The sequence below is a fragment of the Lentzea aerocolonigenes genome (assembly GCF_000974445.1).
GTDB classification, from domain to species: domain Bacteria; phylum Actinomycetota; class Actinomycetes; order Mycobacteriales; family Pseudonocardiaceae; genus Lentzea; species Lentzea aerocolonigenes.
The window spans coordinates 1-113,192 of record NZ_BBOJ01000008.1; the positions used below are offsets into that span (position 1 = coordinate 1).

Consider the following 113,192-nt stretch of genomic DNA (forward strand, 5'->3'; position numbering starts at 1 on the left):
CGAGGCTCCGGACACGAAGTGGGTCACCGACGTGACCGAGTTCCGGATCGGGGACCGCAAGGTCTACCTGTCACCCGTGATCGACCTGTTCGACCGGTCCGTCATCGCCTACTCCTGCGGACCCTCGCCGACGCTGGAGCTGACGAACTCCTCGCTGCGCGAGGCGATCGCCACCCTGCCCGCCGGGGCCGCGCCGCTGGTGCACTCCGACCAGGGCTTCCAGTACCAGCACGCCTCCTGGCGTGCCCTGCTGGCCGACGCGTGCCTGACCCAGTCGATGTCACGGCGCGCCAACTGTCTCGACAACTCGATCGCCGAGAACTTCTTCGGCCATCTGAAGGAAGAACTGTTCCACCACACCAGGTTCGACACCGTCGAGGAGTTCACCGTGGCTCTGCACGAGTACATCGACTGGTACAACACCACCCGTATCTCGACCACGCTCAAGGGCCTGAGCCCGGTCGAGTACCGAGCCCAGGCCCTCGCGGCCTAACCTTTACTTAGCCAGTCCAACTTCCGGGGACCAGTTCATCGGAGCGCCCCTCTTCCGGCACGAGCTCAGTTGATCGTGTAGCTGTCGCCGTAGACCTTCCACTTCAGCGGCGTCTTCAGGTCGAAGTTGCCGGCCTTGAGCCACACGCGCTGCGCGGTCTCGATGCGGGAGACGTCCTCGTGGGCCGCCTCCTGCTTCATGGCCCACACGCGGGCGTCCATGAAGGCGTTGAGCCACGTCTTCTCGTCGCCGCCCTGCGACGGCGGCTTCGCCTTGCCGAGCGCGCGCTTGCGGATGTTGCTGAAGCTGGTCTTGTCGCCACCGTCGCCGTGCACGACGATCGCGTCGTAGTAAGCGAACTGGCCGAGTGCCCGCACGCCGTCGGCCTTGCCCTGCTTCACGGCCGGGTTGAAGTACACGCGGTCGCGTTCGGACTCCTGCGCCGCCTTGAAGACGGAGTCCTTGGCCGCGGTCTTCCAGTCCTTGGTGTAGTTGGGGTCGAGGCCCGAGTGCGATGCCGTCCCGTTCACCTTGCGCAGTGCGGGAAGGTACTTCTCCAGGACGTTGCCGGGTTTCTTGGTCTTGTACAGCTCGACCAGGTCGAGCATGTCACCGGTACCGCTGCAGAAACCGATGATCCCCGCGGTGTAGCCGCGGCCGTCCTTGATGTCCTCGATGTAGCCGAACTGCGCTTTCCAGTCCAAAGAGGAGTTCTCCGCGCTGGACACGATCTGCATCGCGATGTCCTTGAGGCGCGGTTCGTCGAGGTTGGCCGCAGAGGCGGTCGTTGCGGTGGTGGTGATGAGCGCGGCGCACGTCAGCAGTGCGGCCGCGAGGCGACCAGAGATCTTCACGAGTTTTCCTCCGGGCAGGGATTGGGGTCCCGGGCGGCGTGAGAGCAACGGTAAGGGGTCCATACCTTTATTGGCAAGAGTCTTTACTAATTCGCGAAACGGACATTTGGCTCAGGGGATCTCGAAGTAGTCGCCGTAGACGTGCCACCGCAGCGGCCGTTCGAGGTTGAGCTTGCCCTCGTCGAGGAACCGGCGCTGCGCGGTGTCCACCCGGCTGGTCTCCTCGTGGGCGGGCTCCTGCTTCATCGTCCAGACCCGCGCGTCGAGGAACGCGTGCAGCCACTGGACCTCGTCGCCGCCCTGGGCGGGCGGACGGGCCCCGGAGTTCAAAGCCCGCTGGCGGATGCTGGAGAAGTCCAGGTCGCCCCAGCCGTCACCGTGCATGACGATCGCGTCGTAGTAGATGAACTGGCCGAGGGCCTGCACGCCGTCCTGCTTCGCGCGGTTCACAGCGGGGGTGAAGTACACGCGGTCGCGTTCGTGCTCCTGCGCGCCCTGGAAGGTGCCGTCGTTCGCTGCCGTGCGCCAGTCGTTCTGGAAGTTCGGGTCCAGGCCGTCGTGCGACGGGGTGCCGTTCACGCGTTCCAGTGCGGGCAGGTACTTCTCCAGCACGTTGCCGGGTTTCCAGTCGCGGTAGAGGCGAACGAGGTCGAGCATGTCGCCCGTGCCGCTGCAGAAGCCGATGATGCCGGCGGTGTAGCCCCGGCCGTCGTCGATGTCCTCGATGTAGCCGAACTGGGCGCGCCAGTCCAAAGAGGAGTTCTCCGCACTGGACACCAGCTGCATCGCGATGTCCTTGAGCGCGGGGTCGTTCAGGTCCGCTGCCTGCGCGGTGCCGGGAGTGATCAGGACCGCCGCGCAGAGAACCGTTGCCGCGAGCCGTGAAAACGTCTTCATGACGCTCCGTTCCACAGGGGAATCGGCGGCGACGCGGGGCACCGTAGCGTGAGAGCGTTCGCACGGGCAAGGGCCGGACACGGCAAAGGCTCCCGGCCGGAGCCGGGAGCCTTTGTGGTGCAAGCGGAACTACAGGAACTGACCGCCGCGGGTCACCGCGCCGTAGGCGTCCACGATGCCGTGACCGTAGAAGCCGTTGAACTTCGCGTCACCCTCACAGGTGGCGTCGAACTCCGGCGTGCGACCGACGTTGACGTACGAGACCGTGCGCGGGTTCGGGCACGCGCGCTGGATCGCCGTCTTGTAGAGCACCTTCTCGACCTTGTCCGGGTCCATGGTCAGACCGGGACGGCCCTTGTCCTTCTTGCCGTACTGGCTGACGATCAGCGCGGCGACACCGGCAGCGTGCGGGGAGGCCATCGAGGTGCCCTGCAGGAACTGGTAGTAGCCGACCTTGTCGCCCTGCACGGCCTTCTTGACGCCGGCGGCGAGGCCCTTCTCGGTGATGTTGCCGGCCTCGTCGACGTTGCCCTCGGCGACGGCGACGTTGCGCGGGTAGGTGGACAGGATCATGTTCTCGTTGGTGCGGTACCACGGCGTGCCGAGGCCGTCGCGGAAGTAGCCGCCGGGAGCCGAGATCGCCGTCTGCTCGACACCGTAGTTCGAGTAGTCGGACTTCGCGGTCGACGGGCCGAGCGCCGAGACCGAGATGACGTGGTTGCCCTCGGTCGGCAGGTTGAGGCAGGTGGCGTTGTCGACCGGACGCGGCCGGTTGTGACCCGGCGGGTAGTTCGGGCTCTGCACGTCCTGGCGCGGCTTGCCCAGGTCCTCGTGGTTGTTGCCCGCGGCACCGATCAGCGTGACGCCCTTGCGGTGCGCGTAGTTCAGCGCGCGCTGCACGGACGCGATGATCGTGCGCTGCTCCAGCTGCTCCTCCGGCGTGGCCGTGGAGTCGTTGATGCAGTTCATGTACCACGGGTCGACGTAGAACGACATGTTGATGACGTCCAGGCCGATGTCGGCGCCGTAGGTCAGGGCGTCGACGACGGGCTGCAGGAAGAACGAGCCCGCGTCCTGCCCACCGCGGATGTTCACCAGCGACACGTTCGGCGCGACACCGGAGATGCCGAAACCGTTGGCAGCGGCGCCGATGGTGCCGGCGACGTGCGTGCCGTGGCCGCCGTCGTCCCAGTTGGCCGGGTCGACGCAACCGCGGAACTCACACGGGCCGTCGAACTCTCCACCGTCGGCGTCGTTGGGCATGTCGACGGTGAAGTTGCGCGACAGCTCGTTGTTGAAGTTCGGCGCGATGTCCGGGTGGGAACCGTCCACACCGGTGTCGAGAATGCCGACGTACACGCGCTTGTCACCGGCCTGCTTGGCCCGCGCGATGTTCGAGCGGACGAGGTTCAGGCCCCACAGGTCGCCGTCCAGCGGGTCCATGCCGGCCGTCGACTTCGACGCGGCAGGAGCCTTGGCCGGCTGCGACGTCGTGTTCTCCTTCTCGACGTTGTCCCGCTTGGTCTTCTCGGCCTTCGCCGCGGGCGCGTGCCCGATCGGCTTCGACCGCGCGGCCCCGACGACCGCGTCCGAGGCGGACACCTTCTCCACGAACCCGTTCGCGGGAGCCTTCACGGTCAGCAGACCGATGGCCTTGTTGTCCCGCACGACCTCGCCACCCGCCGCGTGCACGGCGTCGATCGCGAAGTCGCGGTTGCCCGGGTCCTCCAGGAGGACGGTGTACTCCGTGTCCTGCTGGCCCGCGGTAGAGGCCGGCGCTGCCCCCGCCGCCGAAGTGCCCGCGGCGATCAGCGACACCGTTGCCGCCACCGCCATCACGGTTCTGCGCGTTCTCACCTAGCTGTCTCCTCACACCCGGTCAGGGCTGGATCCAACAACACGGGGCGGCCCCCGATTGCCGCCCAAGTCCGACACACTCGCACGAAAATTCGCCGGACATCAGCGCCTTTCGTACGGAATCGAACTGTAGCCGATCGGAAGCGGAGCGTGATGTTATGAGAACAAATCTTGACTTAACAACATTCAAGCGCTGAACTCCGCGTTTATGCGAAGACGGGTAATGGCATCGTCGGCATGCCTGCTCTTTCTCCTCTCTGCCTGCGGTGACGCTGGTCAGAGCACGCCGACGCTGCCTGGGCGTGGACCCAAACCAATCGTCGGGGTAATCCTTCCCGACCGGACGACATCCACGCGCTGGGAAGAACAAGATCGGCCGTTGCTCTCACAGGCGTTCAACTACGCGGACATCGAACCGTTCATGGAGAACGCCGAAGGCGACGAGGCGAAGTTCGCCCAGATCGCCGACGAGATGATCCGCCGCAAGGTGAAGGTCCTGATGATCACGCCGTTGTCGGCGGCGGGCGGCCTCGCGGTGCAGAAGAAGGCGAAGGCAGCGGGCATCCCGGTCATCGACTACGACCGCGTGACGCTCGGCGGCCAGGCGGAGTACCACGTCGGCTTCGACAGCGTGAACGTCGGCCAGCTCCAGGCGGACGGCCTGCTCGCGTGCCTCGGCGACAAGGCCGGTGCGCAGATCATCGAGATCGAGGGCGCGCCGACCGACCACAACGCCACGCTGTTCACCCAGGGTCAGAAGTCGCGGCTGTCCACGAAGTACGACAGCGGCGCCCTGAAGCTCGTGAAGTCGCAGCCGGTCGCGGACTGGAACAACGATCTCGGCGGTCAGCTGTTCGAGCAGATCCTGAACGAGAACGGCGGCAAGGTCGACGGCGTGGTCGCGGCCAACGACGGCCTGGCCGGCGCGGTCATCGCCGTGCTCAAGAAGAAGAACCTGGCGGGCAAGGTCCCGGTCACCGGTCAGGACGCCACGGTGGACGGCCTGCGCGCCGTGCTGCGCGGCGACCAGTGCATCACCGTCTACAAGCCGGTGCGCGACGAGGCCGAGGCCGCGGCCAGGCTGGCCATCGCGATCGCCCGCGGCGACCTGGAGGGTGCCGACGACCTCGCCACCGGCAACCTGCGGGATCCCGTCGCCCGGCGTGACATCAAGTCGGTGCTGCTCGGTGCGACGTTGATCAAGAAGGACACCGTGCGGACGCTCGTGACCGAGGGCATCGTCAAGCCCGCGGAACTGTGCGCGGGAGACGTCGCCCAGGCGTGCGCCCAGCAGGACATCCTCGGAGGGTGAAGCCCCGTCACGACCTGCCGCGTCAGGCCACGAGCCTCAGTCCGGCAGGTCGTGACGTCCCGAGATGAACTCCTGCACGGCGATCTTCGCCTTGATGATCGGCTGGCGGATCCGGGCCTCCCGGCGGTACGCCCGCGTGAGCTTGCGCGAGCCCTCCGGGTAACGCCAGCGCGCCCACGGTGAGCCCGGCCTGGCCAGCCGCACGGCGCCCACCGCGGGCACCACCGGCACCAGCAGGCCGAGCAGGCCCGTCCAGATCTTGCCCTTGAGCAGCGCCACGATGGCGAAGCACAGGTTCACGCCGATGGTGATCACCCTGGCCGTGAACGTGTCGGTCGGCGTCGTGTCCGGGTTCAGCTGGAGCACCTCGTCGTAGCCCAGCGGCCGGGCGCCGAGCAGGAACGTCCCCGTCAGGCCGACGGCGAGGAAGACGGCGTCCACGGACAGGCGCCCCGCCTTCGTCCAGTAGACGTCCCTCAGGTGCAGGATCAGCGCGAACTCGTCCAGCACCAGCGCCGCGCCCACCCCGAGCCCGGCCGCGGCGGCGCACCTCGCGCCGTAGAGGTCGTCCGGGATGACGAGGCCCGTGACGCTGGACAGGAGCAACAGCACGGTGCCGAACACGACGTGATGCACGTGCGTGTCGCCGTGCACGATGTTGCGCGGCCACCAGCGCACCTTCGCCCTGATCATGCGCACGCTGATGCGGATGAACACGAACGTGGTCACCAAGCCGATGAAGAAGAAGAGCAGTCGTTCGCTGCCGGTCAAGCACGGCCCCCTGGGTCAACGACCCTCCAGGTTACCGTCCCAGATCGTCGTCGACCCGTCCACGCACCTTCCCGATCTGGATCACGGTCTCGTTGGCGGTGCCGGAGAAGGTGTTGGTGATGATGTCGCCGCCCCGCTTGCGACGCCGCGACCCGGCCTTGGTCAGCAGCTTCTCGACGAGCGGCGCCAGGCCGTGGGCGACTCGCGGTGCGACGGAAACCTTGATCGACAACGTCGTCTGCTCGGGCACGGGTACCTCCGCATGCTCGTTTGGAACCTCACGGTATCAGTGGAGATCGATGGCTCGACTGCGAGCGGGGAGGCGTGGTTGACTGTCCAAGGTCGTACGTTTCGTGTTCGTGGATCACCCCCGCTCGCGGAACGAGGTTGCGAGCGCGTGGTTTCTCCAGGTTCCGGAGAAGGCGCCGCCGTGACTTGACCCGGTGGTCGCGAGCGCGATCCGGCACCTGTTAGAGGAGAAGTAGCAAGATGGCAGTACAGGGCACCGTCAAGTGGTTCAACGCGGAGAAGGGCTTCGGCTTCATCTCCCCCGACAACGGTGGCGCCGACGTGTTCGTCCACTACTCTGAGATCCAGATGAACGGCTACAAGGCTCTCGAGGAGAACCAGCGGGTCGAGTTCGAGATCGGTCAGGGCCAGAAGGGCCCGCAGGCCCAGGGCGTTCGCGCCGTCTGAGTCTGACTGGTCAGCACATCTGATCTGTCACAAAGCCGCTTGTCCAGTATCGGACAGGCGGCTTTGTCGCGTCTTGTGCCTTCTTGATCGCTGTTAGTAGTTTCGCCGACATGGGGAAACTGTTAGTAGCGGCGCTGTTGCTCTTCGTGGCCGGATGTTCCGGCGGTGAGAACGCGGTGCCAGGCGGCAGCAAGATCGACGCGTTGCTGGCCAAGGCTCCCGTGTACTCGGGCCAGGTCACGCCAGGCTCGGCAGTCGACCGCATCAAGAAGCGCGGCAAGCTGCTCATCGGCGGCTCCCAGGACGCGCCGTTGCTCTCGCAGCTCGACCCGATCAGCGGCGAGCTCACCGGTTTCGACGCCTACCTCGGCAAGCTCCTCGCCCACTACATCGTCGGCGGCCCGCGGACCGAGCTGCTCAGCGCCACCTCGGAGACGCGCGAGCCGTTGCTGGCCAACGGCACCGTCGACGTGATCATCCAGACGTACACGATCACTCCGCAACGGGCCGAGCGCGTCGCGTTCGCCGGCCCGTACTACCAGTCGGGGCAGTCCATCGCCGTCCGCAAGGGCACCTCCGGCATCACCAGACCCGCTGACCTGGCGGGGAAGACCGTGATCGTCGGCGCGAACACCCCCGGGGTGAAGGCGGTGCGCGACGCCGCTCCCACCGCCCAGATCGTCGAGTTCGGCTCCGACCCCGAGTGCCTGACCGCGTTGAAACAGGGCCGCGGCGAGGCGTACGTGCAGGACCAGGCGATCCTGGTGGCGGACGCGGCGAAGGACGGCGAGCTCCAGCTGGTCGGTGAGCCGTTCACCGAGGACCCGTACGGCATCGGCATCAAGCACGGCGACGCGGAGTTCACGAAGTTCGTCGACGACTGGCTGCGGGAGATCGGCAAGTCAGGGCTGTGGCAGGAGGTCTGGAAGCAGACGATCGGCACCGTGGTCACCGGTGACGTGCCGTCGCCACCCGCGATCGCCTCATGAGCCTGGTCCTCGAAGGCTTCCTGAACACCGTCGCGCTGACCCTGCTGTCGTTCGCTGGAGCACTTGTCGTCGGTCTTGCCGTTGCGGTGCTTCGGATCGTGCCGGTGCCGCTGCTGCGTGGCGTTGGTGCGACCTACGTGGAGGTGTGGCGCAACGTCCCGTTGCTCGCGTGGCTCGTGCTGTTCGTGTTCGGGCTGCCGGAGGTCGGGGTGAAGATGCCGTTGTTCTGGACGGCTTTCACGGCGATCGCGCTGTACGAGGCCGCTTTCGTGGCGGAGGCGCTGCGGTCCGGGGTGAGTTCGGTGGCTCTGGGGCAAGGGGAGGCCGCACGGGCGTTGGGGCTCACGTTCCGTCAGTCGTTGCGGCACGTGATCCTTCCTCAGGCTGGCCGGCGCGTTGTGCAGCCGTTGGCGAACATCGCGATCGCGTTGACGATGGCGACGGCACTGGCCGGTGTCGTCGGCGTGGTGGACATGACCCGTGCGGCACAACGGATCAACCTGGAGCTCGCACGGCCGTTGCTCGTCTTCACCGGCGTTGGGCTCTGTTATCTGGTGATGGCCGCGGGCATCGGGTTCGGCGCGCGGGCGCTGGAACGGCGGTTGGCCTGATGTTCGACGCTCCCGGTCCGCGCTTCCGCCGCAGGGTCTTCTGGGTCTCGGTGGTGTCCGTTTTCGTGCTCGTGGGGCTGCTCGCGCTGGGGTTGCGGCAGTTCGCGGCGAACGGGCAGCTGGACCCGGTTCGGTGGAGGCCGTACCTGACCTGGCCCGTGTGGCGGTATCTGCTCTCCGGCCTGTGGTCGACGGTGCTGGCGGCCTGCGCGACGGGGGTGCTGGCGATGGCGGGCGGCTTGCTGCTCGCGTTGCGGCCCAACCGGTTCACACGGGCGTACGCCGAGGTCATGCGCACGGTTCCGGTGCTGCTGCTCGTGTACGTGATGCTGTTCGTGCTGCCGTCGTTCGGTGTGAACCTGCCGCTGTTCTGGAAGCTCGTGGTGCCGCTGGCGTTGTCGCACGCGGCCTCCTGCGCGGTGATCTTCCGGGCGGGCATCGGGTCCGTCGATCCGGGGCAGCGCGAGGCCGGGTTGTCGTTGGGCATGCCGGACGGTGTGGTGACACGGTCCGTGGTGCTGCCACAGGCCGTTCGGCACATGACGCCGTTGCTGGTGACTCAGGCCGTCAGTCTGTTGAAGGACACATCGCTGGGGTATGTCGTCTCCTACACGGAGTTGTTGTTCAACGGCCGTGTGCTCGCGAACTACAACGGTCTGCTGATCCAGACCTTCATCGTCATCGCGTTCGTCTACCTCGTGGTCAACCTGGCGCTGTCCAGGCTGGCGCACCGGCTGGAGGCTGCTCGTGCCCGCACTGCTCGCTGAGGTCACCAGGTCCGGTTTCGTGGAGAGCCTGCACCACGGCAGCGTCGTCGGGCTGCTGCCGTCCGGTGAGGTGGGTGTCGCGGTCGGCGCGGTGGAGGACCCGGTGCTGCCGCGGTCGTGCATGAAACCGTTCCAGGCGTTGGCCTGCCTGTCCGCGGGCGCACCGCTCGAAGGGCCAACGCTCGCGATCGCGGCCGGCTCGCACACGGGGGAGGACCGGCACGTCGAGCTCGTGGTGCAGCTGCTCGGCGGGTTGCCCGTCGAGTCGCTGCGCTGCCCGGAGTCGTGGCCCGAGGACGAACAGACGCGGCACCGGCTGACCGAACCGTCACGGGTGCGGATGAACTGTTCCGGCAAGCACGCGGCGATGCTGGCGGCGTGCGTGCAGGCGCGGTGGCCGACGCAGACCTATCTGGAGCCGACGCATCCGTTGCAGCAGCTGGTGTCGCGCACGATGGAGGAACTGTCCGGGGAGACCGTTGCGCACACGGCGGTCGACGGATGTGGTGCGCCCGTGTACGCGTTGTCGTTGCACGGCTTGGCGCGCGCGATGCGAGGGTTGGTCCGCACGCCGGTTGCTGACGCCATGCGCAGGTTTCCGGAGTACGTCGGAGGAACCGGGCATGTGAACACGGTCGTCATGCAGCTGCTGCCGGGCGTGGTGGCCAAGGGCGGCGCGGAGGGCGTTCTCGTGCTGGCGACGGCGGCAGGGCACGCGGTGGCGGTGAAGGTGCTGGACGGGAATCCGCGCGCCACCACGGCGATCGGGCTCACGGCGCTGGCCGCGCTGGGGTACGACGTGTCGCCCGCGAAGGAACACCTGTCCGTGCCGGTGCTCGGTGGCGGGCAGGTCGTCGGGCAGGTGCGGACCGCCTTCTAGAACATCTCGGGGAGGTCCAGCATTCCGAGCTGGTTCATGACGGTCGCGGTGTCGCCGTACACCCGTTCGCAGATCAGCACGTCCTTGTCGAACAGGAACAAACCGACCATCCTGACCTTGAACGACCGGCCGGTCACCTCCTCGCCGACGAGGCTGCCGAGGTGCGTGCCCTGCAGCTCGAACTCGACGATCACGGCGTCGTCGGCGTGGTGGATCTCGACGACCTTGCTGTGCTGGTCCGGAAACGCCGCGCGGGTGCGCTGCCAGTACGCGCGGACCTCGTCCACGCCGTCGAGGACCTGGCCGGACGCCACGATCTCGTACCGGGGGTGGGGGAAGGTGTTCAGGGAGGTGTCGAAGTCGTGGTCGTTCCGCGACTCCACGTGCTCCAGGACGATCGCCTCGCGCAGCGCTCTGAGCGCCTTGGACTCGGTCATGCCGGCCGACCCTCCTACGTACGCCGTACGTCGCAGGGAAGTTACTCCACGCCGTATGGTCGCCGCCAGTGGCCACCTCACGTGAACCGTTGACCCGCGACCGCATCGTCGATGCGGCCGTGCGGTTGATCGAACGCGAGGGAGTGGAGGCCGTCTCGATGCGGCGCCTGGCCGCTGAGCTGGGCGCGGGCACGATGTCGCTGTACAACCACGTGCCGAACAAGGCGCTGCTGGTGGACCTCGCGGCCGAGCGGATCATGGCGGACGCGCAGCCGTACCACGTCGACAGCGACGACTGGCGTGACCACATCCGGGCGCACGCGCGGGCGGTGCGGGCGTTGGCGCGGCGGCATCCCCGTGCGTTCGTGATGCTGGCGACGCGGCGGCTGAGCACCGAGGCCGGGTTCCGCACGATCGAGGGCGCGCTGAGGAACTTCGACAGGGCGGGCTTCCGCGGCCCGGTCGCGGTCGGGATGATGCGGGCGATGGTGTCGTACCTGCTCGGTACGTTGATGCGGGAGGTCGCCACCTCGCCGGAGCTCGGCGGGATCGCGCTGTCGCCGTACGAAGGCGTTGACGCGTCGGGGTTTCCGTTGTCCGCGGAGGTGCTGGACGAGCTGGGCACCTTCAACCACGACCAGGAGTTCGAGTTCGGGCTCGAACTCCTGATCGCGGGGTTGGAGCGCTACCAGTCCTAGGGGCGCATCTCGTACTGGCCGGAGAGCTGCGCGACCTGCTGCCAGACGGCGTCGAAGCGGGCCTGGTCGACGTGCGGCTTGCGGATCTGCGCCACGGCCCACTGTTGCTGGGCCTCGGTGCTGCTGGCCTTGCCGTGCAGCGCGGTCGCGTAGCCGGCGAAGTCGCGGACCAGGACGTCGAAGATCTGGTCGAGCACGTTCGCGTCGGTCTTGGTGATCTTGGCCTGCTCCAGCACCAGCTGGCCGTAGACGACCAGGGTGAAGAGGTGGCCGAGGTTGAGCAGGAAGTCGAGGTCCTGCTGCTGCTTCTCGTCCGGCGCGGCGGTGGTGAGCAGGGTCTTGATCGCCTTGGCCTGCTCGTGGAACAGCCGCACGTTGGGCAGGTGGGCGTGCTCGGTGTAGATCGGCTCCCAGTCGTGGAACTGGATCTTGCCGAGGCCGCGCGCGGCGCCCTGGTGCCAGAAGAAGTCGTCGTCCTTCGGTTCGTGGACCGACGGGACCTCGTCGTAGGTCTTCGGGTTGAAGAGGTAGTTCGGCATGAACTTGAGCACCAGGGCCAGGTTCACGTGGACGGTGCCCTCGAGCTTGGGCAGCGCTCGGATGTCGGCCGTGGCGCGGGTGAAGTAGGTGTCCTTCTCGAACCCCTTGGCGGCGATGACGTCCCAGAGCAGGTCGATGACGTTCTCGCCCTCGCTCGTGACCTTCATCTTGGTGATGGGGTTGAAGAGGAGGTAGCGGCGGTCGTTCTCGCCCGCGGTCCGGAAGTAGTCCACCGCCCTGTCCGCGAAGAGCTTCATCGCGGTGAGGCGCGCGTACGCGTCGACGAAGTTCTGGCGCACGTGCGGGAAGTTCGTGACCGGGTTGCCGTAGAGGATCCGGTTGTGGGCGTGGGTGATCGCCTCGTAGAAGGAGTGCTCGCTGATGCCGATGCTGGCGGTGCAGAGGTTGAACTTGCCGACGTTGACGGTGTTCAGCGCGGCGGAGAAGGCGTCGGGGCCGCGGTGGAGGATGTCCTTCTCGGTCAGCGGGTAGTCCTCGAGGCGGAACTCGCTGACGAACATCTGGCTGTCGACGACGTTCTTGACCAGCTTGAAGTTCTCGTGCTGGCTGTCGACGGCGAAGAAGAGGTACTCGTCGTCGATCTTGCCGAAGACGCTGACCATGCCGGCGACGTTGCCGTTGCCGATGTAGTACTTGCTGCCGTTGGCCCGGTAGCCGTCGGCGGTCTTCGTGACGATCATGTCCGTGCTGTAGACGTCGGCGCCGTGCTCCTTCTCGGAGAGGCCGAACGCGAAGACGGCGCCGCTGTCGAGGAGCGCGGCGGCCTTCTGCTTGGCCTCTTCGTTGCCGCTCATCCAGATGGGGCCGAGGCCGAGCACCGTGACCTGCCAGGCGTACCAGTACTGGAGGCCGTAGAAGCCGAGCACCTCGCTGAACGCGGCGTTGCGGGCGGCGTCCCAGCGCTTGGTGGGGTCGACGCTGCTCGGCGTGCAGAAGGTGGCGAAGAGCTTCTCCTGCTTCACGAAGTCGAGGAACTCGGTGTACCAGACCTTGTCCTGGGCGTCGGCGATGAGCTGACGCTTGCCGCGGGCCTCGAACCAGTCGATCGTCGCCCTGAGCAGGCGGCGGGTCTCGTCGTCGAGGTGGGCGGGGTCGTAGTGGTTCGGGTCGAGCAGCACTGGCGCCTCCTTCGTCTCCGATCGGACGCTACCAGTGAGTAACTTGTGGGTCTACGTGGGGTTTCCCGCACGCTCAGAAATTGTCAGACCCCCGGCGTAACGTGCTCCGCATCACATTCTCTCCTCAGGAGGCTGCGTTGCGATGACGGTGGTCGTGGCGATCGGTACGCGCAAGGGGCTGTGGCTCGCCCGCAGCGAGGATCGGGTCACGTGGGAGGTCGACGGGCCGCACCACGCGATGCAGGAGGTGTACGCGGTCGCGTTCGACACGCGCTCCGGCCTCCGCCTGCTGGCCGGGGTGTCCTCACCGCACTTCGGGCCGGGCGTGTCCATTTCGGACGACCTGGGCGCGTCCTGGGAGGAGTCGTCGTCGCCCCCGATCACGTTCCCGGTCGAGGACGCCGCGCTGGAACGCGTGTGGCAGCTCCAACCGGCCCCGGCCTCCCAGCCGGGCGTCGTGTACGCGGGCACCCAGCCGTCGGCCCTGTTCAAGTCGACGGATGGCGGCCGCTCGTTCGAGTTCGTCGAGGGCCTCTGGAACCACCCGCACCGCCCGGAGTGGGAGGCGGGTTTCGGCGGCCAGGCCGTCCACACGATCGTGCCGGACCCGGCCGACCCGGACCGGGTGCTCGTGGCGATGTCGACCGGCGGCGTCTACCGCACCGCGGACGGCGGCAAGTCCTGGGAAGCCCGCAACAAGGGCATCAAGGCGTACTTCTTGCCGGACCCGTGGCCGGAGTTCGGCCAGTGCGTGCACAAGGTCGCCCAGCACCCGGCCCTCGCGTCCCGCTTCTACGCCCAGAACCACCACGGCGTCTACCGCAGCGACGACGGCGGCGACTCCTGGCAGTCCATAGCCGACGGCCTGCCCACCGACTTCGGCTTCGCGATGGTCGTCCACCCGCACGACCCGGACACGATCTTCACATTCCCGATCGAGGCCGACGCCCGCCGCTTCCCACCGGAGGGCAAGTGCCGCGTCTACCGCTCCCGCGACGCGGGCGCCACCTGGCACCCCCTGGGTACAGGCCTGCCGGACAACTTCTGGACCGCCGTGATGCGCGACGCGATGTGCACCGACAACGCCCCCGTCCCCGGCGTCTACTTCGGCTCCCGCTCGGGCGAGGTCTACGCGAGCCCAGACGAGGGCGAGACCTGGCACCAGGTAGCCGCCCACCTGCCAGACGTGATGTCGGTCCGAGCAGCGGTGATCCCGGCATGACCCGCCCCGCCCCAGCGAGGACGGTGCCGACATGAAGGTGACGGTCCTGATCCCCGGCGTCCTCCGAACAGCAACGGACGGCGCCTCCCAGGTAGACGTGGACGTGCCAGAACCAGCCACCCTGGGCGCCGCCCTGGACGTGCTGGCCAACACCTACCCGAGCCTGGACCGCCGCCTGCGAGACGAACGCTCCACCCTCCGCCGCTACGTGAACTTCTACGTCAACGGCGAGGAGTGCCGCCGCCTCTCCGGCCCAGCCACCCCACTACCAGCCGACGCCGAAATCCAAATCCTCCCCTCAGTAGCGGGCGGCTAACCCCACCCCACCGCCCCAACCACCAGCGGCGCCGCCCCTCAACCACCACCCGGCGGCGGATGGCGCCGCACCTCGCCCCACCAGTCAATTACCGCCGAGCGGGGGCTGGGCGTCGCACCCCGCTCCCGCCACCAACAGCTCCAGGCGACAGGTGGTCACCGACAAGCCGCCAGCGGGACGACCCACCACCGACCACCCACAACATCACCCGCTGGCACCACTACCACCGGCGCCCGCTCCAGCAGCTGGCATCCGTCCTACCAACTGGCATCCGTCCTACCAACTGGCATCCGTCCTACCAACTGGCATCCGTCCTACCAACTGGCATCCGTCCTACCAACTGGCATCCGTCCTACCAACTGGCATCCGTCCTACCAACTGGCAGCCGCCCTACCAACTGGCAGCCGCCCAGCAGCTGGCATCCGCTCCGCCAACCGGCATCCGTCCCGGCGACCGGCAGCCGCTCACCACCGACCGCCCACCACCGCCGCTGGCAGCCGCCGACAGCCCCACTGCCACAGCCCGCGACCGGCGGGCCCACCACTGCCTGCCCACGCCCGCCCGCGCCCGCCAGCCACCAACGCGGCCCACCAACACCGCCCACCAGCCCCGAAGAGCTAACCCGCCAGGAACGCGGCGATCACACCGCGGAAAAACGCGGGATCGTCCATCCACGGGTAGTGCCCAGCCCCAGGCTGCACCACCACGCCGCACCGCCGGAACAATCGCGCCGCCGACTCGGCCGCCGCAGGTGAGGGCAGCGCGTCCACTCCGCCAGCCAACAGCAACACCGGCACGTCCAACCCCGCCAACTCCTCCGGCGTCACGACCGGCGCACCCGCCGCGTAGTAGGCGGTGGCGGCGTTGGGCACGCGCATGGCGTCGGACGCGCGGGCGTGCTCCCGGGCCGTGTCGTCCCAACGCCCGTAGAAGAAAGGAGTCACCGCTGCCCAGTCACTTCCCGCGGTGCTGCCGGCGAGCACGGCCTCGACCGCGTTCTTCACCTCCGGGTACCAGGGCTCATCGGACCGGGCCTCCGCGCTCGCCCGCAGTTGCGTCAGGTCCGCGCTGATGCCGAGGGTGCGCAGGCTCGGTGTCACGAGCACCAGCCGCCGCACGTGCGACGGGTATCGCAGCGCGTACCGGATCGCGATCGACGCGCCCGCCGAGTGCGCCAGCACGTCCACCGGGTCGAAACCCGCGGCCGAGCGGTAGGCCTCGACGTCGTCGACGTGCAGGTCGAAGCGCAGTTCCGCCGGGTCCGCTGGGCCGGACCTCCCCGTGCCGCGCAGGTGCAGCAGGTGCAGGCGGGCGGGTAGTCCGCCGAGGTCGCCCAGGTACGACGGGGCGAGCAGCGGGCCTCCCGGTACGACGAGCAGTGGTGCGCCGTCGCCGAGTTCGTCATGAGCGATACCCATGAAGAGGATCATCACATGGTGCCCGAGTCACCTTTGTTCAACTGAACCTCAGTACGAGGCGAAGTCGTCGAGCAGGCTCGACGCGACCTCCACGTCCGGGCTGAGCTGGCGGTCGGACATGTCCGGGTTGAGTTTCGACTCGGCGGCTTCGAAGGCCGCCCGCAGCGCCGGTGTGTCCGGGGTGATGCCGCGCAGTCGCAGGGCGCGGACAGCGGCGACCACCTCGCAGGCAAGCACCAGGCGGAACGCGCCCAGTGAACGCAGGGCCTGGGACGCGGACTGGAAGGCGAAGCTCGAGTTCTCCTCCTGGCCCCGCGAGACCACGGCGTTGCCGATGCTCGCCGGTTCGGCGAGGGTGCGGACCTCGGCCAGCGCTGAGTTGGCGCTGTACTCGAGGATCATCACGCCCGAGCTGCCGGGCACGCCCTCGGCGAGGAACGGGCGCAGGCCGGTGAAGTTCGGCTCGACCAGCGTCGCCAGGCGGGCGGTCGACAGGTGGCCGGTGTGCAGCATCGACAGCCTCAACCGGTCGAGCGCCTGGCCGAGGTACGCGCTGTGGAACGCGCCGTGGTGGTAGGCGGCGTCGTCTTCTGGGCCGAAGTGGTCGGCGACGATCAACGGGTTCTCCGCCGCGGCGTTGAACTCGACGTCGAGCACGCGGCCCAGGTCGGTGGCGGCGTCGACGGCCGGGCCGTGGATCTGCGGGAAGCAGCGGTAGCCGAACGGGTCCTGGATGCGGGCCGGTGGCCGGGAGGGCTCGCCGAGCAGGCGGCGCATCTCGGCGGCGACGGCGACCTGGCCGGGGTGCGGACGGCCCAGGTGCACGCGTTCGTCGTAGGCCTCGACGGCGCCGTCGACCGCGAGGAACGACAGCGCGGCGACGACGTGGGTGGCCTTGAGCAGCTGGTGCGCGTCCTGCCAGGCGAGGCCCGCGATGCCGATGGTGAGGGCGTTGCTGCTGATCAACGCCAGTGCGTCACCCGAGTCGAGCTCGATCGGGTCCGGGGTCTGAGTGGAGCCGAGCCAGTAGCGCTCGCCGAGCAGGGTCAGGCCGGTTTCGGCCAGCGCGGTGAGGTCACCCGTGCCGATGGCGCCGTACTCGTGCACGCCGGGGTAGCAGCTGCTGTTCAGGGCGGCGAGCAGGGCGTCGGCCACGGCTCTGCGCACGCCCGCGCCACCTGCGAGGAGCTGGTTGAGGCGCACGACCATCATCGCGCGCACCTGTTCCTCGGGGAGCATGCCGCCGAGGCCACCCGCGTGGCTGCGCAGCAGGCGCAGGCCGTGCTCGGCCCAGCCCGCCGTGCTGACGATTTGGTCGCGGTTCGCGCCGACACCGGTCGTGCGCCCGTAGACCTGGCGGCGCACCACCAAACGCTGGCTCGCGTGCCACGACGCGTCGAGCCGTGAGAGTCCGTCGTCGTGCAGCGCCACCGGCGCGTGGTACCTCGCGACGCGCACCACGTCGTCGGCGCCGAGGGACTGACCGTCCAGCACGACAGGGGAGTCTTCGACCATGGCACCAATGTGAGCACATAGGGTTCAAAGGTGCTCGTACTGCATGGCCTGTGCACGACCGACGGCGTCCTCGCGCTGTGGGCCGAGGATTCCGGGCTGCCCGCCCGGAGTGAGAGCACGCGCCGGGACGCCCCGCACCCGTTCGCGGCGACGGCCGAGTCGCTGGCCGTCGCGCTCGGGCAGGAAGGCCTCAAGACGACGACGCGGGCGTTGCTGCTGCCGTCGTTCCCGTCGGGGCCGATGGCGTCGCCGGAGCTGGTTCGCGATCCGTTGACGGCTGGGCGCGCACAGCGGGGCAAGGTGCAGCTGCGGCAGTGGGGTGTTCCCACGGTTCGCCTCACCGGCACGCCGGAGCGCAGTGCCGAGGTGCGGCTGAGCGACTCCGCGCGGTTCGTGTTCGACGTGCTCAAGTTCGCGGCCGACCTCGTGGATCGCGGACGCGTGCTGCCGTCGGTCGCACCGGACCAGGCCGTCGCCCGGTGGGTTCCGGTGCTGTCGGGGACGGACTCGGCGCGGTTCGCGGCACTGCAGACCGCGATGCCGCCCGCCTGCCGGTGCGAGGAGATCGTCAGCGACCCCGCCGAACTGGTGCGCGCGGCGCTCACGACGGCGGTCGACGAGCAGGTGCGCGACCGGTTGAACGGCATGGGTCTCGCGCCGAAGCGACGTGGCCGCGCGACGACGGCGGAAATGTGGCTCGCCGCGCTCACCGGTGAGCCCGCGTTCGACGCGGACCCGGTGGAGCTCTACGACCTGCGCGAGCAGCTCGACCGGTGGCGTACGAGCGCGGGCAACGAGAGTCCTGTGCGCACGTGCTTCCGGCTGCGTTCGCCGGAGCAGCGCGAAGAGGACGAGTGGGCCGTCGAGTTCCTCCTGCAGGCCGTCGACGAACCGAGCGTCCTGGTGCCCGCGCACCAGGTGTGGTTCGCGGACGACGGCGTGCTGCGCCGCTGGATCCCCGCACCGCAGGAGCACCTGCTGGCCGACCTCGGCCGGGCGAGCAGGCTGCACCCCGACCTCGACGAGGCCTTGCGCAGTGCGCACCCGGTCGAGATGGAGGTCGGTGCGGAAGGCGCCTACCGGTTCCTGACTGCGGCACCGGTGCTGGCGCAGGCGGGGTTCGGAGTGCTGTTGCCGTCGTGGTGGCAGCAGCAGACGAAGCTGGGCCTGAAGCTCACGACGAAGAGCCGCGGCACGGCCGGAACCGTGGCCAAGGAGAGCGAGATCGGCTTGAAGTCCATTGTGGACTACAAGTGGGAGCTCGCTCTCGGCGAGGACACGCTCACCGACGCCGAACTCGCCGAACTGGCCAGGGCGAAGGTGCCGCTGGTGAAGGTGCGCGGCCAGTGGGTCCAGGTCGACCAGAAGCGCCTCGCCGCGGGTCTCGCGTTCCTCAAGCGCGGCGGTGGGCAGATGACCGCGGCCGAGGTCATGCTCCACAGCGGACTCACCGAGGAGGACGAGAGCCTGCCGCTTCCGCTGACCTCGGTCGAGGCCGACGGCTGGCTCGGGGACCTGTTGTCCGGCAAGGCCGACGAACAGCTCGAACCCGTTGAACCGCCGGCGAACTTCGGCGCGCGGCTCCGCCCGTACCAGCAGCGCGGCCTGGCCTGGCTCGCGTTCCTCGACAGGATCGGCCTCGGCGCCTGCCTGGCCGACGACATGGGCCTCGGCAAAACCGTTCAGCTGCTCGCACTCGAAGCGCTGAACCGCGCCCACGGCAAGCGCCCGCCGACGTTGCTGATCTGCCCGATGTCGGTCGTGGGCAACTGGCAACGCGAGGCGGCGAAATTCACCCCTGAGCTCTCGGTGCACGTGCACCACGGCGCGGACCGCCTGGACGGCGACGCGTTGCGCGAGGCCGTGGAGAGCCACGACCTGGTGCTCACCACCTACGCGCTCGCCGCCCGCGACGCAGACGCGCTGGGCGACCTCACCTGGGACCGCGTGGTCCTCGACGAGGCCCAGAACATCAAGAACAGCGCGACCCGCCAGTCCCAGGCAGTGCGTGGACTCAAGGCGCGCCACCGCGTCGCCCTGACCGGTACGCCCGTGGAGAACCGCCTGGCCGAGCTGTGGTCGATCATGGACTTCGCCAACCCCGGCGTGCTCGGCACCATCAACACCTTCCGCGCCCGCTTCGCCGTACCGGTCGAACGCCACAACGACCAGGACGCCGCCGCCCGCCTCCGCAAGATCACGAACCCGTTCGTGCTGCGCCGCGTGAAGACCGACCCGCGCATCATCAGCGACCTGCCGGACAAGGTCGAGATGCGCCAGCTCTGCAACCTCACCACCGAGCAGGCCTCGCTCTACCAGGCCGTCGTGAACGACATGCTGGAGAAGATCGAGGAAGCCGAAGGCATCGGCCGCAAAGGTCTGGTGCTCGCCACCATGTCCAAGCTCAAGCAGGTCTGCAACCACCCCGCGCACTTCCTCGGCGACGGTTCCCGCGTGGCCGGCCGCTCCGGCAAGCTCGCGCGCCTCGAGGAAGTCCTGGAGGAGGTGCTCGCCGAGGGCGACAAAGCGTTGTGCTTCACGCAGTTCACCGAGTTCGGCAGCATGCTCGTGCCCTACCTGGCCGCGCGCTTCGACACCGAGGTGATGTTCCTGCACGGCGGCACGAACAAGGCGACGCGCGACCGCATGGTCGAACGCTTCCAGGACAGCAAGGGCCCCTCGCTGTTCCTGTTGTCCCTCAAGGCAGGCGGCACCGGCCTCAACCTCACCGCGGCCAACCACGTGATCCACCTGGACCGCTGGTGGAACCCCGCAGTCGAGGACCAGGCCACCGACCGCGCGTTCCGCATCGGCCAGCGCCGCAACGTGCAGGTGCGCAAGTTCGTCTGCATCGGCACGCTCGAGGAACGCATCGACACGATGATCGAGGAAAAGCGCGCACTGGCCCAACTCGTCGTCGGCGCGGGCGAGAACTGGCTCACCGAGCTGTCGACCGCCCAGCTGCGCGACCTGCTGACCTTGTCCGGGGAGGCCGTCGGTGAGTGAGCACTGGTCCGGCGAACGCCCCCGCTACGGCAAGACCATCAAGGTCGACAACGGCCTCAAGGCCAAGAGCAAACGCGGCGACATCGGCACGACGTGGTGGTCGCGCCGCTTCATCGAGGTGCTCGAGTCGTTCGGCATGGGCGGCCGCCTCAGCCGTGGCCGCAACTACGCGCGCCAGGGCCAGGTGCTGTCACTCTCCCTCTCCACCAGCATGGTGATCGCCCTGGTGCAGGGCTCACGACCCACGCCGTACAAGGCGCGCATCGCGATCAAGGCGTTCACCACCCCGGAATGGCAGCGCATCGAGCACGCCCTGGCGGGCAAAGCCCTGTACGCGGCCAAACTGCTGGCAGGCGAGATGCCCGCCGACATCGAAACCCTGTTCGCCTCGCTCGGCCTCCAACTCTTCCCCGCCACGCAGCGCGAGATGACGATGGACTGCACCTGCCCGGACTGGGAAGTGCCGTGCAAGCACCTCGCCGCCACCTGCTACCTGCTGGCGGAGTCGTTCGACAACGACCCGTTCGAGATCCTCGCCTGGCGCGGCCGCAGTCGCGAAGACCTCCTCGAACGCCTCCGCACGCTCCGCGGCACCACCCGGACGGTGACGGCCCGCGAAGAAGCGCCACCCCTGACGAAGTGCCTGGACACGTTCTGGCAGAAGCGGACGACGTCGAGCCTGACCCTCGGCGACCCCACGGCGGAGGTGCGCCCGGACGCGGTGCTCGACCAGCTCGACGCCGTGCCGATCACCGTGCGCAAGTCGAACCTCGTCGACCTGCTGCGCCCGGCCTACCAGGCGCTCAAGCCGACCGACTAGAACAGCTCACTGATCTCCTTCCACGTGAACGCGCCGGCCCAGTCCTCGTCCCGCAGCCACCCGACGAAGGCCGTGTGGACCTTCTCGGCCGACACCGTCATCGTCTGGAAGTGCTCGACGGGCGAGCCGGCACGGTGCTCGAGCTGGTAGAGACCGTCGGGGCGTTGCCACACCTGGATGTAGGTGTGGTCGTCGCCCACCTCGGACAGGACCACGACGCTGTCGCGGGCCATGCCGAGGACCGCCGACTCGACCTGGGCGTCGGTCGGGGTCGTGGTGCGGCGGATTCGGGTTCCCTCCAGCACGGCACGCCGGTGATCAGTCATGCCGCATCTTGGCACCGGAACGGTGTTTGGATGGCGGGTGGGGTGATCAGGTCGCCGTGGTGGCGTCGCCGGTTCAGGCGGAATGTGTTGGTGTGTATGGGAATGTGTCCTTTCGGTCGGTGAGTGGGGGCGCGGTGGTCCGGCCTTGTCGTGAAGGCTGGAGGGCGGCGCGGTTTCGGTTGTTGACCGGGTGGGGTGCGGGCAGCAGGGATACAGGCGATGGAGGCGCGGCGCCTGGGTTGTTGACGGCGTGGAACCACAGGCTTTTGGTGCGAAGTGCTCGGCGGCGTCATGGATGCTCGCGAGCAGGGCGCAGTCGGAGCCGGCGGCTGTCCGCGTATCGGTGTGCGGGCAGTGAGCCGGTTTGTTCTGCGGCCTGCCTGGTTTCGGCGCGCGATCCGTTGGTTGGCCTGCGGTCCGGCTGCAGTGGGAGGCGGAAGGCAGGACGGCTTGGGTTGCTGACCGCGTGGTGCCGCACAGCTTCTCGTGCGAACGGTTACCGGAGTGTCGAACGCTCCGGGGCGTGCGGCTGGAAGCAGTGGTTGTTCGCTGGACACCTGCGGATGGGTGGGCCGTGGACCCGTTGGGCGCTGCGGACCGGGCGCGGTGGCGCGGTGGGCAGGGCGGCTCGGGTTGTTGGCCGTGTGGTGTTGTGCGGCTTCTCGGGTGAAGGTTTGGTGGCGTGTTGCAGGTTCGTGTGCGTGGTGCGGTTGGGCGCGTTGGTTGCTTGGCGTACGCCTGCGGATGGGTGGGGCCGTGGACCCGTTGGGGCGCTGCGGGCCGGGAGTGATGCGCGGCGGGCAGGGCAGCTCGGGTTGGTGGCCGCGTGGTGTTGCGCCGCTTCTCGGGTGAACGCTTGGCGGCGTGTCGTAGGTACGTGTGCGTGGTGCGGTTGGGCGCGTTGGTTGCTTGGCGTACGCCTGCGGATGGGTGCGGCCGTGACCCGTTGGGGCGCTGCGGGCCGGGCGCGGTGGCGCGGTGGGCAGGGCGGCTCGGGTCGGGTCGGCGGGCGCGGCGCGGCGAAGCGCGTGATGGTTGGTGGGGCGGCCGGGTGGGTGGGCGGCCTGGGGCCGCCCGTGCCGGTGGGTCAGTGGGGGAGTTTGGGCCTGGAGCGGTTGGCCAGGAGGGTCACGCCGGCGCCGGCGAGGCCTACCTGGAGGGCCAGTTCGATCCAGTCGATGCCCGGTGTGTCGGCCACGCCGAGGACCGTGGCCGCCGCGGTGCCCAGGAGGGCGGCGACGATGCCGACGAGGATGGTCGCCAGCAGCGACACGTGTTGCCTGCCCGGGACCACCAGCCGGCCCAGACCGCCGATGACGGCTCCGAAGAGCAGCGCGGTGAACAAGCCGCTGATTTCCACTGTTACCCCCTGAGACTCTGGTGCTTGCTACTCCAGGGTCCGCCGGGCCGGGGTCTGGCGAATCAGGTCTTACCCTGAGTGGTCCCTGACTTTCCCCCTAGCAGCGCGGCGGCCGCCGGGGACAGCTCGCGGCCCGGGACGTCCGGATCGCAGCCCACCCTCGCCAGGCGGGCGCGGATGGCGGTGGCGGAGCGTTGCATCTCTTCGGCCAGGAACTTGATGAGTGCGGTCGGGTTGTTGTCGATCGGGGCGAGCCAGGCGGTGCGCAGTTCGGTGTCGAGGGGCTCGGTCCAGGGCTGGTTGGCGTTGGCGTGACGGCTCGGGCGGCTGCGCAGGCGCGTGTGGGCGCCCAGGACGCGGGACAGGAGCTTGCCGACCGTGGCGCCGCCTTCGACTGGCATGCGAAGGCGGCCGTCCGCGATCACCTCTCCCGAGTCGAGCGATCCCAGCAGGTCCAGCACCAGGGACTCGTCCGAGTCCGTCGTCGCGCTCAGCCGGTAGTTGACCTCGCCGAGCTTGATCTCGTTGTGGAAGGTGGATGTCATGGGGTCGACGTTAGGGAGGGGGTCTGACGGTTTTTCCGGGTTGGGGGCTTCAGAGGCGGTTGTGAACGAGGAGTTCACTCGAAGGGGTGGCCCAGAGGTTCGTCGCCAGCGTCGCGAACACCACGGTGCGGCCGTCCGCGCTGATCGTCGGCGCCACCGAGAAGTTGTTGCCCTGCCTGCCGAAGCGCTCGCTCAGACGGACAACGGCACCGGACACCACGTCCTTGAGGAACACGTCGTCCACGTTGTTGCTGTCGTGCCGCACCAGGTTCGAGGCCAGCGACGAGAACACGACGAACCGGCCGTCCGCGCTCACCGACGGCTGGTACGGCTGTGCGTTCGCCACCGTCCCGTCAGGACGCGTGTTCACCCGCGTGATCGCCTTGGTGCGCAGGTCCTTCATGAAGATGTCCGGTGTGTCCTCAGTGTCACCGGGCACCAGCGTGTCGCCCCACGCCACGAACAACACGCGCGAACCATCAGGCGTGATGGCGGGCATCAGCGTGTAGGAGGAGGTCTGCGCACCTGAAGCAGACACGTTGACCCGTTCCACCGCACCGGAAACGACGTCCTTCACGAACATGTCCACGCTGCCGTTCGTGTCACCCGGCACCAGGTTCGTCGCGGCGGAGGGGAAGACGACCAGTCGTCCGTCAGCGCTCATCGCGAGGCCGTGGTGCACCAGCTTGTCGCCCTGCGCACCGGAAGCCGACGTGCTGATGCGTGTGACCCTCCCCAAGGAGCGATCTGTCAGGAACACGTCCGCCACGCCGTTGGTGTCTCCCTCCACCAACGTCGACGCCTCCGACCGGAACGCCACATAGCGCCCGTCAGCGGACATAGCCGGACTGCCGTACGCCGGGCCGTTGCCACCACTCACGCGCTCGACGCGTCCGGTGCGCATGTCCGTCACGAACACGTCGTCGACACCGTTGGTGTCACCGGGGACGAGGTTCGACGCCGACGACACGAACGCCACGAACCGTCCGTCCGCACTCAACGCGGGCGGGTCGAACGACGGCCCGTTCCCGCCACGCGACGCGGACCGCACGACACCGGTCCGCAAGTCCGAAACGAAGACGTCGGACACCCCGTTGCGGTCTCCGTGGACGAGGTTCGACGCGAGAGAGGGAAAGGCGACATAGCGCCCGTCAGCGCTGGTCACCGGTGTCGTGGAGTCGCCGTTGCCGTGCGTCAGTGGTCTGAGCACCGAGAACGACGCGGAAGCCGACGACGACAGGCCCACCACGAGCACAGCGGCCACAACGAGAGATTTGCCGAACACGGACGTGCACCACCCTTGGTCGCGGGGCGGCGACACCAGCCTAGCCCGAAGTCACGGAACTTCGACCGGTTCCGAGGTCGGCCACGTTCGCCGCGGCACGGCCCGCGCCCCACCCCGCCGCCGACCGCACCGTCACACGCGAGGTGCGCGTACGCGTGAACATCTCGTTGAACAAGGTGTCCACGGCCTGCTTGCGATCGGCCAGCACCGGCAGCAACCGCTCGTCGGAGACGGGAGCGTCGTCCTCCAGCCGCTCGCCGATCCGCGACGCGTAGGCCACCAGGAACGCCTTCCGGAACGGCCGCGAGCGCGCCTCGCTGCCCTTGCCCGCACGCCCACCTGCGGCGACCATCGCCCGCGTCGCCTGCACCAGCAAAGACGTCGACAGCAGCTCGATGCTCTCCAGGTCCACCTCGTCGCCGACCAGCGCGACGAACCCGAACCCGTCGTAGGCGACCGCACGCGACCTGAACGCCCTGGCCACCACCTGCACGAGCTGGGACTTCTCCTTGAAGTAGCTCTTGTCGAGCCACATCCGCCGCGACGTCGCGAGCGCCGGCAGGTCCGCGTCCAGCATCGCCCTTTCGAGCGCGTGCCGGTTCATCAGCTCCTGCGCCTTCGCCGACAACGCCTCCGCTTCCTCGGGGAACGACGTCGACTCGGCCTTCGCCAACAGCCCGCGCACGCGGTTGAGCACCTTCGGGTCCACACCCGCGCGCACGGCCGACATCAAACCGTCGCCCGGCAACGGCAGGATGCGTGGCAACGAGGGAAACCGGACGAGGTACGCCAACAGCTCAGAGGCCGTTCGTGACGCGAACGCCTGCGTCTCGATGTGACGCTCGGCCCACGCCTCCAGCAACGGTCCTTCCCACCACACGGTGGCGCCGATCTCGTCGAGCTGGCGCTGCCACCGCGGGTGCACGGTCATCGCGGGATGAGGCGAACAGGACAAAGCGATCACGTCCACCACCAGGGAAGTGGCCGACTCGTCGAGCGAACGCGACACCATTTCGCGAACGTCGTAGGGCAGCCAGCCCCGCTGCCACAGCCCGTCGACCGCTTTCACCAGTTCCACGACAGGCAGTATGAGACGTCCGCCATGTGCCAAGGTCTCCGACCACCTGGTAGACACGGGATGTGATCGAGCTCCAGTTCCGCGGCCGGACGGTCGTCCGCGACCACGCACTGGTGATGGCGATCATCAACCGCACCCCGGACTCGTTCTACGACAAGGGCGCCACCTACGCCGAGGACGTCGCGATGGAGGCCGTCCACCGCGTCGTCGACGAGGGCGCGGACATCGTCGACATCGGCGGTGTGAAGGCGGGCCCCGGCGACCTCGTCGACTCCGACGAAGAAGTGCGTCGCGTCGTGCCGTTCATCGCGCGTGTGCGCGAGGCGTACCCGGATCTCATCATCAGCAGCGACACGTGGCGCGCGGACGTCGGCCGGCTCGCCTGCGAGGCCGGTGCCGACCTGCTCAACGACACGTGGGCGGGCGCGGACCCGCACCTGGCCGAGGTCGCCGCGGAGTACGGCGCCGGTTACGTCTGCTCGCACACGGGCGGTGTGAAACCCCGTACGCGGCCGCATAGGGTTAGTTACCCGGACCTCGTGGCGGACGTCATCGCGGAGACGACCGCGCACGCGGAGAGGGTGGTCGCACTCGGTGTGCCTCGCAAGAGCGTGCTGATCGACCCCACACACGACTTCGGCAAGAACACATGGCACAGCCTCGCGCTGGTGCGGCACACGGACGCGTTGGTCGCGACCGGGTGGCCGGTGCTGATGGCGTTGTCCAACAAGGACTTCGTCGGGGAGACCCTCGGCGTAGAACTGCACGAGCGCGTCGAGGGCACCCTCGTCGCGACGGCGATCGCGGCGTTGGCGGGCGCCGCGGTGTTCCGCGCGCACGAAGTGGCGCGCACCAGACGAGTACTCGAGTCCGTCGCTCGACTTGCGCTGGAGGTATGAGGTGGACGACGTCTTCGCCCGGTTTTCGGAGAACCGGTGGGACGACTTCCTCGACGAGCTCGACAAGATCCGCGTGAGCGTGATCGACCCCGCGGAACGGCAGCAGGTGAAGGCGACTGCGCGCCGCGACGCTCGTGAGGCGGCCTCTCAGCCGTTGCTCGTGCGGATGGCCCTGGCGGACCACTACCTGAACCTGCTCGCCATCGGTGTGTGGGCCGGCGACGAGAGCTGGCGCGCTGAGCTGCGTGACCTCGTCGTCTCTCTCGTGCCCGAGGACGACGAGTCGCGCGACGATGCGCTGCTGAGCTCGGTCATCGCCGTGGTGCTCGCACAGTTGCTGCAGGACGCACGGCTGCGTGGTGGCTCCGAGGCCGACGTCATCGCACGGTCGGCGTGGGAGAAGGCCCAGGAGTGGGCGGCCTACGCGGAGGACCGTCACGTCGAACGGCTCCTGCACGCCTCCACGGAGGCCGGCGCGCGCGTTGTGACGGCCTCGGAGGTCCAGGAGGTCGTCGAACTGGCCACGGCGGCCGCGGACGACCAGCACGCCGAGACCCTCGCGGCGCTCGAGGCGGAGGGCCTCACCGCGGAGGTCATGAACGGCGTGTGGGTCGTGGACGGGGACTTCCGGAATCCCGTGCGGGCCGCCGCGCGCGCAATCACGCTGACCGGCTACGGATGCGTTCTCGCGCGCAACGTGCGGCAATCCGCCGTGATGCTGTGGCACGAGAACACGCTCGCCATGGCGGACTCGAAGGTGCCGCGCTGGCGCGTCTACCCGATCCTCGCGCCCGTTACTCCGCAATCGAAGTTTTCGGGCGGTGAAGGCCTGCCGTTCACCCGCGAGACACACCCGTTGGCACCCGCTCCTGAAGTCGTCCGCCGGTTGGCGGACGCCGTTGGTGTCAACCTGTCCCATCTGCTGGCGGCATTGCGGTGAAAGGGTGATCTTTGACTTTCCGCAACCTCGACTCGTTATCTTGGTGTCATGCCCAGATTTGCCGAGTTCGATGTGGAAGGCCTGCGCAAATCCAGCGCCGTCGCTGACTTTCCCTGGTCAGAGACGTGGGTCACGTTGATCCGCGTCGACGCCAAGGGAGTTGTCCGGCAAGCCAAGTCGTTGACCGAGAAAGCTTCTTTGCTGACCGTCGCGTCAGAAAAGGACCTCGTCATCGCCTCCTGCCCGGAGATTTACGCCGTCGACGACCTGTCGGCGGCCCGTGCCGCCGTCAGGGCTTCGGTCGCACGCGAAATGATGCCAAGCCTCGGATGAATGACTCCCGCCACTCGGGCTCAGCGGCGAGCGCGAGTTCCGGGAAACGCCGAAGAAGCGTTCCGAACGCGATCTCGCCCTCGATGCGAGCCAGCCGCGCCCCGACGCAGTAGTGGATCCCGTGCCCGAACGCGACGTGTGGGTTTCGGCCCAGCTGCAACACGTCCGGATCCGCGAACCGGGACGGATCCCGGTTCGCCGCCCCCAGTGAGATCACGACCTGTGAAGACCGCGGAATCGTGACCCCTCCGATCACCACGTCGGAGGTCGCGACGCGTATCAGCCCCGTGGGGAACGGCCCGTCGAAGCGCAGGAGCTCCTCGACGGCGTCCGGGATCAGGATCGGGTCGTCCATCAGCCTCCGCTTCATGGCGGGATCGCGCAGCAGCACGAGCAGACCGTTGCCGATGAGCTGCACAGTGGTCTCGTGGCCCGCTGTGATGAGCAACACGAGGTTGGCCACGAGGTTCGGTTCGTCGCGGAGCTCGGTGATGACGTCGTCGCCGGGCTCTTTCGTGTCCAGGAGGTTCTGGACGTACACGGCGAACCGGCCGTAGGCGTCGACCGTCGTCTCCGGTGCGATCAGCTCGGACGAGAGAGTGCGGACCACGTTCCTGTCCTGTGCGGGCACACCCAGAAGTTCGCAGATGACGGCGATCGGCAGCGGGTAGGCGAACGTTCCGATGACGTCGACCTCTTCTTCGGTCTCCCACGTGTCCAGCAGCTCGTTGGTGATCTGTGCGATGCGCGGCCGCAGGGATTCCATGCGCCGTGTGGAGAACGCGCGCGCGATAGGTTTGCGCAGCCGTGTGTGCTCCGGCGGGTCGCTGTGGTTCAGCATCCCGCCCGGGATGACGGCACTGCTGAGGCAGGGGTGGCTGAGCGCCTGCACGACGTCGTCGTAGCGGGCGATCATCCACGACTTCTGGCCGTCCGGGGTCTCGACCAGTGCGGGTCCCTGCTCGCGCCACCTGTCGAAGTACGGGATCGGATCGCTGAAGAAGCTCATGGTCACAGCGTGGCGTTTGGGCTGTTCAGGGGCATGAGTAGGCGATCACCCATCTCCCGGTCGCGGATCACCTAGCCTGGCGGCATGGGGTGGCCGTTCGTGGGGAGGGACACCGAACTCGTCGCGGTCCGGCGTGCGGTGCGCGGTGCCGGGCTGATCGTGGCCGGATCGGCCGGCGTTGGCAAGACACGTCTGGTGGACGAGGTGGCGTGCGACGTCCGGCTGCGAGCCACTGCGGCGATGTCGGCGATTCCGCTCGGCGTGATGGCGCCCTTCTTGCCGTCGGTGGAGCCCTCGCCGTTGGCGATGCTGCATGCCGCGCAGGAGGTATTGCGTGGTCGCGTCGTAGTTGTTGATGACATGCATCTGCTGGATGACGCGTCCGCAGGTCTGTTGCACATGCTCGTTCAGCACCGCGAGGCCGTGGTGGTGGCGACGTTGCGGTCGGGCGAACGGATGCCGGATCCCGTCCTGGCGCTGTGGAAGGACGAGCTGCTGCCGCGCATCGAGCTGCCACCGCTCGGGCAGGCCGAGGTGACCGAGGTGCTGTCCACCGTGCTGGGCGGTGCCGTGGAGAGCATGTCGGCAAAACGGCTGTGGACGGCCTGCGCGGGCAACATGTTGCTGCTGCGGGAGATGCACTTCGCGGCGGAGTGGGTCGAGCGCAACGGCATCTGGTCGTTGGAAGGCCCGCTGCCCCTCTCACCACGCCTGGTGGAGCTGATCGAGGCACACCTCGCCGCGGTGCCGGACGAGGATCGCCGCGCCCTGGAGCTGCTCGCGTTCGGCGAGCCGCTCGACCTGGCCGCCTCCGAAGCGTTGGACGGTCTTGTCGCCGTGACGGACGACGGACTGCGGCTGGCGCATCCGTTGTACGGCGAGGTGTTGCGCGCGCAGTGTCCGCCTTTGCGCAAGCGGAACCATCAGCGGTATCTGGCTTCGGTGCTCGACGATCCACTTCGTGTTGCCGTGTTGCGTCTTGAGAGCGGAACGGCAGACGATCCGGTGCTGCTGCTGACTGCCGCACAGCTGGCCACTGCGAGAGGCGCGGTTGCTCTGGCAGAACGGCTCTCACGTGCCGCATGGGCGGTCGGTGGTGGTGCGGAGGCCGGACTGCTGCTGGCGCAGGTGCTGGTGTTCAGCGACCGGCCGGCGGAGGCCGAAGAGGTCTTCGCGATGGTCTCCACCGACCACGACGACCCCGTCGTACGTGCCGTTCGCGCCCTGAACCTGGCCTGGGGCCTCGGGCGCGTCGAAGAGGCCGCGGGCATGCTCGAGATGAACGCCGCGCGGGTGAACCTGCTGTTCGACGCGGGAAAGTACGCCGAAGCGCGCGCGACGCTGACCGGTGAGGAACCGGAAGAGGCCGCCATCCTCGCGATGATCGACGCGGTGGAGGGCCGGTACGTCGGGCCATTTCCCGAGGTGCCGAAGCGCGAGGACCACATGCTGGCCTGGGAGTCCACACGGTTCGCCGAGGTGTTCACGCTGTCGTTGCACGGCGATCTGGCTGGTGCGGAACGCATTGCCGTGCAAGCACATGAGGAGAAGTCCGAGTGGGACTCCATGCGGTCCACATGGGCGATCACGCGGGCTGGGTTCGCACGGGCGCGCGGTCAGCTGGGGGACGCGCGCAGGTTGCTGCGAGAAGCCCGAACCGTGCGGCCGTTCGCCCAGTTGTGCGCACTCGCGTCCATAGAAGCGATGTTGGGCAACGACGCGAGAGAGTTGCTCGCCGCCGCGGAGAAGCAAGCACCGCAAGGCATGCGGCCGTCCCGCTACGGGCTGTGGGACGCGCGGGTCTGGGCAGGTGGCGCCTCGCCGTTCGAAGCCGCCGCGGACTTCCGTGCGCACGGCGAGTTCGCCGCGGAGGCGTTGATGCTGTACGAGGCCGTGCGGCTGGGACATGCGGACGGTGCGGCCGCCCGGCTTCGCGAGCTCGCCGAAACGACCACCGGGTTGATGGTGCCGGTCTACGCCGCGCACGCGGACGCGTTGGTGCGCAACGATTCTGCAGCACTGGTCGCGGTGGCGGCACGGTTCGAGGAGGCAGGAATGATGCTGCACGCGGCGGAAGCTGCTGCGGCATCAGGGGATCGTGCGTTGTTCAGCCGTTTGGTCGCGTTCTGCCAAGGAGCGCGCACGCCTGCGTTGGCCCTCATGACGGCACCGGCGCTCACGAGGCGGGAGCGCGAGATCGCCGCTCTGACCGCGCGGGGACTGACGAACAGGGAGATCGCCGAGTCGCTGGTGATCTCCGTGCGCACCGTCGACAACCACCTCTCGAACGCCTACGCGAAGCTCGGCATCACGACCCGCGGCGAGCTCGCGTTAGTCCTATCGGATGACAGCGGATAACAGAAAGCACGGGTCCGAACGACAGCCCCGGCATGGGCAACGCGTACGCGGTCGTCGACGTCGAAACCACCGGGCTCTCACCTGGTCACCACCACCGGGTGATCGAGGTCGCCGTCGTCCACGTCGACGAGACCGGCCGCCGGGTCGACGAGTGGTGCACGCTCGTCAACCCGCGACGTGACCTCGGGGCCCAGCACGTCCACGGCATCACCGCGGCCGAGGCACGCCGCGCACCGGACTTCGCCGCCATCGCGCCCGAACTCGCCGCGAGGCTCTCCGGCCGGGTGCTCGTCGCGCACAACCTGTCGTTCGACCTGCGGTTCCTGCAGGCGGAGTTCGCCCGGCTGGGGCACGAGCTCCCCGCGTCGGGCGTGTGCACGATGGAACTCGCCGGCCGGTATCTCGGTGCTTCGTCGCGTTCGCTCGCCGCGTGCTGTTCGGCGGCCGGCGTGCCGATGGGTGTCGCGCACTCCGCGTTGCACGACGCGCGCGCGTCCGCGGGTCTGCTGATGCGATGCCTTGACCGCGTGGGCGACGTCGAGCCGGTACGGCTGGAACTGCCGCGAACCGGTGCATTCGCGGTGCAACGCAGTCGCGCTCATGGGTCCGAACAGCACTTCCTGGCGAAGCTCGTGCGACTGTTGCCCCGCGTGGAGACGCCGTGGGGCGACGAGTACCTCGACGTGCTGGACCGGGCGTTGGTCGACCGGCACCTCTCGGCGGACGAGCAGGAGGAGCTGCTCGACGTGGCCCAGGCGCTCGACCTCGGCCTGCCGCAGGTGATGGAGCTGCACCGCGGTTACCTCGCCGCGCTGGCCGAAGTGGCGTGGGAGGACGGCCGGCTGTCCGCCGACGAGGAAGCCGATCTCCGGTTGGTCGCGTCGTTGCTCGGGGTCGACGTGGCCGAGGTGTTGCGGCCGTCGGTCCGGCTCTCGCTGGGAGACCTCGTCGTCTTCACCGGAGAGATGCGTGAGCCGCGTGACGTGTGGGAGAGCCGCGCGTCGTCGGCGGGGCTCACGGTGAAGGGCGGCGTCACCAAACGCACGGCGCTGGTGATCGCGGCCGATCCGGACACGATGTCGGGCAAGGCCGACAAGGCGCGCGCGTACGGCATTCCTGTCGTGTCCGAGGATTCGTTCGCAGGGCTGCTCGGTGAACTCACGGGCGGTGCGCGGTGATCGGCCACTTCGTGTTGCATCACGTCGTAACGGACCATGAGGACGTTGTGGCGCTCTGGTACGTGAACGCCGACGGCGTGAACACCGGCGCGTGGATCGTGCCTGCGGAGGAGGCGTTCACCTACCGCACCACGGCACGCCGTCTGGTCGACCTGTGCGCGGATCGGTTGCTGATCGGCTGGGACCCGTCGCTCGACCTGGTGCGGAGGCTGGAGTCGGTCGCGGGCACGCCGCCGCGGCACTGGGTGGCGCTGTCGATCCCGGACGCGCTGGCCGAGATCGGCGAGATCCGTGCCGCCTGCGAGAAACGGGTCGAGGAACACCGCGCGGAGAACCAGGCGATCGTGCCGTTGGAGTGGCAGGTCGACATCCCGGATCCGTTGCCCGCCACGGAGGAGGAGATGCACCGGTACGCGAGGCTCCGTCCTCCCTCGTTCGCTCCGGGAGCCGCGGCCGGGGTGCTGCGCGCGTGCCACCTGGTGCGGTGGACGGTGCGGCGCTGGCAGGAGACGGCGGCGGCGGTGGAACGGCGCAGCTACCTGAAGGACGAGCTCGGAACGCCGGAAGTGCTTCCGCCGCACTGGTTGCGCGCGATGACGGAGGCGATGGCGGATCATCCGGGACTGCGCAGGCGACTGGTGGGAGGGCGCGCGTGAACGACGTGACGCGGGTGGCCAGGTTGATCCGCGAACGCAACCGGGTCGACGCCGCGCTGTCGGCGTGCATCCGGCGACCGGCGCTGGCGGGACACCTCGGTGACTGGATCGCCGCCCAGGTCTTCGGGATCGAGCTGGAGCAGTGCACGACGGCCAGGGGCGTCGACGGACGGTTCGCCGACGGGCGGACCGTGAACATCAGGTGGTACCTCAAGCGGGACAACCTGCTCGACCTGCGCGAGGACGGACCGGAGCTCTACCTGGTGCTGACCGGTCCGCGGGCGCCGGCGGAGAGTTCGGCCGGCACCACGCGGCCGATGGTCGTGAACGCTGTCTACCTGTTCGACGCTGCTGCTGTTGTGGCAGATCTACGCGCGCGTGGGCGCAAGATCGGCGTTGCGTCCAGCGTGCGAGGTGAGCTGTGGGAGGCCGCGGAGATCTATCCGCGGCGCAACCCGGAGTTCCCCGTGACTGAAGAGCAACGCGAAATGCTGGCCCTCTTCGCCGGCTAGCTAGTCCTCGTCTGCTCGGAGGCTGTGGCCGTCCCACGTGAAGCGGACCGTCGTCACGGCGTCGTCGCCGTCGGTGCCGGTCGTGAGCTGGTGGATCGCGATGCCGGTCAGCTCCCGGTAGTCGCACCACTCGTGGTCCGACGTGAGCACCAGGTCCAGGTCGAAGTTGACCAGCAGCTCCAGCAGCTGGCCGCGGTTGGTGGCGTCGACGCCGACGAACACCTCGTCCAGCAGGATCAGGCGCGGTGAGTTCGGTGTGGCGTGGTAGTGAGCGGCTGCCGCGGCGAACAGCGGCAGGTGCAGCACGATGGCCTTCTCACCACCGGACAACGCGCCGTGGACGCGTTTGGTCACCGGGACCCAGCCTTCGCCGCGATCCACCTTCACAACGAACTGGTGCCACGTCGTGTAGTCCAGGACCTGGGCGAGTTGTTGTTCCCAGCCCGTTGCGGTGTCGTGCGCGCGTGCCTCCTCTACGCGCTCGCGGAAGAACTGGTGCAGCAACGCGCGTTCTTCGGCGTCGAGGTCCGAGCGCAGCAGGAGATCACGGGCCTCGCGGGTGCCTGGTGGAAGTTGCGGATCCACCTGCCAGACGAGCTGCACGCGGATGCCTGAGGCGGTTTGGACGCGTTCCAGGTGCTGGTTCATGGTTTCGACGAGCTCGGAGGCGCCCTGGATCCGTTGGGCGATGTGCCTTCTGGTGTCGCCGGTGAGCGTCTGGTCGAAGAGATCGCGTTCGCCGTCGGTGATGTGTGTGCGCGTGCGTTCGCGTTCGGCCTGCAACGCTTGAAGCAGCGCGGTGGCGCCCATGCGCGCGCCGTCGACGCTTGCGCTCAGCACGGTGACGTCGTCGTCGGGGTCGAGTGACAGGTCGATGCGGCCGGCCAGCTGTTGCTGGGCCTGGTGCACCGCCATGCCGAGGCGGGACTCGGCGTCACGGATCAGCTGTGCGTCGACCGGCCCCTCCGGCACGTCACCCGCGTCGGTGGGCAGGTGGCCGCTGGTGAGGTGGCGATAGCGCGCTTCGGCCGCGTCACGGACGACGGTGGCTTCCGCCGCACGTGCGGTGTCTGTCTTGCGCTTCTCCTCCAACGTGCCGAGTGTGCGCGCCAGACCAGTTTGCTTGTACTGCAGCGTTTCGCGTTCCTCGGCCAGGGCGAGTGCCTTGGTTCGCAACGAGATCAGCTGCTGGTCCAGCGCGTGGAACTCGGAGCCCGCAGACCGTTCGACGGTCTCCAGCGTGATGGCGAGGTCGGCGGCTTCCTGCTGACGAGCGGCGGCGGTCTCCTCGGCCTCGTCGGCGAGCGAACCGCTCAGTGCGGCGCGGCTCAGGGCGTCGTGAGAGATCGCTTCTGCCGTGAACGCGTCATGGCGGTCATCCAGCCAACGGTGACCCGCGTTGTGGAACGCCGACACCGCCTCCGTGTCCGGCACATCGGTGTCGATGGCGCGGAGGGTCTCGGCCACGGCGGCCTCGGTCTCCGCCACCCGCCGGGTCGCGGCGGCCACGGCGTCCTTCCGCGCCGCACACCGCAACTGGGCCTTCGTGCGCTGGTCCTCGGCGATCTCGATCGGGTCCGTCGACGGTTGCCGGGAGAGCTCGCCCGCCAGGGTCGCGCGGCGCACGGCGATCAGGTTCAGCGCGGCGTCCACCCCGGACAGGTCGGTCGCCAGCTGCTCGATCAGGCCGGTGAGCTCGGCGATGCGGCCCGCTCGTGCGCGTTTGCGGGAGTCCGCGCCGATGTAGGCGGGGGCGGGCTTGGTCCAGCGGCCGTGGGCGATGGCGAGGCGCCACGTCCCGTCCGCGCCGATGGCGGCGGTGTGGCCGGTGGCCGTCTCGCCGAACGCGATGCCCTGGAGGATGCGATGACAGCGGTCGTCGTCGGTGACGAGCACTTCCAGCAGCGTGCGACCGGGAGCGGGCGAAGCGAGCAGTGGTTCCGCGAAACGGTCGTGATCGGAGAGGCCGAACGAGGTGCCCGGCGTGAACCAGGCGTCGAGCAGGCCCGACGCCTCCAAAGCGGCCTCGACTGCGGCGCACACGGCCGGTGGCGTGCCAGGCCGGAAGTCGACCAAACGCCACAAAGGGGCGCCCCCGGCAGAAGAACGGTATTCGCCGTTGCGCGTGTACGGCGCGGGCGGCGGCACGTCGACCTGATTGGCGAGCTTCTCGCGGATGGCGTTGTACTGCGCGAGTTGGCCGTTCAACGCCGTGCGCGTCTCGTGCAGTCGTGCCTCGATGCGGCTGAATTCCTCACGGGCGAGGGCGCCGGCTTCCGCTACCTCGTCGTGTTCGGAGACCCGCAGCTCGGAACAGCCGTGTGTCCACGTTTCGAAGTCCGCACCGAACTTCGCAAACGCTTGCTCGAACGCCTGCTGCGCCACGGCTTCCGCTTCCGTGGCCAGTTCGAGCTCTTCACGAGTCTCTTCCAGCCGTTGGCGTGCAGCATCCCGTGCGTCGACCGCTCTCTCGTGCGCGGCAACGGCACGCTGGACCGAACTGATCTCTGCGGTGCGTGCGTCCACGGCGGCCGTGAGCAGCTGACGGCCCGCACGTGCGTCGGCGTCCGCGTCGATCTCGTCGAACACCGACGGCATACCGGCTCGTTCGGCAGCCTCTCGGGCCTCCGCGGCCGAACGCCGCAATTCGTCGGCGCGACCAGCGGCGTCTGCCTTGGCCTGCTCGGCCTGTTCGTCCTCGGCAACGGCCCGAGCACGGAGCTTCGCCGCGTGCGCGGCCGCCTCCGACGCGCGGAGGTTCGCGGAAGAAAGCTGCTGTCGCAACAGGTCGAGCTGCTTGCCCTCCTGGTAGGCGGGCAGGTCGGAGATGCCGGCGATCTCGGCGTCGACCGCGCTCGCCTCGCGTCCCAGCGCCGTGAGCTGCTCGAACGCTTCGTCGGTCAGCGCGATCTGCCGCTGGTAACGGCGCTCGCTCATCCGTGCGGCCCGCGTCAGGTCTTCGAGCTGCTCAGAAGAAGACGACAACGCATGGGCAGCCGCACCGAGAACGCGCTGCGCATAGGTGCGTTGGACGTCCGCGAGCCGTTCGGCGGTGGCGATGTCCTCGTCGAGCCGCCGCAGCTCCTCCCGCTGGTGGTCGAGCCGTTCGAACCCTTCGGCGATCTCGGTGAGATCGGACTGGTCCAGCGGCGGAAGCGCCTTGGACAGCAACGAGGACAGCATGCCCGGGTCGAGCCGTTCGGACAGCTTCGGCGTGCGCAGCTGCAGCAACGCCGTGATGAGCGAGTCGTACCGTTGCTCGCTCACGCCGGGGAACAAAGTCGTCCGCACCGTGTGGCGGTAATCCGCCGGTGAGGCGTGCACGACGCCGTGTTCACCAATCGCCGCAACGAGATCGTCCTTGGTCAACGGCCGACCGGCTTCGTTCACCAGCGCCAGGTCGCCCACCCGCAACGACGTGGTGAAGTACGTCGCGGTGACGTTGGAGGTGTTCGTGGTCGCCTGCAGCCGGGCACCGCAGGTGAACCACTCCTCGCCGTGCTGGAACTCCAGCCAGAGGTAACCGACGCGCGTGCTGCCCTGGTTGCCCTCGCCCATGAGGTTCCAGTGCATGGTGCGGTCCGCGCTGCCGAACGTCGACAGCCGGTGCGGGCGCAGGTTCGCGTCGAAGAGGTACGGCAGCAGCAGCTCGAGCGCTTTCGACTTGCCCGTGCCGTTGGGACCTCTGAGCAGCAGTCTGCCCTGGTAGAACGAGAAGATCTCGTCGTAGTAGCGCCAGACGTTGATGATCCCGGCGCGACTCGGTTGCCAGCGGTCAGTCATGCAGCTCCTCCACCGCGTACCTGGCCGCCGCGGGCAGCCTGCGAACGGTGCCGTTCTCCGTGCGCGCGAGCCCGAACGCCTCCAGCAGCGCGAGCCCTTCCGCCGCGAGCCTGCCCGCACCACCGTCAGACTGGTAGGCGGTGGCCCAGTTGCGGAACTTCGTGAGCAGCTCGCGTGCTTCTTCGACGAGATCCTCGAACCGTGCGGGACCTTGTGCCAACCGGTCGAGCAACAACAACGCAGCGACCTTCGCGTTGCTGTCGTCGTCCGGAAATCTTGTGTCCGTGGCGATCGCGTCAGGATCCACCACGAGAAACCCCTCGGCGCGTTCCTCCAGTGTGCAGCCGGCGAGCCCGATGCCGGTCTGCACGACCTTCCGGCCGGTGGGAGACGTCAGGAACGCGAGCTGACTCGCGGTGAGCTCGTCCCGGTACACCACGGGATCGTCGATCAGCCGGCGCATGGTGGAGTGCCGTTGCCACAGGCTGCGGTGCGCGCTCTCGTACCGGGTCTCGCGAGTGAGGTCCTCGATGCTGTCCACTGTGGAGGGCGGTACCGGCGCGGCCAGCAGCCGGGTGATGAGCGACGGGTCGGCACGCAGGTGTTCGCCGCCTTCGATGACACCGTTCTCCTCGAGGAAGGTCAGCACGTCGGCCAGCGCCGTCCTGTCGCTGCGCCGGTCGAGGTCGAACGACGGGAGCCCGTCCGCGGCGGCGGCTTGCTTGATGCGCGTGGTCAGCACGTCAACGGTCATCGTCGGAGACGCCAGCAACTCGGCACACACGAGACACAACAACACGTACCGCCGCCTGTCGAACAGCGGTCGTGTGCAGTCCGGCCGTTGCGTCGTCTTGAAGAGACGCGCGTATCCAGCGCGTGGCTCCACATGCACACGCCAGCCACAGTAGTAGTCGAACCACTTCATGATCGGTTCGCGACGCCTTCTGATGAGATCGAAACCGTCGTAGTCGTACACAGCGGAGACCAACGGCCGTGCGAGCAACAACCGCACACCGCGCGCCACCTCCTCGCTCTCCAACCGTGCGAGCTGGTTTCCGGTTCGGCTCATCGGCTCTGCACGTCGATCACGTAGTCGGGCCCGCTCAACGTGCCCTTCTGGGTGGTGATGGTCGCCCAGCCGCGGGCGTTGCGGAGGTTGATCTGCATCCGCCCGTCGCTCGTGCCGGCCGTGCGCGTGCCGGTGCTGTCCGGGTCGCTGCCGAGAGCCCGTCCGACCAGGTCGATCAGCCGGTGGAACGTGTCGTGGTCGAGGTTGGTCAGCGTGGAGATCCGGATCGGCCCGTCGGTCTGGATCTGCCGCCACGCGTGTTCGAGCTCCGCACGTTCCTTCTCGGCCTGCACGCGGCGGTTGCGGCGCACCTCGTCGACGTTGCGGACCTTGCCGGTGCTGCCGATGTGGTCCTGCTTGCCGGTCGTGCGCAGCTGCGGCGACACGGCCACCGGTGGCGTGTTGTGCCAGGGCTCAGCGCTCGGGATCAGCTCCCCGTCGGCGTGCGCGATGTGAGCGTGCCGCGCGGGCCACAACCCGAACGCCGCGTTGAACAGCTCGTGCGCCTCGTCCTCGGACTCGGTCCTGGCGAACCACTTGGCCAGCGCCCTGAAGTCAGCGGCGGTGTTGGTCGGTCTCTTGCGCTGCTCACTGATCCGGTCGAGTACACGCAGCAGCTGCACAATCGCCCTCCGCGCAACGTCCTGCAGTTCGTCGACGTTGTGAAACCACGCCTTGAGGCCGTCCCACGCCCGTGCGCGCTCATCGAGCCAATGCTCGCCCTGGTAGAGATCAGCACCGTTGCGCGCGCGTTCATGCAACTTGACGACGTCGATGTCGCTGATCTTCGCGCGCACGTGCTGCTTGCGCGCGTCGAGGTCCGCAACGAAGTCCCGCAGGTAGGTGACCGTGGTGCGCTTGACGTCCTGAAACGTTGCCAGGTCGGTCTGCTCGTCCCTGAGCAGCCGCTGCAGGTCCGCGTTGAACCGCGTGGTGTTGGTCCTGAGGGCGCCGAAGTGCGCTTCGAGCTCCATCAGGGCGGTGAACGCCCGCCGGTCGTCCGTAGTCTCCGCGAGCTCGTCGAGCCGGTCCGAGATAGCGTCGAGCACCGAGGTCTGCAAAGACCCGCTGCTGGTCAGCGTACTCAGCGCGTGCTCAACCCCTGCGAAAGCCGCCTCGCCGAGCTTGGTGAGCCCGTACCGCTGCTGAGCCGAGTCGAGCAACCCCCACTGACGCAGAGCAGTGAGCGACGCGGTCAGCTCATCGTCCGTCACCTGCTCGGACCAACCAACGTGCCTCAATCGTTGCTGCACGTCGTCGGCGGTGAGAACGGTCTCCAGACGCCCGTTCGCCACCCCGAACACGCGCAGGACCGCTGTGTGCAGCTCCGCGTGGTCGGTCGTGGTGAAGCGGAACAGGTCCGCCGGCACCCGTGAAAACGTCGTCACCTGTGTCACCGTACTTCCTTCGGGTGACACGGCCGTCAGGGCGACAGGTCGTCCAGAAGATCGTCCAGCACCAGTTCCTCCTCGACGCGACGTCCTGCCTGGCTCATGGCCGGTGCCAGCGCCGGATCCCAGAGGGCTTCGACCGGCGTCCCGGTGAGCGGGCGCCCGACGTCACCCGCGGCGAGGTAGGACGCGGTGTCGAAGCGCCACGCGGTGAAGGGCACACGGCCGTGCAGCACGTTCGCGATGCGAAGGCCGCCCCAGTCGAAGTCGCCGTGGTAGTGCAACGTGCCGTGCGCGGAGACGATCAGACGGAGCAGATGCATCACGGCGGCGCCGGGCTGGCCGCTCGTGCAGACCAACGGCGGGCAGGAGGGCCCCAGGTGGTCCGCTGCCGCCGCCACGACGACGGGGTTCTCGCAGACGAACACGTCCAGCGGAGCCAGACGCGGGGGATCACGGACGAGCTGGCGCAGCGTGAGATGCACTGGTTGGCCGATCCACGCCTCCAGACCTCGGTGCCCGGTGAGGCCCAGGGTGAGGACCGTGGTGGACAGTTCGTCCCGCATCAGGCCGACCGATGCCCACACCTCGCGCCGCCATTCCGCGCCGCTGCCGTCCGGCAGGCCGGAGAGGACACGGGCAGCACGCAGCGCCAGTGTCGCCAATGGCCGGTCATCGTCCAGGGCGTGGGCGTCACCTGTCGTGCGTGCCGCGAACCTGCCGATGGGCTCGCCCTGCGACGGCAGGTGCCGCAACACGACGTGCAGCGTGGTCAGCAGCTCCGCGGCGAGCTGTGGGGCCGGTGCGAGGCGTTTGACGAGGCCGCCGGCTCGCAACGACAGCGCCCACTCGGTGAGGCGCGGATCTGTCAGTTGTGCGAACGCCTTGTCCCACATCGCCTCCAGGTCGACGGCGTCCGGAAGCGGGCCGGTCAGTTCGAGCACCGCCGACGCCAGACCGTCCGGGTGCGCACCGGATCGGCGCAGCAGGTCGTCGACCGCCGGCAACGACACGCTCAACGCCCGGCCTGGGCGTGGGGCACGACCGAGCAGGCGGTGCACGGCCTGGCGTTGAGCCTCCGTCGCGTTCGGCAGCGTCACGCTGATGTCGAGCGGCTCGTCCCGTTCGAGGCGTTTGCGCACCCGAGCGACGAGCCAGGCCAGGTCCTCGCCACCGAGCAGGCGGTGCAGTCGCGTCATCCGGCGGCCACTCTGATGCGGCGGTGGCCGGTCCACTCCCACGGGGTCACCAGCACGGCCGGGATGTCGTCCGTGCGGGACAGCTGGGCGATCGCGAGCCCCGGCACCTCGGGGTAGCAGCCCCACTCCCGTTCGCTCGTCATCACGACGTCCAGGTCGAACGCCGCGAGCAGACCCATGCACTTCGCTCGTGAGTCGTCGTCGACACCCGCGAACGCCTCGTCCAGCGTCACCAGCCGCGGCGCGTGCGGATTGCCCGCGGAGGCGTAGTGCGAGGACGCCGCGGCGAACAGCGGGACGCTCGCCGTCAGCACGCGTTCACCACCGGAAGCCGGGCCGATCGCGGTCCGCCACTGGCCGTTCTGGTGGCGCTGGATGACGAACCGGTGCCACTTGCGGTAGTCCAGCGCCTCCGTCAGGTGCTCCAGCCACGTGCCCGCCGCGTTGCGGGCCCGCACGTTCGCGATCTCGGCCTGCAGGAACTCGCCGACAGCCGACCGGTCCTCGTCCGACCAGGCGTCGGAGGTCTGGCGCAGCAGGCGTTCGCGGGCCGTGGCCAGTCCGGCCGGGCCGTCCTCGACCGGCAACCACCTCAGCCGCAGGCGCATGCCGGTGCTGGTCGGGCGGCCGTCCAGTTCGGCGTTCATCCGCGCCACCTGTTCGTCGGCGGCGGAGATCAGTTCCTGGAGGGTGCTGGCGACCTCGTTGACGAGGTGGTTCTCCAGGATCTCGCGCTCGCGTTCGTCGAGGATCCGGCTGCGGTCGGCCACCTCGACCCGCAACGCGTCGGTGAGCTCCGGTGTGCTCGTGGCGCGGCCCTGGAACAGGACGTCGACGACGATGCCGTCGTCGAGCAACCTCGCTGTCGCCGAGTTCCCGTGCCGCGACAACGTGTCCATCAACGTCTTCAGCTCGTCGTTGACCTTGCGCTGGACGCGTTCCCACGTCTGGTCGTCGTCGGCCTGCTCGGCGAGCTCACGGTCGATCGTCCTGGCCAGCCGCACGGTCGGGTCCGGCGCCCACGACGTTGCGGGATCGGGAGTCGTCAGCCCGGGCAGTGCCACCGCGAGCAGCCCGGTCGTGGCGAACCGTCGCAGTGCCTCCGCCGCCTCGGCACGGTTCGCCGTCGCCTCGTCCAACTGCGCGCCGAGAGTGTCGAGCTGTCCCTCCGCCTTGCCCCGGCTCGTGAGTGCCTCGGTACGACGGCCGTCCGCGGCTTTGCGGTCGTCGCCGCACTGCCGCATCGCCTCCGCCACCTCGGCGAGCTGACGTTGCAGCTCTGCCACCGCGGAACCGACGGTGGCGGCCAGTGTCTCGTGGTGCTCGGCGGCGGCTTCACTCGCCACTGCCGCTTCCGCGGACTGCTCCTGCCGTGAGATGTGGTCCTCGGTCGCGGAGACGAGTTCGCCGCGAGCGCGCTCGTCGTCACGGATCGCGTCGCTGTGGCGGCGCCGGGCCGGCCAGAGAGCGGCGACGGCGACGCGGTACCGGGCCAGGGCCTCCGACACCGCTTCCAGCTCACCGCGAGTGGCGGGCAAGCCCACCTCGGCGGCTTCCTCCGCCAGACGGCGTTCCGTCGCACCGAAAGCGGTGTGGGTTTCGGCTCGCTTCTCTTCCGCGACGCGCCAGCGTTCGGCGAGGCGGTGTTGTTCGCCGTCGATCGCGTGCACCGCCGCGTGGGCCTTGCGCAACGCGGTGTCGTCCGGGCAGGCCGCGATCTCGGCGGCGAGGATCGCCCGCCGTTCGCGCACCGTGCGTTGCTCGGCCGCGATCGTGGCCAGTTCCTCCTGCACGGCAAGGAGTTCTGCACGCAACTCGGCAAGCCGGGCCAGCCGGGCGGCCTCGCGGGCACTGCGGCCGATGAACTCCGCCGCGGGCTTGCGCCACGCGCCCTCGAGCACTCCGATGCGGAACCGGCCGGTGAGATCGACCCAGTTCCTCCCGCCGCCGACACCGATGGTGGCGAGGATGGCGGACACCTGGTCGTCCGCTCGCAGCACCGACGTCAGGTTCGCCGGTTCGGCCTCGGCGGCGCGCAGGAAGACGTCCTCGGTGTCAGGCGAGATCAGTTCACCGTCCGGGGTCACCCAGGCGTCGAGCAGCCCCGCGCCCTCCAACGCGGCTTCGAGTCCCGCTCGCTCGTCGGCGGAGAGCTCGTCGCTGAAGTCGATCAGCTGCCACAGCGGAGCGCCTGGCCTGCCGTCACGGCGTGCGCGGCGCGTGTGGGGGACGGGTGGCAGGCTGTCCTCTCCCGCCTCCAGCTTGGTGATCTCCTCGCTCAGACCGGTCCCGCGAAGCCGTGCCGCGGCCTCACGCGTCCTCGTGCCGGCTTCGGCGTCCGCCAGTGCCGCGCTCGCGGCGTGCCCGGCGGCGTCCACGGGTGTCTTCACGGGGTTCGGTCCGTCGAGCGTCTCGACCCACAGCTCCAGTTCGGCGGGCACTTCGGCACGCAGCTCGACCGTGCTCGCCAGATGCCGGTGAGCTGCGGCGACCAGCGCCCGGCCCTGTTCCTCGACGGCCTCGGCAGCCTCGGCGCGGCGCTGGGCCACGGCATCGGCTTCCGCCGCGAGCTCGTCCACCCGCTGTCTCGCCTGTTCGAGCTTCGCCTTCGCCTGCTCCACGGACGTGATGAGCCCGCCGACGTGCCGGACCGCCCGGTGCTGGCGCTCGGCCGCGCGATCCGCTTCGGTGCGGTCGGTCAGCACCGCTTCGTCCAGCAGTGCCGCCTGAGCGGCCTCGGTCGCCGCCGCACGACAGCCTTCCAGCGCTTCCGCTGCTTCCTGGAGGCTCGCGGCCGCGTCACTCGCGAGTCTGGTGCGATAGCCGACGGTTTCGGCGGCCTTGGTGGCTTCGCCCGCCAGCCGACCGGCCTCACGCCGGAGCCGTTGCGCTTCCAGGGCAACCCGTTCCAGCTCTCGCGCGCTGCGCATCTCGGGGCTGGCCCGCAGCGCTTCGTCTCGGGCCCGCAGACGCGCCGCGTGCTGTTCGAGCTGGTTGAGCTGCGCTTCGGCCGCGTCGAGTGCTCGCTGTGCCTGCGCGTGTGCTTCTTGCGCCGCCGTGAGCTCGCGGTTGACGCGTTCGTAGTTGGACTGCGCGTTGCGTGGCTGCCCCGCGCGCCTGCGTGACGCCACCCGTGCATAGCACTGGTAGTGGCCGAGAAAGGACTCCGCCGCGTCACGTGCCTCGGTCATGGCGGCGAGGGCGTCGCGGTCCTCCTCCAGGCTGCGGAAGGCCTCCGCGACGTCGGCGATGACGGCCTGGTCCAGGGGCGGAAGGGCCTCAGTCAGCGCGTTGGACAGCGCCTTCTCGTTGGGGCGCTTGGACAACTGCGGTGCGCGCAGGTTGATCAGCAGGTCGACGAGAGCGGCGTAACGCTGCTCACCGAGTCCGAACAGTGCCTCGTCCACCGCACGCCGGTAGTCACGGGCCTTGTCGTAGACCGTGCCGTGCTCACCGAGCGCGTCGGCGAGCCGATCCCGTGCGAGCGCGGTGGTCGTGGCGTCGACCAACGAGAGATCCTGCCCGATCCGTTGGTGGGTGACGAAGAACCAGTGCCTCGCGATGCCGCGGCCGGACACCGCCTTCAGCCCGCACCCGATCGTGCGGTACTCCGCCGTGCCGTCGTCGTCGAGCCGGCCGAACTCCAGCCAGGTGTAGCCGAGCCGCTCCGGGTGCGGGTGCGCGCCGCCGAGCAGGAGGTTCCACTCCATCCGCTTCTTCGGGTCGGCGTCCGGTTCCACGCGATGGGGTGACAGTTCGCCGTCCAGCAGGAACGGCAGCATGAGCGCGAGCACCTTGGACTTGCCGGTGCCGTTGTTGCCGCGCAGCAACAAGCGTCCGTCGCGGAACCGGAACTCTTCCTGGTCGTAGTAGAAGAGGTCGACCAGCCCGGCCCGCAGTGGTTGCCAGCGTTCGCGCGAGGGAAGGGGCAGCACGTCGGTCACCTCGTGGTGGTGATGGTCGGTTCGGCGAGGGCGTAGCGGGCGAGCGCCGGTCGGGCACGAACCCGGTCGTGGTCCCGGGTCACCAGGTGCAGCGCCACGAGGCGGGTGAGAGCCTGCTCGACCAACTCGTCCTCGGAACCTGGTTCGGTGGCGTTGCGGCGCCAGTACGACTTGTGTTCCCGTGCCAGCACACGCACCCGTTCGTGGAGGTCTTCGATGCGCACTTCCACTTGTGCGGCAAGGTGTTCGGCGACGAGCAGCGTGACGTGTCCCTCCGTCCCGCTCTCGGGCATGCGCACGTCGGTGAGATCGTCCGCGGGGTCGATCATCGCGATGCCCTCGGCGCGGACCTCGGCGACCAGGCCGGTGAGTTCGCTGACCTGCCTGGTGAGCGCGGCACGCTGACGTGTCAGGTAGGCCAGCTCGTCTTCGCTCAATTCGTCGTAGTAGAGCACCGGCTCGTCCAGCAGCTGCCGGGTCAGCCGGTGACGGATCGCGCGGTTGCGCAGCTCGTCGCTGTCCGGCACGACGTCCGCGGACAGCTCGGTGAAATCGAGTTCGTCCATTGTGGACGGTCCGCGCCGGGTCGCCAGCATCGTGGCCAGCACCCGCCGTTCCACGTCGTACAGCACGTCACCGGTGTCCCGCACGAACGCGTCTTCCTCACCCGCGACCTTGCTCAGCACACCGAGGTCGAGCAGCAGCCGGACCACGGCCACCAGGTCCGAGCGTTCCTCCCGGCCGGTGAGCGTGAAGTCGATCCCCAGCTCCGGATCGGCAGCCCCCATGACCACCTGCCCTGCGAGCCGGCCCAGCGTGATCTGCGCGTCCGCCCGTTCGAGCGACGCCAACGCCAGACAGGTCAACACGTACCGCCGGCGGGTGAACGGCAGTTTCGACCGCGTGTCCCGCGCGGGATGGCTGGGGTCGTCCGTGGTCGCGGCGATCTTCACCAGCCGCGCCACCTCGCTGTCGACGACCAGCCGCCAGCCGGTGTTGAGGTCGAACCACGCGCGCAGTTCCGTCTCGTGCTTGCGGACCAGTCGATACTCCTCCGCCTGCGCGCTCGCCCGCAGCAACGGCCGCCGCAGCAACGCCCGCGCCGCTCTTCGCCGGTCGTCGGCCTGTGACGCGGTGAGGGTGTCCGACAACCGGCTCACGCCGACCACTCCTCGGGTTCGGCCGCGGTCAGGTCGACGATCTCGATGACGTGGTCGGGCCCGCGGAACGTTCCGGCCGGCGTGTGGATCTCCGCGAAGCCTTCGTCGAGTGCGGTCAACCTGATCTCCAGCGTGCCGTCGGACGTGGCCGTGGAAACGTGTCTTTGACGCGGTCCGCGAGCGGCCAAGGCGTCCCCGAGCAAGCCCAGGAACAAGGAGAACTCGGCCGGCTCGAGCGTCCCGACCTCGCTGAGCCTCGTCGGCCGGTGCGTCACCAGCCGCTTGCGCGCCAGCTCGGTCTCCTCAGCCTGCCGCGCCGCCCGTTCCGCCAGGATCCTGCGCTGGTCGGACCGGTCGACGATCCGGTTGGGCTTGCCGCGCCGCTCGTAGCTGCCCGTCTTGCGCAGTTGCGGGCTGATCAGCAACGGCGGCGCGTCGTACCAGGGCGTACTCGGCGCGACGGGCTGCTCCTCCCGTTCGGCCAGCGTGTCGGCGTCGACCGTGAGATGACGCGCCGACGACAACCCGAAAGCCGTCCGCCACAACCGATGCATCGTGGCCTCGTCCGGCGCCTGCGCGAACCACCGCGCCAGCGTGCGGAAGTCCGCCGACCGGTCCGACCGCCCCGCGCGCCGTTCGTTGAGCGCCGACACCACCTGCAACAGCGCCGGAATCGCCGCCCGCGCCCGAGCCCGGAGCAGCTTCGCCTGACTGGGATGCTGCGGCTCGCTGACGAACCACTGCCGCAACCCGAGCCAGCGTTCCCGCCACAACGCCAGCCCTCGTTCGAACTCTTCTTCGCGCCCCTGCTCCTCGCCTGGCGCCGCGTCCTCGGCCTCCCGCGCCGCGGCCATCACCAGCAGTGGCTCGGCGTCGTCGATCTCCGTGACGAGACCGGCGATCTCCGCCCCCGTGGTCACCAGGTCCTTGATGAACCGTTCGAGGTAGTCGATCAGCTGGTCCTTGTAGGCCCGGAACGCGTCGACGTCCACGTCGTGCAGGTCGATCGACCGCTGCAACGACCCCATGAACGCCTGCGCGTTGTCCGCGAGATCCGTGAACCGGCCCACCAGCCCCCGCAACAGCAGGTGCACCTTGGCCGGATCGGGCTCCTCCTGCCTGGCCAGCTCCAGCAGAGCCCGCAGCTGCGTGACGATGTCCGTGAGCGCGACGGCCTGCAGCGCACCCCGCCGACCGAGCGCCTCGTCGTACGTCTGCAGCGCCTGCTCAGCCGCCTCACCCGCCGCCGTCAGCTGGTAGAGGAAGCGAGCCCGGTGGAAGTCCTCCACCGACGTGACGCGGCTGGTGTCCGGGTCGGCGCGCAGGTTGCCCCAGTCCTTCAGCCTGCCGAGCGCGTCCGTTAACGCCGCGAGGTCCGCGTCCAGCTCCAGGTCCTCGGGCCGAAGGTGCACGACGAACCGCCGCTTGGCACGCACGAACTCCCCCATCACGGCGCGATAGAGGTCGACGTTCGGTGCAGTCAGGTGCGCGAACGGCTGATAGTCCGGCATGCGGGTCAGTCTGCCAGGAGGGTCTGACAGTTTCGGAACCGAACGGCGGTCAGCCGCGCAGATACGTCGTGACCCGCTCGCTCGCCGGCGTGATGCTCGGATGTCGATGTTCGGCTGAGCAGGTCGACGTGACGACCTGCTCCGGTCATCGCTGGAACTCGGGAGCGAGCTTGTCTCTCGGCTGGGTGGCGGTGGCTGACCGGCGGTTGCGGTACAGGAGGTAGGTTCCGACTGCGGCCGCGCCCGGGATGCCTGGAAGGCGAAGCCTGTGCCCGAAGACAAACCGATCAAGGACATGACCATGGCCGAACTCCTGGCCAACCAGGTCGACCTGGAACCGGTCGAGCAGGCACAACGCGCCGAAGAGGACTGATCAGCTGGTGCGGCTGAGCAGTTCGGTGACGGCGTGCGTGAGCCGTCCGTGGTCGGCCGGGGCCAGCGTGGACCACTGGCGTCCGTCGCCCGAGGCGCGGCGGGTGAACTGCCAGCGGCCGTCCGGGGTGTCGTAGAACGACACGGCATACGACCCACGGCGACGAGGGCCGAGTCCGCTGTGCTGGCGCTCGCGGCAGGCTGCGCCGAACTGGCCCATGCGCACCACGTTACCCAGCACCGAGGCGACCAGACGGGCGTCGGGTCGCGGAATCCGGGCGTCGACGAGCAAGCTTTCCAAGCGGCTGGAGGACTCGCCCGCCCGTGCGGCGGCTTGGTCGAGCACTTCGGCCGGGAAGCTGACGGACCGGGCTCGCGGCGTCGCGTGCTCCGGCAACAGTGTCACGACAGACCGGGGCAGCGCGCTCTCGTCGATCTGCTGCAGAGTGAACTCGTCGGCGGTGAGCACCGCGAGCACCGCGTACCGGCCGGCTCCGGCGGCGAGCGCGCGTACCCGTGGCCCGTTGGGATCAAGCCGTAGCCGGGCGTCGACCTCCCGTTCGGGCCGGGCCAGCATGCGCAGCCAGCCGGCCAGCGCGCCGTCCAGTTCGCCGCGGTCGGTGTAGCCCCTGTCCTCCAACGACTCCCACGCCACGCGGTGCAGCGACCTGCGTTCGTCGAGCGAGTCGCCGTGGCTGTTGATGGCCAGGATGGTGGGGAACTCGCCGAGCTCGAGGCGCTCCCAGCACAGGTCGAACTCCAGCCGGGACAACCGGTATCTCACTGCTGGTCGTCTCCGATCACCGGCGGTGCCACCGTCGGGAAGGTGCCCTCGCCCCACACGTCGTCGAGTTCTTCCAGGTACGGCGCGGACTTGTGCTCCTTGTCCTCCTCGTCCTGGCCACGCTGTGGCGCACCCGCCATGCCCATACCTGGCGTTCCGGCCGCACCCCGCGAACCCGCCGCCGCACCCTGCCCGCTGCGGCCGGTCTGCGCCGCCTCGCCGAACGCACCGACCCCGGCCGCGAGGCCGCGGCCCAGCTGTCCGGGTTGCTGACTGGTCACTCCGCTGCCGGGCCGTGGGGTGCCCACGCCGGAGCTGCTGCCGCGCGAGCTGGTGCCCCCGACCGGAACCGAACCCTGCGGCGGTCGCATCGTCGGCGGAAGAGGGCCGCCGGTCGGCGGTTGCGGGTTCGGTGTTGGCTGCAAGCCGGGTGGTGGCACCGGTTGTGGCGTCGGGCGCGGCAGCGTGTCGGCGGGCGGCTGATAGTTCGAGGAGCCCGTCGTGTCGTTGTTGTTGCCTTGCAACACCGGCGGCGGCGTGACGGTCTGCTGTTGTTGCTGCTGTTGCTGGGGCGGCGTGAACTGCTCGCCGGTCGACGTGGAGTGTTGCTGCGAGCTCCACTGCTGGGAGTGTTGAGTCTGCGAGTTCGACGGCTGCTGGATCGGGGTCTCCGCAACCTGAGCGGTCACCTGCGGCGGTGGCACGAACATGCCGATGCTCGTCACCGAGGACGAGGCGCCGTCGCGGTAGGTCTTCATCACCCGCACGGCCTCGCGCTTGGCCTCGTTGGCCTTCTGCTCTTCGATGTCCTGGTCGGTCTGCCCGCCGACCAGATGCGTCATCCCTGCCGGAATGCCGAAGTAGTCGTCGTTCGCGGTCGAGGACACCTGCACTGGCGGCGGCATCCCGTTCTTCGCGCCGTGGTAGAAGGACTGCTGGGCCTGGACTGAGTGGTGGGTCTCGGCCCCCGCCGCGCGAGCGTCTTCGGCGAACTGGGCCAGCGGAGCCATCGCACCGGAGAACGCCTCCCCGGCGGCGCCCACCCAGTCCACGCCCGCGTCCCGGTAGGCCGCCTCGATCTCGGCCTTCGCGTTCCCCATCACCGCACGAAAGCCGTTCCACGCGTCGTCCACGGCCTGAGCGAAGGACGCGCCGTCGTTGGTGTGAATCTTGTCGTACAGCTCCTGGTGCGACTTCGCATCGAAGTTGTAGTCGCCGATCACCGCGACCCCTCCCAGCCCTACTTCGCCAGGTTCTGCATGGCGGCTTCAGCCAGCTGCCGCGCCCCGTCGCACGGCTTCGGAAACCGGTCCCTGAAACTCGGGCTGACCGAGAAAGTCGCCAGCAGGTACTGACCGTCAGCCACATCGACCATCACGTCACAACGATCTTGGTCGGACGGGGCGGTGACGGAGATCGCTGGGAATGTGGCGATCGGTGCGGTTTCCTCTGCTTGCCCGGTGCGCTTGCCGCTGGTCCACACCTCGATCCCCTCGCTGGTCACTGGGGCAAGTCGGCTATCGGCACCCGTGACGGTCCACGAGCAGTCCTTGGCCTTGAAAGCTGGAGCGTTTCCCGGCCGCCCAGCCTCGTCGATCTTGAGCGGTGGCAGCTGCTCTGCCGTCAGCAGCTGACAGGGGTCCTTGCCATCGAGCTTGATCTCCCGAGGGCGAGCCGATGGCGGCTTGGTGGAGGTCGACTCCGTGGTCGAGGTCGCGGTTACGGGGGTGGGAGTCCCGCTCCTGGAGTCGCTGCAAGCCGTGATGAACGTGAGCACGGTGACGCTGGCCAGCAGGGCGGGTGCAGATCGTCGCATGGGGCTCAGACACCCCTGTTCTGCTGTTGCATCGCGGTGGTGTTGACATCCTCGGCCAGGTTGTAGGTCCTGGCTATCTTGCTCAGTTGGTCGATGGTGAGATCGAGTTGGTCCACGAACTGCTTGGTCACGTCAAGAGCCATGTCGGCGTTCTCCGCGAAGATCCTGGCAGCGTCGACAGATACCTCGTCTTGAGCCAGCGGCCTTGCACGGAGACTGTCACCCTCAAGCTTCAGGAAGTCCCGAACACTGTTGCGCACGGCCTCAAGGCGAGCCTTGAGGCTGAGCACCTTGCCGGGTTCGACACGCATGGTCACCGGACCGCCGGTGGACGGCCCGGAGCTTCCCCCGTCGGGCTTGGCTGCGTAGAACGGCATCGAGTTCCTCCCCTGAACCTGGATGCACGTGCTCAGCTCTCTTTGGCATCTAACGACCGCCACGCGGGGTAGTCAACCCATCGACCACCAACGTGGAATAAAAACACACTAAGTGGTTATTCATGGAGATCCTCCAAGAGGCGTACCGCCGCGGTGGCCGGATTTCATGCCATGTCAGTTGGTCTCGATCTCTCTGGTTACTTCTAATGGGTGCGTGTCGCGGCTTCTCGGCTTTCGTGCCCGTACCGCTCACCACTCCGTGCTACCGTGACTGCGCGCAATCGTGCGAGTGCGGATTGCAATGCCAGTGAGGTCGGGAGGGGCTCGTGGCTGGCTATCAGGTGGTTACCGCAGCAGTTCGCAAGGAAGCTGCCAAGTGGGACGAGTTCGCCGACGAAATAGGCCCTGTGCGCGATGCGATCGCCTCGATGACGTTGGATCCGCTGGCCTTCTTCGTGCTGGACGCGATCACATTCGCCACGATTCCGCTGAGGCTGCCGGCACCTCCGGAGGAGCTCGCGCGCTCGTACGAGGACATGCGCTCGTTCGTCGAGAAACTACTCGGCGAGGCACAAACCGAGTTCGCCGAGATCGCCGGGGCGCTCGTCAAGATCGCCGACACGTACGAGCAGGCCGAGGCCGTCGTCGAGCTCGAACTCGACCAGGTCTACTGAGGGCAGCGGGAGTGGCCATGACCAGTGCGGACTCGCAGTACCCGGCGTTGATCCAGGCACTCGAGGAAGCGTTCAAACTGGTTTATGAAGCGGTGAAACTGCTCATCGACAACTTCAACAAGGGCATTCACAACGTCAACACCAACCCGCTCATCTACCTGGCGCCGGACATCTTCGGAAAACTGGACCAGGGCCTGAACACGCTGCGGGACTGGGTGGACAAGTTCGCGAAGGCGACAGAGCAGTTCTTCAAGCATCAGGTTCCCGTCATCGCACTGATCAAAGCAAGCTTCGACTGGCTCACCCAGATGCAGAAGCCTGTATCGGACATCGCCTCGCGAGTTGGCGACTTCGAGCAGAACAAGAACTACGGCGAGTGGACCGGCCAGGCTGCCACCTACTACAGCGTGCAGGTGGTCGCGCGGCAGCAGAAGGCGCTTGACGCGCTGAGTCCGAAAGCGGAAGCGATCAGCAAGTGGCTCACCCAGGTGGCACAAGCGAACATCAAGTTCCTGAACACGTATGCCGCCCGGATCGGTGACATCGCCTCCAGCGCGGTCGCCGCTCTCATCTCCGCCGGCACGATCATCGGTGCGCTGGAGGCGATCGGCGACGCTGCGGAGGTGTGCGGGAAGCTGGTCGACAGCGCTGTCACCGTCTTCGGCGACAGCGTGGAGTACTACAGCCAGGCGATGAGCTTCATGCGCGATGCGGTGAGCACGCGCACCAGCACCGGTGCGTTTCCCAGGGACGCATGGCCGCAGGCGGTGAGCTGATGACCGACCTGAGCGCACTGGCCGCCGACCTGCGCAACATGAAGCTGGCCGAGGTACGCCTGCCGGAGATTCCCATCGGTCCGCAGCGACCGTCGCCGGAGCTACCCGCAGGGCCCTCCGACGAGTACACGGCGGCAGATGCCTCGAGGTCGTTGCGGGTGACCGTTGATCCAGAGGGCATGGTGCTGCGCTTCGAAGTTGCCGGTTCCTGGCTCTCCAGGCTTCCGGCCGCAGAGTTCGGGTCGGCGCTGATGGCGGCCTATCAGGACGCGTTGTGGATCGCTGCCGCGGTCGGACGTGAGGCGCGCCGAAACCGGCCGGAGCAGGAAGCGCCGGTCAGCTTCGAGAACTGGTCCGGTGCTGAGGACCTGGAGACGTTCCTGGCGAAGACCAAGGCCGAGCAGGCCGCGATCGGCCAGAGGTTGAGTGACGCCAGGGAGAACGCGGCGAGGGTGTCGTACGACGTGACTGAGCTGCGCAGTCCGTACGGGTTCGTGACGCTCCAGGTGCGCACCGGCGCGCTTGTCGGTCTGACGGCGAACACCGACACTATTTCCCGAGCGAATCCCGGTCAGGTGCAGCAGGACCTGTGGGAGGTGTTCGGCGACGCGGGCCTCAGATCGAACCGTGCCTCGGCGCCGGTGAGCAAGCCGTCGCGCAGGCGGCCGCAGGTCGAGGAAGACCCGGAAGAGGACCTGTGGAAAGGGTTGGGACGCAAGTGAATCGGTCGGTGAAGATAGCGGGCGTGCTGCTGCTCGCGCTGAGTGCCGGCGCGTGCGGAGGCACGAACGTGCGGCCGATCGAGCAGCCGACGTTCACCACACCGACCATCCCCGCGGCCGCCAAGTACAAGGCGGTGCCGACCTGCAAGCAGATCGAACAGAAGGTGCAGGGGTTGCCGAAGTTCCGGTCGGGCAACGAGAATCCGTCGCCGTTCGTCGACATGTTCACCGGGTGCGAGTTCCAGAACATTCCCGACTTCCCGCGCATCGGGCTGGACATCTCGGTGTGGCGCGATGAGCCGGGCAAGGCGAAGGCGCGCGAGCGGTTCGACGACTTCACGGATCCGGTTGACGACGGGCCTGCCGACGTGGGCGTTGGTGAACAGGCAAAATGGCAGAACGCCAAGGACAACGACAGCTGTTACCTGATCATCCTTGACGCCAACGCCGTGCTGTTGCTCAACAACAAGCCGTCCGAAAAGACGAATCCGAGATCGGAGGAGTGCCGGGGCAGGCTGAAGGAGCTCGCTGGGACGTTTTACGCCGTGGTTCAGCCGAGCTGACGGATCTCCAGTGCACGGGCGATCTCTTCGGTTTGCACCCGGCTGGTCGCAGGGACACCCGGCGTCCTGCTTCTTGGGTGTCCGCTTGGATGTGCGGCATGACCGAACACACCGACGCCGTGATGGTGGACCTCGCGCGAAAGATCTCCGAGTGGGTCGGTGACGGCAAGGCGGTTACGTCGAAAGGTGTGCTCAGGCCCGGAGATCTGCGCGAGGCGGCCTCGGCGCTCGGGGTGACGTTGCCGGAGAGGTTCCGGTCAGGGGCCGACGTGCCGGGCTGGCACGTGCCGTGGTCGGCGGCGCTCGGTGCCGGGATGCTGGTGATCGAGCGAGGCCGGGTGGTCGCACGGTCGGTCGAGGTCACCCAGGAGGTGTGGCTGGCCGGGTTCGTGGCGGCGCTGGCGGCGTTGTGCCGGGACGAGGAACTCGTTGGAGCCGCACGGATCGGGGAACGGGCGCTGGCGTTTCTCTCGGCGCATGGGCCGTGCACTGGTTATGAGCTGTACCAACACCTTCTCCACCGTCGGGATATCGGCAGCGGTCACTGGCAGCTGCTGGACGCGGCGGGCTACGAGAAGTCGGGTGATGCCCTGCTCGACCTGTTCCGGGGCTTTGGGGCCGTGCGCGGGCCTGCCGAGCTCACGAAGCTGGGTGAATGGGTGTTGGCCGAGATGGGCAAGCGTGGCGACGACGTCGTGCGCAGGGAGGTCATCTCCGCCGAACGGATCTGTCAGCTCAAGATCTCGTTGGAACGCATGTCGTGGCCGTGTTGGCGCCGGGTGCTGGTGCGGTCGGGTGACCATCTGGGCGAGTTGGACCGCGTGATTCAGGCCGCGATGCGGTGGGACGACGACCACCTGCACGCCTTCTACGTCGGGTCGCACCGGTACGGCGACCCCGGCTTCGACATGGAGGACGAGTACGAGGTCGCGGTGGGTGAGGTGTTCACCAGGTCGCGGAAGACCGTCCGGTACGTCTACGACTTCGGGGACGACTGGCGGCACGAGATCAAGCTCGAACGGGTGCTCGACGCCGAACCCGGCGTGACCTACCCGGTCTGCGTCGCCGGTGCCGGAGCCGTGCCGGTCGAGGACAGCAGACACCGGACGATCAAGTTCGATCAGGAGGACATCAACCGGCGGCTTGCCGGGCTGCCGGCGGAGGAAGGAGAACCGATGCTCGAGAAGGTCATCGAGATGATCGTCGTCGACGCGTACGGCGAGGACGAGCAACTGGGCTCGTTCCGGACGGTGTTCGAGGACGCGGTCGAGATCCCGATCAAGGCCACTGTGCTCGGTCACCAGATCGAGGTGCTGGAGTTCGACTACAACGAGCCGCTGCGAGGTGTGTTTGCGAAGTGTCGCGAGGGTGAGGTCTCACTCGTCGACGTCTGCTTCCCACCGGACACCGTGGCGGCCTGGATTCACGCCGCCTACCGGGACTTTCTCGGGCTCGAGCCGTTTCCGGCCACGCCGCGGCCGGACTGGACCTACCCGAACTGAGGACCTGGTCCCGAGCAGGTCGAACTGACGACTACGGCAGGATGGCGACGTGGGCAAGCGCAACCGTGAAAAGCGAGCCGCGAAGAAGAAGACCAGGGCGAATCGCAGCCCGACTCCACCGCGGCACGGCGTTGACGGGCACGAGGAGATGTGGGCGCCGCCTCCGGCCGTGTCCGCGGAGATGGTGGCCGAAGCGTTGAAGGAGGCGGCTTTCGCTCGCGCGTTCGACATGGACCACGTGGACAGGTGCATGGCGGATCTCGCAGGTCGCAGGCCTGTTGCCAATCCTCGGACGGTGGCCATCGGTGCCAAGATCGTGCTGGGCGCGGTGGTCGACCTGGTGTGGAAGAAGGGCTGGACGCCCGTCGACCTTCGCGAGCACGTCCTCCGGATCGCCGACGCGGCGGCTGGCAGCCTGCTGATCGACGTGATCGCCGAGGGCATGGCTGGGCATTCTCCGTCCACTGTGGATGAACGGTGGGCTGGGCAACTGCGCGGTATCGGCGCCGAGGTCTGGTGGGAGCCTGGTGTGCCACAACTGTTGCAGTGGGCGGATCGCCGCGGGGTCGATCTCGAGTTCGCGTTGCGGACCACGATCGTGTTGGTCGACGAGTTGATGAGGTTGCCCGAGCTGCCGTGCGTCATTCCGGTGCCGGGGTCGGCGGCCGCGCGGTCGTCCGCGTCGGTGGGTGGGGTGGACCAGAAGGTGCTGGCGCGGGTGCGGGGCCTGTTGGCCAAGGCGGAGTCCACGCAGTTCCCCGAGGAGGCCGAGGCTCTTTCGGCCAAGGCGCAGGAGCTGATGAACCGGCACGCCTTCGAACGTGCGGTGCTCGACGCTGATGAACACCGCGAGCAGACGGCGATCTCCAGCCGGTTGTGGCTCGACGCTCCATATGTCGACGCCAAGTCGCATCTGGTCGCCGCGATTGCCCGAGCGAACAGGTGCCGGTCGGTGTTCTACCCCCGGTTCGGGTTCGTCGCGCTGGTCGGTGAGGCGATGGATCTGGAGATCACCGAGCTGCTCGTCACCTCGCTGCTCGTTCAGGCGACCCGTGCGGTGGTCGCGGAAGGCAGTCAGGTCACCAGGACCGGAACGTCTCGCACCCGGTCGTTCCGGCAGTCCTTCCTGGTCTCGTACGCCACGCGGATCGGGGAACGGCTCGAGGAGGCCGGTGCTCGGGCGCACGATCCGGTCGAGGACGAGCGGCTGCTGCCGGTGCTGGCCGAGCGGTCGCGGGTGGTCGAGGAGACGTTCGAGACGATGTTCAGCGACCTCGTCCAGAGGTCGACGGCCGTCACCAACGGTGCCGGCTGGGAGGCGGGCCGGGCGGCCGCCGACCGCGCGGACATCAGCATCGAACGCAAGGCCGTCGACGTCTGATCGTCACGGATCTGGTGAACAGAGGGCTGCACGGTCCGTGAGCAGGCAACCCTCGTCCGGCCTATATACCCCCACGTCTGAGCGCTGAGAGCATTTCGGTGGCCGATGTAATCGGGGGGTGCCGTGCGCGAGGACACCGACGTCGTCATTCTGGGCGCTGGCATCGCCGGCACGATTCTGGCCGCCGTGCTGGCGCGGGGCGGGGTGAAGGTCGAGGTGCTCGATGCCGGGCGACATCCTCGGTTCGCCATCGGCGAGTCCACCATTCCGCACACCTCGACGCTGTTCCGGCTCATCGCCGAGCGGTACGACGTGCCGGAGATCAAGTATCTGGCCACGTTCCACGGTGCTCGGGCCAACGTTTCGGCCAACCACGGGATCAAGCGCGGGTTCAACTTCCACTGGCACGAGCCGGGGAAGCGGCAGGATCCCGAGCTGGCGCACCAGTTGCCCATTCCGAGCATCATGCACACCGAGACGCACTTCCTGCGGGCGGATCTCGACCACTGGGTGATGCGGGTGGCGGAGAAGTACGGTGCCGTTGTCCGGCAAGGGGTTCGCGTGACCGGTGTGGACCTTGGCGAGTCGGGTGTCACGGTCACAACCGAAACGGGTGTCACGCGTGCCCGGTTCATCGTCGACGCCAGTGGGTTCCGGTCCGTGTTGGCGTCCACATTGGACCTTAGGGACAAGCCTTGCCGGTTTCGGCACCATTCGCGGTCCATGTTCACGCACATGGAAGGTGTGGTGCCGTGGGAACGGGTCGCGGCAAGCAATCCCGGGCCGGTGCGGGGGAGTCAGTCGACGCTGCACCACATCTTCGACGGTGGCTGGATCTGGGTGATCCCTTTCAACAACCACCCGCGGGCGGGCAGCAAACTGGTCAGCGTTGGCATGACCGTGGATCCGCGGAAGCATCCCCGTCGTGATGTGCCGGCCGGGCTGGAGTTCGCCGAGTTCATCGAGCAATACCCGGACATCCGGGATCAGTTCTCCACAGCGCGGCCGGTTCGGGACTGGGTTGCCACTGATCGGCTGCAGTACTCGTCGTCGCGCACGACCGGGCATCGGTGGGCACTTGCGATGCACGCCGCCGGGTTTCTCGACCCGCTGTTCTCCCGCGGGTTGTCGTTCACGATGGACTGGATCAACGCCTTTGCCTGGCGGCTGTTGGACGCGCTCAAAGAGGACGACTTCTCGGTTGAGCGTTTCGAGCCGGTTGAGAGGCTCACCCGCGAGCTGCTCGACTACAACGACGGGCTGGTCGCCAACGCGTTCACGTCCTTCGGGTCGTTCGAGTTGTGGGACGCGTGGGTGCGCATCTGGGCGTTGGGGGAGCAGCTCGCGTTGTTCGAGTGCAATCGCAGCTACGCCCTGTTTCGCGCTACGAGGGATCCGGCGGTCCTCAAGCGGTTGGAGGACGTGGCGCCGCACGGGTCGTTGCCGGACATTCCCGAGGTGCGGCGGTTCTTCGCGTGGGCCTACGCGCAGGCCGGGGCGGTCGGTGACGGTGTCAGGCCGGCAAGGGAGGTGGCCGCCGAACTGCTCACCGGTATGGCGGAGTCGAACTTCTCGCCGCCTGAGTTCGGCATCGTCGATCCTGCCAACCGGTTCTTCACGGCCACGCCCAGGCGGATTCCCGGGGTGTTGCGGTGGGCTGCCAGGGAAGCGCCTGAGGAGATCGGGCGCAATCTCACGCAGGCGATCAAGTTGTTCGCCGCGATTCGGTTGCACCCGGAGGAGTTCAGCGTTGCCGAGGAGGTCAAGCAGGTGCTGGCGCGGGTTCCGGGGTTGGGCAGGGCGCTGCGCTGACTCGATGGGGTGATCCGCGCGGCGGCGTCGATCAAGAAAGGCTTCACGTTGCGCCGTTCGGGCTAACCTCCCGCCCGTGCGGACGAGGCTGACCCCCATGCAGCAGGCGGTGGTGGATGCCGGGCGCCCGTTGCCGCAGCTCACCGACCCTCTCGAGGTCGAGCTCCAGGTCAGTGCGTTCGTCGGGCCCTTTGCCGACAACGAGGAGTTGTGGGAGGCCGTCGTCGGGCACCTGCGGGAGGTGCCTAGCCGGCGCAGTGCGGCACTGCTGACGGCGCTCGGGCACCTGTTGCCCGGCCGGCCCGGGCAGTGGGCGGAAGAGGCGGCGCGGCAGCAGGACCGGCCTCGGTGGGATCTCGGAGGGCTGACGTTCGGGGAGTGCTGGATCGGGGACCGGTCGATCGACGCCGGATATCTGGCACTGCTGTGCAGTTATGCGTACAACGACGCGCCGCACGCCATGGTGTTCATGATCGATGAAATCAGTGGCGGGCTGACGCGGCACGCGTTTCTCACGCGGCACGTCGAGGAGGCGCTCGGGCGGCTCAAGCAGCAGGTGCGGTTGGAGTTGATCACCTCCGAGGCTGCTCATTGGCTGCTCAGCCGCAGTTACGACCGGTTCGAGCGGCGGCCTGGGCTCGGGGCCAGCCTGGACGTGCACCAGACTCGGCTGGTGGCGCGGAGGCGGATCAGGCTCGCGATGAATTGAGTGGGCTGTGCGAATCGCAACGTGATGATTCATCCGACTGTGCACATTGTCTGTAGCTCGATGGTGTGGTGGCCATTACTGTCCGGGATGTCGATCACGGGCGGAGGGACGAGAAGTGGCCACTCTTCTCGGGCGTGATGATCAAGCCCTCAGCCGTGTTCCCGACCAGGCCCGGCACTCGTGGTGGTCGGTCGCGACCCAGCGCTTCGGGCAGACGACCGCGCTGAGTCAGTTGCTGCTGGGCGCGACGCTCGGCTTCGGCATGACGTTCTGGGGCGCGTTCGTCGCCATCACGATCGGGGCGGTGCTGCTCAACGCTCTGGCGGTGACCATCGGTGTCATCGGGCAGCGGGAAGGGCTGTCCACGGCGCTCCTCTCGCGGTGGACCGGGTTCGGGCACGCCGGGTCGGCGATGCTCGGACTGATCATCGCCCTGTCCTGCACGGGGTGGTTCGGGGTGCAGACCGGGCTCGCGGGCGGGGTGCTCGCCGGTGTCGCAGGGGTGTTGCCCGCGCCGGTGTGGTCGCTGATCTTCGGGCTCGCGGTCACGGTCATCGCCGCCTGCGGTGTGCGCTGGATGGCGTGGGCCGCTCACGTGGCGGTGCCCGCGTTTCTGCTGTTGCTCGTCTGGCTCGTGCTGACCAGCGTCGGTGACGTGGCCTCGACCCTCGCGAGTCCCGCGCCGGGGCCGCCGATCGGCATGCTGACGGCGATCACGCTGGTCACGGGCAGTTTCATCGTCGGTGCGGCTGTCGCTCCGGACATGACGCGCTTCAACCGCTCCGAGTCCGACGTCGTCAAGCAGACGATTCTGGGCATCACGGCCGGCGAGTGGATCATCAGCCTGGCCGGGGTGGTCATCGCGCACGGGCTGGGCACCACCGACGTCATGGGCGTCATCGGGCGCTCCAGCGGGTGGATCGGGGCGCTCGTCGTCGTCACGGCGGTGCTGAAGATCAACGACTGGAACCTCTACTCCGCCTCGCTCGGGCTCGTGAACTTCTTCGACGCCGTCTTCGACGTGCGGATCAGCCGGGCGCAGGTGACCGTCGTGGTCGGCTGCGCGGGCAGTTTCCTCGCCGCGGCCGGGATCGTGCACCAGTTCAGCGGCTTCCTGGCGGTGCTGGGCGTGGTGTTCCCGCCCGTCGCCGGGATCATGATCGCCGAGTACTACGTCGTGCGGCGCTGGCGCAACGAGATCATCTCCACGCGGCCGCGCGTGCCCCGGTCGGCGCCTTCGTGGGTGCCCGCCACGGTGGTCATCTGGCCGGTCGCCGCCGTCGCCGGCGAGCTGCTGCCGTTCGGACAGTCCAGTGTGAACGCCCTCGTGCTCGCGTTCACCCTCTACGTCGCGGCCGGACGACTGGACCTGCTGCGCATGCGGACGCGCCGGGCGACCAACCGTAAGGTGGTCGGGGAAGCGTCGGCCGCCTGAGAGTTGGTTCCGCACATGCACATCGGCATCGACGTCGGCGGCACGAACACCGATGCCGTTCTCCTCGAAGGCCGCAGCGTGCTCGCCGAGTGCAAGCGGACGACGACCGCGGACGTGACGACCGGGATCGTCGAGGCGGTCGGCGGGCTGCGGCAGGCGTTCGACCCGGCGGCGATCAAGGCCGTCATGATCGGCACGACGCACTTCGTCAACGCCGTCGTCGAGGGCAGAGGGCTCACCCGGACCGCGGCCGTGCGGCTCGGACTTCCCGCCACCACAGCGCTTCCGCCGTTCGTCGACTGGCCGCGGCGGTTGCGGCAGGTCATCGGCGGGCACGGCTACCTCTGCCACGGCGGGCACGAGTACGACGGACGCGTCATCTCGCCGCTCGACGAGGACGAGCTGCGCCGGGTGGCCGCGGACATCGCCGCGAAGGGCGTGCGGTCGGTGGCCCTCTCGTCGGTGTTCTCGCTGGTCAACGGTGACCTGGAGCGTCAGGCGGCGGAGATCCTCACCGCCGAGGTGCCGGACCTCGTCATCAGCTTCTCGCACGAGATCGGGCGCCTCGGCCTGCTGGAGCGGGAGAACGCGACGATCATCAACGCCGCACTGCGCGAGCTCGCCGGCCAGATCGCCGACGGGCTCGTCGCATCGCTGACGGCACAAGGCATCCACGCGCCGCTCTTCCTCAGCCAGAACGACGGCACGCTGATGGAGCTGGAGTACGCGCGCTGCTACCCGGTCGCCACGTTCTCCTCCGGACTGACGAACTCCATGCGCGGCGGCGCGTTCCTGTCCGGACTCCACGAGTGCGCGGTGATCGACGTCGGCGGCACGACGACCGACATCGGCATGCTGCACAACGGTTTCCCGCGCGAAGCGTCGTCCGAGGTGACGATCAGCGGCGTGCGCACGAACTTCCGGATGCCCGACGTGCTGTCCCTCGGCCTCGGTGGCGGCAGCGTTGTGAACCAGACGCCGGACGGGATCGGCGTGGGCCCGGACAGCGTCGGATTCCGGTTGTCCCAGCAGGCTTTGGTGTTCGGCGGCGACACGCTCACCGTCACGGACGTCGCGGTCGCGGCGGGCCTCGCCGACATCGGCGACCCGGACCGCGTCCGCCACCTCGACCGCGCGTTGGTCGGCTCCGTGCTCGGCCACGTCCGCGACGAGATCTCCAGCCACGTCGACCGCATGCGCGCTTGCCCCGCGCCGTTGCCCGTCGTCCTGGTCGGCGGCGGCAGCGTGCTCGTGCCGGACGAGATCGAGGGCGTGAGCGAGCTGATCAGGCCCGCGCACCACGCGTTCGCCAACGCCATCGGCGCCGCGATCGCGCAGGTCGGCGGCGAGGTCGACCGCGTGTTCGCGATGGAACCGGCCCGCCGCGACGAGGTGCTCGACGCGGCACGGCAGGAGGCTGTGGACAAAGCGGTGGCCGCGGGCGCGAAGGCCGACACCGTGCGGATCGTCGACGTCGAGGAGATCCCGCTGGCCTACCTGCCCGGCAACGCGAGCCGCGTGCGCGCGAGGGCCGTCGGCGACCTGGTGTTCGACTAACTTTTCGCACCAGCACCGGCGGCACTACTGTCTCGCGCATGCACCTGCTCCAGCCCGACGAGGTGGACCGGCTCGCGCTGGGCGTGGTCGTGCTCGGCAGCGGCGGTGGGGGTGGCGAGCCCGAGACCCACGCCTTCGCGGCGATGCTCCGGCACGAAATGCGACAAAGCGGTCCTGTCACGGTGCTTTCGCCGGAAGAGGCCGATCCGGACGGGTACGCCGCACGGGTCGGGCTGATCGGCGCGCCGACCGTGATGATCGAGAAGCTCCCGTCAGGGCGGGAGGCGGAAGAGGCCCTGAAAGCGTTGCAGGGGCACGACTCCACGCCCGCGACCGCCGTGATCGGGTGGGAGGTCGGCGGGTGCAACGGGCTGTTGCCGCTGCTCCTCGCGGCACGGCTGGGGCTTCCGTACGTCGACGTGGACGGGATGGGGAGAGCGTTCCCGCGCATCGACCAGACGACCTACGACGCGGCGGGGTTGCCCACGACCCCGCTGGCCATCACCGAACCCGGCGGGAACCGGGCGGTGCTCGACTCGACCGGCATCGAGAAGCTCGCCCGCACGGTCATGGTCGACTTCGGCGGCTGGGCGATGATGGTGGCCAAGCCGCTGAAGCTCGCGGACGCCGTCGCGGCAGGCGTCACGGGGTCGCTGGCCCGCGCGCTGGAGCTCGGCGAGATCTGGTCGCAGCGCACGGTTCCGGTGGAGCAACGGGCGAAGGCCTCCGGCGGTTTCCTCGTCGCACGGGGAAAGGTCGTCGAGGTGTGGCGGGAGTCCGCCGGCGACTTCCCTCGTGGAACGGTGGCGCTGCGCCGGCTCGACACCGACGACGCGTACGTGCGCCTGGAGATGCAGGGCGAGTACCTCGTGGCTCTCGAGGACGGCGAGCCGCTCGTCACGACGCCCGACCTGCTGTGCTGCCTGGACGCCGACTCCGGCCTCCCGCTCTCGACCGAACGGCTCGCGTTCGGCGCGGTCGTGGACGTGGTCGCGCTCCCAGCCCCGCCGCAGTGGACGAAGCCGGAGATGCTCGGCCGCGTCGATCCGCGGGCCTTCGGCTACGACCTCGGCTACGTGCCGTTCCGGGACGCTCCGTGATCGACGACGCAGACTCGCTGACGGTGCGCGACCTGCTGGAGATGGGCGTGCTCGGCGACGCGTGTCTGCTGGCGGGCGAACGCGGCGTCGGCACCGAGGTCGCGGACGTGCGGCTGGCGGCGGACATGACGGCCGTCGAGGCGTGCTCCGCCGGTGACCTCGTGATCCTCACCGGGCACCAGCCCTACCTCGTCGAACTCGCGCTGCGCCGGGCCTACAGCGCGGACGTCCGGGCGGTCGTGCTGGTGCGCCCGCCGACCGGTGCGTACCAGCCTCCGTCCGCCGCGACGGTCTCGTTCGCGAACCGGCTCGGCGTGCCGCTGCTGCAGACCACGGCCGACGACCCGCTGCTGGTCGCCGACTCGTTGCGCACGGCCGTGCGACGGCCCGAAGTCACCGCCGCCCGGTTGCTGAACGCCGTCACCGCGCGGCTCGGGCGCAGCAAGCCGGATCCGCGGTCGGTGATCACGATCCTGTCCGGCGAGCTGCACGTGACGTGCGCGGTGATCAGCGCGGACGGCACCGCCATCGAGGGCGTGTCCCCGCCCGGCCTGCCACCGGACCTGCTGACCGGCTCGGTCGCCGTCACGGTCGAGATGACCGGGGGCTTCGCGGTGGCGGTCCCCGTCGAGACCGACCGGACCGGGCACGTCCACCTGTGGCTCGTCTCCCACGCCCGCGGCCGCAACAAGCGGTGGGCCGAGACCGTGCTGCAGATCAGCCAGGTCGCGTCGTGGGCGCTCGGCAACTGGGTCGCCGCCGAACGCCTCGAAACCGAGCGCCGCGCCCGTTCCCGCGGCTCGCTGCTGTCCGAGCTGCTCGCGTCGGGTGACGACGTGCCGCCGCAGCTGGTGCAGCAGGCCGTGCTCGCCGGGTGGCGGCTCGACGGCTGGCACACGGGCGTCTACGCGATGCCGAACGCGCCGACCCCCGACCTGTTCGACACCGCCAGCACCGAACGGCTGCGCGTCGAGCTGTCCCGCCGCGGCCTGCACGGCCAGCTGGTAGAGGGCGCGGAGGGCTGGTCGTTCTGGATCACCAACGACGCCGAACCGCCGCAGTCCCAGCACCGCGAGCTGACCGCGAAGATCGCCAGGGTGCTGGGTTCCTGCGCGCTCGTCGCGGGCATCGGGCGCCCGCATCCCGGTGCCGCCGGGGTCGGGCGCACGCTGGCGGAGGCCCGCGAGGCCGCCGCGATGACCGGGTCGGCGAAGGTCGTGCACGTCGACGAACTGGGCGTGCGGCGGCTGCTGTCGATGGCGGCCGAGACGCCCGCGCTGGTCGAGCAGGCGGCCCGGCTGCTCGAACCGCTGACGGGCGTCGAGGACGGGCAGCTGCTGCGCACGCTGGCGATCTACCTCGACGAGGAGTCGGTGACGTCGTCGGCGGCCGCGAGGCTGAAGGTGCACCGGAACACGGTGGCGCAACGGATCAACCGGGCCGAGCAGCTGCTCGGGGTCAGCCTGCTGAACCCGGACGAACGGCTGGCCGTCCACCTCGCGTGCCGGGCGGTGCGGGCCTCCGACGAGTGATCAGGTGGGCACGAACGCGGGCAGCACCGCGTCGACCTCGAACCCGCCGTCGTCCGTGGGTCCCGCGGTGAGGGTGCCGCCGACCATCTCGACGCGACCGCGCAGGCCGAGCAACCCGGTGCCGTTGCGGGGCACCGGATCCGGTGTGGACGACGGTGCCGTGTTGCGCACGACGGCACGGACGCTGCTCGGTCCACAGTGGACCGTGATGGCGGTGTGCGCGCCGGGCGCGTGCTTGTGCACGTTCGTCAGCGACTCCTGGACCACGCGGTACATCGTGCGGCGCACAGCGGGGGAGATGACGTCCGCGTCGCCGTGCTCGATCAGGGTGATCTGCAGCCCGGAGTCGGCCACGAGGCTGGAGAGCCGGTCGGGCAGCACGTCCGGGAGGCGGGGGCGGCCGGAGCGCAGCACGCCGACGAGGTCGCGCAGTTCCGCCAACGCCTGGCAGCCCGCGGTGCGCAGCTCCTCCGCCGCCTCGCGCACGCCCTCGTCCTTCGCCGCGATCCGCAACGCTCCGGCGTGCAGGACCATCAGGTTCAGCCGGTGCGTGACGACGTCGTGCATTTCGGCCGCGAGCCGCGTGCGTTCGTCGGCACGGGCCCGTTCGGCGAGCAGCTCGCGTTCGGCTCGTTCGGTCAGCGCCCGCACGAGCTTGCGGCGGGCGTTGAAGTAGAGGCCGGCCAGTCCCACGACGACGATCACGCCGAAACCGATCGACCACGGGAAAGCGATTACCAGGGCGGACTCGTGCCAAGCTCCCGGTGCCGCCTCGGGCAGCACCGGCACCAGGTCACCTGCCCGTCGCACGCGGGTGACGATACTGCCGGGTGTGTGCCTCGGATCACCTACTGGAGCAGGGGGTTGACCCTACTTTCGCAGGTGGCGGACAAGCGTTTTTCCGCCAGCCGGACGCAGGCGTCCGGCCGCCGGTCCTGTGTAGAGCGTCAGCCCCTGCGGAACAGCGCCGTCCACAGGAAGGACTTCCCGAACGCCGGGGAGTCCGGCCCCTGGTCCGTCATCCGGCGCAGCTCGACCTCGGTGAGGTCCTGGAAGATCCAGCGCAGCTCATCCGGCTCGTAGCCGACTCCACCCGCCAGCCCGCCCTGCCGGTACAGCTCGGCGTCCGGGGTGGAGGTGCCCTCCTCGGCGGTGAAGCAGGTGAGCGCGAAGTGGCCACCGGGTGCGAGGGCGCGGTCGAGCAACGCGAGGTAGCTGACCCGGCGGTGCGGCGGCAGGTGGTGGAAGCAACCCGAGTCGTAGATCAGGTCGTACGTGCCGGTCGTGGCGAACGCGTCGCCGTGACGGAACCGCACGTCCAGGCCCTCGCCGCGTTCCGACGCCCACGCGATGGCGGTCGCCGAGACGTCCACCGCGTCGACCTGGAACCCGTTGCGCGCCAGGTGGATCGCGTTGCGGCCGGGCCCACACCCCACGTCGAGGGCCCGGCCGGGCGCGATCAGGCCCCGTTCCAGGTAGCTCACCAGGCTCTCGTCCGGCTTGGCCACGAAGAACGGGACCTCGCGCTCCCGGTCGGCGTAGAAGCGGTCCCACCAGTCACCCGCCCGCTCGGTCCAGCGGTCGGCGCCGGGGTCGAAGAGACCGTCGAGCAGAGTGAGGACGTCGTCGACCGAACGGATGTGCCGATGCACCGGAAACCCCCAGGTAGATCGGCCTCCAGTTTAGCTCAGAGACCACCCTCGGAGAGGCGCTTGCGGTAGCCGCGGGCACCCTCGGACCCGACGTTCTCGTGGAAGTCGACGCCGCTCGGGTTGGTCTGCACGTGGTAGTAGGTGGCGCCCCACAGGCTGCCGGCCACCGAGTCGTCGAAGTGGAGGAAGTTCCCGTACTTGTAGCCCTTCTGGTACGGCGTGAGCGCGGTGGTCCTCATCGAGTACTCGGTCGCGATCACCGGCTTGCCCGGCCACTTCGACGCGCACCGCGACAGGGTTTCCGAGTACGTCAGCTCGTTCCAGCTGCCCTGGTTCGCGAAGTTGCCGTCGTCCGCGTTGCTGTAGAAGTGCACGCCCACGAAGTCGCACTTCTTGATCGCGTTGACGAAGTTCGGGTTGGCGTACCACGTGTCGGGGTTCGTGCCCTTGTTCGGCGAGAGCGCGGTGCCGCAGATCTTGGCTCCGGGGAAGGTCTCGCGGATGCGGTCGATCGTGACGCCCAGGTTGTAACCGTAGACCCACGGGTCGGCGACGCGGATGTTCGGCTCGTTGCCGAGCTCGATGATGCACTTGTCGGCGCCTGAGCGGATGCGCTTGTACTCGAAGAACCGCGAGTCGCGGATCTCTGCCACCGCGCGGTTCGGGTCGATCACGTTGTCGGTGTCGCCGGTGACGGTGCGGACGATGAGGAAGTTCGTCGCGCCGGCCGCGGTCCACACGTGGTCGGGGTAGTTCGCCCACGGGCCGGGGCCGGGCGTGCCCCAGCCGGTGACGACCTTGGCGAGGTTCGCGCCCTGGTTGGTGATCGCGTCGAGCCACGTCTGGTAGCCGTCGGTCAGCAACGGGCCGTGCGCGCGGTAGAACGGCGCGGCCGACGCCTGTCCCGGCAGCGACGCCAGGCCCGCCGCCGCGATGGCACCTGCCGCCAGCTTGCCCATCGCGCGGCGGCTGTACTGCTTCTCGCCGGTCATCGCCGGTCTCCCTTCGTTCGTGATCAGGCCAGAGGCAAGCGGGAGCGAGTATGAGAGCCGGTATGCGACCGGTATGCCGTTGCGCTCTCGTGCGGTGTATGGCAGCCTTGACCTCGTGATCTTCTGACCCCGCTCCGGCACGCACGTGCGTCCGTTTCCGATGTCTTTCGGCGGTGGGGGTCTCATGTCAGGTCAGCTGACGCTCAAGAACGTCACGAAGAGCTTTGCTCACAAGAAGGTGCTCGACGACGTCTCGCTGACGGTCCGGCCGGGCGAGAAGGCCGGTGTGGTCGGGGAGAACGGCTCCGGCAAGTCCACGTTGCTGCGGCTGCTGGCCCGGCAGGACGTGCCGGACGACGGCGAGGTCACCGTGGTCGCGCAGGGCGTCGGGTACCTCGCGCAGGTGCTCGACCTGCCCGGCGAGGCGACCGTCGGTGACGCGATCGACGCCGCGCTCGTCGAGATCCGCCTGCTGGAGCAGCAGATCGCGGCCGCGGCCGAGCACGAGCGGCTCGGCGAGCTCGGTGACCTGCTCACCGCGTTCGAGCTGCGCGACGGCTACTCGGCCGACGCGCGGGTCGAGGCCGCCATGTCCGCGCTGGGCATCGGCGGTGTCGCACGGGAACGACGGCTCGGCACGTTGTCCGGCGGGCAGCGGGCGAGACTCGCGCTGGCCGGTGTGCTGTCGGCCGAACCGGAACTGCTGCTGCTCGACGAACCCACGAACCACCTCGACGACGAGGCGCTGCAGTGGCTGGAGAACAGGCTCCAGCAGCACCGGGGCACGCTGGTCGTGGCGACGCACGACCGGCTGCTGCTGGAGCGGGTCAGCACGGCGATCATCGAGGTCGACCACCGCTCGATCACCCGCTGCGGCAACGGGTACGCGGGCTACGTCGCCGAGAAGAAGGCGGCACGGCAGCGGTGGGAGCAGGCCTACGCGGAGTGGGTCGGCGAGATCGGCCACTGGACCGAGTGGCGTGGTACGACGGCACATCGCGTCGCGCCGGGGCGGCCGATCCCGGATCACAACAAGTGCAAGTACAACGGCGACGGCCGGCGCGTGCAGGCGTCGATCAGGACGCGGGTGCGCAGTGCGTCCGAACGGCTGGAGCGGCTGCGCGCCGACCCGGTGCCGAAGCCGCCGGAACCGTTGCGCCTCAACGCCCCGCTCGACGCGGCGAGCAGAGAGGGCGTGGTGCTCGAACTGAGGGAGGCGAACGTCGACCGGCGGATGTGCGTCGGTGAGCTGACCGTCGAGGCAGGGCAACGACTTCTGGTGACCGGACCGAACGGCGCCGGCAAGTCGACGTTGCTCGACGTGCTCGCGGGCGTCCTCGAACCCGACCGCGGCACGGTCACCCGCCACGGCGTCGTCGGTTACCTGCCACAGGAAACCGTGGTGCGGAACCCGGAACAGACCGTGCTGGCCGCGTTCGGCGCGAGTGCCGAGCGGCTCAGGGCGCTGGGACTGTTCCACGAGACCGACTTCGCCACACCGGTCGGCGCGTTGTCGATCGGGCAACGGCGGCGGCTCGCGCTCGCCCGGTTGCTGCGGCAGGAATCCGACGTCCTGCTGCTCGACGAGCCGACCAACCACCTGTCGCTCGCGCTGGTGGAGGAGCTCGAAGCGGCACTGGCCGACTACCCCGGCGCGGTCGTCGTGGCCTCGCACGACCGGTTGCTGCGCAAGCGGTGGAGAGGTGAGGAGCTCAGAATGGCTCGTAGCAGTCGTACGTCTCGATAGAGCTGATCAGCCCGTCGCGCGTGTCCACGAACTGTGCGATGTGCGCGACGAGCTGCTCGCCTGTCCGCAGCACGCCGGTCCACGTCAGCCGGACGATCGTGGTGTCGCCGGAACGCACCGTCGAGTGCACGTCGTACTTCTGGCTCGACAGCAGTCCGGCACCCTTCACCGAGGCCGCGGCCATCTCGTCCGCGGACATGCGCGCACCGGCGGGTTTGATCAGGTTCGGGTGTTCGACGGTCACCGCGTCGGCGGTGAAGAACCCGCGCAGCTCGTCGCCGGACTGCCCGGCTTCGAGAGCCCTGTGCAGTGAGGTGATGGCGTCCATGTCCACAACCATAGTTGTACAACCGTGGTTGTCAATGTGAGGATGTGCGCCGTGGACCTGATGGACCTCGACCTCGCGACCCTCGCCCACCTGGCGGGCAGCTCGGCGAACGACGCGATCCTCAAGCAGCTGCACGAGATCGGGCACGAGGGCGTCCGCGTCTCGCACGGGTACGTGATCCAGCACCTGATCGAGGGCGCGCCCACGGTGTCCGAACTGGGAGAGCTGCTCGGCGTCACCCAGCAGGCCGCGTCGAAGCAGCTGCTCGAACTGGAACGGCTCGGCTACGTCACGCGCGTGCCCGACAGCGCGGACAGCCGGATCAGGCGGGCGCAGCTCACCGAACGCGGCCGGCGGCTGGTGAAGGACAGCCGCCGGCTCCGGCGCAGGTTGGACGCGAAGGTGGGCACCGACGAGGCCAAGCAGGCTCTCGTCCGGTTGCTCGACGAGACCGGCGGCACCGAGAACGTGCTCAGGCGCCGGGTCGCGCCGGGCGAGTAGGGCTCACGGCCGGAAGATCGGCTGGACCCAGTAGTTGCTGGCGTTCCACGTGTCCGTCGGGAAACCGCCTCCGTAGCGGTAGACGCCGGCGTTCGCGGACGCGCGGAACGGCGGCTGCACGACATTGCCCACGAAGTAGTTCTCCGTTGAGACGTAACCACCCGCCGGTGTGAAGTACGAGACGACGTACTCGGTGCCGGGTGCCACGGGAACTGGGGTGGCGAAGGTGATCTGGCTCGCGTCGCCGGAGGACGGTTGCTCGGCCAGCAGCACGCCGTTCGACGCGTAGACCCGCGCGGTCACCGGACCCCGGTAGTTGCCGCGCCGCAGGTAGACCCCGACGATCGAGCCCGGACGGTCGACGCTGGTGCGCAGACCGAGCTCGACGGCCTGGTCGTCGGCGTCCCAGACGTTCGAGCTCGGGATGTTCTCGAAGAAGAAGGTGGTGTCACGGGTCACCGGCGGAAGCGTCGTGCCGCCGACGTGGATCGTGCGCAGCTGGGTGATCGGGCCCGTGGTGGACGCGGTGTGGGCACGGGCCTTGAACGTCAACGGGCCGGGCGTGGTCGGCGTGATCACGTACATCCACCGCTCGCCCTGTGCGTCGAGGGTCGTCCAGGTCGCGCCGTCGTCGGTGGTGACGTCGACGTCGGTGATGCCGCCGGCCTCGCCGTTGACGGCGCCGCCGATGACCATGAGCGGTTCGTTCAGCGGGACGGACGCCTCCGCGGTCGGGGAGGACATGTAGACCTGCGGGCCGTCCGCGAAGGCCGGAGTGGGAGAGACCAGGACAAGTGCCAGCAGCAGTACTGCTAATCGTCTCATGTACGGCGAATCGTCCCTGGTAGAGCCGCGGTTACGGCGATGGACCGATCAGCCCGCCCTCGTTCAGCTGACGGTCGTACCCGTGTCCACCAGGCGGCCGAGATGACCTAGTTTTGTGCCGTGCTCGCGCTTTCGGTGTTGCTCCTGGTGGCCGTGCTGGTCTGTGCGGTCGTGCGACCGTGGGGCTGGCCCGAGGCCGTCGTCGCGGTGCCCGCGGCGGTCCTGGTCGTGCTCGTGGGGGCGTTGCCCTTCGACCACGTCGTGGACGAGACGGTGCGGCTGGGGCCCGTGATCGGGTTCCTGGCCGCCATCCTCGTGCTCGCGCAGCTCTGCGACGACGACGGGCTGTTCCACGCGTGCGGCACCTGGATGGCACGCGCGTCCGGCGGGCGGCCGCGGACGTTGCTGGGCGGGGTGTTCGTCGCGGCCTCGGCGACCACGGCGGTGCTCAGCCTGGACGCCACGGTCGTGCTGCTGACACCGGTCGTGTTCGCGACCGCGGCACAACTCGGCGTACGGCCGAAGCCGCACGTCTACGCGTGCACGCACCTGTCCAACAGCGCGTCGCTGCTGCTGCCGGTGTCGAACCTGACGAACCTGCTGGCGTTCGCGTCCAGCGGGCTGAGCTTCACGCGGTTCGCGGCGCTGATGGCGTTGCCGTGGGTGGTGGCGATCGCCTTGGAGTACGTGGTGTTCCGGTGGTTCTTCCGCACCGATCTCGACGCGCCCGCCCACGCGCCGTCCGTGCAGCAGCCGCGCGAGCTGCCCGTGTTCGCGCTCGCGACGGTCGGACTGACGCTGGCCGGGTTCGTGGTCGCGTCGGCCACCGGGATCGACCCGGCGTGGGCGGCGTGCGCGGGCGCGGTCGCGATGGCGGTCCGTGCGCTCGTGCGGAAGCGGACGACGGTGCTCAAGGTCGTGCAGGCGGCTTCGCTGCCGTTCCTCGCGTTCGTGCTCGGGCTGGGGATCGTGGTGCGGGCCGTGGTCGACAACGGTCTGGACGATCTCCTGCGGCACGTCGTGCCGAGCGGTCACGGGCTGCTCGCGTTGCTCGGGGTGGCCTTCGTGGCCGCCGTGCTGGCCAACGTGATCAACAACCTGCCGGCGGTGCTCGTGCTGCTGCCGCTGGTCGCGCCGATGGGACCAGGGCTGGTGCTCGCGGTGCTGCTCGGCGTGAACCTCGGTCCCAACCTCACCTACGCCGGGTCGCTCGCGACGTTGCTGTGGCGGCGGATCGTGCACGACCACGACACCGAGGTGAACCTGCCGGAGTTCACCAAGCTCGGTCTGCTCGCCGTGCCTGCCACCCTGATCGGCGCCGTCGTGGCACTGTGGGCGTCCCTGCACGTGATCGGAGGATGACCATGACGGTCCTCGTGTGGATCGCCGACGACACCTGGCAGTCCTGTGTGGACGCCGCACGCGCGTACGAGGGTTCCGAGTTCCTGCTGCTGCACGTGAGCGACCACGACGTGCCGGGCGCGGCGCACGGTGCCTTCGCCGGACTCTTCGGCCGTTCCTCCCGCGACCCCGGCACCAGGCTGGACGACCTCGCCGCCGGACACGCGGCACAGCTGCTCGACGCGGCCGCCGAGCGCCTCGGTCTGCCGTGCACCACGTCCGCGCGGATCGGCCGGGTCGAGCACGAAGTCGTTGCCGCCGCCGGGGAAGCCTCCCTGCTGATCCTCTGCCGCGACGGCGACGTGAGCCACGCCGGTCCGCGCAGCCTCGGTCACGCGACCCGGTTCGTCGTCGACCACGCGCCGTGTCCCGTGCTGCTGGTCTGGCCGACATAACTGCGTAGAAGAAAACTTGCGTGCACGCACTTTTCTCCTCTAACCTCGGGACTCCGAGAGTGGAAGGGGAGGACTCATGCGTGCCAAGGGCATCGCGTACGACACCGGTTTCGTCCGCCACGGCGAGATCTCGCTGGCGAAGTTCGACCTGGAGGTGGTCGAGCGGGACCTGACGGTCATCCGGGACGAACTGCACTGCAACGCCGTGCACCTGGTCGGAGGTTCGGCGCAGCGGCTGGAGCAGGCCGCCCGGATCGCCGCCTCGCTGGGGCTCGAGGTCTGGTTCTCGCCGTACCCGCTGGAGCTCGGACCGGCCGAGATCCTGGAGCTCTTCGCGGACTGCGCACAGCGGGCCGAGCGGATCCGGGCCGACGGCGCCGAGGTCGTGTTCGTGACCGGCGTCGAGCTGAGCATCATGAACTCCGGGTTCATGCCCGGCGGCGACGTCCTGGAGCGGTTGGGCGGAATCCTGGGCAAGCCCGAGCGGTTCCGCGAGATCAGCGCACGGCTCAACGAGTTCCTGCGGCAGGCCGTCGCCGTTGTGCGGGAACACTTCCAGGGCAGGCTCACCTACGCCTGCATCCCGTTCGAGGGCGTCGACTGGAGCCTGTTCGACGTCATGTCGTTCGAGCTGATCCGGTCGGCCGAGGTCGCCGACGTGTACGCCGAGAGCATCCGCAACGTCGTGGCGCAGGGCAAGCCCGTCGCGATCACGGGGTTCGGCACGGCGGCGTGGCGCGGTTCGGGGGCCGTGGCGCCGCGCAGCATGGAGATCGTCGAGCACGACTCGTCCGGACGTGCGGTGCGGGTGAAGGAGGGGTACGTCCGGGACGAGGAGGAGCAGGCCGCGTACCTGCGTGAGCTGCTGGAGATCTTCGAGGCCGAGAAGGTGGACGCGGCGTTCGTCTACATGTTCGCGCTCAACAACTATCCGCACCGGCCGGACGACCCGAGCCGCGACCTCGACATGGCCGGTCCCGGCATCGTCAAGGTGTACGACGACCTGTCGTGGGAGCCGAAGGCGGCGTTCGGGGCGGTCGCGGAAATCTACGCGCGGGTGTGAAGTCCCGCTTGGCACAATCGCGGGCATCATGAGCAGCAGACTGCGTGCGATCGCCCGCGAGACCGTCGAGATCTCGGAGCGGGGTTCCTACTCCACCGAGGCGGGCGAGGTCTCGATCGACGTCGTTCCCGCTGTTTCGGGCACCAGGCTCCACCTGCCGGATGAGCAGCTTTCGTTGCCCTCCAAGGCATCGGCGGTGCGGATCGACGTCACCAACGAGTCCACTTCGGAGGCCACCCGCCGGCTGGGCGGTGACCTCGCCTGCCTGGTCTTCGCCTCCGCCCGCAATCCCGGCGGTGGGTTCCTCAACGGTGCGCAGGCACAGGAGGAGAGCGTCGCCCGCGGGTCAGCGCTCTACCCGTGCCTGCGCACCGCCGGTGACTTCTACGCGTACCACCGGGCGCACGAGGACCTCACCTACAGCGATCGCGTGATCTACTCACCTCGCGTGCCGGTGTTCCGCGACGACAGGGGAAACCTGTTGCCGCAGCCCTACGAGGTCTCGTTCCTCACCGCCGCGGCACCGAACCGGTCCGCGATCCTGCGCACCCAGCCCGACCGCGCCGACGGCATCCCCGCCGCGTTGTTGCGCCGTGCCGTCCGCGTGCTGCACGTCGCCGCCGCGCACGGTCATCGGCGGCTCGTGCTGGGCGCGTGGGGCTGCGGGGTCTTCGGCAACGACCCCGCGACCGTCGCCGAGACGTTCCGGATCGCGCTGCGGGACAACCCGTACTTCGACCACGTCGTCTTCGCTGTGCTGGACCGGCAGAAGGGCGCGCCGGCACTGACGGCGTTCACCGGGCTGACCTGCGGTGAGCCAAAGTGATGCCAAGCTGAGCCAGAATTGCTTGCTGGTGGTGCCACGGTGTGCCATAGTGGTGCCATGGATCTGACCCCGTATGTGGCCTCCCTCGGCCGCGAGCTGCTGACCGCCGTCGAGACAGGCGGCGAAGAGGCGAGCGCGCTGGTCGAGCGGCTGACCGTGACGATGGAGTCGGCGATCCGGCTGGCGCTGCTCGAAGCGCTGTCCGCCGCCGCCGACGAGATCACCGCGGACCTGGCGCCGGACTCGGTGCAGGTGCTGTTGCGGGGTCGTGACCCCAAGTTCGTCGTGACGCGCCGCCCGGTGGAGCAGCCGGTCGCCGCCACGCCGGAGCCCGTCGCGGCACCCTCCGAGGACGTGGCGGCCGGCTTCGAGGACGGCACCACCGTGCGCATCAACGTCCGCCTGCCCGAACCGCTCAAGGCGGCGATCGACGAGGCCGCGGCCAAGGAGGGCCGCTCGGTCAACGCGTGGCTGGTGCGCGCCGCGTCGGCCCAGCTGACGCCCAGGCCCGGCGCCGAACCGCTGCGCGGTGGGCCCGCCCCCGCGTCGCAGCGTTTCGTCGGCTGGGTCCGTTAACCCACAGCTTTTCACTTCACGTCTCTGACCTGCGGAGACGTTCTTCGAGCACCTTCTGAGGGGACAGCCATGCCTTCTTACGACACGTACGAACCGATTTCCGTCCTGATCGACGTCTACGCGGGCTTCGTCCAGATCCTCGCGAGTGACCGCGTCGACACCGTGGTCGACGTGCGGCCGTCCGACCCGTCGGACTCCTCCGACGTCGAGGCGGCGCAGAAGACCCGCGTCGACTACGCCGACGGCGTGCTGACGATCCGCGGGCCGAAGCGGACGTTCGACTTCTCCAAGAAGACCAGGTCGGTCGACATCGTGGTCGAGCTGCCCACGGGGTCCAAAGTGGACGCCGACGTGACCGCGGGCAGCACCCGCACCACCGGTGTGCTGGGGCAGACCGAGATCGACATGTCGGCGGGCCACGTGCACGTCGACCGCACCGGGCCGTTGAAGATCGACACCGGCGCCGGGCAGGTCCGCGTCGGTGCCGTCACGGGCAACGCGGAGGTCAAGACCGGCAGCGGGCACGTCCGCGTCGGCTCGGTCGCCGGGTCGCTGACGGTCAAGAACTCGAACGGCAACACCGAGATCGGCGCGGTCGACGGTGACCTGCGGGCCCGCGCCGCCAACGGGGACATCACCGCCGAACGGGTCGGGGGAGCGCTGGAAGCCAAGAGCGCCATGGGATCCCTCACCGTCGGCGAGGTCGTGCGCGACACGGCCACGCTGAACACCGCGATGGGCAGCATCGAGATCGGCATCGCCGAGGGCACCGCCGCGTGGCTCGACACCAAGACCGGCTTCGGCCGCGTGCACAACTCGATGTCGACCGGCGAAGGCCCTGGCGACGCCGCCGAGACCGTCAAGATCACCGCCCACACGTCCTTCGGCGACATCACCGTCCGCCGTGCCTGAGGGGAACACGATGAACGCGATCACCGCGAGCGGCCTGCGCAGGTCCTACGGCGACAACGAAGTGCTCAAGGGTGTCGACCTGAGCGTCCCGCGCGGCACCGTCTTCTCGTTGCTCGGCGCGAACGGTGCGGGCAAGACCACCACGGTCAAGATCCTGTCCACGCTGATCAGGGCCGACGGCGGCAGTGCGTCGGTCGCCGGTCACGACGTCGCGCGTGATCCCGACGCCGTCCGCGAGGCGATCGGTGTCACGGGCCAGTTCTCCGCCGTCGACAACCTGTTGACGGGCCGGGAGAACCTCAAGCTGATGGCGGACCTGAACCACCTCGGTCGCGCCGAAGGCAAGGTCAAGGTCCAGTCGTTGCTGGAACAGTTCGACATCGCGGACGCGGCCGACAAGCCCGCGTCGACGTACTCGGGCGGCATGCGGCGCCGCCTCGACCTCGCGATGACGCTCGTCGGGTCGCCTCAGGTGATCTTCCTCGACGAGCCGACCACCGGTCTCGACCCGCGCGGGCGCCGTGCCATGTGGGACATCGTGCGGCGGATCGTGGCGGGCGGCGTCACGATCTTCCTCACCACCCAGTACCTGGAGGAGGCCGACGAGCTCGCCGACCGGATCGCGGTGCTGGACCACGGCAGGATCGTCGCCGAGGGCACCGCGGACGAGCTGAAGCGCCGCATCCCCGGCGGGCACGTCCTGTTGCAGTTCAACGAACTCCGCGAACTGGAGTCCGCGGCACGGCTCATCGGCTCCGCGACCCGTGACGGCGAGGCGCTCGCCCTGCGCGTGCCCAACGACGGCAGCGTCCGCTCGCTCAAGGCGTTGCTCGACCGGCTCGACCAGAACGCGGTCGAGGTCGAGTCGCTGAGCATGCACACCCCCGACCTCGACGACGTCTTCCTCGCCCTCACCGGCAAGCCCGAAACGGTGGCCCACTCATGAGTTACGCACTGGCCGACTCGGCGACGATGATCCGTCGCAACCTCAAGCGCGTGATCCGCTACCCCTCGATGACGTTCCAGCTGCTGCTCATGCCGGTCGTCTTCCTGCTGCTGTTCGTCTACGTCTTCGGCGGCACGCTCGGGGCCGGCATCGGCGGACCAACCGGCGGACGCGCCGAGTACCTGAACTACGTCACCCCGACGATCATCCTGATGGCGATCACCTCCGCCGTGCAGGGCACGACCATCTCCATCGCCCTGGACATGACCGAGGGCATCGTGGACCGCTTCCGCACCATGCCCATCGCCCGTGTGTCCGTCCTCACCGGACACGTCGTCGGCAGCCTGGTGCAGACCGTGCTGAGCATCTCGTTCGTGCTCGGGGTCGCGGTGCTCATCGGTTTCCGGCCGAACGCGAGCGTGGCCGGTTGGCTCGCGTTGGCCGGTCTGATGGTGGCCATGGCGTTCGCGCTCATCTGGCTGTCCGCCGCACTCGGGCTCGCGAGCAAGACCGTCGAGGGATCGAGCAACGTCGGCCTGCCGCTGATCCTGCTGCCGTTCTTCGGCAACGGTTTCGTGCCCACCGACTCGATGCCGACCGTGCTGCGGTGGTTCGCCGAGTACCAGCCGTTCACCCCGTTCATCAGCGCCCTGCGCGGCCTGCTGATGGGCACGCCGATCGGCAACGACGGCTGGATCGCCCTGGCCTGGTGCCTCGTCATCGGGTTCGGCGGCTACCTGTGGTCCAAGAAGCTGTTCAACCGCGAATCCACCCGCTGAACCAGCCGAAAGAGAGCACTGCCATGTTGCACGGCCTTCCCATGGATCGCGACGTCACCCCGTTCGACCCGCCCAGCCAGATCACCGCGGTGCGCGCGACCCGTCCGGTCAGCCCGATGCTCTTCCCCGACGGCCACGAGGGCTGGCTCGTCACCGGTTACGAAGCGGTCCGGCAGGCGTTGGGGGACACCAGGTTCAGCTCACGCCAGGACCTCGGCATCATCCACGTGCCGTTCCCGACGCCCGGCATGCCGGAGCAGACCGAGCCGTCACCGGTGACACCGGGACTCTTCATCACCATGGACCCGCCGGACCACACCCGGTTGCGGCGCAAGCTGACCGGCGCGTTCACCGTCAAGCGGATGAAGGCGCTGGAGGAGGGGATCATCGAGATCACCGAACGGCAGCTGGACGAGCTCGCGAAGCTCACCCCGCCGGTCGACCTCGTCGCGGAGTTCACGCTTCCGGTGCCGTCACTCGTGATCTGCGAGATGCTCGGCGTGCCGTACGCGGACCGCGAGACGTTCCAGCGCAACACCGCCAAGTTCATGGAGCGGGAGGTGAACCTGGAGGACAAGATGGCCGCGTACATGGCGATGCACACGTTCCTGTACGAGCTCGTCACCGCCAAGCGCGCCGAACCCGCTGACGACCTGCTGTCCGACCTGGCCCGCGACGAGGACCTCAGCCTCGAGGAACTCACCGGCATGGCGTTCCTGCTGCTGCTCGCGGGGCACGAGACGACGGCGAACATGCTGGCGCTGGGCACGTTCGCGTTGCTGGAGCACCCGGAACAACTGGCCGCACTGCGGGCGAACCCGGAGCTGGTTCCCGACGCCGTCGAGGAACTGCTGCGCTACCTGGCGGTCGCCGACGTGTTCTACCGCTACGCCGCCGAGGACATCGAGTTCTTCGGGGAGACGATCCGCGAGGGCTCCACGGTCATCCTGTCGCTGCTGGCGGGCAACCACGACCCGCAGCGCTACGAGCACCCCGACAGCCTCGACGTGCACCGCAACGCCCGCGGCCACCTGTCGTTCGGGCACGGCGTTCACCAGTGTCTCGGCCAGCAGCTGGCCCGCATCGAGATGCGGGCCGGCTTCGAGGGGTTGCTGCGTCGGTTCCCGACGTTGCGGCTGGCCGTTCCCGCTGGTGACGTGAAGCTCAGGACCGACATGAACATCTACGGCGTGCACGCCCTGCCGGTGACCTGGAAGTAGCGGCTCAGACGGTGAAACCACCGTCGACGTTGATGCTGGCGCCGGTGACGTACGCACCGGCGTTCCCCGCCAACGCCGCCACGACCGCCGCGATCTCCTCCGGTTCGCCGTACCGCCCCAGCGCGGTCAGCCCGCGAATCGTCTCCGCCATCGGCCCGTCCGCCGGGTTCATGTCGGTGTCCGTCGGACCGGGGTTCACGATGTTCGCCGTGATGCCCAGCGGCCCCAGCTCACGCGCCAGGCCCTTCGTCATCCCGATCAGCGCGGTCTTGCTGGCCGAGTAGAGCGCGAAACCGGGGAACGGCGCGTAGACCGCGACGTTGCTGCCGATGCTGATGATCCGCCCGCCCTCCCGCATGTGCCGTGCCGCCGCTCGTGCCGCCAGGTACGGCGCCCGGACGTTCACCGCCATCGTGTGGTCGAACTCTTCCCTGCCGAGCTCCTCCAGCGGCCCCACCTGGAACGTGCCGGCGTTGTTCACGAGCACGTCGAGCCGCCCGAACTCGGCCGCGGCCTCGTCGACCGCCGCCACGACGGCGTCCGGGTCGGCGCTGTCGGCCCGAATCGCCTTGACGCCTTCGGGTTTCGTGTTCTGGTACGTGACCGCGACCCGCGCGCCCAGTGCGGCGAGCTTCGCGGCCACCGCGGCTCCGATGCCGCGGCTGCCGCCGGTGACCAGAGCCGTCTTTCCTTCAAGTGATCCCATGCGGACCAGCCTGGCCGACCTCCGCGCGGAGTTCTGGCGGGAATCAGACGGCGGCTTTGCGCAACGGCGCCGACACCTCGTGCAGGTGCTCCAGCACGTACCCGTAGGAGCGGAACAACCCGCACTGCGCATAGGAGATCCCGCGCTCGGTGCAGAACTTGCTCACGATCACCTGCGCGTGCCGCAGGTGCGGCCGGGGCATGCTCGGGAACAGGTGGTGCTCGATCTGGTAGTTCAGGCCGCCGAGCAGCAGGTCCACGAACCAGCCGCCGCGGATGTTGCGCGAGGTGAGCACCTGCTTGCGCAGGAAGTCGAGCGAGTGCCCCGCCGAGAGCACCGGCATCCCCTTGTGGTTCGGGGCGAACGAACACCCCATGTAGAAACCCCACAACCCCTGGTGCACCACCACGAAGGCAATGGCCTGAACGGGGGAGAGGACCCAGAACACCGCCGCGAGGTACACCACGACGTTCGCGATCATCAGGTACCGCTCACGCCCCGAGTGCCTGATCGAGTGCGAGTGCAGTGCGAAACCCTCGAGCAGCAGCATCGGGAAGAACAACACCGCCTGGTGCGATGCGATCCACCGCAGCGGGCCGCGCTTGGCCTCGCCCTGCCGCCGGGTGAACGCGAGCACCGTGATGTCGACGTCCGGGTCCTCGTCCTCGTGGTTGGGGTTGGCGTGGTGCCGGTTGTGCTTGCCGACCCACCAGCCGTAGCTGACCCCGGTCAGCCCGCTGTGCACGTGTCCGGCGATCTCGTTCCACCGCTTCGAGGCGAAGATCTGTTTGTGCCCGGCGTCGTGCCCGATGAACGCCAGCTGGGTCGTCATCACCGCCAGTGCGGCGGCGACCACCAGCTGCCACCACGAGTCGCCGAGCAGCGCGAACGCCACCCACGTCGCCGCGTAGAGCGCCAGGTTCACGCCGATCCTGACGAGGTAGTGACCACGCCGCCGGTCGAGCAGGCGGGCCTGCTTGATCAAAGCGGCCAACTCGGCGAAGTCGCTCGCCTGCCGGAGTGCCATTCGCGCAGTATGCCCCCTCGGCGCGACGAGCCCGTGCACAGGCGATGAAGGCACCACCAACCGCACGGGTCCCGCCGACGCCGACACGATGGAGTGATCATGATCGACTTCTCCGGCGAGCCGCTCGCACCCGCCCGCGCCGTTGTTGTCCAGTTCTGCTCCACAGCTCGATCCGCAGAGAGGACCAGCAGTGGTGGTCGACCACACCACCGTGCTCATCGTGGGCGCGGGGCCGGCAGGGCTCGTGTTAGGCAACCTGCTTCGTGCAGCGGGGATCGGCACCGTCATCGTCGAACGGGCGAGCCGGGAACAGGTGCAGACCAGGGCCAGGGCCGGGTTCCTCGGCCCGAACAGCGCCAGGGTGCTGACCGAGCACGGGCTCGGTGCCGGATTGCTCCACAAAGGACATGCGCACGGCGTTTGCGCGTTCCGCGGTGAGGACGGCGAGTTCGAGCTGGACTACGGCGAGCTCGGCACCGGCGAGGTGCACACCGTGTACCCGCAGCAGGACCTCGTCACGGACCTGATCGCCGAGTACCTCGACCGGGGCGGCGACCTCCGGTTCGGCGTCACCGTCACCGACGTCGACCCGCGCACCGCGACGATCCGGTGCCGCGACGAGCGGGGTGAGTCCGTGGTCAGCGGCCGGTTCCTCGCAGGCTGCGACGGCGGCAACGGGGCGACCCGCGCGGCACTCGCGGCCCGGCGGTACCCGCAGGACCACGGCATCAGCTGGCTCGCACTGCTGGTGGAGGCGCCGCAGAGCATGGCCGCGGTCACCTACGGCATCCACGACGACGGGTTCGCCGGCCACATGGCGCGCAGCCCCGAGGTGACGCGGTACTACCTCCAGGTTCCTCCCGGCGACGACGCGGAGACCTGGACGGACGAACGGATCTGGTCCGCCCTCGACACCCGGCTGCGCACCGACGAGTTCGGGCAGCTCAAACAGGGGCCGGTCCTCGAACGGCGGATCGTGCGGCTGCGTTCCGAGGTCGCCGACCCGATCCAGCACGACAGGATGTTCCTCGCCGGTGACGCGGCCGGCCTGATCAGCCCGTCCGCCGCCAAGGGCGCCAACCTGGCGATCATGGAGGCCGAGGTGCTGGCCTCCGCCCTGATCTCCGCCCTGCACGACGACGAACGGCCGTTGGCCGCGTACTCGCGCACCTGCCTGCCCCGCATCTGGCGGGCGCAGGAGTTCTCGCGCTGGATGATCGACCTCCTGCACGGCCAGGACGACGACTTCCACCGCGGCCTGCGCCGCGCCCGGCTCGACAGCCTGCGCGACTCCCGCGCCCACCAGAACTTCTTCGCCGAGCAGTACGTCGGCATCTGAGCCACAGGAACCACGATCATGATCTCGACCCGCACACCCGTCCTCGCCGCTGCCGACCTCGACCGCCTCACCGCGACGATGGAGCTGATCAGGGCGCACGACACCCACTCCGTCCTGGCCGGTGCCCTACCGTCGCTGGACCCCGACCAGCGGGCCGCCGTGACGCGGCACGCCACGCTCGACCACGCCGCGTTGCTGATCTTCCCGGAAACCCTTGTGGGGCTTGCGGACGAGCTCGCGCGGCACGGCATCGAGGTCGGCACGATGACGCCCAGCGTCGTCGTCCGCGAACGGCTGAGCAGCCGGTACTCCGTGCCCGTCGCCGAACTGAACGTCGGCATCCTGCGCGCGCCCGTCTCCGACCGCAACGGCTGGCCGTGCGAGCTGGAGATCTTCGTGATGGTGACGCCACCGGAGCTCGCGCACATCGCGGAGGACGAACGCCGCCACGAGCGGGAGAACCACGTCGCGCTGGCCGTGCGGCGACCGGACCCGGTGTTGCTGCGCGGGTTGCGCACGATGATCTCCGGCGTCATGCGGCCCGACGGCGGCGGCTACAACGGCTACGAGAACAGCACCGTCCTCTACTTCCGCGACGCGCACTGCGCCGATCCCGCCTTCCGCCGGCTGGAGCTCGTCTCCGCGGGCCGTTTCCCGCAGCTGCAGGCGACGCACCAGCGCGAGTCGTGCGCCGGCACCGAACTGCTGCGCCTGCTCACCGGGGCGTGGGCCACGCAGGCCATCGCGACCGCCGCGGAACTGCACCTGCTCGACCACCTCGCGTCGGTTCACGACCTGCCCGCGCTCGCCGCGGCCACCGGCACCGAACCGCAGAGCCTGGCCCGGTTGCTGCGCTACCTCGCCTCCCTCGCCGTCGTCCACCTCTCCGGTGACCGCTACGGCCTGACCGACCTGGGCGAGCTGCTGCGCTCGGACCTCGCGGGCTCGATGCGTCCACTGGCCCTGATGTACGGAGGCCCGTTCTACCGGTCGTTCGCCGAGCTCACCGAGTCCGTCCGAAGTGGACAGGAGTCCTACGCGAAGGCGTTCGGCGCCCACCACTTCGCCCACATGGCAACGGATCCGGCACTGGCGGAGCTCTTCCACGGCTCCATGGCCGCGAGCAACGCCATGTTCACCGGCGTCACCAAGGTCGTCGACTTCTCCGGCGCCCGCACCGTGGTCGACGTGGCAGGCGGCAACGGCGAGCTGCTGTCCCGAGTCCTGCACGCCCACCCGGAGCTGCGCGGCGTCCTGCTGGACCTCCCGAACGCCCTGGCCGCCGCCCGGCCACGCCTCGCGGACCTGGCGGACCGCGTCACGCTGGTCCCCGGCGACTTCACCCGCGAGGTCCCGGCCACCGGCGACATCTACCTGCTGTCCCGCGTGCTGCACGACTGGGACGACGACCAGTGCCGCACCATCCTGGCCACGTGCGCGCGGAACATGCCCGCACACGCCGAACTGCTGGTGATCGAGCGCCTGCTGCCGGAGACGGGCGACCCGAGCTCCCTCGCCATCCCGTGGGACATCCACATGCTCTGCAACACCGGCGGCCGCGAGCGCACCGAGTCCGACTACCGCGCGCTGCTCGCCGAGACCGGCTTCGAGCTGGTCGAGACGCACTCGTTGCCGCTGGACGCCCACGTGATGCGCGCCCGGCGCCGCTGACGTGTGACCCGTTCTGCCCGGTCTCGCCGGGCAGAACGGGTGCCGGGGAAAGTCGTTGGATCACGAGGTGCGCGCCGACCTACCGTGACGCCGTGAGCGATCAACCTGCAACGCCGATCCAGGCCTTCGAACCGCCCTACTACGCGGTGGTCTTCACGACGGTGCGCACCCAGAACCAGAGCGGGTACGGCGAGACCAACGACCGGATGGAAGAGCTCGTGAAGGACGTCCCCGGTTACCTGGGGATGGACCACGCGCAGACCCCGGGCGGGCTGGGCATCACCGTCGGGTACTTCCGCGACGCCGACGCTCTCAGGCAGTGGCGGACCAACGCCGAACACCGCGCGGCGCAGCAGCGCGGACGGGACGACTGGTACGAGAGCTACACGCTGCACGTGGCGAAGGCGGAGCGGAGCCACGGGTTCACCCGTCCGACCGCATGAGGACCGCGCCGAACGCCGCCCAGAGCAGGTTGCCCCCGACGTAGGCGATGAGGCCGAAAATGCGGTAGCCGCCGAAGCTGTCCGACGTCTCCAACGGGATCAGCCCGATCGCCGTCGCCGAGCAGAGGGCGACGGCGAGGGCGGCGAGCAGTGCTCGCGCAGGGCCGCGAACGGTGGCCGTCAACGCCACGACCACGCTGGCCGGCGCGAGCAGGAAGAGGTCGAACGGCGGCCCGATCGCTGCGAAGAACAGGTTCGTCGCGGCGAAGAGCAGCATCGTCACGCACATGACGGCGAGCGCCGCGGTCGTCACCCTGCGCTCGCCGACGCGCTCACGGGAACGCCAGAGCCCCACGGCGATCAGCACCTCGGGGACCGTTCCCATGAGCAGGCCCCAGCGGTGCATGTCCCAGCCGAGGACCTCGCGCTCGATGTTGTACGACGTCGGGCCGTGCGCCAGCGTGAACGGCAGGAAGGCGAGGGCCCCGACGACGCCGCCGACGAGCATCGCCGCACCTGCCGCACGAGCCATCAGGCACCTCCTGAGGGCGCAATGCTGGCACACCGCAACGGTTCGGGCGAACGGGGCGATACACCCATGAGGGGGAAAGCAAGCCTTCGGAGGTACCCCCATGCATGCGACCAGACGGCTCACCGCAGCCGCCGCAGCAGTCCCTCTGGTTCTCTTCGGCACGGCGGCCCAGGCCGCACCCTTCGCCGCCGGCGCCGACGTGCTGGTCAGCGGCCCGTCGGCGCTGACGGCCTGCCCGTTCGGCGCCTCGGCCGACTTCGCCGCCGCCTACGACAACACCGAGGTCGAGCCTCAGGTGGCGGTCAACCCCGTCAACCCGGCCGAGATGATCGGCGCCACCCAGCAGGACCGCTGGCCGGACGGTGGCGCCCGCGGCCTGTCGTCGTGGATCACCCACGACGGCGGCGCGTCGTGGAGCAAGCTGCCGGACGTGCCGTGGAGCGCCTGCCAGGGCGGCCCGACGCGGTTCGGCCGCGTCACCGACCCGTGGGTGAGCTACGACAAGGCCGGCAACGCCTACTTCATCGGCCAGCCGATCGACTCGGCCGCGCTCGGCCTGTCCGCGATCTCGGTCACGAGCCTCGACCGGGCCACCGGGACCTGGCGGCCGCCGACGATCATCCAGGAGGACGCCGGCGACCGGTTCGTCTTCAACGACAAGGTTTCTGTCACCGGCGACCCGACTCGTGCCGGGTACGCCTACGCGACGTGGATCCGCGGCAGCTATCCCAACGACGGCAAGCAACACCCGATCGCGGACCTGCACTCGTTCGCCTACCGCGGGCAGCCGATGTTCTCCCGGACCACCGACGGCGGACTGACGTGGTCGACGCCGGTGCCGATGCGCAACTCGAACACCTACTTGCAGGGCAACCAGATCGCGGTCGGCCCGGACGGCACGCTGTACAACGTCGCCGCGAACCTGTTCACCGGTGGAACCTTCAACGACAACGGCGTCTACATGAGCGTCATGACCTCGCGTGACGCCGGACTGCACTGGTCGGCCCCGGTGAAGATCGCGCCGATCGGGTTCGCCCAGCTGTTCGTGCCGGACGACGGTTTCCCGATCCGCGCGGAGGACTACCTGCCCGACATCGCGGTCGACATGACCAGCGGCGCGGTCTACGTGGTCTGGGCCGACAGCCTCGGCACGGCGCTGAACAAGGTCGTGCTGGTGAAGTCCACCGACGGTGGACGGCACTGGACCGGACCGACCGTCGTCGCCACCGGCGGGCCGAACGTGCAGTCGTACAACCACGCGATCGACGTGTCGGACACCGGCATGGTCACCGTGACCTACTGGGACGACCGCAACAACGTGCTCGGTGACGGCATCGCCACCACCGACATCTGGGTGCGCCACTCGCACGACGGCACACTCAGCTGGGAGCCCGAACAGCACCTGCACGGGCCCTTCAACCACTACACCGCCCCGATTTCCTACTTCGCCCCCGGTGACCCGCGAGGCCTGTTCCTCGGGGACTACATGGGCCTCGAAACGATCTCGGGCAACAGCACCATCGCGTTCTTCACCTCGACGATCGCGGACGGCGCCGACGTGCACGCCGTGCGGCTGAACCACAGCTGACGGCTCACGCTCGCCGCCGGCGACGCCACAGCACGACGACGAGAGCCGCGACACCCGCGAGCGCCACCGCGCCGACCACCTTCCAGACCGGCGCGGTGCCGCTCGCCGCGGGCTCCGAGTCCGCCGCCCCGATCTCGAACACCGACGTGGCACTGGACCCGTCCGCCGGCACGTAGAGGCTCGCCAGGACCTCACAGGTGATGTTCTGGGCGGCGAACGCGTGCTGAACCTCCACGTGCGCGGTCATCACCGACTGCTCGGTGGTGAACATGCGCTCCTTCGTGCGCACCGTGACCTTCTGGCCATCCACCACCACCTCCTGGGCCACGTCGTCGAGGCCGTGGTCGCCGAACGCCCTCACGACCTTCAGTCCGTCCGGGAACGTGAGGGTGGCCGCCCGGATGTCGGGCGCGTTGCCGCCGACGGTGTACCCGCACCGCACGATGAGCTTGTCGCCGACGCGGACGCCGTCGTAGTCGATCTTGTCGACGGTGATCAGGCCCGCGCTGGCGCCCATGCCGCGCGGCTCGTGGAACCCCGAGTCGTAGCCGGTGACGACGGAGCCGGGGACCTTGATGTCGAAGATCAGGGTCTTGCCGGTCAACATGTCGAACTTCGACCCCGACTCGAAGGACTCGTCCGTGAGCTTGGTGAAGATCCACGCCGTCCCGTCGACGCGCGCCCGGTCCTCGGACTGCAGCCGGTTCGGGCCCGCGGGCAGGTCGTGCAGGCAGTAGGTGCCGTCCGCCGCCGACGTCGTGCTGTGGTCCGGATCGTCGACCACCGAGATCCGGTGCCCGGCGATGCGCGTCTCGGGCTCGCCGATCTGGAGGTCGAAGTCGCTGTCCAGCCACACCGTGCCGCACACCTCGGCACCGCGAACGCCGAACTCGACGGCACCACCGTCCGACTCGACCGTGGTCGGTGTGGTCGTGACGAACTTCGTCTCCTCGTGGCTGACGGTCCACCGGCCCGCGCGGGGCAGCCGGTACGTGCCGTCCGTCCCTGTGCGCGCGACGGTCTCCCGTCCCGACTCGTCCCGGAGCGCGACCTCCGCGTCGCGGTAGCCGGGCTCGTCCTCGTCGCGGACTCCGTTGGTGTTGCGGTCCCAGAAGACCGTGACGAGCGCGCCTTCCTCCGCGTGTGCGAACGGCGGGCAAGTGCACACGATCAACACGGCCAGCAGCAGCGCTCTCACCTGACGGCCCTCCTTCGCCACGCCACGAAAGCCACGACCAGGACAGCCGCGACGAGGAAGACGACCAGCAGGTTCCACCGCCGCCCGTCCGGCCAGGGATCCGCCGGCAGCGCCCGGATCAGGACCCGGTAGTTGTCGTTGCCCGCGTTCGCGTCAACGGGCGGGTGGAGGATCGTCTCTCCCGTCCAGAGCGAGACTTCGCTGTGCTCGAACGGCTTCTCGACCACGGCGACAGCGACGATCCGCTCCTCCTGACCCGGCGGCCGCCGGTCGGGGAACCTGACGCGAACGATCTGGTCGTCCGTCTTGCCCGGCGCGCCCTCGGTCTCGACGATCCGCAGGCCGTCCGGGAGGCGCAGGGATGCCGCGTAGTTGTCGTAGGCGGGTCCGGTGATCCGGTACCGGCCGACGATCTTGACCCGCTCGCCGACCCGCAGGTCTCGCGGAACGGTCGAGCCGTCGGGGTTCACGACGGTGATGTCCAGCGCCCTGGCGTCCTTGCCCTCGGTCGTCACCAACGCCGTGTCGAGCCCGATGATCTCCGTGTACGGGTCCTCGATGGACAGCACCTTCGACTTGCCGTCCCGCACGTCGAACTTCGACGTCTGCTTTTCGTCGGGGTTCTCCGACCGCCAGTGCGCGACGCCCCACCCGGTCTGGTCGATGCCGAGGCGGTCACCGGACTGCACCTGGACGTCCCCCGTGGGCACGTCGAGGAAGCAGTACGACCCGTCGTCGGCCGTGGCGACCTCGATCTTCGTCCCGACGACGCCCACGTTCTCCCGGAACATCCGCTGGCCGCCGATGCGCGGTTCGCCCTCCTGGCGCTCACCGTCGGCGTTCTCGTCGAGCCAGGCCGTGCCGCAGATCGAGGCGCCGTGCACCCCGATCACGACCTTCTCCCTGCCCGCCTCGGCCGGATCGACCACCGCGCTCGCGGCCGTGGTGACCCCGAACCGCTCGTCGTCGAACGTAACCGTCCACCGGCCGGGCTCCAGCGTCGCCTTGCCGCGCAGGTTCGTCTCCAGCCGGTAGGCGAGGCCGGTCGGCTTGGAGACCCTGAACGACGCCATGCCGTACGGCGGTTCGTCGTCCTGCCGCACACCGTCGCGGTTGCGGTCCCAGAAGATCTCGACCTCGGCACCGTCCCGCGCCGCCGCACTGCCCGTCCACGCCCCGCTCGCGACGGCGGCGACGAGGACACCCGTCACCAGTCTGCGCACAGCTTCCACCCCCCAGAGCAACTCGTCGTGCCGCACGGGAAGTGTCCGGACCCGAGGAAACGTTGCACGCGAGATGGACGGCCCCGGCCGTGCTCAACCGTACGAAGTACTGTCTTGGACACGCTCATGCGGACGGAGTTGGAATGGGTGAGGACCGGAGCTCGTCGATCCGTCTGCGCGTTCTCGACGTCGTCACGGACGGGGCGCTCAGGGAACTCGACCTGGACAAGCTCCTGGAGGTGCTGCTGGAGCGCGTCCGCGAGCTGTTCGCGGTCGACACCGCCACCGTCCTGCTGGTGGACCGCAGCGGCGGGCAGCTGGTGGCCAGGGCGACCTCGGGACTGGAGGAAGAGGTCTTCCAGGGCGTGCGCGTGCCGGTGGGCAAGGGCTTCGCGGGCCGCGTGGCCCAGCTCCGCGAACCGGTCCAGATCGAACGCGTCGACGAGTCCACAGTGGTCAACCCGCTGCTGCGGGAGCACGGGCTGCGGGTGCTGCTCGGCCTGCCGATGATCGTCGAGGACGTGCTGATCGGGGTCGTCCACGTCGGCAGCACCACGTCACGCCGCTTCACCGACGAGGAGATCGAGGCCCTGCGGCTCGTGGCCGACCGCCTGGCGGTCGCCGTGTACGCGGACCGGATGCGCGCCGAACGCGCCGCCGCGAGCCTGTTGCAGGAAAGCCTGCTGCCGACCCGCCTGCCGAGCGCCGAGGGCTGGGAGCTCGCCGCCCGTTACGTCGCGGGAGCGGAGATCGGCGTCGGCGGTGACTGGTACGACGTGTTCAGCCTGCCCGGCGAGCGCATCGGCGTGGTGATCGGCGACGTCGTCGGCAGCGGACTGAAGGCCGCCGTCGTCATGGGACGGCTCAGGAGCGCGTTGCGCGCCTACGCGCTGGACCACTCCGATCCCGCGGAGGTCCTGGACAAGCTGGACAGGAAAGCCGGCCACTTCGAGACCGACACCATGGCCACCGTCGCCTACGCGATCATCGACACGGCCACCCACCGCATGAGCCTCGCCGTGGCGGGACACCTGCCCCCGGTCGTCGCGGTGCCGGGCGGCGAGGCGAGGTTCGCCGCCGTCCACGTCGGTCCGCCCATCGGTTTCGACCTCGGCATCGCCCGCCGCACCACCGCCTTCGACGTACCGCCGGGCACGCTGATCGTCCTGTACACGGACGGCCTGGTGGAACGCCGGGGAGAGGATCTCGACGTCGGCCTGGAACGGCTGCGCGAGGTCGTCGCCCCGACGGAGCCCGAGGCGGCGTGCATCCGCATCATGGCCACGATGGTCGGCGACCAGCCGGCGACCGACGACATCGCGCTGGTGGCGATCCGGCACAGCGGCTGATCCCCAACGGCCGGCGCGGCTTCCTGCGTGCTCAAACCGGTCGACTGGGACGTCAGCGCTCTCCGGGGCAGAGCGTCCAGGTGCGGGTGATCGACCAGGCCACCGGCGCGTGGGGGCACCTGATGGTCGACCAGCTGCTCTTGAGCGACTGACCGCGCCCGTCTAGCCGGCGTCGATGCCCTCGCGGGCACGGGCGATCTCGAACGGGTTGGCCATGTTCTCGGCGAGCACCAGCGCCTGTCGATGCGCTGCGACCGCATCCGGATCACCCATGCGGCGCAGCGTTTCGCCGAGCTCGTTCAGCGTCTCGCACTCACCCACGCGGTCGTTCACGCTACGCAGCAACGCGAGCGCCCGCCGGTGCCGGTCCAGCGCCTCGCTGAACCGGCCGGCGGCCCGCAGCACGATCGCGAGGCTGCCCAGGAGGTGGCCCTCGATGTCGTCCGAACCCCACTCCCGGTTCAGCGCCAGTGCACGCAGGCAGTTCGCCTCCGCCTCGGCGACGTGGCCCTGGTGCGCGAGCACCAGCGCCATGTTCCCGAGCGCTCCGGCCCGTGTCTCAGGGGGAATGTCCGGGTACCGGAGTGCCCGCTCGTAGTACGCGATCGACTCGGTGTCCCTGCCGAGCCGGGCGTGCGCGGCGCCGAGGTTGTTCAGCGTTCCGCTCACCGACCGTTCGTCGCCCAGCGCGGCGAACAGGTCCAACGCTTCCTCGTAGCACCGCACGGCTTCTTCGATCCGCATGTTCCAGAACAGCGCCACACCGAGGTTCTTCACGGTGGTAGCCACACCCCGCGCGTCCCCGGTCTGCCGGGCGGCGGCCAGCGCGCGTTCCGTGCTCGGCACCCAGTTCGTGCTGTAGCCGCGGGCGTACCGGAAGTACCAGATCACGTTCGCGAGCCGCCACGCGTGGTCGTGCCAGCCGTGTGCGGCGGCGAAGTCACCGGCCGCCACGATGTTGTCGATCTCGTCGTCCAGTTGGCCGGACCGCAGGTAGAAGTCCAGCAGCCGCCTGGTCCCCGCCGGGTCGGGTTCCGCGTCGCGCGCGTACTTCAGAACGAGGTCGTGCATGCGGTAGCGGCCGGGCCGGTGCTGCTCCACCAGGTGAGCGGTCTCCAGCTCGGCGAGCGCGCCGGGGTCCCCGCAGAGAGCAGCAGCCGCCGCGTGGCTGATGTCCGGTCCGATCATCTGGCCGAGCAGCCGGAACGCCTTCGCCGCACGCGGTGAGAGAGCCCGGCAGGACGACGCGAGCACAGCGCGCAGGCTGGCGCTGGGATCATCGCCGTCGAGCGCCTCGAGACCGTCCGTGAGCTCCGTGGACAACGCCGCCAGCGGGAACTCCGGGTGCTGCGCCGCACGAGTGGCGACGATGCTGAGCGCCAGCGGCAGCCCCGCGCAGTACCGCAGGAGCTTCGAGGCCTCCTCGGGCTCACCCTCGAGTCGTTGTGCGCCAACGTGGTGCGCCAGCAGCCGCCGGGACTCGTCCTCGCTGAGGCAGTCGACGAACAGGCGCTCGCCGGTCACGTCGCCGAGATCGTTGCGGCTCGTGACCAGGACACCGCAACCGCCGCCGGGCAGCAGTGCGGCGACCTGCGCGGCGTCCCGTGCGTTGTCCAGAACCACGAGGATCTTCCGCCCGGCCACGAGCGTCCGGAACAACGCCGTGCGTGCGTCCTCGTCGTGTGGAATGTCCTGCGGCGGTACCCCGAGAGCGTGCAGGAACGACCGCAGCACAACCGTTGCCGCCACCGGTTCGCCGGTCGGGTCGAAGCCCCGCAGGTTCGCGTAGAGCTGGCCGTCCGGAAAGCAGGCCGCGTTGTCGTGCGCCCACCGCAACGCGAGCCAGGTCTTGCCGACCCCGCCAGTGCCCGCGATCGCCGAGATCGCCACCGTGCCACCGCCCACGACCGCGTCCAGCCGCTTCAGGTCGTCGTGCCGCCCGACGAACGACAGCGGGGCAGCGGGAAGCTGCCGCGGCACGACCAGATCCCGCCGCGTGGCAAGGCGTTCCGCGTGCAGCCGCGCCCGCAGCCCATCAGCCCACGGCGTGTGCACGCCGAGCAGCGCCTCACCCGACCACAACGCGAGCGCCTCTGACCCGCGTCCCGCGTCGCGCAACAGCCGGAACCGGTGCAGGTCCACGGACTCGGGTTCGGCCCGGAGCAGATAACCGCCGGCCAGCGAGACGATCGTGCGATCGCCGTCACCGAGCAGCGCCCGCAACCGGGCGACGTGGTTGCGCAAGGACGCGCGAGGATGGTCCGGAAGGTCGTCGCCCCACACCCGATCTACGAGCGTGTCGCAGGAGAGCACGGTGTTCACGTCGACCAGCAGCGCGGCCAGCAGCCCGCGCAGGCGGGGCTGCGTGATGGCGGCGACGCCCTCTCCGGTGTGGATCCCGACCTCGCCGAGCAGCACGAATCCTCTGGCCATCGCTCCCTGTGTACCACGGTTCGCAGCGGAGCGACCGGGCCTTCGTGCGCCGGCTCTGCCGCGGGGACAGCGGGAACCTGGCTGATCCGCACAAAGGTCCAGTACGCCGAACACCACCGACAAGACTCTGTTGATGTCCTCGATGTCGTGATCAGCCGGCAGCGGGCACACGTGCCCTCGCCCCCTGGGCGGAGGGCGAGGGCACGCGACGGCAGCGTGGTGGCTTGTCGGAGCACCCACCTGCCGGCCTGGAGGGAACCTACTTCGACGGGGCGATCAGCCCGCCGTTGCCGGCACGGGCGGCGTCGAAGCGGCGGGTCACGTCAGCCCAGTTGACCAGTGACCACAGCTTCTGCACGTAGTCCGGGCGCACGTTGCGGTACTGCAGGTAGTAGGCGTGCTCCCAGGCGTCGAACACCAGCACCGGGGTGGTGTTCATGCCGACGTTGCCGTGGTGGTCGTAGACCTGCTCGACGATCAGCCGCTGCGACAGCGGTTCCCAGGCCAGCACGCCCCAGCCTGAACCCTGCACCAGCGAGGTCGCGGCCGTCAGCTGCTTGGAGAACGCCTCGAACGAGCCGAAGTGCTCGTCGATCGCCGCGGCCAGCTCACCGTCGGGCCGGTCGCCGCCTTCGGGGGAGAGGTTGTCCCAGAACATCGTGTGCAGGACGTGCCCGGACAGGTTGAACGCGAAGGTCTTCTCCAGGCCGACGATGCCGGAGAAGTCCTCCTTCTCGCGCGTCTCGGCGAGCCGTTCGAGCATGTCGTTGGCGCCCTTGACGTAGGCGGCGTGGTGCTTGCTGTGGTGCAGCTCCAGGATCTCGCCGGTGATCGCGGGCTCCAGCGCCGCGTAGTCGTAGGGCAGGTCCGGCAGCACGTACTGGCTCATCAGTCTCTCCGGGAAGCTTCGCGGTGGGTATCGCCACTCTTTCGCAATAGCCAAGATCTCGCAACAGTGGGGGATCGATGCGACTTGACCGTGGTCGGCGCGAACGAGCTCGCTGTGCTGGTCACGCCGCTGAAGCGCCTGTACCGCCGCTTTTCCGGCCCGCTCCGGGCACGAGAGCGAGGAGCGGTTCACCGGATCCGCCGACAGGGTCACGGCTCATCTCGCGGTCTCCGGCACGCATGGGCACGGTCGACCCGGCGGAGGGGCGCCGTGGCTGGAGGTCCCTTGACCACTGGACGCTCCCGGTGCTGCCGTCTGCCACAACGTCCTGGTGCTGTGTCAGGGTGCGGCCGGCGAAAGGTTCAGGATGGCGAGGAGATCCAGGTACTCGGCCTTCGTCCACACGGTGCCGGTCGGGTTGCACAACCGGTACTCCGCGGCGTGCAAGCGGTCGTAGGCGCCGCGATCCACGTCGAGGAGGCATCGGATCCGATCCTGCTCAGCCTTGATCACTTGGCTGGCCGCGTCGCCGGTCATACCCGCTCCTGTTCGCGCGTTCGGTTCTGGTCGCCGACACGTGCGCCCACAACCAGGTCATCGTTCCAGGCGGTGCGCGTCGGGAGACGTGGTGCAGGAACAGGTTCCCCGGCAGGCGTGGCGGGCTTTGCGGCGGTGGTGGACGAACCACAGCAGGCCGGCGAGTCCGAACAGGACGGTGGAGACGACGAACAGGCCGGTGGTGGCCGCGGCGACCCCGGCACCGCTGACCAGCCCGAGTGGCAGGAGCAACGGGAGTGCGCAACAGCCCGCGCAGGCGAGCGCGGCGAGTGACGCGACGACCTTGCTCCGTCTCGGCGGACCTGCCTGCTCGGGGGTGATCGGCAGCTGGACGGCATCCCGGCCGGACGTGCTCATGTGAGGCCTTTCGTGACCGTTGTGAGCTCGATGAAGGGAATCGGGCAGTCCGGGCAGCTGCAGTTGGTCAGGCTGTCGCAGCGGGCGTCGACGACGCGCTGGAGCCCGCCGCGAATCGTGGTGAGGTCCTCGATCCGGCGGTCGACTTCTTCGAGCTTCGCCCTGGCGCGCTTCTGCAAGTCGGCGGAGGGGTGGCGCCGCCGGCCGGTGTCGAGGAGCTCGGCGACCTCGTCGAGCGTGAATCCGAGTCGTTGGGCGGCTTTGACGACGCGCAGCAGTGCGAGCGCGTCGTCGTCGTAGTCCCGATAACCACCCACGGATCGTGGCGGCTCCGGTAGCAGCCCGCGTCGCTCGTAGTAGCGCAGCGTCTGGACGTTCACGCCGGCCGCCGCGGCCAACTCACCTGACTTCACCGCCCCTCCCTCCTCAGGCCCGTGCGGCGAGTGCCGCCTGAGCCTGTGCGGCCAGGCCGTCGAGGACGATCTCCTTGTCCTGCGGCACTCGGACGTCGACGATCACCGCGTCACCGGCGCGGTTCACGGTGAAGTCGAAGAACGAACAACACTCGGCTTCGCGCGCGGTGAGGTCGCGAGCGTCGGCCTCGACCGCCGCGCCGCCGAGCAGGTGCAGCCGCAGCAGACCCGGCTCCTCGCGGCGCACGTCCCGCAGCGAGGAGCCGAACAGCGTCTCGAACTCCGCGAGCCGGGCAGGCTGGTCGGCGGTCGGCAACGTGCAGGCCAGACCGTCGACCCATCCCTCCACCGCATCGGCGGGTGGCGCGGACCGGATGGAATCGGACACCATGCCGCACACCTCCAGAACGTTCGGATCAGGGCCAACACCACAACGCTAAGCCTGTACCCGGGTACCGACTTCAATGAGACCCGCATCACACCCGCCGGGTGGTGGACACTGAAGCTGTGGACAAGCAGGCCGTTCACCACGACCTCGAACGCGCGCGAACGACATTTCGCGCGTTGCTGGACGGCGCGACGGACGACGACCTGCGGCGCCGCTCGAACGGCACGCTCTGGACCAACCGGCAGCTGTTGTTCCACATGCTGCTCGGATTTCTGATCATGCGTGCACTGCTCGCCCTGGCCAAGGTCATGGCGCGGCTGCCGGACCGGGTGGGCCGCGGTTGGGCGAGGTTGCTCAACGCGGGCACGAAGCCGTTCGACGTGGTGAACTTCGCCGGCTCCTGGCTCGGCGGCAGCACGATGCCCCGCAAGGCGATGGTCGTCTTGTGTGATCGCTGCATCGCGGCGTTGCACCGGCGCCTCGACCGGGAGAGCGACAGCGGGCTGGCCAAGGGGATGCCGTACCCGACGCGGTGGGATCCGTGCTTCCGCGAGTTCATGACCGTGGCGGACCTCTACCGCTTCCCGGTGCGGCACTTCGACTTCCACCGCGAGCAGCTCTCGTTGCACTGATCCGCGTCACCTGAGCAGACGGCGGACCACGTGAACGGCGTCGCGCCCAGCGCCTCGCAATGTCGCGGAGGACAGGGCCGCGTTGCCGTTCGAGCCCGATGAGGAAGGTCAGGCCGGGCAGCGCGCTGTACCCGGCTGGTGAGAACACCTAGTTGGTCGTTCGGCGCTCGAGGAAGACGGTGTCGCGCCACACGCCGTGGTGTCGCGCGATGCGTTCGCGGACGCCGAGGGTGCGGAAGCCCGCGGAGTGGTGCAGGGCGAGGCTGGCGCGGTTCTCGGGGAAGATCGAGGTCTGCAACGTCCAGAGTTCGGAGTCGTCGGCGGCGGTGACCTGCTTGTGCACCAAGGCTTTGCCGACGCCGCGACCGCGGAAGTCCGTGCCCACGTAGACGGACGTCTCGGCGACCCCTGCGTAGCGGTCCCGCGCGGACACCGCCGTCGCGGCGGCCCAGCCCGCTACCTGGCCGTCGATCTCGGCTACCCAGCGGTGGTCCGGCAGCCACTTGGCGTCGAGTGCTCTGCGTTGGGGGACTTCGGTTTCGAAGGTCGCGTCGCCGGTGGCGATGCCCTCGGCGTAGATGCGGCGCACGGCGGTCCAGTCCTCGTCACGCATCGCGCGGACGGTGACGTCGCCGGGGAGGTCGACCGGGCAGCACGGACGCTGTGCGAGCACTCCCATGACGACGTCGGCGGCGTGCGGGAGGCCGGTGCAGCACGACGGGTTCACGCTGACGTGCGTCGCCGTGCCTTCCTTGTGCTGCCTCAGAAAGCCGACCTCGACGAGCTTGCGCACGTGGTGCGAGCAGGTGGACTGGCTGATGCCGAGCAGGTCGGTCAGCTCGCCCACGGTCATCGACCGGCCGGCAGTCGCGACGGCGTGCAGCAGGCGTACGCGGGTCGGTTCAGCGAGGCACGCGAACCACTCCGCGTAGGTCGCGGCGTCGTTGGTGGGCAGCACGGCCGGGGACGTCGTCATGGCTGAAGTATCGACGCAAATCGATGGTTGCGTCAATCGATCCCGGTCGATACAGTCGGCGCACTGATTTGAAACTCTTCGATGCAAGGGGTGTGTGGTGGGCGAGTTGCCAGTCGTCGTGGTGGGTGCTGGACCTGCGGGTTTGTCCGCGGCGGCGCACTTGGTCGAGCGAGGTGAGCAGGTGCTCGTGCTGGAGGCGGGCGACCACGCTGGTGCAGCCGTGTCGCAGTGGAACCACGTCCGGCTGTTCTCGCAGTGGAGCGAGCTCGTCGATCCGGCGGCCGAGCGGCTGCTGAGCCGGGCCGGCTGGGTGCGGCCCGACGGTGACACCTGTCCGAGCGGCGGGGAGTGGGTGGAGAGCTACCTGCGCCCGCTCGCCGACGTGCTGGGCGACCGGGTGCGGTTCGGGGCGCGCGTGGTGGGGGTCGCGCGGCGTGGGCGGGACCGGATCGTGGACGCCGGACGCGAGGACGAGCCGCTGACCGTGCACGTGCGGACCGCCGCGGGGGAGGAGCGGGTCACGGCGCGAGCGGTGATCGACGCGTCTGGCACCTGGGGCTCGCCGAACCCGCTGGGCGGAGACGGACTTCCCGCTGTGGGAGAGAAGGCGGCGGCCGACAAGATCGTCTACCGCGTGCCGGACCTCGTGGCCGAACGCGCTCGCTACGCGGGCAAGCGGATCGCGGTTGCGGGCAGCGGGCACTCGGCGCTGACCGCGTTGGTGGTGCTGGCGGAACTCGCCGAGCAGGAGCCGGGCACGCGGATCGTGTGGCTGTTGCGGCGTGGTGCCGTGGGCAACGCCTTCGGTGGCGGGGAGGCCGACCAGTTGCCGGCGCGCGGTGCGTTGGGTCTGCGGGCGAAGAAAGCCGTTGAGGCCGGGCACATCACAACCGCCACGGGGTTCCGCACGGCCGCTGTCGACCGGGCGGCAGACGGCAGCCTCACGCTGGAGTCCTTCGACGGCCACCGGGTGGAGGGCGTCGACGAGGTCGTGGTGCTGACCGGGTTCCGGCCTGACCTGTCCTGGTTGTCGGAGGTCCGTCTCGAGCTGGATCCGGTGCTGCAGGCGCCGACGAAGCTCGCGCCGCTGATCGACCCGAACGTGCACTCGTGCGGCACCGTCTACCCCCACGGTGAAACCGAGCTGCGGCACCCGGAGCCGGGCGTGTACCTCGTCGGCATGAAGAGCTACGGCCGTGCGCCGACCTTCCTGTCGCTGACGGGCTACGAGCAGGCGCGCTCGGTGGTGGCGGCGATCGCAGGTGATCACGAGGCGGCCGGACGCGTGGAGCTCGTGCTGCCCGAGACCGGGGTGTGCGGTGGTGCGGGTGTGTTCGACGCGCCGGAGGTGGAGAACGAGGGCGGCTGCTGCGGTTCGCCGGAGCAGGGTGAGCTGACGATCGGCCTCGCGCCCAGCGCACGCTGAGGCAACGGCAGCCTGGTCTCGACGCCGGCTGCACGCTGGATGTCGGCATCAGCGGCCGCCGTCGCCCTGGGCCTCGTTTCGATGCACATCACAGTGGGGTGGATCGACTTTTGTCGATCCAAACCGTAGGGTCGTCGCCGTGCTGGACACCGTGGGATACGACCCCGAGGTCGCCGCGCGCCTGTTCAAGGCGCTGGGCGACCCGGTGCGCGTGCGGTTGGTCGCACTCGTCCGCCGCACCTGGGGCGGCGAGGCGTGCTTCTGCGACCTCGCGACCGAGTTCGACATGCCCCAGTCCTCGCTCAGTCACCACCTCAAGATCCTCGTCAACGCCGGCGTCCTGCAGCGCGAGCGCCGGGGCACCTGGAGCTGGTACCGCGTCGACGAGACCGTGCTCGACACCGTGGCACAGCTGCTGACTCCCGGCGGCCCGCTGCGTGAGGCCGCCGCCTGCTGCGACTGAACGCGCCCGATCGAACCTGGAGAAACCGTTGAGCACTGAGGTGGCGTCGAACGACGTCCTGCACCGGCTGTCCTTTTTGGACCGTTGGCTGCCGGCGTGGATCGGCCTGGCCGTGGTGGTCGGGCTCGGCCTCGGCCGGTTCGTGCCAGGGCTGCAAGGCCTGCTGGAGGCGGTGAAGATCGGCGAGGTGTCGCTGCCGATCGCGCTCGGCCTGCTGCTGATGATGTACCCGGTGCTCGCGAAGGTCCGCTACGACAAGCTCGACACCGTCACCCGCGACAAGCGCACGATGGTGTTGTCGTTGGTGCTGAACTGGGTGCTCGGTCCGGCGTTGATGTTCGCGCTGGCCTGGATCTTCCTGGCCGACCTGCCCGAGTACCGCACCGGCCTGATCATCGTCGGACTCGCCCGCTGCATCGCCATGGTGATCATCTGGAACGACCTCGCCTGCGGTGACCGGGAGGCCGCCGCGGTGCTGGTGGCGCTGAACTCGGTGTTCCAGGTGGTCGTGTTCGGTGTGCTCGGCTGGTTCTACCTCGACCTGCTGCCCGGCCGGCTCGGTCTGGACACCGCGTCGGTCGACTTCTCCGCGTGGGAGATCGCCAAGTCCGTGCTCATCTTCCTCGGCATCCCGCTGCTCGCCGGCTACCTGAGTCGCGAGCTGGGGGAGCGGTCGCGTGGGAGGGACTGGTACGAGTCGAAGTTCCTGCCGCGTGTCGGCCCGATCGCGTTGTACGGCTTGCTGTTCACGATCGTCATCCTGTTCGCGCTGCAGGGCGGGACGATCACCAACCGGCCGCTCGACGTCGCTCGGATCGCGCTGCCGCTGCTGGTCTACTTCGCGATCATGTGGGCGGGCTCCTACGCGCTCGGCAAGGCTTCCGGGCTTTCCTACGAGCGGACGACGACGCTGGCGTTCACCGCGGCGGGCAACAACTTCGAGCTCGCGATCGCCGTTGCGATCGGCGTGTTCGGCGTGACCTCCGGCCAGGCGCTGGCCGGGGTGGTCGGCCCGTTGATCGAGGTGCCGGTGCTCGTCGGGCTGGTCTACGTGAGCCTGTGGCTGCGTGGCCGTTGGACGGCACGTGCCCAGGTCTGATGTTGTCGTGATCGGCGGCGGCCAGGCAGGACTGGCCGCCGCCTACTACCTGCGCCGCGCGGGCATCGACCACGTGGTGCTGGACGCACAGCTCACACCGGGCGGCGCGTGGCCGCACGGGTGGGACTCGCTGCGGCTGTTCTCCCCGGCACGCCACAGTTCGCTGCCGGGCTGGCCGATGCCGCCGTTCCGCGACGGCTGTCCGACCGCGCAACACGTCGTGGACTACCTCGCCGCTTACGAGAAGCGCTACGACGTGCCTGTGCGCCGTCCCGTCCGGGTGACCTCAGTCAGCCGCACCGAGCGCGAACTCCTCGTGCACACGGACGTCGGAGACTGGTCGGCGCGGCACGTGATCAGCGCGACCGGCACGTGGTGGCGCCCGTTCCGCCCGCGGCTCGACCTCCCCGGCCGCCGGCTGCACACCGTCGACTACCGCGGGCCGGCCGAGTTCGCCGGACAGCGCGTCGCGGTGGTCGGTGGCGGCAACTCCGGGGCACAGATCGCCGCGGACCTCGCCGGGCACGTCGAGCTGACCTGGCTGACCCGCCGGCCACCTCGCTACCTGCCCGACGAGATCGACGGCAAGGCGCTGTTCGACATCGCCACCCGCCAGGTCGGCGGAGTCGGAGCACTCGGCGACATCGTTGCGGTGCCACCGGTACGGCAAGCGCGTGACCGCGGACTGCTGGTGGCACAACCGTTCAACGACGAAGCACTGTCTCAAGCCGACGCGGTGATCTGGTGCACCGGCTTCCGCCCGGCACTCGGACACCTGGCGCCGCTGCACCTGCGGGCGTCCAACGGGCTCATCCCGACCACCGGCACCCAGGCCATCGGGGAGCCCCGCCTGCACCTGCTGGGCTACGGCGACTGGACCGGCCCCGCCTCGGCGACGCTCATCGGCGTCGGCCCCACAGCCCGCGCCGCCGTGGCGCAGATCGCGAACGCGTGAACAGCAGGCGAACGCCGGCGCTGGAGGGTTGCCGGGAGAATCAGCTCAACGGATATTGAGTCAATGAACGTTGAGTGGTCGCCGTCGCTGGTCGCGCGGGCGCAACTGCACGCCGCGCTCGGCGAGCCTGCCCGGCTGGCGATCGTCGACCGGCTGCTGCTCGGCGACGCCTCGCCCAGCGAGGTCGGCCGCGAGCTGGGCCTGCCGAGCAACCTGTTGTCGCACCACGTGAAGCTGCTCGAACAGGTCGGCGTGCTCGAACGCACCCGCTCCGAAGGAGACCAGCGCCGCACCTACCTCCGGCTGCGCACCGGCGCCCTCGTCGACCTCGTGCCGACGAGCCTGCGTGCGGCACCGCGCGTGGTCTTCGTCTGCACGCACAACTCAGCGCGGTCACAGCTCGCGGCCGCCTTGTGGCGCAAGCGGAGCAAGGTGCCCACCGCGTCCGCGGGGACCGAACCCGCACAGCGCGTGCACCCGCTCGCCGTCGCCGCGGCACGGGCGCGCGGCCTGTCGCTGTCCCGCGCCCGCACCTCCCACATCGACCACGTGCTGCGACCGGACGACCTGGTGGTCGCGGTGTGCGACAACGCCCATGAACTCCTCGACACCCACGCGGACCGCCTGCACTGGTCGGTGCCCGATCCCTCGCGCGTCGGCACCGGCGCCGCGTTCGACGACGTCCTGCGTGATCTCGCCGGCCGGATCGACCGGCTGGCACCCGCCGTTTCACACCAGGAGTGAACGAATGACCGAGACGCACGAGCACCGCGACCTGAGCATCGACCAGCAGCTCGCGCTGCGCACCGCCGCGACTCGCCTGCAGGCGCAGTTCGACGGAGTCTTCGGCTCCGAGACCATCGAGCGCTTCCTGCATTCCGGCTACGACCAGTTCGCCTCCCGCAGCACCGTCCCGAACTTCCTGCCGCTGCTCGCCGAGCGGTTCGCCCGCCAGCGCCTGAAGGCACTCGCTGTCGTCGAAGGCCACGTCGACGACGGCAAGCCGATCGTGCTGTTCCTGTGCGTGCACAACGCGGGCCGCAGCCAGATGGCGCTCGGCTGGTTCGAACACCTCGCGGGCGACGGCGCGGTGGGCTGGTCGGGCGGCTCCGAACCCGGCTACGAGATCAACCCGTCCGCGATCGCCGCGATGGACGAGATCGGCATCGACATCTCCGGCGAGTACCCCAAGCCGTGGACCGACGAGATCGTCCGCGCCGCCGACGTCGTGATCACCATGGGCTGCGGCGACGCCTGCCCGGTGTTCCCCGGCAAGCGTTACCTCGACTGGGCCCTCGACGACCCCGCCGGCAAGGACGTCGCCGCCGTCCGCTCCGTGCGCGACGAGATCGAACGCCGCGTCCGCGGACTGCTCGAGGAACTCGGCGTCCCCGTCCGCGCCTGACCGAACACCTCGCGCAAGGGCCTGTCCGCGCTTCGCGGGCGGGCCCTCACACCGTTGCGGCGCGCCGTTCGCCGGTCACGTCGGCAAGTGCGGCCGTCAGCCTCTCGGTGGTCTCGGGCCGGACCCGGTAGTAGACCCAGGTGCCCCGGCGCTCCGAGTCGACCAGACCGGCCTGCCGCAGCAGCTTGAGGTGGTGGGAGATCGTCGGCTGCGACAGCTCGAACGCGGGCGTGAGCTCGCAGACGCAGACCTCGCCGTCACCCTGCGAGGCGATCATCGACAGCAGCCGCAGGCGCACCGGGTCGCCGAGCGCCTTGAACACCGTCGCGAGCTCGGCGGCCTGTTCCTCCGCGAGCGGCGCCTCCGGCAGCGGCTCGCAGCAGCCACCTTCTTGCTTCGACATATTTCAATATTGATGGCACTCCGGCCTTCGCGCAACACGCCCCTGGGTCTCAAGCCCGTCACCGCGAACACCCCAGCGCGGGACGCGGACTCGTGCTGCGGAGTCACCGCCTGCCGCACAACGGAGTGCACCCTCGAGTGACGCGCAGACGATCTCGGAGCGTGGGCATCCGGCATCCGCAGCCAGGGACTCGAACCCCAAACCCGTCGCGTCGCCGCGCTGGACATCAGCAAGGCGGAGCTCGGGCACAGCGACGCGCTCGCCCTGCGGGTGCCGCACCCAGGCAGTCGCACTCGGCGGACACCTCGGATCAAAGACGCTGGTCAACCGCGATTCCACACGGTGAGTAACACGCGCAAGGTGATTGCGACCACACATGTAGTAGGTATCACCCAAGTGGAGGTCTACTCATGACGCTTCGTAATCGAGTGAGGCTCGCGCTCCTGGTGACTGTCGTACCACTGACCCTCGTCACCGGAGGCATCGACGCCTCCGGTGCGCCGGTCAGACCGAATCTCCAGGCGGATCAGCTCACGGTCGCCGACCGGGTCAGCGCCGACAAGTCGCCGACGAGCCGGCTGGCGAAGACCGACCAGTCCCTGCTCGGGCGTACCGACTCCACGCTGGTGCCGGTGTTGATCAAGCTGGACTACGACTCCATGGCGACCTACGCCGGCGGCGTCAAGGGCCTGGCCCCGACCAGTCCGTCGGTCACCGGCAAGAAACTCGACGCACGGACCGCGGACCAGCAGCGTTACCACGGGTATGCGGCCGGTCAGGAGAAGGCCTTCACGGCGGAGCTGAAGAAGAAGGCTCCGAGCGCGATCACCGGCCTGTCCCTGCGCGTCGTCTACGGCGGCATTTCGGCCAGAGTGCCGGCCAACTCGGTCAAGGACATCCTGGCCATCCCGAACGTGGTCGCGGTGCAGGAAGACAGCATCAACAAGATCCTCACCGACTCCAGCTCCGAGTTCATCGGCGCGCCCACCGTCTACAACCAGCTCGGCACCACCGCCAACGCCGGCGAGGGCATCATCTACGGCAACCTGGACACCGGTGTCTGGCCGGAGCACCCGTCGTTCGCCGACCTGGGCAACCTGCGGGCGCCACCCGGCCCGGCCAGGGAGTGCAACTTCGGCGACAACCCGCTGACCCCGGCCAGCGACCCGTTCGCGTGCCAGGACAAGCTCATCGGTGGCGCGCACTTCGCCGACACCTACGACGCCCTGCAGGGTGATGACCCGTTCGCGGGAACCGCGCGCGACAGCAACGGCCACGGCACCCACACGGCGTCCACGTCGGCCGGCAACATCGTCGAGGACGTCACCATCCGCGGCCGCGACTTCGCCACGATCCACGGCATCGCCCCCGGTGCCTGGGTGATGGAGTACAAGGTCTGCGGCCCGGCCGGCTGCTTCGGCTCGGACACCACCGCCGCCGTCGGCCAGGCCATCCTGGACGGCGTGCAGGTGATCAACTACTCGATCTCCGGCGGCGAGGACCCGTTCACCGACCCGACCGAGCTGGCCTTCCTCGACGCGTACGCGGCCGGTGTGTTCGTGTCCGCGTCGGCAGGCAACGCCGGTCCCGGCGCGGGCACCGCCGGGCACCTGTCCCCGTGGGTGACCACGGTGGCGGCATCCACCCAGAGCCGGGAGTTCTTCAGCACGCTGACCGTGACCGGGAGCAACGGGGACACCTTCACCGCGGACGGCGCGTCGATCACGCCTGGTGCGGGTCCACTGCCGATCGTGCTGGCCAGCGACGCCCCGTACAGCGACGCGCTGTGCACGACGCCGGCTCCGGCCGGCCTGTTCACCGGCAAGATCGTCGCTTGCCAGCGCGGGCCCGGCCGGGTGCTGAAGGGATTCAACGTCAGCCAGGGCGGCGCGGCCGGCATGGTGTTGTACAACCCGACGCTGGCCGAAGCCCTCACCGACACGCACTGGCTGCCGGCGGTCCACCTCCCCGACGGAGGCCCGTTCCTGGCGTTCATGACCGGGCACAGCGGCGAGACCGCGACCTTCACCGCGGGAAGCCCGCGGACCGGCACCAACGGTGACGTGATGGCAGCGTTCTCATCACGTGGACCCGGCGGCCACTTCCTCAAGCCGGACGTGACCGCGCCAGGCGTGCAGATCCTCGCCGGGGACACCCCGGTGGTGGAGTCCACGTCGTCCGGGCCGGGTGGCGAGTACTTCCAGGCCATCGCCGGCACGTCGATGTCCTCACCGCACAACGCGGGCGCGGCCGTCCTGCTGCGGGCGCTGAACCCGTCCTGGACTCCGGGACAGGTCAAGTCAGGGCTGATGACCACCGCCGTCCAGGATCTGCGCAAGGAGGACCTGACCACCCCGGCAGGCCCGTTCGACTACGGCTCGGGCCGGATCGACCTGACCGACGCCGGGACGCCAGGGCTCACCTTCGACGAGACCGCGGCGAACATGGCGCTGCTCGGCAACGACCCGAACAACGCCGTGCACCTGAACATCCCGTCGGTCAACGCGAACGTGATGCCTGGCCGGTTGACCACGATCCGCACCGCGAAGAACGTGACCGGGGCGCGGCAGCGGTACACCGCGCAGACCACGGCCCCGGCCGGGGCGACGATCAGCGTGCAGCCGAAGACCTTCACGCTCGAACCCGGCCAGTCGGCGCAGCTCGCCATCACCATCGAGTCGCACGCGGCGCCGGCGCAGCACTTCGGCGAGGTCCGGCTGGTGCCGAACCGCGCCGGCCTGCCGACGCTGCACCTGCCGGTGGCGTTCGTGACCGGGCAGACGCAGGTCACCCTCGCCAGCGAGTGCGCGCCGACGGCGATCCCGGTGAACGGGACCAGCACCTGCCAGGTGACGGCAACCAACACCTCGTTCGACGACACCACGGTCAGCCTCACCACCAAGCTGAGCAACCAGCTCAAGGTGGAGTCGGCCAGTGGTGCCACCGTGGTGAACAAGCGCACGGTGAGCAAGCCGGACGTACCGCTCGCCGGTGCCGCCGCCGGCGTGCCGTCGGTGGATCCCGGCGCGCTGTTCGGCTACATCCCACTGGACGCGTTCGGGATCACACCGACGCCGATCGGCGATGAGGAGATCATCAACTTCAACGTCCCGTCGTTCGTGTACAACGGCGTGACCTACAGCCGGATCGGAGTGGATTCCAACGGCTACCTGGTCGCAGGTGGCGGTACGGCCGAGGACAACAACTGCTGCTCGCTGCCGCCCGGCCCCAGCCCAGCCCGGCCGAACAACGTGCTCGCGCCGTTCTGGACCGACCTGGACGGCACCGGCGCGCAAGGTGTGTACGCGACCGTGCTCACCGACGGCACCAACTCGTGGCTCGTGTTCGAGTACCGGGTGAACGTCTTCGGCACCGCGTCCGGCCGGGTGTTCCAGGTCTGGATCGGCATCGACGGGACGCAGGACATCACCTACGCCTACGACCCGGCGAACCTGCCGTCCAACCCGGGCCAGCCCTTCCTGGTCGGGGCGGAGAACCAGTTCGGCAACGGCGACATGGCGGCCACGCTTCCGGTCGCGGACCAGCGGGTGACCAGCACCGCCCCGACGCCGGGCGCGTCGGTGACCTACACCGTCACGGTGAAGGGCACCGAGCGGGGGACCGGGACGGTGACCACCGAGATGACCGGCCCTGACCTGCCGGGGACGGCCATCGTCCGCAACGAGATCAGGATCGGCTAGGAGTCGGTGAAGGTGGCCTTCTCCAAGTGGGACTTGGTGAAGGCCACCCTTCAGCACCCCGGGACCGGACAGTCGAAGCGGCCGCGCACGATCCTGCGCCTGGGTAAGGACGGTGATCCCGACCAGCCAATGCGCCTGGTCGAAGGACGCGGCGGGGCGTCGACAGCTGATACCGCGCAAGGTCGTCTCGTCCCGCGTGATGCCGGGCGCAGATTGATCCACAACGTGGAAAAGGAGAATGAGCACGCAGAATGCGAAGAAGCGGGTAGAGACGAATCTCTACTCGCTTCTTCGAAGTACGCCGCCAGGGACTCGAACCCCGGACCCGCTGATCAAGAGTCCTCGGGTGAGCCTTGATGGCGGTGTCGGATGATGTCGATGAGTACCCGGTCAGGTAAGCATGACCGAGTCGAGCAGGTTCTTGGCGATGTCGCGCAGTTTGACGTGGCGGCCGCGGTGCGCGGCTGCTGCAGCGTCACAACGTTCGACGGCGGTAAAACCGTGTTCGCGGCGGTGGGCTGCGACGGCCTCGGCCGGATCAGCTTCGCCCGGCCGGACTCAACTCGCGGCAGTTCATCTCCGCCCACACGACCTTGTTCGTCGCGGTCACGTTGAAGCCCCACCCGCGAGACAGCTGATCCACGAGAAGCAAGCCACGGCCACGTTCCCCGCCAGGCGCCGAAGCCCGCAGTCGAGGGAGATGCGTCCGGTCGCTGTCTTCGACGTCGATGTGCAGCAACGAGTTCGGCAGCTGGCACAACCGGAGCTTGACGGGTGGCCGACCGTGGTCGTAGGCGTTGCTGACCAGTTCTGTGACGAGCAGCTCAGCGTCTTCCACGCAATCGGTGTCCAGATGGGACAGTGACCGCCGCACGGATCGCCGCAGATCGCCGAGCGGTGGTGTCGCATCGCTGCTCAGGTCGACGTTCAAGACGAACCCGCGATGCCCGTTGGAAGAGGCTGTCACAAGTCCCTCCAGGGGTTTCGGTGCGTGCACGGGCCTTCATGTCGTGTACCCGGCTGCGGCCGGTCAACATGCATCACGAGCTGTCGCTGGTGATGGCGCGCAGTACTGTCAGGTGATGAGCGATGAACAGGGTGGCCCCGCCCTCCAGCCGACGCTGTCCGAGTGGCTCAAAGCCCGTGAGGAGACAGCACGCCATCTGGCCGCGGGGGCCACGCCACCCGTTGACGCGCAGTGGGTCCAGTTGCTTGCCGACCTGCTCGCCACCGAGCGTTCGTGGCAGGACCAGTACACCGAACTGATCGCACTCGGCAGCGCGGGTGGGCAGTTTCCCTCGTCCAACCGCTGAGGCGCGCCGACACCCACCATCGCGAAGAGGTGTACTGTCGAGGTAGGGGTCGATGCGTTTCGCATCCCCACTCATCCACGCGCCGTGCAGCCACTCCGGTTCCGCACACTCGCGACGACCACGCACGAGACGCGAAGAAAGCTGCAACGATGAGAAATTCTTCTTTGCCCTGTCCCCGAACGGAAAGCACCCAGTGACCCCGCACCCGGCGAACCAGCTGTTCAGCCATCCCGAGACGCACGACCCAGTTGCGACATCCAGTTCGATCGAGCCTGAACAGCCGTCCTGGACGAACCTGTTCCAGGAACCTGTGCCGGCCCAGCGAGCTTCCTCAGAGCGCTGAGAGCACGTTCGCGACCTTTCTCACGTGGGCTCCCTGCGTTCCGCGCCCAGCGCGTCCACATCGATCCTTCCGGCGACCACCGCTTCGGCGACGGCGCTGAGGTGCTGGTGCCGGCTTCGCGAGTAGCGGCGCAGCGCCTCGAACGCCTGGCTCATGCCGACGCCCAGCCGTTCCGCGAGAACGCCTTTCGCCTGTTCGATGAGCACTCTGCTCTGCAACGCGTGCTGCAGCTGGCCGGCCAGCAGGTCTCGCCGCGTGATGATCTGAGCCTGCAGCAGGCCGATGGTGGCCACGTCCGCCATGGCCTGGGCGACCCTGATGGTCGACTCACCCAGCGAACCCGCCTTGACGGTGAACAGGTTCAGCGCGCCGACGGTCTGCGCTCGCAGCCGCAAAGGCAAGGCGTGCACCGCACCAAACCCCGCGTCGAGGGCCGCCGACGAGAACTCGGGCCATCGCTGTGGCTGCTCGGCAAGTCCGGCCACCGTCACCGGTGTGCTGGTGAGGTAGCACTCCATGCACGGTCCCCGCCGGTCCTGGAGTTCGAACAGCTCGACCAGCCGCGCCGCATCGCTGGACGCGCCCACGACCTGGAGTTCGCGGCGATCGTCCGCGAGCAGGATGCCCGCGGCGTCCACCGCCAGCGTGTCGACGCAGCGGTTGGCCAACAGGTGCATGAACTCGACCGGGTCGAAGTCGGCGACCAGCGTGTCGGCCAGCTCGACGAACGTCTCTGCCAGGTTCTCCATCGCCATGCGGCCACCTCTGGTAGTTCGCCGGACGGGGTCACGCGTTTCCCGGCGCGCTGCCCGGACTCAGCCGCAAACGCCGGGCAACGACTTCGTGGGCGACCTCGACCACCGGCTGGTCGTGGGCGAACGCGTGCCCCCGCAGCCGCGCGAGGGCTTCCTCCATGCTCACACCCAACTGGACCGACAGCATCCCGGTCGCCTGGTGTACCTCGGCACGGCTGTCGGAGTGCAGCCGGGTCAGCTCGTCCAGCGCCAGCGAGAGGACGACCTCGGTCAGGACGTGGACGTCCAGAATCTGTGTCGTGGTGAGCGGGCCGGACCGGTACCGGTGCAGAGCGAGCGCTCCGATCCGGACGGCGCCACTGCACAACGGGAACACGAAGATCGCGGACGCTCCGGCCGCGCAGGCGGCCGGCACGAACAGTGGCCATCGCAGCCGGTTCTCCCGGGAGTCCAGCTCCGCCACCAGGACCGGCGCTCCGGAGCTCAACGCGTCCTCACCGGGGCCTTCGCCCAGGACGAACCTCAGGTTCTCGAGGCGTCCGCCGGTCGCGTTCGTGGCGTATCGCGACTCGCCCCGCCCTGTGCCGTTCACGAGTGTCAGCTGAGCCCCGCTCACGCCCGCCAGGTGAACGCACACCTCGCAGGCGGCTTCGACCAGCCGCTCACCGCTCACTCCGTTGCTTGTGCCGCGGTGTCCCTCAGCTTGCGGGCCAGCCGCTCCGGCCTCGGCCAGCGCACGCCGGTGACCCAGCCGAGTCGTTCGAAGATCCGGATCAGGCGCGCGGAGACGTCGATCTGGCCCCGGCGGACTCCGTGGCGGGCGCAGGTGGGGTCGGCGTGGTGGGAGTTGTGCCACGACTCGCCCATCGACAGGAGCGCCAGGGGCCAGAAGTTGGCCGACTTGTCGCGCGCCTCGAACGGCCGATCGCCGATCATGTGGCAGATCGAGTTGACCGACCAGGTCACGTGGTGCAGGGCCGCGACCCGGACGAGGCCGGCCCAGAAGAACGCCGTGAGCGCACCCCACCAGCTCCACGTGATGAGCCCGCCGAGCACCGCGGGAGCGATGAGCGTCACCGCGGTCAACGCCGGGAACCAGCGGTTGACCCGCTGGATGTCCGGATCGTCGAGCAGGTCGGGGGCGAAGCGTGCGGCGTTGGTCAGTTCCCGCCGGAACATCCAGCCCACGTGGGCGTGCCAGAAACCCTTGGCCAGTGCGACGGCGGACGTGCCGTACAGCCACGGCGAGTGTGGATCGCCCTCGCGGTCGGCGTAGGCGTGGTGGCGTCGGTGGTCGGCGACCCAGCCGATGATCTGGCCCTGCATCGCCATGCTGCCGGTCATCGCGAGCGCGATCCGCAAGGCGCGGCCGGCTTTGAAAGCGCCGTGGGTGAAGTAGCGGTGGAAGCCGACCGTCACGCCAAGACACGTGAAGGTGTAGAAGAAGACGGCGATCCCGACGTCGGCCCAGCCGAGGCCCCAGCCCCACGCGAGCGGCACGGCGGCGACGAGGGCCGCTGCCGGGACGACCGCGAAGAGCTTCACCAGGAACATCTCGAACGGGGTCTTCTCACCCGAGAACATCGGTTGTGGCCCAACCTGAACTCGGGGAACTGATGTGCTCACGCCACGAACCTCCAGAACGGCAGCTGCATCTCCGCCGCGGGGTCTGGGGCGATCGGTGTAGGTCACTCGGAAGTGATGGCTACCCCAGTCGTGGTGGTGACGAAACCTCACGTCACCTCATCCACAGTGGACGGTACTGGGCGAGGTCGGCGGCCGGTTGCGCGAGAACCGGCCGCCGGTTCGTCAGCCGGTCAGAGAACGCGCACGGAGACCGCCCGCGGTCCCTTGTCGCCCTCGCCGATCTCGAACTCCACCGGCTGGTTGTCCGGAATGCCTTGGAAGGCGTAGCCGTTCACCTCGGAGTGGTGCAGGAACAGGTCCGGTCCGCCGTTCTCGGGCGCGATGAAGCCGAAACCCTTGCTGCCGCTGAACCACTTGACGGTGCCTCGGTTCATGCACGTGCTCCTTCCACAGGCCGGAACACGTCGAACGCCTCCGGGAAAGTCGGGGTGGTGTGCTGGTCGTGTCGCGGGACCGCGCTGCGGGAACCCGGTGGCAGTGTTGCCAGGCCGAGCATCGACAGCAGCTCACGGCAGTCGCCCGCGTCGCGAGCGTGTTCCGCGACTCGTCTGGCGGCCTGGCGTTGTTGGACGATTTCCGCTCGTTCCGCGGACAGTCGTGCTTCGGCGAAGTCGACGGCTGCGCGGGATCTGGAAGGGGGAGGCTGGCGGTCCGGCAACAAGCCGGTGCTCCTGTCTCCGGCCGGAGAACCACCGGACCGGACGGGATCGGGGACCGCGTCGGCCGGATGCCGTCGGCTGGACCCCAACACGTCCCACAGTAGCCGAATGTTGCATGCCGTGGGTCAGTCGCGACCCGGTGGGCCGAGCGTCGCGGGTGCGGCCGGGTCGAGGTCCGCCACGCGAAGGCGGAACACCTGCAGGTCGAGGCCGAAGTACTTCACCGTCTCACCGACCCACTGCATTCCGTTGTTCCGCACGGTGGACGAGGCGCGGGAGTTGCCAGGTCGGATGACGGCGAACACCTCGTACACGTCCTGGCTGAACGCCCACGCGGCGAGGGCGTGAGTCACCTCGGTGGCGTAGCCGTTGCCCCAGGTGTCAGGACGTAGTTGCCAGCCGACCTCCAGATCCTCCCGGCCGGGCGGCAGCGGGAGCAGGAGGGCGCCGCCGATCACCTGACCGTCGGCGGTGCGTTCGACCGCCCAGCGGCCGGCCGGGGCCGGAAGACGGTCACTTTCCGCGCTCCACTGCTGCAGCAGCAGCCTCATGGCCGCCTCGTCCGGGACCTGGTCCATTCCAGGGCTGAGCCAGCGGGTCACCTCGGCGTGGCCGTAGACGTCCAGCGCGGCGGGTGCGTCGTCGACGAGCCACGGGCGCAACGTCAACCGGCGGGTGCTCAACACGTTGGCCGCGGGGAAGACGGTTCGTGACTCGGGCATGCGGATACTCCGATGATCGGTCCCGGAACGGGAGGACGCGCGTGTCAGCGCGTACGCCTGGCAGGGGGAACGAGCACAGGCGTCGTGACGGCCGGGTCCGTCGACAACGGCCGCCAGCCCCCGGCGAAATGCGGATTCCGCGTCAGTCTGTGACCGCGTGATGCGGCCAAAGCCGCCGTGGTGCAGAGCTGCTCCGAGTTCATCTCGGCGCTCCCGCCTCCAGCCGAACCGGCCGGGCTTCCTGATGCGCCCAAGGCGGCACCAGCTTGAGCGCTGCTGCACGACGTGCCCTCGGTGATCTCCACCGTACTCCGCTGCGGGCGGAATCGCTCAGCGCCATGAGGGGGCCAGATCCTCTTCCGCCTGAACGACCATCGACTCGAGCACCGGGCCGCCGAACGTGGTGACCATCGCGACGTCGGCGGCGTCACGGCCTCTGCCGATGACGACGCGGCCCTTGCGGGGCCCGTTGTTGCGCGGGTCGAAGGTCCACCAGCGGTCGCCCAGCCAGACCTCCATCCACGCCGCGAAGTCCATCGGAGCACCGTCGGGAGGCACGTCCAGGTCCGGCAGATAGCCGAAGACGTACCGGGCGGGAATGTTGAGGGCGCGGCAGAACGAGATCGCCAGATGCGTGAAGTCACGGCAGACACCGAAACCCGCGGCGTTGACGTCGGCCGCAGTGGACAACGCGGTGGAGGTGCCGTAGCCGAAGCTCAGCGACTCGTGGACGTGCCGGCAGATCTCGCGCACCCGGCCGTAACCGGGCGGATGAGCGCCGAACCTCGACCACGCCTCGTCGCCCAGCACGTCGGACACGCAGTACCTGCTGGGCAGCGTGTACAGCAGCACGTCGTCCGGAAGGCTGTCGGGCAGCGTCTCCGGCACGGTGTCGTACACGTCCTCCGTCCTGTCCGGCACGTCCACCCACGCGCTGTAGTGCACTGTGGACAGACCGGGAGGCAGCACCACTCGGGTGTTGCGGTTGCCGTACAGGTCGAGATAGTGCCGCATCGGGACGTCCGGCTTCACGTCCAGGTGCTCGTGGCTCAGTCGCACGTCCACGCTCCACAGTGGACGCACGAGGAACACCGCCGGCGTGGGCACTTCGGCGCGGTAGGTGAACGCACAACCGACGCGGAGCAGTCGGGTGCCCCACGTCGGTTGCGTCGCGCCAGTGCCGTAATGGCGCGAGTTCAACGCACCCGCTCGGGGATGTGGTCCAGCGCGCGCAAGACGTGCACCGCGAGATCCCGTGCGGCCTTGCCGTCGAGTTCGGTTCGGCCGGTCAGCACGTCCTCCACCGTCTTGAGCCTGCGCTCATATGCGGATGTGTGGGTCGATGTCGTCATCCAAGTCCTTGCGTTGTTTGTTCGGGTATGCAGGCGCTGCCGGCACCGTGCACGTCCACAATGGACCCATCGGCCTCGCTGTCCTGCAGCAGGACTTCGACGGTGTCGGTGTTTTCGCGCCGGGCGGCGCGCATCATGGCGTGGTGGGCGGTGGAAGGGCTGGTGTCAGGCGGAACGA

Annotated in this window: 109 protein-coding genes (1 of these 109 running past the window's edge); 56 read left to right on the forward strand and 53 right to left on the reverse strand. The window is 69.0% G+C overall.

Annotated features, from left to right (window positions below; all coding sequences use genetic code 11):
- On the forward strand, positions 1 to 493 hold a 493-nt coding region (locus AOM45_RS16535), incomplete at its 5' end, for an IS3 family transposase (protein WP_156249728.1).
- Between the two features lie 65 nt (positions 494 to 558).
- Here AOM45_RS16535 and AOM45_RS16540 read toward each other — a convergent pair.
- The 3 genes from AOM45_RS16540 to AOM45_RS16550 form a co-directional block, all read right to left on the reverse strand.
- A complete protein-coding gene (locus AOM45_RS16540) occupies positions 559 to 1,347 on the reverse strand; it encodes a chitosanase (RefSeq protein ID WP_030468410.1) in 789 nt (262 codons plus the stop codon).
- 111 nt (positions 1,348 to 1,458) lie between these two features.
- Positions 1,459 to 2,244, reverse strand: a complete 786-nt coding sequence (locus tag AOM45_RS16545) for a chitosanase (RefSeq protein WP_030468409.1) — start codon at positions 2,242 to 2,244, stop codon at positions 1,459 to 1,461.
- 129 nt (positions 2,245 to 2,373) lie between these two features.
- Entirely contained in the window at positions 2,374 to 4,080 is a 1,707-nt protein-coding gene (locus tag AOM45_RS16550) for a S8 family peptidase (RefSeq protein WP_030468408.1), read from the reverse strand.
- A gap of 229 nt (positions 4,081 to 4,309) precedes the next feature.
- On the opposite strand from AOM45_RS16550, the gene AOM45_RS16555 reads away from it, so the two are divergent.
- Positions 4,310 to 5,413 carry a sugar ABC transporter substrate-binding protein gene (locus AOM45_RS16555; protein WP_030468407.1) on the forward strand — a complete coding sequence of 368 codons (1,104 nt, stop codon included), beginning with the start codon at positions 4,310 to 4,312 and terminating at the stop codon, positions 5,411 to 5,413.
- A gap of 36 nt (positions 5,414 to 5,449) precedes the next feature.
- On the opposite strand, the gene AOM45_RS16560 is transcribed toward AOM45_RS16555, so the two are convergent.
- Together AOM45_RS16560 and AOM45_RS16565 are read right to left on the reverse strand one after the other, a co-directional pair.
- Positions 5,450 to 6,184: a hypothetical protein gene (locus AOM45_RS16560; protein WP_030468406.1), complete on the reverse strand. Its 735-nt coding sequence runs from the start codon at positions 6,182 to 6,184 to the stop codon at positions 5,450 to 5,452.
- A 31-nt stretch (positions 6,185 to 6,215) separates the two neighbouring features.
- Positions 6,216 to 6,434, reverse strand: a complete 219-nt coding sequence (locus AOM45_RS16565) for a hypothetical protein (RefSeq protein ID WP_030468405.1) — start codon at positions 6,432 to 6,434, stop codon at positions 6,216 to 6,218.
- Positions 6,435 to 6,673: 239 nt separating this feature from the next.
- Between AOM45_RS16565 and AOM45_RS16570 the strand changes: the two genes are divergently transcribed.
- The 5 genes from AOM45_RS16570 to AOM45_RS16590 all read left to right on the forward strand — a co-directional run bounded on the left by AOM45_RS16570 (position 6,674) and on the right by AOM45_RS16590 (position 10,127).
- On the forward strand, positions 6,674 to 6,880 hold the full coding sequence (locus AOM45_RS16570; RefSeq protein WP_030468404.1) for a cold-shock protein: 207 nt from the start codon (positions 6,674 to 6,676) through the stop codon (positions 6,878 to 6,880).
- Positions 6,881 to 6,990: 110 nt separating this feature from the next.
- On the forward strand, positions 6,991 to 7,869 hold the full coding sequence (locus AOM45_RS16575) for a glutamate ABC transporter substrate-binding protein (RefSeq protein WP_030468403.1): 879 nt from the start codon (positions 6,991 to 6,993) through the stop codon (positions 7,867 to 7,869).
- Positions 7,866 to 8,480, forward strand: coding sequence for an amino acid ABC transporter permease (locus AOM45_RS16580; protein ID WP_030468402.1), 615 nt, complete (start codon positions 7,866 to 7,868; stop codon positions 8,478 to 8,480). The genes AOM45_RS16575 and AOM45_RS16580 overlap by 4 nt, the downstream gene beginning before the upstream one ends.
- Positions 8,480 to 9,247: an amino acid ABC transporter permease gene (locus AOM45_RS16585; protein WP_035910471.1), complete on the forward strand. Its 768-nt coding sequence runs from the start codon at positions 8,480 to 8,482 to the stop codon at positions 9,245 to 9,247. Before AOM45_RS16580 ends, AOM45_RS16585 begins: the two co-directional genes overlap by 1 nt.
- Positions 9,228 to 10,127: an asparaginase gene (locus AOM45_RS16590; protein ID WP_236703715.1), complete on the forward strand. Its 900-nt coding sequence runs from the start codon at positions 9,228 to 9,230 to the stop codon at positions 10,125 to 10,127. Before AOM45_RS16585 ends, AOM45_RS16590 begins: the two co-directional genes overlap by 20 nt.
- Here the strand turns inward: AOM45_RS16590 and AOM45_RS16595 are convergent.
- Positions 10,124 to 10,564, reverse strand: a complete 441-nt coding sequence (locus AOM45_RS16595) for an ester cyclase (protein WP_030468399.1) — start codon at positions 10,562 to 10,564, stop codon at positions 10,124 to 10,126. The two genes, AOM45_RS16590 and AOM45_RS16595, sit on opposite strands and share 4 nt — an antisense overlap.
- Positions 10,565 to 10,632: 68 nt before the next feature.
- On the opposite strand from AOM45_RS16595, the gene AOM45_RS16600 reads away from it, so the two are divergent.
- Entirely contained in the window at positions 10,633 to 11,262 is a 630-nt protein-coding gene (locus AOM45_RS16600; RefSeq protein WP_051783626.1) for a TetR/AcrR family transcriptional regulator C-terminal domain-containing protein, read from the forward strand.
- Here AOM45_RS16600 and AOM45_RS16605 read toward each other — a convergent pair.
- Positions 11,259 to 12,941: an acyl-CoA dehydrogenase family protein gene (locus AOM45_RS16605; protein WP_030468397.1), complete on the reverse strand. Its 1,683-nt coding sequence runs from the start codon at positions 12,939 to 12,941 to the stop codon at positions 11,259 to 11,261. The two genes, AOM45_RS16600 and AOM45_RS16605, sit on opposite strands and share 4 nt — an antisense overlap.
- Positions 12,942 to 13,083: 142 nt before the next feature.
- Between AOM45_RS16605 and AOM45_RS16610 the strand changes: the two genes are divergently transcribed.
- A complete protein-coding gene (locus AOM45_RS16610; RefSeq protein ID WP_030468396.1) occupies positions 13,084 to 14,163 on the forward strand; it encodes a WD40/YVTN/BNR-like repeat-containing protein in 1,080 nt (359 codons plus the stop codon).
- Between the two features lie 31 nt (positions 14,164 to 14,194).
- Positions 14,195 to 14,479 carry a MoaD/ThiS family protein gene (locus AOM45_RS16615; RefSeq protein ID WP_030468395.1) on the forward strand — a complete coding sequence of 95 codons (285 nt, stop codon included), beginning with the start codon at positions 14,195 to 14,197 and terminating at the stop codon, positions 14,477 to 14,479.
- 617 nt (positions 14,480 to 15,096) lie between these two features.
- On the opposite strand, the gene AOM45_RS16620 is transcribed toward AOM45_RS16615, so the two are convergent.
- Both AOM45_RS16620 and AOM45_RS16625 read right to left on the reverse strand, forming a co-directional pair.
- A complete protein-coding gene (locus AOM45_RS16620) occupies positions 15,097 to 15,897 on the reverse strand; it encodes an alpha/beta fold hydrolase (protein ID WP_201779999.1) in 801 nt (266 codons plus the stop codon).
- A 48-nt stretch (positions 15,898 to 15,945) separates the two neighbouring features.
- The gene (locus tag AOM45_RS16625) at positions 15,946 to 17,412 is read right to left on the reverse strand and encodes an aromatic amino acid ammonia-lyase (RefSeq protein ID WP_030468393.1); all 1,467 of its coding nucleotides are present in this window, start codon (positions 17,410 to 17,412) and stop codon (positions 15,946 to 15,948) included.
- A gap of 30 nt (positions 17,413 to 17,442) precedes the next feature.
- Here AOM45_RS16625 and AOM45_RS16630 point away from each other — a divergent pair, with 30 nt between their 5' ends.
- Positions 17,443 to 20,418, forward strand: coding sequence for a DEAD/DEAH box helicase (locus AOM45_RS16630; protein ID WP_030468392.1), 2,976 nt, complete (start codon positions 17,443 to 17,445; stop codon positions 20,416 to 20,418).
- Positions 20,411 to 21,238 carry an SWIM zinc finger family protein gene (locus tag AOM45_RS16635; protein ID WP_030468391.1) on the forward strand — a complete coding sequence of 276 codons (828 nt, stop codon included), beginning with the start codon at positions 20,411 to 20,413 and terminating at the stop codon, positions 21,236 to 21,238. The genes AOM45_RS16630 and AOM45_RS16635 overlap by 8 nt, the downstream gene beginning before the upstream one ends.
- Here AOM45_RS16635 and AOM45_RS16640 read toward each other — a convergent pair.
- The 5 genes from AOM45_RS16640 to AOM45_RS16660 all read right to left on the reverse strand — a co-directional run bounded on the left by AOM45_RS16640 (position 21,235) and on the right by AOM45_RS16660 (position 25,832).
- Positions 21,235 to 21,564, reverse strand: a complete 330-nt coding sequence (locus AOM45_RS16640; RefSeq protein WP_156093886.1) for a hypothetical protein — start codon at positions 21,562 to 21,564, stop codon at positions 21,235 to 21,237. The genes AOM45_RS16635 and AOM45_RS16640 overlap by 4 nt on opposite strands.
- 1,087 nt (positions 21,565 to 22,651) lie before the next feature.
- Positions 22,652 to 22,924, reverse strand: a complete 273-nt coding sequence (locus AOM45_RS16645) for a hypothetical protein (protein ID WP_030468389.1) — start codon at positions 22,922 to 22,924, stop codon at positions 22,652 to 22,654.
- A gap of 62 nt (positions 22,925 to 22,986) precedes the next feature.
- On the reverse strand, positions 22,987 to 23,469 hold the full coding sequence (locus AOM45_RS16650; protein ID WP_035910469.1) for a hypothetical protein: 483 nt from the start codon (positions 23,467 to 23,469) through the stop codon (positions 22,987 to 22,989).
- 49 nt (positions 23,470 to 23,518) lie between these two features.
- Positions 23,519 to 24,754 (reverse strand): TolB family protein, encoded by a 1,236-nt coding sequence (locus AOM45_RS16655; RefSeq protein ID WP_156093885.1) that lies wholly within the window; start codon positions 24,752 to 24,754, stop codon positions 23,519 to 23,521.
- A 40-nt stretch (positions 24,755 to 24,794) separates the two neighbouring features.
- Positions 24,795 to 25,832 (reverse strand): DUF2786 domain-containing protein, encoded by a 1,038-nt coding sequence (locus AOM45_RS16660; protein WP_051783621.1) that lies wholly within the window; start codon positions 25,830 to 25,832, stop codon positions 24,795 to 24,797.
- 62 nt (positions 25,833 to 25,894) lie between these two features.
- Between AOM45_RS16660 and folP the strand changes: the two genes are divergently transcribed.
- From folP to AOM45_RS48870, 3 genes are read left to right on the forward strand one after another with little or no spacing between them, the layout of a single operon-like run.
- Positions 25,895 to 26,731, forward strand: coding sequence for a dihydropteroate synthase (folP, locus tag AOM45_RS16665; protein ID WP_030468385.1), 837 nt, complete (start codon positions 25,895 to 25,897; stop codon positions 26,729 to 26,731).
- Between the two features lies 1 nt (position 26,732).
- Entirely contained in the window at positions 26,733 to 27,671 is a 939-nt protein-coding gene (locus AOM45_RS16670; RefSeq protein ID WP_030468384.1) for a hypothetical protein, read from the forward strand.
- 48 nt (positions 27,672 to 27,719) lie between these two features.
- Complete coding sequence (locus AOM45_RS48870) at positions 27,720 to 28,004, forward strand: hypothetical protein (protein ID WP_063778352.1); 285 nt, start codon at positions 27,720 to 27,722, stop codon at positions 28,002 to 28,004.
- On the opposite strand, the gene AOM45_RS16675 is transcribed toward AOM45_RS48870, so the two are convergent.
- Positions 27,961 to 29,013, reverse strand: coding sequence for a cytochrome P450 family protein (locus tag AOM45_RS16675; protein WP_059362538.1), 1,053 nt, complete (start codon positions 29,011 to 29,013; stop codon positions 27,961 to 27,963). The genes AOM45_RS48870 and AOM45_RS16675 overlap by 44 nt on opposite strands.
- 84 nt (positions 29,014 to 29,097) lie before the next feature.
- Between AOM45_RS16675 and AOM45_RS53645 the strand changes: the two genes are divergently transcribed.
- From AOM45_RS53645 to AOM45_RS16695, 4 genes are read left to right on the forward strand one after another with little or no spacing between them, the layout of a single operon-like run.
- The gene (locus AOM45_RS53645) at positions 29,098 to 31,371 is read left to right on the forward strand and encodes a helix-turn-helix transcriptional regulator (RefSeq protein WP_030468382.1); all 2,274 of its coding nucleotides are present in this window, start codon (positions 29,098 to 29,100) and stop codon (positions 31,369 to 31,371) included.
- Positions 31,372 to 31,403: 32 nt separating this feature from the next.
- Positions 31,404 to 32,549 (forward strand): exonuclease domain-containing protein, encoded by a 1,146-nt coding sequence (locus tag AOM45_RS16685; RefSeq protein ID WP_030468381.1) that lies wholly within the window; start codon positions 31,404 to 31,406, stop codon positions 32,547 to 32,549.
- A 47-nt stretch (positions 32,550 to 32,596) separates the two neighbouring features.
- A complete protein-coding gene (locus AOM45_RS16690; RefSeq protein WP_156093884.1) occupies positions 32,597 to 33,205 on the forward strand; it encodes a DUF6218 family protein in 609 nt (202 codons plus the stop codon).
- A complete protein-coding gene (locus AOM45_RS16695) occupies positions 33,202 to 33,717 on the forward strand; it encodes a hypothetical protein (protein ID WP_030468379.1) in 516 nt (171 codons plus the stop codon). The genes AOM45_RS16690 and AOM45_RS16695 overlap by 4 nt, the downstream gene beginning before the upstream one ends.
- On the opposite strand, the gene AOM45_RS16700 is transcribed toward AOM45_RS16695, so the two are convergent.
- The 11 genes from AOM45_RS16700 to AOM45_RS16750 form a co-directional block, all read right to left on the reverse strand.
- The gene (locus tag AOM45_RS16700) at positions 33,718 to 37,500 is read right to left on the reverse strand and encodes an SbcC/MukB-like Walker B domain-containing protein (RefSeq protein WP_030468378.1); all 3,783 of its coding nucleotides are present in this window, start codon (positions 37,498 to 37,500) and stop codon (positions 33,718 to 33,720) included.
- Positions 37,493 to 38,569 (reverse strand): TIGR02678 family protein, encoded by a 1,077-nt coding sequence (locus tag AOM45_RS16705; protein ID WP_030468377.1) that lies wholly within the window; start codon positions 38,567 to 38,569, stop codon positions 37,493 to 37,495. The genes AOM45_RS16700 and AOM45_RS16705 overlap by 8 nt, the downstream gene beginning before the upstream one ends.
- Positions 38,566 to 39,957, reverse strand: coding sequence for a TIGR02677 family protein (locus AOM45_RS16710; RefSeq protein WP_030468376.1), 1,392 nt, complete (start codon positions 39,955 to 39,957; stop codon positions 38,566 to 38,568). The genes AOM45_RS16705 and AOM45_RS16710 overlap by 4 nt, the downstream gene beginning before the upstream one ends.
- A gap of 35 nt (positions 39,958 to 39,992) precedes the next feature.
- On the reverse strand, positions 39,993 to 41,159 hold the full coding sequence (locus tag AOM45_RS16715; protein WP_051783619.1) for a TIGR02679 family protein: 1,167 nt from the start codon (positions 41,157 to 41,159) through the stop codon (positions 39,993 to 39,995).
- Positions 41,156 to 45,094 (reverse strand): TIGR02680 family protein, encoded by a 3,939-nt coding sequence (locus AOM45_RS16720; protein WP_236703716.1) that lies wholly within the window; start codon positions 45,092 to 45,094, stop codon positions 41,156 to 41,158. Before AOM45_RS16720 ends, AOM45_RS16715 begins: the two co-directional genes overlap by 4 nt.
- Before the next feature lie 5 nt (positions 45,095 to 45,099).
- Positions 45,100 to 46,263, reverse strand: coding sequence for a TIGR02678 family protein (locus tag AOM45_RS16725; RefSeq protein ID WP_030468373.1), 1,164 nt, complete (start codon positions 46,261 to 46,263; stop codon positions 45,100 to 45,102).
- Positions 46,260 to 47,774, reverse strand: a complete 1,515-nt coding sequence (locus AOM45_RS16730) for a TIGR02677 family protein (protein WP_030468372.1) — start codon at positions 47,772 to 47,774, stop codon at positions 46,260 to 46,262. The genes AOM45_RS16725 and AOM45_RS16730 overlap by 4 nt, the downstream gene beginning before the upstream one ends.
- Before the next feature lie 373 nt (positions 47,775 to 48,147).
- A complete protein-coding gene (locus AOM45_RS16735; RefSeq protein ID WP_030468371.1) occupies positions 48,148 to 48,930 on the reverse strand; it encodes an ESX secretion-associated protein EspG in 783 nt (260 codons plus the stop codon).
- On the reverse strand, positions 48,927 to 50,153 hold the full coding sequence (locus AOM45_RS16740; protein WP_030468370.1) for a PPE domain-containing protein: 1,227 nt from the start codon (positions 50,151 to 50,153) through the stop codon (positions 48,927 to 48,929). Before AOM45_RS16740 ends, AOM45_RS16735 begins: the two co-directional genes overlap by 4 nt.
- Before the next feature lie 17 nt (positions 50,154 to 50,170).
- The gene (locus AOM45_RS16745) at positions 50,171 to 50,746 is read right to left on the reverse strand and encodes a DUF3558 domain-containing protein (protein WP_081902199.1); all 576 of its coding nucleotides are present in this window, start codon (positions 50,744 to 50,746) and stop codon (positions 50,171 to 50,173) included.
- Between the two features lie 5 nt (positions 50,747 to 50,751).
- On the reverse strand, positions 50,752 to 51,123 hold the full coding sequence (locus AOM45_RS16750) for a PE domain-containing protein (protein WP_156093883.1): 372 nt from the start codon (positions 51,121 to 51,123) through the stop codon (positions 50,752 to 50,754).
- 326 nt (positions 51,124 to 51,449) lie between these two features.
- Between AOM45_RS16750 and AOM45_RS16755 the strand changes: the two genes are divergently transcribed.
- From AOM45_RS16755 to AOM45_RS16810, 12 genes are all read left to right on the forward strand, one after another.
- Complete coding sequence (locus AOM45_RS16755) at positions 51,450 to 51,797, forward strand: hypothetical protein (RefSeq protein ID WP_156093882.1); 348 nt, start codon at positions 51,450 to 51,452, stop codon at positions 51,795 to 51,797.
- A 17-nt stretch (positions 51,798 to 51,814) separates the two neighbouring features.
- Positions 51,815 to 52,573 (forward strand): hypothetical protein, encoded by a 759-nt coding sequence (locus AOM45_RS16760; protein WP_059362541.1) that lies wholly within the window; start codon positions 51,815 to 51,817, stop codon positions 52,571 to 52,573.
- Positions 52,573 to 53,295, forward strand: coding sequence for a hypothetical protein (locus AOM45_RS16765; protein WP_156093881.1), 723 nt, complete (start codon positions 52,573 to 52,575; stop codon positions 53,293 to 53,295). The genes AOM45_RS16760 and AOM45_RS16765 overlap by 1 nt, the downstream gene beginning before the upstream one ends.
- Before the next feature lie 8 nt (positions 53,296 to 53,303).
- Entirely contained in the window at positions 53,304 to 53,858 is a 555-nt protein-coding gene (locus AOM45_RS16770) for a hypothetical protein (protein ID WP_156093880.1), read from the forward strand.
- Positions 53,859 to 53,956: 98 nt separating this feature from the next.
- A complete protein-coding gene (locus tag AOM45_RS16775; RefSeq protein WP_051783615.1) occupies positions 53,957 to 55,360 on the forward strand; it encodes a plasmid pRiA4b ORF-3 family protein in 1,404 nt (467 codons plus the stop codon).
- A gap of 49 nt (positions 55,361 to 55,409) precedes the next feature.
- Positions 55,410 to 56,741, forward strand: a complete 1,332-nt coding sequence (locus AOM45_RS52900; protein ID WP_030468362.1) for a DUF2786 domain-containing protein — start codon at positions 55,410 to 55,412, stop codon at positions 56,739 to 56,741.
- 123 nt (positions 56,742 to 56,864) lie between these two features.
- Entirely contained in the window at positions 56,865 to 58,553 is a 1,689-nt protein-coding gene (locus tag AOM45_RS16785; RefSeq protein ID WP_030468361.1) for an NAD(P)/FAD-dependent oxidoreductase, read from the forward strand.
- Positions 58,554 to 58,650: 97 nt separating this feature from the next.
- Positions 58,651 to 59,262, forward strand: a complete 612-nt coding sequence (locus AOM45_RS16790; protein ID WP_051783613.1) for a hypothetical protein — start codon at positions 58,651 to 58,653, stop codon at positions 59,260 to 59,262.
- A gap of 115 nt (positions 59,263 to 59,377) precedes the next feature.
- Positions 59,378 to 60,697 carry a purine-cytosine permease family protein gene (locus tag AOM45_RS16795; RefSeq protein WP_030468359.1) on the forward strand — a complete coding sequence of 440 codons (1,320 nt, stop codon included), beginning with the start codon at positions 59,378 to 59,380 and terminating at the stop codon, positions 60,695 to 60,697.
- A 15-nt stretch (positions 60,698 to 60,712) separates the two neighbouring features.
- On the forward strand, positions 60,713 to 62,254 hold the full coding sequence (locus AOM45_RS16800; protein WP_030468358.1) for a hydantoinase/oxoprolinase N-terminal domain-containing protein: 1,542 nt from the start codon (positions 60,713 to 60,715) through the stop codon (positions 62,252 to 62,254).
- A 38-nt stretch (positions 62,255 to 62,292) separates the two neighbouring features.
- Positions 62,293 to 63,354 (forward strand): S-methyl thiohydantoin desulfurase family protein, encoded by a 1,062-nt coding sequence (locus tag AOM45_RS16805; protein WP_030468357.1) that lies wholly within the window; start codon positions 62,293 to 62,295, stop codon positions 63,352 to 63,354.
- Positions 63,351 to 64,886, forward strand: coding sequence for a helix-turn-helix domain-containing protein (locus AOM45_RS16810; protein ID WP_051783611.1), 1,536 nt, complete (start codon positions 63,351 to 63,353; stop codon positions 64,884 to 64,886). The genes AOM45_RS16805 and AOM45_RS16810 overlap by 4 nt, the downstream gene beginning before the upstream one ends.
- On the opposite strand, the gene AOM45_RS16815 is transcribed toward AOM45_RS16810, so the two are convergent.
- The 3 genes from AOM45_RS16815 to AOM45_RS16825 all read right to left on the reverse strand — a co-directional run bounded on the left by AOM45_RS16815 (position 64,887) and on the right by AOM45_RS16825 (position 67,530).
- Entirely contained in the window at positions 64,887 to 65,696 is an 810-nt protein-coding gene (locus tag AOM45_RS16815) for a sensor histidine kinase (RefSeq protein ID WP_059362547.1), read from the reverse strand. It abuts the gene before it with no gap.
- 137 nt (positions 65,697 to 65,833) lie between these two features.
- Positions 65,834 to 66,538 carry a class I SAM-dependent methyltransferase gene (locus AOM45_RS16820; protein ID WP_030468354.1) on the reverse strand — a complete coding sequence of 235 codons (705 nt, stop codon included), beginning with the start codon at positions 66,536 to 66,538 and terminating at the stop codon, positions 65,834 to 65,836.
- A gap of 35 nt (positions 66,539 to 66,573) precedes the next feature.
- Positions 66,574 to 67,530 (reverse strand): glycoside hydrolase family protein, encoded by a 957-nt coding sequence (locus AOM45_RS16825; protein ID WP_030468353.1) that lies wholly within the window; start codon positions 67,528 to 67,530, stop codon positions 66,574 to 66,576.
- A gap of 160 nt (positions 67,531 to 67,690) precedes the next feature.
- On the opposite strand from AOM45_RS16825, the gene AOM45_RS16830 reads away from it, so the two are divergent.
- Positions 67,691 to 69,277, forward strand: a complete 1,587-nt coding sequence (locus AOM45_RS16830) for an ABC-F family ATP-binding cassette domain-containing protein (RefSeq protein ID WP_372497463.1) — start codon at positions 67,691 to 67,693, stop codon at positions 69,275 to 69,277.
- Here the strand turns inward: AOM45_RS16830 and AOM45_RS16835 are convergent.
- On the reverse strand, positions 69,243 to 69,605 hold the full coding sequence (locus AOM45_RS16835) for a nuclear transport factor 2 family protein (protein WP_030468351.1): 363 nt from the start codon (positions 69,603 to 69,605) through the stop codon (positions 69,243 to 69,245). The genes AOM45_RS16830 and AOM45_RS16835 overlap by 35 nt on opposite strands.
- 60 nt (positions 69,606 to 69,665) lie before the next feature.
- Here AOM45_RS16835 and AOM45_RS16840 point away from each other — a divergent pair, with 60 nt between their 5' ends.
- On the forward strand, positions 69,666 to 70,106 hold the full coding sequence (locus AOM45_RS16840) for a MarR family winged helix-turn-helix transcriptional regulator (RefSeq protein ID WP_035910546.1): 441 nt from the start codon (positions 69,666 to 69,668) through the stop codon (positions 70,104 to 70,106).
- Between the two features lie 3 nt (positions 70,107 to 70,109).
- Here AOM45_RS16840 and AOM45_RS16845 read toward each other — a convergent pair whose 3' ends face one another.
- A complete protein-coding gene (locus tag AOM45_RS16845; RefSeq protein ID WP_081902194.1) occupies positions 70,110 to 70,931 on the reverse strand; it encodes a DUF4082 domain-containing protein in 822 nt (273 codons plus the stop codon).
- Between the two features lie 120 nt (positions 70,932 to 71,051).
- On the opposite strand from AOM45_RS16845, the gene AOM45_RS16850 reads away from it, so the two are divergent.
- From AOM45_RS16850 to AOM45_RS16890, 9 genes are all read left to right on the forward strand, one after another.
- Complete coding sequence (locus AOM45_RS16850; protein WP_030468349.1) at positions 71,052 to 72,293, forward strand: SLC13 family permease; 1,242 nt, start codon at positions 71,052 to 71,054, stop codon at positions 72,291 to 72,293.
- 2 nt (positions 72,294 to 72,295) lie between these two features.
- On the forward strand, positions 72,296 to 72,727 hold the full coding sequence (locus AOM45_RS16855) for a universal stress protein (protein WP_051783605.1): 432 nt from the start codon (positions 72,296 to 72,298) through the stop codon (positions 72,725 to 72,727).
- A gap of 76 nt (positions 72,728 to 72,803) precedes the next feature.
- On the forward strand, positions 72,804 to 73,790 hold the full coding sequence (locus AOM45_RS16860; RefSeq protein WP_030468347.1) for a glycoside hydrolase family 113 protein: 987 nt from the start codon (positions 72,804 to 72,806) through the stop codon (positions 73,788 to 73,790).
- Between the two features lie 28 nt (positions 73,791 to 73,818).
- Positions 73,819 to 74,616, forward strand: coding sequence for a TIGR02452 family protein (locus AOM45_RS16865; RefSeq protein ID WP_030468346.1), 798 nt, complete (start codon positions 73,819 to 73,821; stop codon positions 74,614 to 74,616).
- 57 nt (positions 74,617 to 74,673) lie between these two features.
- Positions 74,674 to 75,192, forward strand: a complete 519-nt coding sequence (locus AOM45_RS16870) for a ribbon-helix-helix protein, CopG family (RefSeq protein ID WP_030468345.1) — start codon at positions 74,674 to 74,676, stop codon at positions 75,190 to 75,192.
- Between the two features lie 69 nt (positions 75,193 to 75,261).
- On the forward strand, positions 75,262 to 76,104 hold the full coding sequence (locus AOM45_RS16875; RefSeq protein WP_030468344.1) for a DUF4097 family beta strand repeat-containing protein: 843 nt from the start codon (positions 75,262 to 75,264) through the stop codon (positions 76,102 to 76,104).
- 10 nt (positions 76,105 to 76,114) lie between these two features.
- Positions 76,115 to 77,050: a daunorubicin resistance protein DrrA family ABC transporter ATP-binding protein gene (locus AOM45_RS16880; RefSeq protein ID WP_030468343.1), complete on the forward strand. Its 936-nt coding sequence runs from the start codon at positions 76,115 to 76,117 to the stop codon at positions 77,048 to 77,050.
- Entirely contained in the window at positions 77,047 to 77,829 is a 783-nt protein-coding gene (locus AOM45_RS16885) for an ABC transporter permease (protein WP_030468342.1), read from the forward strand. Before AOM45_RS16880 ends, AOM45_RS16885 begins: the two co-directional genes overlap by 4 nt.
- Before the next feature lie 41 nt (positions 77,830 to 77,870).
- Positions 77,871 to 79,049, forward strand: coding sequence for a cytochrome P450 (locus AOM45_RS16890; RefSeq protein ID WP_051783604.1), 1,179 nt, complete (start codon positions 77,871 to 77,873; stop codon positions 79,047 to 79,049).
- A 4-nt stretch (positions 79,050 to 79,053) separates the two neighbouring features.
- On the opposite strand, the gene AOM45_RS16895 is transcribed toward AOM45_RS16890, so the two are convergent.
- Together AOM45_RS16895 and AOM45_RS16900 are read right to left on the reverse strand one after the other, a co-directional pair.
- Positions 79,054 to 79,755 (reverse strand): SDR family NAD(P)-dependent oxidoreductase, encoded by a 702-nt coding sequence (locus AOM45_RS16895; protein WP_030468340.1) that lies wholly within the window; start codon positions 79,753 to 79,755, stop codon positions 79,054 to 79,056.
- Between the two features lie 43 nt (positions 79,756 to 79,798).
- Positions 79,799 to 80,782 (reverse strand): fatty acid desaturase family protein, encoded by a 984-nt coding sequence (locus AOM45_RS16900; RefSeq protein ID WP_030468339.1) that lies wholly within the window; start codon positions 80,780 to 80,782, stop codon positions 79,799 to 79,801.
- Positions 80,783 to 80,972: 190 nt separating this feature from the next.
- Here AOM45_RS16900 and AOM45_RS16905 point away from each other — a divergent pair, with 190 nt between their 5' ends.
- The 3 genes from AOM45_RS16905 to AOM45_RS16915 all read left to right on the forward strand — a co-directional run bounded on the left by AOM45_RS16905 (position 80,973) and on the right by AOM45_RS16915 (position 84,235).
- Positions 80,973 to 82,121, forward strand: coding sequence for a 4-hydroxybenzoate 3-monooxygenase (locus AOM45_RS16905; RefSeq protein WP_201780000.1), 1,149 nt, complete (start codon positions 80,973 to 80,975; stop codon positions 82,119 to 82,121).
- A gap of 18 nt (positions 82,122 to 82,139) precedes the next feature.
- Complete coding sequence (locus AOM45_RS16910; RefSeq protein WP_030468337.1) at positions 82,140 to 83,792, forward strand: methyltransferase; 1,653 nt, start codon at positions 82,140 to 82,142, stop codon at positions 83,790 to 83,792.
- 92 nt (positions 83,793 to 83,884) lie between these two features.
- Positions 83,885 to 84,235, forward strand: coding sequence for an antibiotic biosynthesis monooxygenase family protein (locus AOM45_RS16915; protein ID WP_030468336.1), 351 nt, complete (start codon positions 83,885 to 83,887; stop codon positions 84,233 to 84,235).
- On the opposite strand, the gene AOM45_RS16920 is transcribed toward AOM45_RS16915, so the two are convergent.
- Positions 84,216 to 84,767 (reverse strand): hypothetical protein, encoded by a 552-nt coding sequence (locus tag AOM45_RS16920; RefSeq protein WP_156093878.1) that lies wholly within the window; start codon positions 84,765 to 84,767, stop codon positions 84,216 to 84,218. The two genes, AOM45_RS16915 and AOM45_RS16920, sit on opposite strands and share 20 nt — an antisense overlap.
- 100 nt (positions 84,768 to 84,867) lie before the next feature.
- On the opposite strand from AOM45_RS16920, the gene AOM45_RS16925 reads away from it, so the two are divergent.
- On the forward strand, positions 84,868 to 86,355 hold the full coding sequence (locus AOM45_RS16925) for a sialidase family protein (protein ID WP_030468334.1): 1,488 nt from the start codon (positions 84,868 to 84,870) through the stop codon (positions 86,353 to 86,355).
- A 4-nt stretch (positions 86,356 to 86,359) separates the two neighbouring features.
- Here the strand turns inward: AOM45_RS16925 and AOM45_RS16930 are convergent, their stop codons facing one another.
- The gene (locus tag AOM45_RS16930; protein WP_156093877.1) at positions 86,360 to 87,553 is read right to left on the reverse strand and encodes a hypothetical protein; all 1,194 of its coding nucleotides are present in this window, start codon (positions 87,551 to 87,553) and stop codon (positions 86,360 to 86,362) included.
- Positions 87,550 to 88,776 (reverse strand): hypothetical protein, encoded by a 1,227-nt coding sequence (locus AOM45_RS16935; protein WP_156093876.1) that lies wholly within the window; start codon positions 88,774 to 88,776, stop codon positions 87,550 to 87,552. Before AOM45_RS16935 ends, AOM45_RS16930 begins: the two co-directional genes overlap by 4 nt.
- Before the next feature lie 143 nt (positions 88,777 to 88,919).
- On the opposite strand from AOM45_RS16935, the gene AOM45_RS16940 reads away from it, so the two are divergent.
- Complete coding sequence (locus tag AOM45_RS16940) at positions 88,920 to 90,125, forward strand: PP2C family protein-serine/threonine phosphatase (protein ID WP_030468331.1); 1,206 nt, start codon at positions 88,920 to 88,922, stop codon at positions 90,123 to 90,125.
- Between the two features lie 162 nt (positions 90,126 to 90,287).
- Here the strand turns inward: AOM45_RS16940 and AOM45_RS16945 are convergent, their stop codons facing one another.
- The 6 genes from AOM45_RS16945 to AOM45_RS16970 all read right to left on the reverse strand — a co-directional run bounded on the left by AOM45_RS16945 (position 90,288) and on the right by AOM45_RS16970 (position 95,166).
- A complete protein-coding gene (locus AOM45_RS16945; RefSeq protein WP_081902193.1) occupies positions 90,288 to 92,558 on the reverse strand; it encodes an ATP-binding protein in 2,271 nt (756 codons plus the stop codon).
- A gap of 259 nt (positions 92,559 to 92,817) precedes the next feature.
- Positions 92,818 to 93,447 (reverse strand): superoxide dismutase, encoded by a 630-nt coding sequence (locus tag AOM45_RS16950; RefSeq protein ID WP_030468329.1) that lies wholly within the window; start codon positions 93,445 to 93,447, stop codon positions 92,818 to 92,820.
- Positions 93,448 to 93,786: 339 nt separating this feature from the next.
- Positions 93,787 to 93,984 (reverse strand): nuclear transport factor 2 family protein, encoded by a 198-nt coding sequence (locus AOM45_RS16955; protein WP_035910465.1) that lies wholly within the window; start codon positions 93,982 to 93,984, stop codon positions 93,787 to 93,789.
- Positions 93,985 to 94,041: 57 nt separating this feature from the next.
- The gene (locus AOM45_RS16960) at positions 94,042 to 94,362 is read right to left on the reverse strand and encodes a hypothetical protein (RefSeq protein ID WP_030468328.1); all 321 of its coding nucleotides are present in this window, start codon (positions 94,360 to 94,362) and stop codon (positions 94,042 to 94,044) included.
- Positions 94,359 to 94,775: a MerR family transcriptional regulator gene (locus AOM45_RS16965; RefSeq protein ID WP_035910464.1), complete on the reverse strand. Its 417-nt coding sequence runs from the start codon at positions 94,773 to 94,775 to the stop codon at positions 94,359 to 94,361. Before AOM45_RS16965 ends, AOM45_RS16960 begins: the two co-directional genes overlap by 4 nt.
- A gap of 13 nt (positions 94,776 to 94,788) precedes the next feature.
- Positions 94,789 to 95,166, reverse strand: coding sequence for a hypothetical protein (locus tag AOM45_RS16970; protein WP_051783600.1), 378 nt, complete (start codon positions 95,164 to 95,166; stop codon positions 94,789 to 94,791).
- 101 nt (positions 95,167 to 95,267) lie between these two features.
- Between AOM45_RS16970 and AOM45_RS16975 the strand changes: the two genes are divergently transcribed.
- Entirely contained in the window at positions 95,268 to 95,795 is a 528-nt protein-coding gene (locus tag AOM45_RS16975) for a DinB family protein (RefSeq protein WP_236703717.1), read from the forward strand.
- Between the two features lie 148 nt (positions 95,796 to 95,943).
- On the opposite strand, the gene AOM45_RS16980 is transcribed toward AOM45_RS16975, so the two are convergent.
- The gene (locus AOM45_RS16980) at positions 95,944 to 96,771 is read right to left on the reverse strand and encodes a helix-turn-helix domain-containing GNAT family N-acetyltransferase (RefSeq protein WP_030468324.1); all 828 of its coding nucleotides are present in this window, start codon (positions 96,769 to 96,771) and stop codon (positions 95,944 to 95,946) included.
- Positions 96,772 to 96,868: 97 nt separating this feature from the next.
- On the opposite strand from AOM45_RS16980, the gene AOM45_RS16985 reads away from it, so the two are divergent.
- From AOM45_RS16985 to AOM45_RS17010, 6 genes are all read left to right on the forward strand, one after another.
- On the forward strand, positions 96,869 to 98,197 hold the full coding sequence (locus AOM45_RS16985; protein ID WP_030468323.1) for an FAD-dependent oxidoreductase: 1,329 nt from the start codon (positions 96,869 to 96,871) through the stop codon (positions 98,195 to 98,197).
- A 139-nt stretch (positions 98,198 to 98,336) separates the two neighbouring features.
- Entirely contained in the window at positions 98,337 to 98,660 is a 324-nt protein-coding gene (locus AOM45_RS16990; protein WP_051783598.1) for an ArsR/SmtB family transcription factor, read from the forward strand.
- A gap of 28 nt (positions 98,661 to 98,688) precedes the next feature.
- A complete protein-coding gene (gene arsB / locus AOM45_RS16995) occupies positions 98,689 to 99,759 on the forward strand; it encodes an ACR3 family arsenite efflux transporter (RefSeq protein ID WP_030468321.1) in 1,071 nt (356 codons plus the stop codon).
- Complete coding sequence (locus AOM45_RS17000; RefSeq protein ID WP_030468320.1) at positions 99,746 to 100,714, forward strand: ArsO family NAD(P)H-dependent flavin-containing monooxygenase; 969 nt, start codon at positions 99,746 to 99,748, stop codon at positions 100,712 to 100,714. Before arsB ends, AOM45_RS17000 begins: the two co-directional genes overlap by 14 nt.
- Before the next feature lie 63 nt (positions 100,715 to 100,777).
- Entirely contained in the window at positions 100,778 to 101,458 is a 681-nt protein-coding gene (locus AOM45_RS17005) for an arsenate reductase/protein-tyrosine-phosphatase family protein (protein WP_030468319.1), read from the forward strand.
- Positions 101,459 to 101,462: 4 nt separating this feature from the next.
- Positions 101,463 to 102,119, forward strand: a complete 657-nt coding sequence (locus AOM45_RS17010) for an arsenate reductase ArsC (RefSeq protein ID WP_030468318.1) — start codon at positions 101,463 to 101,465, stop codon at positions 102,117 to 102,119.
- 46 nt (positions 102,120 to 102,165) lie between these two features.
- Here the strand turns inward: AOM45_RS17010 and AOM45_RS17015 are convergent, their stop codons facing one another.
- The gene (locus AOM45_RS17015; protein WP_030468317.1) at positions 102,166 to 102,522 is read right to left on the reverse strand and encodes an ArsR/SmtB family transcription factor; all 357 of its coding nucleotides are present in this window, start codon (positions 102,520 to 102,522) and stop codon (positions 102,166 to 102,168) included.
- Positions 102,523 to 102,968: 446 nt separating this feature from the next.
- On the opposite strand from AOM45_RS17015, the gene AOM45_RS17020 reads away from it, so the two are divergent.
- A complete protein-coding gene (locus AOM45_RS17020; protein WP_035910539.1) occupies positions 102,969 to 106,223 on the forward strand; it encodes a S8 family serine peptidase in 3,255 nt (1,084 codons plus the stop codon).
- A gap of 538 nt (positions 106,224 to 106,761) precedes the next feature.
- Here the strand turns inward: AOM45_RS17020 and AOM45_RS17025 are convergent.
- The gene (locus AOM45_RS17025) at positions 106,762 to 107,220 is read right to left on the reverse strand and encodes an ATP-binding protein (protein ID WP_081902191.1); all 459 of its coding nucleotides are present in this window, start codon (positions 107,218 to 107,220) and stop codon (positions 106,762 to 106,764) included.
- Between the two features lie 85 nt (positions 107,221 to 107,305).
- Here AOM45_RS17025 and AOM45_RS17030 point away from each other — a divergent pair, with 85 nt between their 5' ends.
- Positions 107,306 to 107,536, forward strand: a complete 231-nt coding sequence (locus AOM45_RS17030; RefSeq protein ID WP_156093875.1) for a hypothetical protein — start codon at positions 107,306 to 107,308, stop codon at positions 107,534 to 107,536.
- Positions 107,537 to 107,899: 363 nt separating this feature from the next.
- On the opposite strand, the gene AOM45_RS17035 is transcribed toward AOM45_RS17030, so the two are convergent.
- The 8 genes from AOM45_RS17035 to AOM45_RS17065 all read right to left on the reverse strand — a co-directional run.
- A complete protein-coding gene (locus AOM45_RS17035; RefSeq protein WP_030468313.1) occupies positions 107,900 to 108,634 on the reverse strand; it encodes a GAF and ANTAR domain-containing protein in 735 nt (244 codons plus the stop codon).
- A 31-nt stretch (positions 108,635 to 108,665) separates the two neighbouring features.
- Positions 108,666 to 109,307: a GAF and ANTAR domain-containing protein gene (locus AOM45_RS17040; RefSeq protein ID WP_051783596.1), complete on the reverse strand. Its 642-nt coding sequence runs from the start codon at positions 109,305 to 109,307 to the stop codon at positions 108,666 to 108,668.
- Positions 109,304 to 110,218, reverse strand: coding sequence for an acyl-CoA desaturase (locus AOM45_RS17045; RefSeq protein WP_035910462.1), 915 nt, complete (start codon positions 110,216 to 110,218; stop codon positions 109,304 to 109,306). The genes AOM45_RS17040 and AOM45_RS17045 overlap by 4 nt, the downstream gene beginning before the upstream one ends.
- 233 nt (positions 110,219 to 110,451) lie before the next feature.
- On the reverse strand, positions 110,452 to 110,655 hold the full coding sequence (locus tag AOM45_RS17050) for a cold-shock protein (protein ID WP_030468310.1): 204 nt from the start codon (positions 110,653 to 110,655) through the stop codon (positions 110,452 to 110,454).
- A gap of 410 nt (positions 110,656 to 111,065) precedes the next feature.
- Entirely contained in the window at positions 111,066 to 111,662 is a 597-nt protein-coding gene (locus AOM45_RS17055) for a GNAT family N-acetyltransferase (protein WP_030468309.1), read from the reverse strand.
- A 330-nt stretch (positions 111,663 to 111,992) separates the two neighbouring features.
- Positions 111,993 to 112,727 (reverse strand): transglutaminase-like domain-containing protein, encoded by a 735-nt coding sequence (locus AOM45_RS17060; protein WP_201780001.1) that lies wholly within the window; start codon positions 112,725 to 112,727, stop codon positions 111,993 to 111,995.
- Positions 112,728 to 112,858: 131 nt separating this feature from the next.
- On the reverse strand, positions 112,859 to 113,014 hold the full coding sequence (locus AOM45_RS51790; RefSeq protein ID WP_169774258.1) for a DUF6307 family protein: 156 nt from the start codon (positions 113,012 to 113,014) through the stop codon (positions 112,859 to 112,861).
- On the reverse strand, positions 113,011 to 113,192 hold the 3' portion of the coding sequence (locus tag AOM45_RS17065) for a DUF5994 family protein (RefSeq protein WP_174517912.1). It continues 352 nt past the right edge of the window; the window shows 182 of its 534 coding nt (coding positions 353-534); the start codon falls outside the window, past its right edge; its stop codon occupies positions 113,011 to 113,013. The genes AOM45_RS51790 and AOM45_RS17065 overlap by 4 nt, the downstream gene beginning before the upstream one ends.

Bases quoted from the DNA above. Each gene is read 5' to 3' on its own strand.
- AOM45_RS17005 (WP_030468319.1), top strand. From the start codon at position 100,778: ATGAACGTTGAGTGGTCGCCGTCGCTGGTCGCGCGGGCGCAACTGCAC.
- AOM45_RS16775 (WP_051783615.1), top strand. From the start codon at position 53,957: ATGACCGAACACACCGACGCCGTGATGGTGGACCTCGCGCGAAAGATC.
- AOM45_RS16840 (WP_035910546.1), top strand. From the start codon at position 69,666: ATGGACCTCGACCTCGCGACCCTCGCCCACCTGGCGGGCAGCTCGGCG.
- AOM45_RS51790 (WP_169774258.1), bottom strand. From the start codon at position 113,014: ATGACGACATCGACCCACACATCCGCATATGAGCGCAGGCTCAAGACG.
- AOM45_RS16960 (WP_030468328.1), bottom strand. From the start codon at position 94,362: ATGAGCACGTCCGGCCGGGATGCCGTCCAGCTGCCGATCACCCCCGAG.
- AOM45_RS16910 (WP_030468337.1), top strand. From the start codon at position 82,140: ATGATCTCGACCCGCACACCCGTCCTCGCCGCTGCCGACCTCGACCGC.
- AOM45_RS17045 (WP_035910462.1), bottom strand. From the start codon at position 110,218: ATGTTCTCGGGTGAGAAGACCCCGTTCGAGATGTTCCTGGTGAAGCTC.
- AOM45_RS16865 (WP_030468346.1), top strand. From the start codon at position 73,819: ATGAGCAGCAGACTGCGTGCGATCGCCCGCGAGACCGTCGAGATCTCG.
- AOM45_RS16595 (WP_030468399.1), bottom strand. From the start codon at position 10,564: ATGACCGAGTCCAAGGCGCTCAGAGCGCTGCGCGAGGCGATCGTCCTG.
- AOM45_RS16825 (WP_030468353.1), bottom strand. From the start codon at position 67,530: ATGACCGGCGAGAAGCAGTACAGCCGCCGCGCGATGGGCAAGCTGGCG.
- AOM45_RS16555 (WP_030468407.1), top strand. From the start codon at position 4,310: ATGCGAAGACGGGTAATGGCATCGTCGGCATGCCTGCTCTTTCTCCTC.
- AOM45_RS16830 (WP_372497463.1), top strand. From the start codon at position 67,691: ATGTCTTTCGGCGGTGGGGGTCTCATGTCAGGTCAGCTGACGCTCAAG.
- AOM45_RS16805 (WP_030468357.1), top strand. From the start codon at position 62,293: ATGCACCTGCTCCAGCCCGACGAGGTGGACCGGCTCGCGCTGGGCGTG.
- AOM45_RS16925 (WP_030468334.1), top strand. From the start codon at position 84,868: ATGCATGCGACCAGACGGCTCACCGCAGCCGCCGCAGCAGTCCCTCTG.
- AOM45_RS16790 (WP_051783613.1), top strand. From the start codon at position 58,651: ATGCAGCAGGCGGTGGTGGATGCCGGGCGCCCGTTGCCGCAGCTCACC.
- AOM45_RS16650 (WP_035910469.1), bottom strand. From the start codon at position 23,469: ATGACATCCACCTTCCACAACGAGATCAAGCTCGGCGAGGTCAACTAC.
- AOM45_RS17015 (WP_030468317.1), bottom strand. From the start codon at position 102,522: ATGTCGAAGCAAGAAGGTGGCTGCTGCGAGCCGCTGCCGGAGGCGCCG.
- AOM45_RS17035 (WP_030468313.1), bottom strand. From the start codon at position 108,634: ATGGCGATGGAGAACCTGGCAGAGACGTTCGTCGAGCTGGCCGACACG.
- AOM45_RS16715 (WP_051783619.1), bottom strand. From the start codon at position 41,159: ATGACGCGACTGCACCGCCTGCTCGGTGGCGAGGACCTGGCCTGGCTC.
- AOM45_RS16835 (WP_030468351.1), bottom strand. From the start codon at position 69,605: ATGGACGCCATCACCTCACTGCACAGGGCTCTCGAAGCCGGGCAGTCC.
- AOM45_RS16890 (WP_051783604.1), top strand. From the start codon at position 77,871: ATGGATCGCGACGTCACCCCGTTCGACCCGCCCAGCCAGATCACCGCG.
- AOM45_RS16685 (WP_030468381.1), top strand. From the start codon at position 31,404: ATGGGCAACGCGTACGCGGTCGTCGACGTCGAAACCACCGGGCTCTCA.
- AOM45_RS17030 (WP_156093875.1), top strand. From the start codon at position 107,306: ATGAGCGATGAACAGGGTGGCCCCGCCCTCCAGCCGACGCTGTCCGAG.
- AOM45_RS16885 (WP_030468342.1), top strand. From the start codon at position 77,047: ATGAGTTACGCACTGGCCGACTCGGCGACGATGATCCGTCGCAACCTC.
- AOM45_RS17050 (WP_030468310.1), bottom strand. From the start codon at position 110,655: ATGAACCGAGGCACCGTCAAGTGGTTCAGCGGCAGCAAGGGTTTCGGC.
- AOM45_RS16970 (WP_051783600.1), bottom strand. From the start codon at position 95,166: ATGGTGTCCGATTCCATCCGGTCCGCGCCACCCGCCGATGCGGTGGAG.
- AOM45_RS16950 (WP_030468329.1), bottom strand. From the start codon at position 93,447: ATGAGCCAGTACGTGCTGCCGGACCTGCCCTACGACTACGCGGCGCTG.
- AOM45_RS16765 (WP_156093881.1), top strand. From the start codon at position 52,573: ATGACCGACCTGAGCGCACTGGCCGCCGACCTGCGCAACATGAAGCTG.
- AOM45_RS16700 (WP_030468378.1), bottom strand. From the start codon at position 37,500: ATGACTGACCGCTGGCAACCGAGTCGCGCCGGGATCATCAACGTCTGG.
- AOM45_RS16625 (WP_030468393.1), bottom strand. From the start codon at position 17,412: ATGGTCGAAGACTCCCCTGTCGTGCTGGACGGTCAGTCCCTCGGCGCC.
- AOM45_RS53645 (WP_030468382.1), top strand. From the start codon at position 29,098: ATGGGGTGGCCGTTCGTGGGGAGGGACACCGAACTCGTCGCGGTCCGG.
- AOM45_RS16870 (WP_030468345.1), top strand. From the start codon at position 74,674: ATGGATCTGACCCCGTATGTGGCCTCCCTCGGCCGCGAGCTGCTGACC.
- AOM45_RS16955 (WP_035910465.1), bottom strand. From the start codon at position 93,984: ATGACCGGCGACGCGGCCAGCCAAGTGATCAAGGCTGAGCAGGATCGG.
- AOM45_RS16575 (WP_030468403.1), top strand. From the start codon at position 6,991: ATGGGGAAACTGTTAGTAGCGGCGCTGTTGCTCTTCGTGGCCGGATGT.
- AOM45_RS16900 (WP_030468339.1), bottom strand. From the start codon at position 80,782: ATGGCACTCCGGCAGGCGAGCGACTTCGCCGAGTTGGCCGCTTTGATC.
- AOM45_RS16615 (WP_030468395.1), top strand. From the start codon at position 14,195: ATGAAGGTGACGGTCCTGATCCCCGGCGTCCTCCGAACAGCAACGGAC.
- AOM45_RS16945 (WP_081902193.1), bottom strand. From the start codon at position 92,558: ATGGCCAGAGGATTCGTGCTGCTCGGCGAGGTCGGGATCCACACCGGA.
- AOM45_RS16640 (WP_156093886.1), bottom strand. From the start codon at position 21,564: ATGACTGATCACCGGCGTGCCGTGCTGGAGGGAACCCGAATCCGCCGC.
- AOM45_RS16980 (WP_030468324.1), bottom strand. From the start codon at position 96,771: ATGACGACGTCCCCGGCCGTGCTGCCCACCAACGACGCCGCGACCTAC.
- AOM45_RS16745 (WP_081902199.1), bottom strand. From the start codon at position 50,746: ATGCGACGATCTGCACCCGCCCTGCTGGCCAGCGTCACCGTGCTCACG.
- AOM45_RS16545 (WP_030468409.1), bottom strand. From the start codon at position 2,244: ATGAAGACGTTTTCACGGCTCGCGGCAACGGTTCTCTGCGCGGCGGTC.
- AOM45_RS16580 (WP_030468402.1), top strand. From the start codon at position 7,866: ATGAGCCTGGTCCTCGAAGGCTTCCTGAACACCGTCGCGCTGACCCTG.
- AOM45_RS16875 (WP_030468344.1), top strand. From the start codon at position 75,262: ATGCCTTCTTACGACACGTACGAACCGATTTCCGTCCTGATCGACGTC.
- AOM45_RS16550 (WP_030468408.1), bottom strand. From the start codon at position 4,080: ATGGCGGTGGCGGCAACGGTGTCGCTGATCGCCGCGGGCACTTCGGCG.
- AOM45_RS16675 (WP_059362538.1), bottom strand. From the start codon at position 29,013: ATGAGCTTCTTCAGCGATCCGATCCCGTACTTCGACAGGTGGCGCGAG.
- AOM45_RS16610 (WP_030468396.1), top strand. From the start codon at position 13,084: ATGACGGTGGTCGTGGCGATCGGTACGCGCAAGGGGCTGTGGCTCGCC.
- AOM45_RS16860 (WP_030468347.1), top strand. From the start codon at position 72,804: ATGCGTGCCAAGGGCATCGCGTACGACACCGGTTTCGTCCGCCACGGC.
- AOM45_RS16750 (WP_156093883.1), bottom strand. From the start codon at position 51,123: ATGCCGTTCTACGCAGCCAAGCCCGACGGGGGAAGCTCCGGGCCGTCC.
- AOM45_RS16705 (WP_030468377.1), bottom strand. From the start codon at position 38,569: ATGAGCCGAACCGGAAACCAGCTCGCACGGTTGGAGAGCGAGGAGGTG.
- AOM45_RS16920 (WP_156093878.1), bottom strand. From the start codon at position 84,767: ATGGCTCGTGCGGCAGGTGCGGCGATGCTCGTCGGCGGCGTCGTCGGG.
- AOM45_RS16895 (WP_030468340.1), bottom strand. From the start codon at position 79,755: ATGGGATCACTTGAAGGAAAGACGGCTCTGGTCACCGGCGGCAGCCGC.
- AOM45_RS16760 (WP_059362541.1), top strand. From the start codon at position 51,815: ATGACCAGTGCGGACTCGCAGTACCCGGCGTTGATCCAGGCACTCGAG.
- AOM45_RS16585 (WP_035910471.1), top strand. From the start codon at position 8,480: ATGTTCGACGCTCCCGGTCCGCGCTTCCGCCGCAGGGTCTTCTGGGTC.
- AOM45_RS16845 (WP_081902194.1), bottom strand. From the start codon at position 70,931: ATGAGACGATTAGCAGTACTGCTGCTGGCACTTGTCCTGGTCTCTCCC.
- AOM45_RS16940 (WP_030468331.1), top strand. From the start codon at position 88,920: ATGGGTGAGGACCGGAGCTCGTCGATCCGTCTGCGCGTTCTCGACGTC.
- AOM45_RS16570 (WP_030468404.1), top strand. From the start codon at position 6,674: ATGGCAGTACAGGGCACCGTCAAGTGGTTCAACGCGGAGAAGGGCTTC.
- AOM45_RS16800 (WP_030468358.1), top strand. From the start codon at position 60,713: ATGCACATCGGCATCGACGTCGGCGGCACGAACACCGATGCCGTTCTC.
- AOM45_RS16620 (WP_201779999.1), bottom strand. From the start codon at position 15,897: ATGGGTATCGCTCATGACGAACTCGGCGACGGCGCACCACTGCTCGTC.
- AOM45_RS16730 (WP_030468372.1), bottom strand. From the start codon at position 47,774: ATGCCGGACTATCAGCCGTTCGCGCACCTGACTGCACCGAACGTCGAC.
- AOM45_RS16855 (WP_051783605.1), top strand. From the start codon at position 72,296: ATGACGGTCCTCGTGTGGATCGCCGACGACACCTGGCAGTCCTGTGTG.
- AOM45_RS17010 (WP_030468318.1), top strand. From the start codon at position 101,463: ATGACCGAGACGCACGAGCACCGCGACCTGAGCATCGACCAGCAGCTC.
- AOM45_RS16880 (WP_030468343.1), top strand. From the start codon at position 76,115: ATGAACGCGATCACCGCGAGCGGCCTGCGCAGGTCCTACGGCGACAAC.
- AOM45_RS17055 (WP_030468309.1), bottom strand. From the start codon at position 111,662: ATGCCCGAGTCACGAACCGTCTTCCCCGCGGCCAACGTGTTGAGCACC.
- AOM45_RS48870 (WP_063778352.1), top strand. From the start codon at position 27,720: ATGCCCAGATTTGCCGAGTTCGATGTGGAAGGCCTGCGCAAATCCAGC.